The 112,002-nt window shown below is 71.1% G+C and carries 106 protein-coding genes and 1 pseudogene (2 of these 107 running past the window's edge); 54 read left to right on the top strand and 53 right to left on the bottom strand.

Annotated elements, in window-relative coordinates:
* On the top strand, positions 1-229 hold the 3' portion of the coding sequence (locus tag ABD346_RS04145) for a hypothetical protein (RefSeq protein ID WP_189962442.1). The gene continues 62 nt to the left of window position 1, outside the view; only the last 229 of its 291 coding nucleotides appear in the window; its start codon lies beyond the left edge, outside the window; its stop codon occupies positions 227-229.
* 137 nt (positions 230-366) lie between these two features.
* On the top strand, positions 367-948 hold the full coding sequence (locus ABD346_RS04140) for a MarR family winged helix-turn-helix transcriptional regulator (RefSeq protein ID WP_344371598.1): 582 nt from the start codon (positions 367-369) through the stop codon (positions 946-948).
* A 124-nt stretch (positions 949-1,072) separates the two neighbouring features.
* Here ABD346_RS04140 and ABD346_RS04135 read toward each other — a convergent pair whose 3' ends face one another.
* From ABD346_RS04135 to ABD346_RS04100, 8 genes are all read right to left on the bottom strand, one after another.
* Positions 1,073-1,813 carry a gamma-glutamyl-gamma-aminobutyrate hydrolase family protein gene (locus tag ABD346_RS04135; RefSeq protein ID WP_344371596.1) on the bottom strand — a complete coding sequence of 247 codons (741 nt, stop codon included), beginning with the start codon at positions 1,811-1,813 and terminating at the stop codon, positions 1,073-1,075.
* Between the two features lie 124 nt (positions 1,814-1,937).
* Positions 1,938-3,386 carry an APC family permease gene (locus ABD346_RS04130; protein WP_344371595.1) on the bottom strand — a complete coding sequence of 483 codons (1,449 nt, stop codon included), beginning with the start codon at positions 3,384-3,386 and terminating at the stop codon, positions 1,938-1,940.
* Positions 3,387-3,550: 164 nt separating this feature from the next.
* On the bottom strand, positions 3,551-4,396 hold the full coding sequence (locus tag ABD346_RS04125) for a fumarylacetoacetate hydrolase family protein (RefSeq protein ID WP_344371593.1): 846 nt from the start codon (positions 4,394-4,396) through the stop codon (positions 3,551-3,553).
* Position 4,397: 1 nt separating this feature from the next.
* Positions 4,398-5,342 carry a 3,4-dihydroxyphenylacetate 2,3-dioxygenase gene (locus tag ABD346_RS04120; protein ID WP_344371590.1) on the bottom strand — a complete coding sequence of 315 codons (945 nt, stop codon included), beginning with the start codon at positions 5,340-5,342 and terminating at the stop codon, positions 4,398-4,400.
* A gap of 7 nt (positions 5,343-5,349) precedes the next feature.
* The gene (locus ABD346_RS04115; RefSeq protein ID WP_344371588.1) at positions 5,350-6,813 is read right to left on the bottom strand and encodes an aldehyde dehydrogenase; all 1,464 of its coding nucleotides are present in this window, start codon (positions 6,811-6,813) and stop codon (positions 5,350-5,352) included.
* A gap of 57 nt (positions 6,814-6,870) precedes the next feature.
* Positions 6,871-7,677, bottom strand: a complete 807-nt coding sequence (locus ABD346_RS04110) for an acetoacetate decarboxylase family protein (protein ID WP_344371586.1) — start codon at positions 7,675-7,677, stop codon at positions 6,871-6,873.
* Positions 7,674-9,038, bottom strand: coding sequence for an NAD(P)/FAD-dependent oxidoreductase (locus tag ABD346_RS04105; protein WP_344371584.1), 1,365 nt, complete (start codon positions 9,036-9,038; stop codon positions 7,674-7,676). Before ABD346_RS04105 ends, ABD346_RS04110 begins: the two co-directional genes overlap by 4 nt.
* Before the next feature lie 5 nt (positions 9,039-9,043).
* Entirely contained in the window at positions 9,044-9,232 is a 189-nt protein-coding gene (locus ABD346_RS04100) for a ferredoxin (RefSeq protein ID WP_344371582.1), read from the bottom strand.
* A gap of 272 nt (positions 9,233-9,504) precedes the next feature.
* Here ABD346_RS04100 and ABD346_RS04095 point away from each other — a divergent pair, with 272 nt between their 5' ends.
* From ABD346_RS04095 to ABD346_RS04080, 4 genes are all read left to right on the top strand, one after another.
* The gene (locus tag ABD346_RS04095; RefSeq protein WP_344371580.1) at positions 9,505-10,869 is read left to right on the top strand and encodes a glutamine synthetase family protein; all 1,365 of its coding nucleotides are present in this window, start codon (positions 9,505-9,507) and stop codon (positions 10,867-10,869) included.
* Positions 10,870-10,980: 111 nt separating this feature from the next.
* The gene (locus ABD346_RS04090) at positions 10,981-12,261 is read left to right on the top strand and encodes a cytochrome P450 (RefSeq protein ID WP_344371578.1); all 1,281 of its coding nucleotides are present in this window, start codon (positions 10,981-10,983) and stop codon (positions 12,259-12,261) included.
* Between the two features lie 169 nt (positions 12,262-12,430).
* Entirely contained in the window at positions 12,431-13,201 is a 771-nt protein-coding gene (locus tag ABD346_RS04085) for an IclR family transcriptional regulator (protein WP_344371577.1), read from the top strand.
* Entirely contained in the window at positions 13,198-14,040 is an 843-nt protein-coding gene (locus tag ABD346_RS04080; RefSeq protein ID WP_344371574.1) for an SMP-30/gluconolactonase/LRE family protein, read from the top strand. The genes ABD346_RS04085 and ABD346_RS04080 overlap by 4 nt, the downstream gene beginning before the upstream one ends.
* Positions 14,041-14,103: 63 nt before the next feature.
* Here the strand turns inward: ABD346_RS04080 and ABD346_RS04075 are convergent, their stop codons facing one another.
* From ABD346_RS04075 to ABD346_RS04045, 7 genes are all read right to left on the bottom strand, one after another.
* Positions 14,104-15,258 (bottom strand): aldose epimerase family protein, encoded by a 1,155-nt coding sequence (locus ABD346_RS04075; protein ID WP_344371572.1) that lies wholly within the window; start codon positions 15,256-15,258, stop codon positions 14,104-14,106.
* Positions 15,259-15,290: 32 nt separating this feature from the next.
* The gene (mmsB, locus tag ABD346_RS04070) at positions 15,291-16,526 is read right to left on the bottom strand and encodes a multiple monosaccharide ABC transporter permease (protein WP_344371571.1); all 1,236 of its coding nucleotides are present in this window, start codon (positions 16,524-16,526) and stop codon (positions 15,291-15,293) included.
* 5 nt (positions 16,527-16,531) lie between these two features.
* Entirely contained in the window at positions 16,532-18,106 is a 1,575-nt protein-coding gene (gene mmsA / locus ABD346_RS04065) for a multiple monosaccharide ABC transporter ATP-binding protein (protein WP_417801270.1), read from the bottom strand.
* Positions 18,103-19,218: a multiple monosaccharide ABC transporter substrate-binding protein gene (chvE, locus tag ABD346_RS04060; protein WP_344371569.1), complete on the bottom strand. Its 1,116-nt coding sequence runs from the start codon at positions 19,216-19,218 to the stop codon at positions 18,103-18,105. Before chvE ends, mmsA begins: the two co-directional genes overlap by 4 nt.
* Positions 19,218-20,201: a hypothetical protein gene (locus tag ABD346_RS04055; protein ID WP_344371567.1), complete on the bottom strand. Its 984-nt coding sequence runs from the start codon at positions 20,199-20,201 to the stop codon at positions 19,218-19,220. Before ABD346_RS04055 ends, chvE begins: the two co-directional genes overlap by 1 nt.
* Before the next feature lie 258 nt (positions 20,202-20,459).
* Positions 20,460-21,473 carry a zinc-dependent alcohol dehydrogenase gene (locus ABD346_RS04050; protein ID WP_344371566.1) on the bottom strand — a complete coding sequence of 338 codons (1,014 nt, stop codon included), beginning with the start codon at positions 21,471-21,473 and terminating at the stop codon, positions 20,460-20,462.
* Positions 21,470-22,630: a mandelate racemase/muconate lactonizing enzyme family protein gene (locus ABD346_RS04045; protein WP_344371564.1), complete on the bottom strand. Its 1,161-nt coding sequence runs from the start codon at positions 22,628-22,630 to the stop codon at positions 21,470-21,472. Before ABD346_RS04045 ends, ABD346_RS04050 begins: the two co-directional genes overlap by 4 nt.
* A gap of 236 nt (positions 22,631-22,866) precedes the next feature.
* Here ABD346_RS04045 and ABD346_RS04040 point away from each other — a divergent pair, with 236 nt between their 5' ends.
* Positions 22,867-25,473 (top strand): alpha-L-arabinofuranosidase C-terminal domain-containing protein, encoded by a 2,607-nt coding sequence (locus ABD346_RS04040; protein WP_344371562.1) that lies wholly within the window; start codon positions 22,867-22,869, stop codon positions 25,471-25,473.
* An 89-nt stretch (positions 25,474-25,562) separates the two neighbouring features.
* Complete coding sequence (locus ABD346_RS04035; RefSeq protein WP_344371560.1) at positions 25,563-28,754, top strand: amidohydrolase family protein; 3,192 nt, start codon at positions 25,563-25,565, stop codon at positions 28,752-28,754.
* A 46-nt stretch (positions 28,755-28,800) separates the two neighbouring features.
* On the opposite strand, the gene ABD346_RS04030 is transcribed toward ABD346_RS04035, so the two are convergent.
* On the bottom strand, positions 28,801-29,094 hold the full coding sequence (locus ABD346_RS04030) for a hypothetical protein (protein WP_344371559.1): 294 nt from the start codon (positions 29,092-29,094) through the stop codon (positions 28,801-28,803).
* Positions 29,095-29,255: 161 nt separating this feature from the next.
* Here ABD346_RS04030 and ABD346_RS04025 point away from each other — a divergent pair, with 161 nt between their 5' ends.
* From ABD346_RS04025 to ABD346_RS04015, 3 genes are read left to right on the top strand one after another with little or no spacing between them, the layout of a single operon-like run.
* Positions 29,256-29,936, top strand: coding sequence for an ABC transporter permease (locus tag ABD346_RS04025; protein WP_344371557.1), 681 nt, complete (start codon positions 29,256-29,258; stop codon positions 29,934-29,936).
* Positions 29,933-30,607, top strand: a complete 675-nt coding sequence (locus ABD346_RS04020; RefSeq protein WP_344371555.1) for an ABC transporter permease — start codon at positions 29,933-29,935, stop codon at positions 30,605-30,607. Before ABD346_RS04025 ends, ABD346_RS04020 begins: the two co-directional genes overlap by 4 nt.
* Positions 30,604-31,557 carry an ABC transporter substrate-binding protein gene (locus ABD346_RS04015; protein WP_381227173.1) on the top strand — a complete coding sequence of 318 codons (954 nt, stop codon included), beginning with the start codon at positions 30,604-30,606 and terminating at the stop codon, positions 31,555-31,557. The genes ABD346_RS04020 and ABD346_RS04015 overlap by 4 nt, the downstream gene beginning before the upstream one ends.
* 24 nt (positions 31,558-31,581) lie before the next feature.
* On the opposite strand, the gene ABD346_RS04010 is transcribed toward ABD346_RS04015, so the two are convergent.
* The 8 genes from ABD346_RS04010 to ABD346_RS03975 all read right to left on the bottom strand — a co-directional run bounded on the left by ABD346_RS04010 (position 31,582) and on the right by ABD346_RS03975 (position 40,175).
* Positions 31,582-32,259 (bottom strand): esterase/lipase family protein, encoded by a 678-nt coding sequence (locus ABD346_RS04010; RefSeq protein ID WP_344371553.1) that lies wholly within the window; start codon positions 32,257-32,259, stop codon positions 31,582-31,584.
* Positions 32,260-32,589: 330 nt separating this feature from the next.
* Complete coding sequence (locus tag ABD346_RS04005) at positions 32,590-33,750, bottom strand: ABC transporter ATP-binding protein (protein ID WP_344371552.1); 1,161 nt, start codon at positions 33,748-33,750, stop codon at positions 32,590-32,592.
* A 64-nt stretch (positions 33,751-33,814) separates the two neighbouring features.
* Entirely contained in the window at positions 33,815-35,305 is a 1,491-nt protein-coding gene (locus ABD346_RS04000; RefSeq protein WP_344371550.1) for a sensor histidine kinase, read from the bottom strand.
* Between the two features lie 29 nt (positions 35,306-35,334).
* On the bottom strand, positions 35,335-36,069 hold the full coding sequence (locus ABD346_RS03995) for a response regulator transcription factor (RefSeq protein WP_344371547.1): 735 nt from the start codon (positions 36,067-36,069) through the stop codon (positions 35,335-35,337).
* A gap of 38 nt (positions 36,070-36,107) precedes the next feature.
* Positions 36,108-36,710 carry a DUF5666 domain-containing protein gene (locus ABD346_RS03990; RefSeq protein ID WP_344371546.1) on the bottom strand — a complete coding sequence of 201 codons (603 nt, stop codon included), beginning with the start codon at positions 36,708-36,710 and terminating at the stop codon, positions 36,108-36,110.
* A gap of 26 nt (positions 36,711-36,736) precedes the next feature.
* Positions 36,737-37,954, bottom strand: a complete 1,218-nt coding sequence (locus ABD346_RS03985) for an ABC transporter permease (RefSeq protein WP_344371543.1) — start codon at positions 37,952-37,954, stop codon at positions 36,737-36,739.
* Positions 37,951-38,802 carry an ABC transporter ATP-binding protein gene (locus ABD346_RS03980; RefSeq protein ID WP_344371540.1) on the bottom strand — a complete coding sequence of 284 codons (852 nt, stop codon included), beginning with the start codon at positions 38,800-38,802 and terminating at the stop codon, positions 37,951-37,953. Before ABD346_RS03980 ends, ABD346_RS03985 begins: the two co-directional genes overlap by 4 nt.
* Positions 38,799-40,175: an efflux RND transporter periplasmic adaptor subunit gene (locus tag ABD346_RS03975; RefSeq protein ID WP_344371538.1), complete on the bottom strand. Its 1,377-nt coding sequence runs from the start codon at positions 40,173-40,175 to the stop codon at positions 38,799-38,801. The genes ABD346_RS03980 and ABD346_RS03975 overlap by 4 nt, the downstream gene beginning before the upstream one ends.
* A gap of 278 nt (positions 40,176-40,453) precedes the next feature.
* On the opposite strand from ABD346_RS03975, the gene ABD346_RS03970 reads away from it, so the two are divergent.
* Positions 40,454-41,059: a hypothetical protein gene (locus ABD346_RS03970; protein ID WP_344371536.1), complete on the top strand. Its 606-nt coding sequence runs from the start codon at positions 40,454-40,456 to the stop codon at positions 41,057-41,059.
* A 61-nt stretch (positions 41,060-41,120) separates the two neighbouring features.
* Here the strand turns inward: ABD346_RS03970 and ABD346_RS03965 are convergent, their stop codons facing one another.
* On the bottom strand, positions 41,121-42,548 hold the full coding sequence (locus ABD346_RS03965; protein WP_344371533.1) for an alkaline phosphatase family protein: 1,428 nt from the start codon (positions 42,546-42,548) through the stop codon (positions 41,121-41,123).
* A 264-nt stretch (positions 42,549-42,812) separates the two neighbouring features.
* Here ABD346_RS03965 and ABD346_RS03960 point away from each other — a divergent pair, with 264 nt between their 5' ends.
* Entirely contained in the window at positions 42,813-43,649 is an 837-nt protein-coding gene (locus ABD346_RS03960; RefSeq protein WP_344371532.1) for an enoyl-CoA hydratase/isomerase family protein, read from the top strand.
* A gap of 18 nt (positions 43,650-43,667) precedes the next feature.
* Here ABD346_RS03960 and ABD346_RS03955 read toward each other — a convergent pair whose 3' ends face one another.
* A complete protein-coding gene (locus ABD346_RS03955) occupies positions 43,668-44,585 on the bottom strand; it encodes an SDR family oxidoreductase (protein WP_344371530.1) in 918 nt (305 codons plus the stop codon).
* A gap of 501 nt (positions 44,586-45,086) precedes the next feature.
* Here ABD346_RS03955 and ABD346_RS03950 point away from each other — a divergent pair.
* The 12 genes from ABD346_RS03950 to ABD346_RS03895 all read left to right on the top strand — a co-directional run bounded on the left by ABD346_RS03950 (position 45,087) and on the right by ABD346_RS03895 (position 57,887).
* Positions 45,087-46,055, top strand: a complete 969-nt coding sequence (locus ABD346_RS03950; protein ID WP_344371529.1) for an NADPH:quinone oxidoreductase family protein — start codon at positions 45,087-45,089, stop codon at positions 46,053-46,055.
* A complete protein-coding gene (locus ABD346_RS03945) occupies positions 46,052-47,233 on the top strand; it encodes an acyl-CoA dehydrogenase family protein (protein ID WP_344371527.1) in 1,182 nt (393 codons plus the stop codon). Before ABD346_RS03950 ends, ABD346_RS03945 begins: the two co-directional genes overlap by 4 nt.
* Entirely contained in the window at positions 47,230-48,336 is a 1,107-nt protein-coding gene (locus tag ABD346_RS03940) for an acyl-CoA dehydrogenase family protein (RefSeq protein WP_344371525.1), read from the top strand. The genes ABD346_RS03945 and ABD346_RS03940 overlap by 4 nt, the downstream gene beginning before the upstream one ends.
* A gap of 151 nt (positions 48,337-48,487) precedes the next feature.
* A complete protein-coding gene (locus tag ABD346_RS03935; RefSeq protein WP_344371523.1) occupies positions 48,488-50,083 on the top strand; it encodes an ABC transporter substrate-binding protein in 1,596 nt (531 codons plus the stop codon).
* 23 nt (positions 50,084-50,106) lie between these two features.
* The gene (locus ABD346_RS03930; protein WP_344372171.1) at positions 50,107-51,072 is read left to right on the top strand and encodes an ABC transporter permease; all 966 of its coding nucleotides are present in this window, start codon (positions 50,107-50,109) and stop codon (positions 51,070-51,072) included.
* Positions 51,065-51,934 (top strand): ABC transporter permease, encoded by an 870-nt coding sequence (locus ABD346_RS03925; protein WP_344371521.1) that lies wholly within the window; start codon positions 51,065-51,067, stop codon positions 51,932-51,934. The genes ABD346_RS03930 and ABD346_RS03925 overlap by 8 nt, the downstream gene beginning before the upstream one ends.
* A 56-nt stretch (positions 51,935-51,990) precedes the next feature.
* Positions 51,991-52,899 carry an ABC transporter ATP-binding protein gene (locus ABD346_RS03920; RefSeq protein ID WP_344372168.1) on the top strand — a complete coding sequence of 303 codons (909 nt, stop codon included), beginning with the start codon at positions 51,991-51,993 and terminating at the stop codon, positions 52,897-52,899.
* Positions 52,892-53,551 (top strand): ABC transporter ATP-binding protein, encoded by a 660-nt coding sequence (locus ABD346_RS03915; RefSeq protein ID WP_344371519.1) that lies wholly within the window; start codon positions 52,892-52,894, stop codon positions 53,549-53,551. The genes ABD346_RS03920 and ABD346_RS03915 overlap by 8 nt, the downstream gene beginning before the upstream one ends.
* Positions 53,552-53,666: 115 nt before the next feature.
* Complete coding sequence (locus tag ABD346_RS03910) at positions 53,667-54,521, top strand: phosphatidylinositol-specific phospholipase C/glycerophosphodiester phosphodiesterase family protein (protein ID WP_344371517.1); 855 nt, start codon at positions 53,667-53,669, stop codon at positions 54,519-54,521.
* A gap of 118 nt (positions 54,522-54,639) precedes the next feature.
* A complete protein-coding gene (locus ABD346_RS03905; RefSeq protein ID WP_344371515.1) occupies positions 54,640-54,834 on the top strand; it encodes a hypothetical protein in 195 nt (64 codons plus the stop codon).
* The gene (locus ABD346_RS03900; protein ID WP_344371513.1) at positions 54,831-56,006 is read left to right on the top strand and encodes a winged helix DNA-binding domain-containing protein; all 1,176 of its coding nucleotides are present in this window, start codon (positions 54,831-54,833) and stop codon (positions 56,004-56,006) included. The genes ABD346_RS03905 and ABD346_RS03900 overlap by 4 nt, the downstream gene beginning before the upstream one ends.
* Before the next feature lie 309 nt (positions 56,007-56,315).
* Positions 56,316-57,887 (top strand): hypothetical protein, encoded by a 1,572-nt coding sequence (locus ABD346_RS03895; protein WP_344371510.1) that lies wholly within the window; start codon positions 56,316-56,318, stop codon positions 57,885-57,887.
* Between the two features lie 21 nt (positions 57,888-57,908).
* On the opposite strand, the gene ABD346_RS03890 is transcribed toward ABD346_RS03895, so the two are convergent.
* On the bottom strand, positions 57,909-58,295 hold the full coding sequence (locus tag ABD346_RS03890) for a DUF779 domain-containing protein (protein WP_344371508.1): 387 nt from the start codon (positions 58,293-58,295) through the stop codon (positions 57,909-57,911).
* 233 nt (positions 58,296-58,528) lie between these two features.
* Here ABD346_RS03890 and ABD346_RS03885 point away from each other — a divergent pair, with 233 nt between their 5' ends.
* Entirely contained in the window at positions 58,529-60,031 is a 1,503-nt protein-coding gene (locus ABD346_RS03885) for a carotenoid oxygenase family protein (protein ID WP_344371506.1), read from the top strand.
* Positions 60,032-60,043: 12 nt separating this feature from the next.
* Here the strand turns inward: ABD346_RS03885 and ABD346_RS03880 are convergent, their stop codons facing one another.
* Positions 60,044-61,495: an amino acid permease gene (locus ABD346_RS03880; protein WP_344372166.1), complete on the bottom strand. Its 1,452-nt coding sequence runs from the start codon at positions 61,493-61,495 to the stop codon at positions 60,044-60,046.
* A gap of 157 nt (positions 61,496-61,652) precedes the next feature.
* Positions 61,653-62,609 (bottom strand): hypothetical protein, encoded by a 957-nt coding sequence (locus ABD346_RS03875; RefSeq protein WP_344371503.1) that lies wholly within the window; start codon positions 62,607-62,609, stop codon positions 61,653-61,655.
* A 480-nt stretch (positions 62,610-63,089) separates the two neighbouring features.
* Between ABD346_RS03875 and ABD346_RS03870 the strand changes: the two genes are divergently transcribed.
* The 3 genes from ABD346_RS03870 to ABD346_RS03860 all read left to right on the top strand — a co-directional run bounded on the left by ABD346_RS03870 (position 63,090) and on the right by ABD346_RS03860 (position 68,258).
* Positions 63,090-65,297 (top strand): RICIN domain-containing protein, encoded by a 2,208-nt coding sequence (locus ABD346_RS03870; RefSeq protein ID WP_344371501.1) that lies wholly within the window; start codon positions 63,090-63,092, stop codon positions 65,295-65,297.
* Between the two features lie 127 nt (positions 65,298-65,424).
* Positions 65,425-66,870, top strand: a complete 1,446-nt coding sequence (locus ABD346_RS03865) for a glyceraldehyde-3-phosphate dehydrogenase (protein WP_344371499.1) — start codon at positions 65,425-65,427, stop codon at positions 66,868-66,870.
* A gap of 152 nt (positions 66,871-67,022) precedes the next feature.
* Positions 67,023-68,258, top strand: coding sequence for a PP2C family protein-serine/threonine phosphatase (locus ABD346_RS03860; protein WP_344371497.1), 1,236 nt, complete (start codon positions 67,023-67,025; stop codon positions 68,256-68,258).
* A gap of 88 nt (positions 68,259-68,346) precedes the next feature.
* Here ABD346_RS03860 and ABD346_RS03855 read toward each other — a convergent pair whose 3' ends face one another.
* The 3 genes from ABD346_RS03855 to ABD346_RS03845 all read right to left on the bottom strand — a co-directional run bounded on the left by ABD346_RS03855 (position 68,347) and on the right by ABD346_RS03845 (position 69,435).
* On the bottom strand, positions 68,347-68,502 hold the full coding sequence (locus ABD346_RS03855) for a DUF6131 family protein (RefSeq protein WP_344371496.1): 156 nt from the start codon (positions 68,500-68,502) through the stop codon (positions 68,347-68,349).
* A gap of 94 nt (positions 68,503-68,596) precedes the next feature.
* Positions 68,597-68,989, bottom strand: coding sequence for a hypothetical protein (locus ABD346_RS03850; protein ID WP_344371494.1), 393 nt, complete (start codon positions 68,987-68,989; stop codon positions 68,597-68,599).
* 74 nt (positions 68,990-69,063) lie between these two features.
* Complete coding sequence (locus tag ABD346_RS03845) at positions 69,064-69,435, bottom strand: VOC family protein (protein WP_344371493.1); 372 nt, start codon at positions 69,433-69,435, stop codon at positions 69,064-69,066.
* 152 nt (positions 69,436-69,587) lie between these two features.
* Here ABD346_RS03845 and ABD346_RS03840 point away from each other — a divergent pair, with 152 nt between their 5' ends.
* The 4 genes and pseudogenes from ABD346_RS03840 to ABD346_RS03825 all read left to right on the top strand — a co-directional run bounded on the left by ABD346_RS03840 (position 69,588) and on the right by ABD346_RS03825 (position 73,830).
* Positions 69,588-69,803 (top strand): hypothetical protein, encoded by a 216-nt coding sequence (locus tag ABD346_RS03840; RefSeq protein WP_344371491.1) that lies wholly within the window; start codon positions 69,588-69,590, stop codon positions 69,801-69,803.
* Positions 69,804-69,905: 102 nt separating this feature from the next.
* Entirely contained in the window at positions 69,906-70,580 is a 675-nt protein-coding gene (locus ABD346_RS03835) for an HAD family hydrolase (protein ID WP_344371489.1), read from the top strand.
* Positions 70,581-71,009: 429 nt separating this feature from the next.
* Positions 71,010-72,548, top strand: a pseudogene (locus tag ABD346_RS03830) (FAD-binding oxidoreductase); the annotation flags it as partial.
* Between the two features lie 235 nt (positions 72,549-72,783).
* Positions 72,784-73,830 (top strand): SDR family oxidoreductase, encoded by a 1,047-nt coding sequence (locus tag ABD346_RS03825; RefSeq protein ID WP_344371488.1) that lies wholly within the window; start codon positions 72,784-72,786, stop codon positions 73,828-73,830.
* Between the two features lie 208 nt (positions 73,831-74,038).
* Here the strand turns inward: ABD346_RS03825 and ABD346_RS03820 are convergent, their stop codons facing one another.
* On the bottom strand, positions 74,039-74,575 hold the full coding sequence (locus ABD346_RS03820; protein WP_344371485.1) for an ATP-binding protein: 537 nt from the start codon (positions 74,573-74,575) through the stop codon (positions 74,039-74,041).
* Between the two features lie 365 nt (positions 74,576-74,940).
* Between ABD346_RS03820 and ABD346_RS03815 the strand changes: the two genes are divergently transcribed.
* The 3 genes from ABD346_RS03815 (at position 74,941) to ABD346_RS03805 (ending at position 76,949) form a co-directional block, all read left to right on the top strand.
* Positions 74,941-75,663, top strand: a complete 723-nt coding sequence (locus tag ABD346_RS03815) for a VOC family protein (RefSeq protein ID WP_381227156.1) — start codon at positions 74,941-74,943, stop codon at positions 75,661-75,663.
* A gap of 88 nt (positions 75,664-75,751) precedes the next feature.
* Positions 75,752-76,624, top strand: coding sequence for a class II glutamine amidotransferase (locus tag ABD346_RS03810; RefSeq protein ID WP_344371482.1), 873 nt, complete (start codon positions 75,752-75,754; stop codon positions 76,622-76,624).
* A gap of 142 nt (positions 76,625-76,766) precedes the next feature.
* Positions 76,767-76,949, top strand: coding sequence for a DUF6381 family protein (locus ABD346_RS03805; protein ID WP_189962503.1), 183 nt, complete (start codon positions 76,767-76,769; stop codon positions 76,947-76,949).
* Between the two features lie 93 nt (positions 76,950-77,042).
* Here the strand turns inward: ABD346_RS03805 and ABD346_RS03800 are convergent, their stop codons facing one another.
* Genes ABD346_RS03800 through ABD346_RS03775 form a run of 6 tightly spaced genes read right to left on the bottom strand, consistent with a single transcriptional unit; the run spans position 77,043 to position 80,800 of the window.
* The gene (locus ABD346_RS03800; protein ID WP_344371478.1) at positions 77,043-78,791 is read right to left on the bottom strand and encodes a complex I subunit 5 family protein; all 1,749 of its coding nucleotides are present in this window, start codon (positions 78,789-78,791) and stop codon (positions 77,043-77,045) included.
* Positions 78,788-79,135 carry a sodium:proton antiporter gene (locus ABD346_RS03795; protein WP_344371476.1) on the bottom strand — a complete coding sequence of 116 codons (348 nt, stop codon included), beginning with the start codon at positions 79,133-79,135 and terminating at the stop codon, positions 78,788-78,790. The genes ABD346_RS03800 and ABD346_RS03795 overlap by 4 nt, the downstream gene beginning before the upstream one ends.
* Before the next feature lie 22 nt (positions 79,136-79,157).
* Positions 79,158-79,916: an MnhB domain-containing protein gene (locus ABD346_RS03790; protein WP_344371474.1), complete on the bottom strand. Its 759-nt coding sequence runs from the start codon at positions 79,914-79,916 to the stop codon at positions 79,158-79,160.
* Complete coding sequence (locus ABD346_RS03785; protein ID WP_344371472.1) at positions 79,913-80,173, bottom strand: Na(+)/H(+) antiporter subunit B; 261 nt, start codon at positions 80,171-80,173, stop codon at positions 79,913-79,915. Before ABD346_RS03785 ends, ABD346_RS03790 begins: the two co-directional genes overlap by 4 nt.
* The gene (locus ABD346_RS03780; protein ID WP_344371471.1) at positions 80,166-80,627 is read right to left on the bottom strand and encodes an MrpF/PhaF family protein; all 462 of its coding nucleotides are present in this window, start codon (positions 80,625-80,627) and stop codon (positions 80,166-80,168) included. The genes ABD346_RS03785 and ABD346_RS03780 overlap by 8 nt, the downstream gene beginning before the upstream one ends.
* Positions 80,624-80,800 (bottom strand): hypothetical protein, encoded by a 177-nt coding sequence (locus ABD346_RS03775; RefSeq protein ID WP_344371469.1) that lies wholly within the window; start codon positions 80,798-80,800, stop codon positions 80,624-80,626. Before ABD346_RS03775 ends, ABD346_RS03780 begins: the two co-directional genes overlap by 4 nt.
* Positions 80,801-81,258: 458 nt before the next feature.
* Here ABD346_RS03775 and ABD346_RS03770 point away from each other — a divergent pair, with 458 nt between their 5' ends.
* Complete coding sequence (locus ABD346_RS03770) at positions 81,259-82,389, top strand: AI-2E family transporter (RefSeq protein WP_344371467.1); 1,131 nt, start codon at positions 81,259-81,261, stop codon at positions 82,387-82,389.
* A gap of 15 nt (positions 82,390-82,404) precedes the next feature.
* Here the strand turns inward: ABD346_RS03770 and ABD346_RS03765 are convergent, their stop codons facing one another.
* Positions 82,405-82,779: a hypothetical protein gene (locus ABD346_RS03765; RefSeq protein WP_344371465.1), complete on the bottom strand. Its 375-nt coding sequence runs from the start codon at positions 82,777-82,779 to the stop codon at positions 82,405-82,407.
* 204 nt (positions 82,780-82,983) lie between these two features.
* Between ABD346_RS03765 and ABD346_RS03760 the strand changes: the two genes are divergently transcribed.
* Complete coding sequence (locus tag ABD346_RS03760; RefSeq protein WP_344371463.1) at positions 82,984-84,075, top strand: M20 family metallopeptidase; 1,092 nt, start codon at positions 82,984-82,986, stop codon at positions 84,073-84,075.
* A 10-nt stretch (positions 84,076-84,085) separates the two neighbouring features.
* On the opposite strand, the gene ABD346_RS03755 is transcribed toward ABD346_RS03760, so the two are convergent.
* The 5 genes from ABD346_RS03755 to xylB form a co-directional block, all read right to left on the bottom strand.
* Positions 84,086-84,472, bottom strand: a complete 387-nt coding sequence (locus tag ABD346_RS03755) for an STAS domain-containing protein (protein ID WP_344371462.1) — start codon at positions 84,470-84,472, stop codon at positions 84,086-84,088.
* A 222-nt stretch (positions 84,473-84,694) separates the two neighbouring features.
* Entirely contained in the window at positions 84,695-86,416 is a 1,722-nt protein-coding gene (araD, locus tag ABD346_RS03750; protein WP_344371461.1) for an L-arabinonate dehydratase, read from the bottom strand.
* On the bottom strand, positions 86,413-87,324 hold the full coding sequence (locus tag ABD346_RS03745; protein WP_344371459.1) for a dihydrodipicolinate synthase family protein: 912 nt from the start codon (positions 87,322-87,324) through the stop codon (positions 86,413-86,415). The genes araD and ABD346_RS03745 overlap by 4 nt, the downstream gene beginning before the upstream one ends.
* Positions 87,321-87,986: a GntR family transcriptional regulator gene (locus ABD346_RS03740; protein ID WP_344371458.1), complete on the bottom strand. Its 666-nt coding sequence runs from the start codon at positions 87,984-87,986 to the stop codon at positions 87,321-87,323. The genes ABD346_RS03745 and ABD346_RS03740 overlap by 4 nt, the downstream gene beginning before the upstream one ends.
* A gap of 141 nt (positions 87,987-88,127) precedes the next feature.
* Positions 88,128-89,609, bottom strand: a complete 1,482-nt coding sequence (xylB, locus tag ABD346_RS03735) for a xylulokinase (protein WP_344371455.1) — start codon at positions 89,607-89,609, stop codon at positions 88,128-88,130.
* Between the two features lie 197 nt (positions 89,610-89,806).
* Here xylB and xylA point away from each other — a divergent pair, with 197 nt between their 5' ends.
* Positions 89,807-90,976: a xylose isomerase gene (xylA, locus tag ABD346_RS03730; protein ID WP_344371453.1), complete on the top strand. Its 1,170-nt coding sequence runs from the start codon at positions 89,807-89,809 to the stop codon at positions 90,974-90,976.
* Between the two features lie 109 nt (positions 90,977-91,085).
* Entirely contained in the window at positions 91,086-91,538 is a 453-nt protein-coding gene (locus ABD346_RS03725) for a hypothetical protein (protein WP_344371452.1), read from the top strand.
* Here ABD346_RS03725 and ABD346_RS03720 read toward each other — a convergent pair.
* Entirely contained in the window at positions 91,494-92,075 is a 582-nt protein-coding gene (locus tag ABD346_RS03720) for a GNAT family N-acetyltransferase (protein WP_344371451.1), read from the bottom strand. The genes ABD346_RS03725 and ABD346_RS03720 overlap by 45 nt on opposite strands.
* Before the next feature lie 134 nt (positions 92,076-92,209).
* Here ABD346_RS03720 and ABD346_RS03715 point away from each other — a divergent pair, with 134 nt between their 5' ends.
* Positions 92,210-93,190 carry a serine hydrolase domain-containing protein gene (locus ABD346_RS03715; RefSeq protein WP_344371449.1) on the top strand — a complete coding sequence of 327 codons (981 nt, stop codon included), beginning with the start codon at positions 92,210-92,212 and terminating at the stop codon, positions 93,188-93,190.
* A 63-nt stretch (positions 93,191-93,253) separates the two neighbouring features.
* Here the strand turns inward: ABD346_RS03715 and thpR are convergent, their stop codons facing one another.
* Entirely contained in the window at positions 93,254-93,838 is a 585-nt protein-coding gene (gene thpR, locus ABD346_RS03710) for an RNA 2',3'-cyclic phosphodiesterase (protein WP_344371447.1), read from the bottom strand.
* 262 nt (positions 93,839-94,100) lie between these two features.
* Here thpR and ABD346_RS03705 point away from each other — a divergent pair, with 262 nt between their 5' ends.
* Positions 94,101-95,414, top strand: coding sequence for an alpha/beta fold hydrolase (locus tag ABD346_RS03705; RefSeq protein ID WP_344371445.1), 1,314 nt, complete (start codon positions 94,101-94,103; stop codon positions 95,412-95,414).
* Between the two features lie 148 nt (positions 95,415-95,562).
* On the opposite strand, the gene ABD346_RS03700 is transcribed toward ABD346_RS03705, so the two are convergent.
* Positions 95,563-96,165, bottom strand: a complete 603-nt coding sequence (locus ABD346_RS03700; RefSeq protein WP_344371444.1) for a cupin domain-containing protein — start codon at positions 96,163-96,165, stop codon at positions 95,563-95,565.
* Positions 96,162-96,989, bottom strand: coding sequence for a helix-turn-helix transcriptional regulator (locus ABD346_RS03695; protein ID WP_344371442.1), 828 nt, complete (start codon positions 96,987-96,989; stop codon positions 96,162-96,164). Before ABD346_RS03695 ends, ABD346_RS03700 begins: the two co-directional genes overlap by 4 nt.
* Positions 96,990-97,202: 213 nt before the next feature.
* Between ABD346_RS03695 and ABD346_RS03690 the strand changes: the two genes are divergently transcribed.
* The 4 genes from ABD346_RS03690 (at position 97,203) to ABD346_RS03675 (ending at position 101,298) form a co-directional block, all read left to right on the top strand.
* Positions 97,203-98,165, top strand: a complete 963-nt coding sequence (locus ABD346_RS03690) for a DMT family transporter (RefSeq protein WP_344371440.1) — start codon at positions 97,203-97,205, stop codon at positions 98,163-98,165.
* Positions 98,166-98,271: 106 nt separating this feature from the next.
* Entirely contained in the window at positions 98,272-99,447 is a 1,176-nt protein-coding gene (locus ABD346_RS03685; RefSeq protein ID WP_344371438.1) for an ATP-grasp domain-containing protein, read from the top strand.
* A 277-nt stretch (positions 99,448-99,724) separates the two neighbouring features.
* Positions 99,725-100,144 carry a YciI family protein gene (locus tag ABD346_RS03680; protein WP_344371436.1) on the top strand — a complete coding sequence of 140 codons (420 nt, stop codon included), beginning with the start codon at positions 99,725-99,727 and terminating at the stop codon, positions 100,142-100,144.
* Positions 100,145-100,152: 8 nt separating this feature from the next.
* Positions 100,153-101,298, top strand: a complete 1,146-nt coding sequence (locus tag ABD346_RS03675) for an RNA polymerase sigma factor (RefSeq protein ID WP_344372163.1) — start codon at positions 100,153-100,155, stop codon at positions 101,296-101,298.
* Positions 101,299-101,321: 23 nt separating this feature from the next.
* Here the strand turns inward: ABD346_RS03675 and ABD346_RS03670 are convergent, their stop codons facing one another.
* Both ABD346_RS03670 and ABD346_RS03665 read right to left on the bottom strand, forming a co-directional pair.
* The gene (locus ABD346_RS03670) at positions 101,322-101,684 is read right to left on the bottom strand and encodes a hypothetical protein (RefSeq protein ID WP_344371434.1); all 363 of its coding nucleotides are present in this window, start codon (positions 101,682-101,684) and stop codon (positions 101,322-101,324) included.
* A gap of 171 nt (positions 101,685-101,855) precedes the next feature.
* Positions 101,856-102,797, bottom strand: coding sequence for an RNA polymerase sigma-70 factor (locus ABD346_RS03665; protein ID WP_344371432.1), 942 nt, complete (start codon positions 102,795-102,797; stop codon positions 101,856-101,858).
* Between the two features lie 247 nt (positions 102,798-103,044).
* Between ABD346_RS03665 and ABD346_RS03660 the strand changes: the two genes are divergently transcribed.
* The gene (locus ABD346_RS03660) at positions 103,045-103,530 is read left to right on the top strand and encodes a carboxymuconolactone decarboxylase family protein (protein WP_344371430.1); all 486 of its coding nucleotides are present in this window, start codon (positions 103,045-103,047) and stop codon (positions 103,528-103,530) included.
* Positions 103,531-103,652: 122 nt separating this feature from the next.
* Here ABD346_RS03660 and ABD346_RS03655 read toward each other — a convergent pair whose 3' ends face one another.
* Complete coding sequence (locus tag ABD346_RS03655) at positions 103,653-104,474, bottom strand: MerR family transcriptional regulator (RefSeq protein ID WP_344371428.1); 822 nt, start codon at positions 104,472-104,474, stop codon at positions 103,653-103,655.
* A 290-nt stretch (positions 104,475-104,764) separates the two neighbouring features.
* Here ABD346_RS03655 and ABD346_RS03650 point away from each other — a divergent pair, with 290 nt between their 5' ends.
* Positions 104,765-105,847 carry a hypothetical protein gene (locus tag ABD346_RS03650; protein ID WP_344371426.1) on the top strand — a complete coding sequence of 361 codons (1,083 nt, stop codon included), beginning with the start codon at positions 104,765-104,767 and terminating at the stop codon, positions 105,845-105,847.
* A gap of 372 nt (positions 105,848-106,219) precedes the next feature.
* Positions 106,220-106,873 (top strand): hypothetical protein, encoded by a 654-nt coding sequence (locus tag ABD346_RS03645; protein WP_344371425.1) that lies wholly within the window; start codon positions 106,220-106,222, stop codon positions 106,871-106,873.
* 78 nt (positions 106,874-106,951) lie between these two features.
* On the opposite strand, the gene ABD346_RS03640 is transcribed toward ABD346_RS03645, so the two are convergent.
* A complete protein-coding gene (locus ABD346_RS03640) occupies positions 106,952-107,332 on the bottom strand; it encodes an ArsR/SmtB family transcription factor (protein WP_344371423.1) in 381 nt (126 codons plus the stop codon).
* 98 nt (positions 107,333-107,430) lie between these two features.
* On the opposite strand from ABD346_RS03640, the gene ABD346_RS03635 reads away from it, so the two are divergent.
* The 5 genes from ABD346_RS03635 to ABD346_RS03615 form a co-directional block, all read left to right on the top strand.
* The gene (locus ABD346_RS03635) at positions 107,431-108,696 is read left to right on the top strand and encodes an MFS transporter (RefSeq protein ID WP_344371422.1); all 1,266 of its coding nucleotides are present in this window, start codon (positions 107,431-107,433) and stop codon (positions 108,694-108,696) included.
* 465 nt (positions 108,697-109,161) lie between these two features.
* Positions 109,162-109,662 (top strand): hypothetical protein, encoded by a 501-nt coding sequence (locus ABD346_RS03630; protein WP_344371419.1) that lies wholly within the window; start codon positions 109,162-109,164, stop codon positions 109,660-109,662.
* 340 nt (positions 109,663-110,002) lie between these two features.
* Positions 110,003-110,569, top strand: a complete 567-nt coding sequence (locus ABD346_RS03625) for an HPP family protein (RefSeq protein ID WP_344371417.1) — start codon at positions 110,003-110,005, stop codon at positions 110,567-110,569.
* Positions 110,570-110,875: 306 nt separating this feature from the next.
* The gene (locus ABD346_RS03620; protein WP_344371416.1) at positions 110,876-111,727 is read left to right on the top strand and encodes an aldo/keto reductase; all 852 of its coding nucleotides are present in this window, start codon (positions 110,876-110,878) and stop codon (positions 111,725-111,727) included.
* A 250-nt stretch (positions 111,728-111,977) separates the two neighbouring features.
* Positions 111,978-112,002: the beginning of an amidohydrolase family protein gene (locus ABD346_RS03615; RefSeq protein ID WP_344371415.1), read on the top strand. Its footprint extends 1,367 nt past the window's final position; only the first 25 of its 1,392 coding nucleotides appear in the window; the start codon lies at positions 111,978-111,980; its stop codon lies off the right edge, out of view.

Below are 112,002 nucleotides of genomic sequence, written 5' to 3'. Positions count from 1 at the left end.
CAGCTATCAGCGTGCGGACACCGGGGGATTCACCACGATCGACAATCCGCCCGACCATTTCTGCTTCATCCTCAGCGGCGAGGCACTGAGTGTCCACAACGGAACGAACAGCACCGCCATTTTGTACGAAGACGCGGAATGCGATCCGAATCAATTCCTCGATGCGGCACAGCCGGGGCAGACCCTGAGCTTCGGCGTACGGCTGCCGCTGAGCGTGCGGTTCGGCTGACCGGGGAACAGGGGCGAGGGGGTGCGGAACCCGTCATGTCCACGGGCGGGACGGCTTGCGCGCCGCGTTCGTACAATTTGAGTCCGAACGATGTCCTCGAACCATGCCGCCCCCGCGGCGTCGAAGGGGTGTGGCCCGTGCCCGGCCGGCGATCCATCACCGAAGCAGAGCAGCTGGCGCAGGCGAAGCTCGGTGGTGCGCCGATCCGCCATGACCAGATGGCCGTGGTGGCCAACATCTACCGAGCTGCCTCGGCGGTCCGCCAGCATCTGGAGAACTCCGTGCTGCGCGGCTGCGATCTGACGTGGACCGCGTTCGTCGTGCTCTGGGTGGTGTGGATCTGGGGCGAGTCGGAGACCCGGCACGTCGCGGAGGAGGCGGGCATCTCCAAGGGCACGCTCACCGGGGTCGCTCGCACGCTGGAGGCGCGGGGCCTGGTGGAGCGGGCCGGGCATCCGACCGACGGCAGGCTCGTGCTGCTGAGCCTCACCGGTGAGGGGGAGGCCCTGATGCAGAGCCTGTTCCCGCGCTTCAACGAGGAAGAGGCCTTTGTCACCGGGCAGTTGGACGATGCGGAGTGCCGCAGTGTCGCGGACGGGCTGCGTCGGGTTGTGCTGCAGGTCGAGGAGCGGGGAGAGGGGCGCAGGCGCGAGCTTCTGGGCGGGGCGGACCCGGCGCCGCGGCGCAGCGGGCGGCGCGCCAAGCGGCCGGGGGCCTGAGCGACTCGGCCCGCCGGGGGGGAGGGGTGCCGTGGCTCTGCTCCGGCCCCTCTGCCTCGGGGTCCCAGGGGCCGGGGTATCCAACCCCGCGCAATGGGCGGGTGGGTGCGCAAGCTGCCCGGGGTCAAACCTCCGTCACTCGGGCTGCCGCTCGCACGAACGTCGCGAACACCCCCCGCTGCGCCGCATCCCCCCGCGCCGTATCCTCCGGATGCCACTGCACCGCAACGAACCAACTCCGGTGGGCCGGGAGTTCAAGCCCCTCCACCGTGTCGTCCGCCGCACGCGCGGTGACCGTCAGGCCCGCGCCGAGACGATCGACCCGCTGGTGGTGATAGCAGGACGCGGTCACCTTCGTCGCGCCCGCCGCCCGCGCGAGAAGCGTGCCGGGCCGGACGGCCACCCGGTGCACGTAGTGCCGATGGGAGCCCGCAGCCCCGCCCATGTCCTGGTCCAGCGTGCCGCCCAGCGCGACGTTGACGACCTGCAGGCCCCGGCAGACCGCAAGGAGTGGTAGTCCCAACTCCAAGGCGCGGTACGTGACTTCGAGGTCGAAGCCGTCCTGCTCGGCATCGATGTCGTACACGCCGGCATGGGGCTCGGCGGCGTACCGTACCGGGGCGATGTCGCCACCCCCGGGCAGTAGGACGCCGTCGAAGCGGGCGAGCCGGGCGCCCACCTCGGCCGGATCCGCCCGTCCACCCGGCGCGTGGGGATGCAGGGTGACCGGCTCGCCGCCCGCCCGCCACACCGCCTCGATCAGCGCACGGGCGTTGACCTCGGCCGCGTACCGCAGCGCCGAGGTGGAGGCCGCGAAGCGAGCCGGGATCGCGACCAGCGGACGGCGCTCGGCGAAGCGGCTCACGGCGTTCTGCCCCGGACGAACAGGACCGGCATCGCGGCCCCCGGGCCCCCGGCGAGGCTCATCGCATGCCGCTCCGGGGCGTTGGACGGGCCGAAAGCCGCGCCCCCCGGCCGCATCGCGGCATTCACCCCGCCCTGCCACGAATGAGCCGCGCCGCCCCCGCCCCCAGCGCCAGAGTCCCTGGCACGGCCAGCGCGAGCCATGTCGCCGTGGCTCGGTCGCCGCCGATGAGGGTCGTCAGGTTGGCCAGGATCAGCCAGATGGCGCCCGCCAGGCCGAGCGCGCCCAGGATCGGGGCGATCACCGTGTTCCAGGGCCGGGTGTCGAGCCGCTCGCGGCGGAAGAAGACGACCACCGACACCGAGGTCAGGAAGTACAGCAGCATCATCGCGAGCACTGCCACCCCGCTGAACCAGGAGAACAGGGTGAGCACCGGGTCCTTGCCGGCCAGTGCGAACGGCATGACGAGCAGGACGGCGATCGTCGTCTGCACGCTGCCCGCCACCCAGGGGGAGTGCCGCCGGTTCAGCGTGCGCAGGCCGCGCGGAAGCAGGCCTTCCCTGCTGAGCGAGAACAGATAGCGGTTCGCGGAGTTGTGGAAGGCGAGCATCCCCGCGAACAGGGAGGTGGCGAGCAGGACCGGCAGGACGTCGTTGGCCCAGCCGCCGAACCTCCCCGCGATCGGTGCGAAGACGAACGCCGAACCGTCACCGCCCGCCAGCGCCTTGCCCGCCGCCCCGGCCGCGCCGGAAGCGCCGTACGACGAAACCACCATCCACGAGGTGAAGGCGAAGAAGGCGGTGACCACGACGATCGACATATAGGTGGCCCGCGGCACGGTGCGGTGCGGATCGCGTGCCTCCTCGCCGTAGATCGCGGTCGCTTCGAAGCCGAACATCGACGCCACCGCGAACATCAAAGCCACCCCCGGAGCGCCCTTGAGTGCCGCGCCCGGCGAGAAGCTGTGCGCGAAGCCGAGCCCCTCCGGTCCGCCGCCCCGGAACAGCGTCACCAGGCCGAAGGCGAGCAGCACGCTCATCTCCGCGAAGACGAACACCGCGAGGACCCTGGCTCCCATCTCGATGCCGGTCGCGCCGAGCACCTGCACGACGGCCATGGTGGCCAACGCCCATGCCCACCACGGAAGTTCGGCCCCGGTGTGCTCCTTGACGATCCCGCTCACGGTCGCTCCGTACAGGCCGTACATCGCGGCCTGGATGGTGCAGTACGCGAACAGCGCCACGGCCGCGCTCCCCGCGCCGGACGTCCGGCCGAGGCCCCGGCCGATGTACGTGTAGAAGGCCCCCGCGCCGACCACATGGCGGGCCATCGCGACGAAGCCGACGGAGAACAGCAGGATCACCGCGCCCGCGGCCACGTACGCGGCGGGCACACCGGGCCCGTCGCCCAGGCCGACGGAGAGCGGGACCGCGCCCGCGATGCCGGTCAGCGGCGCCTGTGCCGACAGGACCAGGAAGAGGATGCCGAGGACGCCGAGCGCGTTCGGCTTGAGCCGTCCGGCGGCGGAGGAGTCCTGCTCAGTGGGTTGTCTTGCGGCCGTCCTGCCGTCCAAGCGGATCACCTGTCAGGGCTCGGTCTGCGGGTGGGGGAGAGCCTGTGTCCGGACCCGTCGGGCGTCGCAGGCCCGGGCGGGGTTTGGATACGGACTCCACGTGGTGCAGCACCGCGCCGGGCGTCCCCGTGGCATGCCCGGTGCGGTGCCCGTATGGGGGCGCCCTATCGGCGCGGCGCCCGAATGCCGCGGAACTCCCAGTCCCCGCCGAGCGCCGTGGACAGCACCTCCTCGGACTCGGTGGGCTGGGCGCCGACGTCGGCGCGGACGGGTGTCGGCCCTGCGACGATGTGGTTGGTGAGCCGCCCGAGCCCTTCGACCTCGACCTCGACGACGTCTCCAGGCTGTACGGGACGGGAGCCCGCCGGGGTCCCCGACAGGAGCACATCGCCGGGCAGCAGCGTGATGGTACGGGCGATGTCGGCCACCAGATAGTGCATGTCCCACCGCATCTCGTCGGTCGAACCGTCCTGCGCCACCGTGCCGTTGACGTAGGTGCGCAGGTGCTTGTGGCGGAAGTCCCAGCCGGTGACCAGCCCTGGTCCGAGCGGGCACAGGGTGTCGGAGCCCTTGACGCGCAGCATCGAGCCGGCGTCGGTGTCGCGGAAGTCGTGCAGTCCGAAGTCGTTGCCCACCGTGTATCCCGCGATGTACGCGGCCGCCTCCTCGGGCGCGATGTTGCGGGCCGTCCTGCCGATGACGACGGCCACCTCGCCCTCATAGTTGAGCCACTTGCAGCCCGCCGGGCGCACGACCGCGCCCCGGTGGGAGTTGAGGGCCGAGACCGGTTTGTGGAAGTAGGTCGGTGCGGAGGGGAGTTGAGCCCCGAACTCCTTGACTCTGCTGCGGTGGTTGAGGTGGACCGCGACCACCTTCGAGGGAGTGACGGGTGGCAGATGCGCGGCCTCGTCGGCCTTCACCCGGCGGCCGTCCCCGGCGACGAGCTCGTCCCCTTCGCACACCACCTGGACGGGCGACCCGTCGAGCAGGATGCGGCGGTACTCGGGCATGTCAGGCCTCCCGGTCGCGTCGGTGCGGGTGGCGCGGGGCAGCCGGTGCGGACGGGCCCGTGCCGGTCCAGCCGTCGGCGGGGCGGTCGAACCACAGGTGGACCTGCCCGGTGCCGATCGAGTTCTCGTACGCTCCGTACTGGCGGCCGGGCGCGGTGCAGGCCTCACCGCCGAGCGCGCCCGCCATCATCAGGTAGTGCGCGAAGCGCGCCTCGGGCGCGAACTCCCGGAATTCCGGCATGGTTTCGAGCACCTTGGCATGGCGCCCCTCCTTGAACCAGCCGATGCGCTCCACGTCGGCCGCGCGGGCTTCGGGCGTGCGGATGTGGGACGGATCGCTCGCCTCGTGGTCGCGCAGTTCGCGCAGCGGCCAGAAGGTGTGCGACAGGGCGCCGGACGCGATGAGCAGGACCCTGCGGCCGGGCGTCGCGGCGATGCCGTCCGCGAGCGCGCGGCCGAGCCGCAGATGGTCCTCCACGTCACCGGTCTGGCACACCCCGATGGACACCCACCGCTTGTCGGGCAGCCCCTCGCCGAGGAACTTCCACAGGTTCACGGTGGCGTAGTGCACCGGAAGGCAGGGATCGTCGACGGCGGTGATCCAGGTCCGGTGCCGGTCCGCGAACTCGGCTACACGGAAGGCGAGTTGGGGGTCGCCGGGGAAGTCGTACCGCATCCGGCACATGCCCCGGGGGAGCTCCTCCGAGGTGAACAGGCCCGCGCGCCGGCTCTGCGCGGTGACGACGAACTCGACGGTGGTCGCCCAGTGCGAGTCGAGGACCACCACCGTGTCGTAGCGGTCGCTCTCGAAGACGTCCTCGCGCAGTTGTCGCAGACCGGTGACGAGGGTGATCTCCTCGCCCTCGTTGAGTGCGCGCCGCACCGGCTCGGGCAGCACGATGGTGGGCACGTGCGCGAGCAGGCCCGCCCCGACGATCTCGCCCATGGTCCCCTCAACTCCCCGGTGTCGTAACGGTGTTCTTGACGTCGCAGAAGAAGTCGAAGCTCCAGGTGCCGCCCTCGCGGCCGATGCCGGACGCGCGCGAGCCGCCGAACGGGGCCCGCAGGTCGCGCACGAAGAAGCAGTTCACCCAGACCGTGCCCGCCACGAGCCGCTCGGTCACCCGCCGGGCCCGCTCGGCGTCCGAGGTGACGACGGTCGCGGCGAGCCCGAAGCGGGTGCCGTTGGCCAGCTCCAGCGCCTCGTCCTCGTCCGCGAAGGTCTGGAGCGTGAGGACCGGGCCGAACACCTCCTCCTGGACGATCTCGCTGTCCTGCGCCACCTCGACGAGCAGCGTGGGGCGGTAGTAGGTGCCGCCGAGCCCGTCGTTGGGCGTGCCGCCGAGCAGGGCCTGCGCCCCGGACGCGATCGCGCGCCGTACGAATCCGTCGACCTTCTCCAGCTGGGCGGGGTGGATCAGGGGCCCGATGTCGGTGGCCTCGTCGCGCGGGTCGCCCTGCCGGAGCCGGGCGGCCTTCGCCACGAACCGTGAGGTGAACTCCGTCGTGACGGACTCCTCGACGAGCAGCCGGGTGGCGGCCAGACACACCTGCCCCGCGTTGTCGTACTGCTCCACTGCCAGGTCGACGGCCAGATCGAGATCGGCGTCCGCGAACACCAACAGTGGTGATTTTCCGCCCAGTTCGAGGCTCAGCGGGGTGAGGTGTTCGGCCGCCGAAGCCGCGATACGGCGGGCGGTGGGCACCGACCCGGTGAAGCCGATGCGGCGCACGTCCGGGTGGGAGACCAGCGCGGCGCCCGCTTCGGCACCGTAGCCCTGGACGACGTTGAGGACCCCGGGCGGGAGTCCGGCGTCCGCAGCGATGTCGGCGAGCAGTGAGGCGGTGAGCGGTGACCACTCGGCGGGCTTGAGGATCACGGAGTTCCCGGCGGCGAGCGCGGGCGCGAGCTTCCAGGTGGCCAGCATCAGCGGCGCGTTCCACGGTGTGATCAGCACACACGGCCCCGCCGGGTCCCAGGAGACGTGGTTGACGGCTCCGGCCGGGGTCGCGAAGTCGTCGAGGCCCAGGGTGGGCAGCCGGTCGGCGAAGAAGCGGAAGTTGTGCGCCACCCTCGGCATCACCCCGCGCCGGTGGGAGCGGATCAGCGCGCCGTTGTCGAGGGTCTCGACCTGGGCGAGCTCCTCGGACCGCTTCTGTACGCCGTCGGCGATGGCATGCAGGATGCGGGCCCGCTCGGCTCGGGGCGTGGCAGCCCAGCCGGGGAAGGCGGCCTTCGCGGCGGCCACCGCCGCACCGGCCTCGAAGGAGGAGCCGCGCGCCACCCCCGCGAGCCCGCGGCCGTCGACCGGCGAGACATCGGTGAAGGTGGTGGGGGAGCCGACGCGCGCGCCGCCGATCCAGTGCCGCGTGTCGACGGCGACCCCGGCGACGGCGGCGGTGTGCTCACTCGTCATGTCCGTCCTCCGACCGATCGGCACAACTGCCTCCGACTTGGCATCCCCGCACGGGAGTTACTCGGCTCCCGAGGTGTTGGATTCGAGGAGTCTGCCTCCGTCCCACACGACGCCGACCTGCCGGTAGTACGCCGCGATCGGCTCCCGCACGGTGAGGCGGGCCAGTTCTTCGGTGGGGGAGTCGAAGAGTTCGAGGTCGGCGTCCCCCGCCCACGCCTGCCCGGCCTCGAAGGACGTGGTGCCGGACTCGATCAGCTCGTCGAGGGCGAGCCCCTTGCCCTTCTCGATGGAGGGCAGCCAGCGGTGATGTGCCATAGGGTGCCCGTTCACGAAGCCGCTCGTCGGCGAGGGCTGACGCAGCGTCACCAGGGCTTGGGCGAGCCTGCGGTCGGCCGCCGCGAGGGTGGCCCCGAAACGGGCCCCGGCCTCGATCCGGGGCGCCGGTCCGAACGGGTGCGGCCGGGTCTGGTGGATCGAGCCCAGCTTCTTCGGATAGCCCTGGTGGAAGCCGCGTACCACCGCGAAGTCCTTGTCGACCCAGATGTACACGCAGCGCGAATACACCTGCCCCCGGTACGCGCAGCGCACGACCGCGAACGCCTCCTTGTACTGGGCCCGCACCGGGTCGAGCAGCTCCCGTTTCGACGCCGAACAGGACTGCCAGTCCGCCCAGACGAGCGCGACCGCACCCGGGTCCTCGGGCGCCGGCTCCAGTGGACGGGGCAGGAGTTCGCGTACGCGCTCCGGGTCCGTGCGGTATTCGACGGTGAGGACGTCGCCCGAGTAGTGCCACGGGGGAGCGGGGACGATGGACGATTCGCCGGTCGCCGTCTTCGGATGGAAGTAGCCACGGACGCTGCTCACGGGGCGGCTCCTTGCGGGCTGAGGGCGGGCCTTTCGAGGAGGAGAGGGCGGTGCCGGGCGGCGGCCGCGGCGGCGGCCGGTCCGCCGAGCCCCACCACGCCGACGAGGCGTCCGTCGCGGTGGTAGCCCACCAGCATGTCGCCGTCCGGCTCGCCGTCGAGCAGGCGGACGTCGTCGTGCCCGAGTTCGGGCGAGCCGAAGGACTGGAGCCGGAAGTCGTACTGGTCGCTCCAGAAGGAGGGGAGGGGAGCAAAGGGTGCCAAGTCGGCGGAATGTGCGTGCAGTTGAGCCACGAGCATCCTCGCGGCGTGCTTGGCCGTGTCGCCCGGGATCGACCAGTGCTCGACCCGGCGCGGGACGCGGTCGTAGCGGGCGTTGGGGAAGCGGGCGATGTCGCCGACTGCGACCGCGTAGGGGAGGCAGCCCGCGTCTGCTGTCGTGCCGTACGGCGGAGCGCCTGCCTCGGCTGCGGCGCACCGTGTCGGCCCGCCGCCCGCCTGGGAAGCCACGCGGAATGCCCGTTCGCCCGCCGTGCCCGCACCGTCGGCAGCGCGCCGCACCCGCAGGTGCTCGTCGGTGAGTACGCCGTCGGACAGGTCGAGGCCGTTGCCCGCCAGCCACTCGGTGTTGGCGACCGAGCCGACCGACTCGACGACCACGTCGGCCCGCAGGACCCGGCCGTCGCCCAGGGCGACCCCGGTCACACGGTCTTCGCCCTCGAACCCGGTGACTCCTGTCCCCAGTGCGAAGCGCACCCCGCGTTCCTCATGTCGGCGCAGCAGCGCCCGGGCGAGGAGTTCGCCGAGCGGGCGCAGCATCGGCAGGGGCTCGGCATCGACCACGGTCACCTCAAAGACGCCGAGACCGACGGCGGTGGCGGCTACCTCGCAGCCGATGAACCCTGCCCCTATCACCACCAACCGCACCCCGGGCAGGGCAAGTTCGTCGCGCAGTGCCCGTATGTCGGCCAGTGTGCGGACCGTATGGCGGCCGCTGCCCGGCCCGGAAGGTCCCGGGCAGCGCAGCCGCCGCGCTCGTAGGCCGGTCGCGACGACCAGGCCGTGGAAGCCGAGCTCTTCGCCGTCGTCGAGGACGACGACGCGGTCCCGCAGCCGGGCGCCCGCCACCCTCGTCCCCAGCCTCCACTCCACGTCGGCGGTGTTCGCCCGCGGAGTGAAGGGCAGCGACGCGAACGGCGCCGTCCCCGCGAGGACCCGCTTGGAGAGCGGGGGCCGGTTGTAGGGCATGTGGGGCTCGTCGCCGACCACCGTGATCGGCCCGGTCCAGCCCGCGGCGCGCAACTGCTCTGCGGCGCGCAGCCCGCCCAGCGACGCCCCGGCCACGACCACGCGCGCGGTCACGGCGCTCAGGCCTCGATCCGGATGGCCTGCATCGGACAGACGTCGGCGGCTTCCTCGACGTCGGCGCGGAAGGCGTCACCGGGATCGCTGAGGTAGGCGAGGCGCCCGCTGTCGTCGAGGCGGAAGACGTCCGGGGCGGCGAACGCGCACTGCCCGTGGTCCTGGCACTTGTTCATGTCGACGGCGACCTTCATGGGCCGACTCCCTGTGACCGAACTGCGTATCCGAGCCGTTTGACCGAGCTGCTCGATCGAACCGCTCGACCGAACTCGTTTGATACCAAACAACATAGAGACGTGCCGCCGGAGGGTCAATGCCCGTGCGGGGGCCGGGAGTTCATGCGCGCATCCTCCTGCGGGAAGGCGCGCACCGCTTCGGGAAGGCCCGGACCCCTTGCGGCAGAAGCCTCGCGTCCATACCGTTTGAAGCCAAACCAATAGCGTGCGCTCAGCCCGAGGAGACATCGGTGAGTGCTCAAGTACCCGCAGAGGCAACGCAGTTCACGGAGCGGCTGTCCGTCGAGGGCATCGATGTGGTCCGGGTGACATACCCCGACCTCATCGGCACCGACCGCGCCCGTGACGTGCTCCTCGACCACCTGGCCGCGGCCTGCTCGCACGGCCTCTCGTTCTGCCGCGCCGTCTACCACACCAGCCCCCAGGGCGATGTCGTCCCGATCGCGGGCGGCCTGGACGCCGGGCTCCCCGACATCGTCGTACGCCCCGACCTGGACACGCTCCTCGCGCTGCCGTGGGAACCCGGCGTCGCCTCCTGCCTGGGCGATGTCACCGACCCGGCGACCGGCGCGCCCGCTCCCGAGTCCCCCCGGGCCCTGCTGCGCGCGGTGCTCGCCCGTTGCGCGGAACACGGGCTGCGCCCGATCGCCGGACCGGAGCTCGAATACTTCCTGTGCGATGCGGACCCCGGCGCGCCCGGAGGCTGGCGGCGCTACAGCTGCGCCGCGGGCGCCGTCTACACCGCGGGGCTGCGGGCCGACCCGGACAACCACCTCCTGCGGACGCTGCGGCTGCTGCGCGATCTCGGCATCGGGGTCACCCACGGAAACCATGAATTCGACGGCGCGCAGTTCGAGATCAACCTCGTGCACTCCGAGGCGCTCGGCGCCGCCGACCGCGCCTTCCGGCTCAAGGCCGCCGTGAAGGAACTCGCCCGCAAGGAGGGCAGGCTCGCCACCTTCATGGCCAAGCCCTTCAACGACGCGGGCGGCTCGGGCTTCCATCTGCACCTGTCCTGCGATGCGGGCGAGGAAGGGGAGAACCGCAACGTCTTCGACGACCCCACCGGCCGCTACGGCCTCTCCGGCACCGCGCGCCACGCCGTCGCGGGCCTGCTCGCGCACGCTCCGGCGCTGGCCGCCCTGGTCAACCCGACGGTCAACTCGTACAAGCGCTTCGGGCCCGACACGGTGGCCCCCTGGCTCGTCGACTGGGGCCTGGACAACCGCAGTGCGATGGTCCGCATTCCGCCCGAGCGCGGAGCGGGGTCCCGGCTCGAACTGCGACTCGGCGACGCGAGCGCCAACCCGTACGTACTCATCGCCGCGACCGTCGCCGCGGCCCTGCTCGGCATCCAGGCCGGGGACGAGCCGCCCGCGCCTCTGGAGGGGTACGGATACGACACCGCGAGGTCCGCCCTTCTTCCGGACTGCCTGCCGGCCGCGCTCGACGCCCTCGAAGCGGACACCGCGCTCACGGGCATCCTCGGCAAGGACTTCACCGCGGCCTACCTGGCGTACAAGCGCAACGAGGTCGAACGCTTCCAACAGCACGTCACCGATTGGGAGTTCACGGAGTACGCGTACCACCTGTGATCCGTGCAAGCGCCCGGACCTCCCCTGCGTACCACCTGTGCCCCGCAGGGCGCGCCTGCCGCCGGCGCCCCCGCCGCATCTCAGCTCAAGGAGCAAGCAAGGAGCCCCCTCATGGCCGAGGCAAGCCCCGCCGCGTACGAACCGATCCCCCTCGACGACGTCGACCTCGCCGACCTCGACCGGTTCACCGACGGCATCACCCCATGGCGCATGTTCCACACCCTGCGCCACCAGGACCCCGTGCACTGGCAGCCCGAGCCGGCTCCCAACTCCGGGTTCTGGGCGGTCACCCGTCACGAGGACATCGTCCGCGTCGACCGGGACGCCGCCACCTTCACCTCCACCCGGTTCGTCAACCTCGAAGAGCTCGACAGCGACCAGATCGAGAAGCGGGCCTCCATCCTCGAAATGGACGGGGTGCGCCACCGGGCGCTGCGCGGACTGCTCCAGCGCCAGTTCGGGCAGAACGTGATCAACGGCTACGCCGACTTCCTGCGCGGTCTGACCGCGACCACCCTGGACGCGGCGCTGCCCAGGAAGAGCTTCGACTTCGTGGAGCACGTGTCCGCGGACTTCCCCATCAACGTCCTCGCCCGGCTCCTGGACGTGCCGCCCGAGGACAACCGGCGGCTCATCGACTGGGGCAACCGCATCATCGGCCACACCGATCCCGACTACGCGGATGTGCTGCTCGACAGCGCGGAGAGCGAGCAGTACCGGGACCTGCCGTTCCGCTCGCCCGCTTCCATCGAGGTCTTCGAGTACGGCCGCGAACTCGCCCGGCAACGCCGCGGCGGCCACGGCACCGACCTCGTCTCGCGCCTCGTCAACGAGACTCCGCGCGACCAGGTACCGCTCAGCGCACAGGACTTCGACAACTACTTCCTGCTGCTCGTCGTCGCGGGCAACGAGACCACCCGGCACGCCATCTCGCACACCATGCTGGCCCTGATCCAGCACCCCGAACAGCTCGACCGGCTCCGCCGCGACCCCTCCCTCATCCCGGGCGCGGTGGAGGAGTTCCTGCGCTGGGCCTCGCCCGTCTACCACTTCCGCCGCACCGCGACCCGCGACGTCGAACTCGGCGGCAAGCGGATCAGGGAGGGCGACAAGGTCGTCATGTGGTACGCCTCCGGCAACCGCGACGAGCGGGTCTTCGCCGACCCGTACGCCTTCGACGTGACCCGCACCGACAACGACCACGTCACCTTCGGCAAGGGCAGCCCCCACCTGTGCCTGGGCAACCTGCTCGCGCGCACCGAAGTCCGCATCCTGTTCGAGGAGTTGATCCCGCGCCTGGCCGACATCCGCCTGGCCGGCGAGGTCCCGAGGGTCCGCTCCAACTTCGTGAACGGCATCAAGCGGCTTCCGGTGGAGGTCACCCCTGCGTGACACCGAGCCCCGATGCTGCCCCTGAAGGAGCTGCCCGTCCGCCTCGGCCAGATGGGGGGCAGAGCCGTAGTCGCGGGCCCATTGCCCGGTGAACGCCCCTGTGGTTAGCCTGTGTTCGTCATTCCGGTCGATGACCGGAGTTTCGAACAAGAAGGGTGGGTGGCCGAGCATGGGCCGACTGGTTCCCGCGGTGACCAGGGCGCTGGACGTCCTGGAGCTCTTCCTGGAGAGCGAGGGGAGCCTCTCCGCGCCCGATGTCACACGCCGGCTCGGGCTGCCCCGCACCACCGTCCACGAGCTGCTGACGACCCTGGCCGCCCGCTCCTACCTGGCACCCGTGCCCGAGCAGCCCGGCCGCTACCGGCTCGGCGTACGCACCCATCAGCTCGGCAGCCGCTACGCCGAACAGCTCGACCTGGCCGCCGAGGGGCAGCAGGTGGCCCGCGAGGTCGCGGAGACCTGCGACGAGACCGTGCACGTCGCGATCCTGGAGGACGCCGACGTCATCTACATCGCCAAGGTCGACTCCACCCACGCCGTCCGCATGGTCTCCGCCGCCGGCCGCAGGCTGCCCGCGCACTGCACCTCCGTCGGCAAGATGCTGCTCGCCGCGCTGCCCGAGGCAGAGCTCGACGCCCGCCTCGAAGGCCGCGAACTCGTCGGCATGACACCCGACAGCATCACCGACCCCGCCGCCCTGCGCACCGCACTCGCCGAGATCCGCGCCCGCGGGACCGCCTTCGAGCACCGCGAGTCCAACCCCGACGTCAGCTGCGTGGCGGCGCCGGTCAGTGACAGCACGGGCCGGGTCGTCGCCGCGCTGTCCATTTCCGTACCCGTGATCAGGTGGAACGGCGACCGCGAGAGAGAGCTCGCCGAACTCGCTCAGAAGGGCGCGGGCGACCTCTCCGTGCGGCTCGGCCACCGGGGTACGCGATGAAGTACGAGCTTGCGGTACGCGAGTGGGCCGAGCTCGGCGAAGGGCCGACGTGGGACCCGGCGAGCGGGCGACTGATCTGGGTCGACATCCTCTCCTCACGCGTCCACACCTACGATCCGGCCGACGGCCGCCGGACGGTCCTGGCCACCGAACAGCACGTCGGCGCGGCCAAGCCGCGTGCGGGAGGCGGCCTCGTCGTCAACCTGAGGGACGGCGTCGGACTGTACGGCCCCGACGGCGGATTCCGCTGGCTGCTCCACGACCCCGTGGCCGGCCGGCGCGCCAACGACGCGGCCGTCGCTCCCGACGGGGCGCTGTGGGCCGGAACCATGCGCTACGACGAGGCGCCCGGCGGCGGCACCCTGACGCGGATCGCCGCGGACGGCAGCGCGACCGCGATCCTCGGCGACGTCACCGTCAGCAACGGCACCGGCTGGAGTCCGGACGGGCGGCTCATGTACTACATCGACACTCCGAGCCGGACGGTCGATGTGTTCGACGTCGACGGCCAACTCGTCCGGAACAGGCGGAAGTTCGCCTCGGTCGAGGCCGATGCCGGTTTTCCCGACGGGCTCGCGGTGGACGCCGAAGGCGGCGTCTGGGTGGCACTGTGGGACGGGGGTGCCGTCCGGCGGTACGCGGCCGACGGCAGCCTCGACCAGGTCGTCGAGCTGCCCGTGCGGCGCCCCACCGCCTGCGCGTTCGGCGGCCCGGACCTCATCGATCTGTACATCACCACCGCCCGCGCGGGGCAGGCCGCACCGCATCCCCTCGCCGGTTCGGTGCTCGTGGTGCCGGGCGCGGGGCGCGGGCTGCCCGGTACTCCCTTCGCCGGATGAGGAACCATCAAATGCCGTGTGCCTTACAGGAATTCCTGTAAGGCACACGCGAAGGTCGATCCGTCAGCGGGTCGAGAACGAATGCACCGTCGACGTGCGGTACGTCGTGCCCGGGCGCAGCACCGTCGACGGGAACGACGGGTGGTTGGGGGAGTCCGGGAAGTGCTGGGCCTCCAGGCAGAGGGCGTCGCCCTGGCGGTAGGTGCGGCCGGAGGTGCCCTCCAGGGTGCCGTCGAGGAAATTGCCGGTGTAGAACTGCAGGCCCGGCTCGGTCGTGTACATCCGCATCACCCGGCCCGACGACGGATCGGTGAGGGTGAGGATGTAGGCGGGGGAGGTCGAAATCCCTTTGTCCAGAACCCAGTTGTGGTCGAATCCCTTCGCCCGGACCAGCTGCGCGCCGCCCTCGCGGATGTCCCGGCCGATCGGCTTCGGGCGCCGGAAGTCGAAGGGTGTGCCCGCGACCCGGGCCAGTTCGCCGGTCGGGATGAGGCCCGCGTCGACAGGGGTGTAGCGGGCGGCGGCCAGTTCCAGGGTGTGGTCGTAGATGGAGCCGCTGCCCTCGCCCGCCAGGTTGAAGTAGGTATGGCTGGTCAGGTTCACGACGGTCGGCCGGTCCGTGGTCGCCTCGTAGTCGATGCGCCAGTCGCCGCGCGCGGTGAGGGTGTACGTGACGCGGACCTTCAGCGTGCCGGGGTAACCCATCTCGCCGTCGGGGGAGACCCGGCTCAGGATCAGCCCCGTCTCCGGCCCCCGGGTGAACGGCTCCACCTGCCACATCCGCTTGTCGAAGCCCTGGGTGCCGCCGTGCAGGCTGTTCGCCCCGTCGTTCAGCGGGAGTTGGTAGGTGTGGCCGGCCAGCGTGAACCGTCCCGCCGCGATGCGGTTGCCGAATCTGCCGATCAGGCCGCCGAAGTACGGGCTCTTCGCGACATACTCGGCGAGGTTGTCGAAGCCGAGGGCGATATTCGCCAAGTGGCCGTCGCGGTCGGGGACTTCGAGTGAGTGGATCACCCCGCCCCAGGACAGGACCTGGAGCCGGGTGCCGCCGTTGCTGACTGTCCAGAGGTCCACGGCGGTGCCGTCGGCCAGGGTGCCGAAGTGTTTCCTGGTGGGGTGTCGTCGCGGCGCGGCCTGGGCGGTCGCGGCGTCGAGCGCTGTCGTCGCGGCGAGACCGGCGGCGCCCGCCGCGAGTACCGTACGTCTGCTGGTCTTCATGGAGCGACTCCTTCTTGGGACATCCGAGGGACTCAGGAACCGACCTTGCGCTTGTTGTAGACGTCGAAGCCGACCGCGGCCAAGAGCACGAACCCCTTGATGACCTGCTGGTAGTCCGTGCCGATGCCCACCAGGGACATGCCGTTGTTGAGCACGCCGAGCACCAGGCCGCCGATGACGGCGCCGAACACCGTGCCCACGCCTCCGCTCATCGACGCGCCGCCGATGAACGAGGCCGCGATGGCCTCCAGCTCGAAGTTGACGCCCGCGTTGGGCGTGCCCGCGTTGAGGCGGGCCGCGAAGACGACGCCGGCCAGCGCCGCCAGGACACCCATGGTGACGAAGACCCAGAACGTGACCCGCTTGTCCTTGACGCCGGACAGCTTCGCCGCGGCCTGGTTGCCGCCGAGCGCGTACACATGGCGCCCCACGACCGCGTTGCGCATCACGAAACCGAGCCCGATGAGCAGCGCCGCGAGCAGGAGCAGCACCACCGGGACACCGCGGTAGCTGGCCAGCGTCATCGTGAAGGCGGCGACGGCGGCCACCATCGCCACGCACTTGGTGATGAACAGGCCCCGGGGCAGCACATCGAGTTCGTACGCCCGCTGGCGCCGCCGGGACCGCACCTCCTGGACGAGGACGACCCCGATCAGGGTGAGACCCAACAGCAGCGTCAGATTGTGGTAGTTGGTGTCCGGGCCGACCGCCGGCAGATAGCCCGTGGAGATCTTCTGGAAGCCGTCGGGGAACGGACCGAGCGAGCGCGAGCCGAGCAGGATCTGGGTGCCGCCGCGGAACAACAGCATTCCGGCCAGCGTGACGATGAACGACGGTATCCCGACGTACGCGATCCAGAATCCCTGCCAGGCGCCCGCGACCGCCCCGATGGCCAGCGCCACGACCAGCGCGAGCACCCAGGGCACCTGGTGCTCGACCATCATCACCGCGCACGCGGCCGACACGAACGCCGCCAGCGAGCCCACGGACAGGTCGATGTGGCCCGCGATGATGACGATCATCATGCCGATGGCGAGCACCAGGATGTAACTGTTCTGGAGCACCAGATTGGTGACGTTGTTCGGCTTGAGCAGCACCCCGCCGGTCCAGATCTGGAACAGCACGACGATCAGGCCGAGCGCGACGAGCATCCCGTACTGGCGCATGTTGCGGCGGGCCGCGTAAAGGAGCAGCGCGGCAGGCGCCGGACGCGGGGAAACGGGCGCCGACGGGGCGCTCCTGGGGGTGTCGGTGGTGACCGGACCCATGGCGACTACCTCTTGTCCGTGGTCATGTTGTTCGTGGTCATGTGGCGCATCAGCACTTCCTGCGTCGCCTCGGCCCGCGGCACCTCACCGGTGAGCCGGCCGGCCGCCATCGTGTAGATGCGGTCGCACATGCCGAGCAGTTCGGGGAGTTCCGAGGAAATGAAGACGACGGCCTTGCCCTGGGCCGCGAGCTGGTCGATGACGGTGTAGATCTCGTACTTGGCGCCCACGTCGATGCCGCGGGTCGGCTCGTCGAGGATCAGCACATCGGGACCAGCGAAGATCCACTTGCTGAGCACGACCTTCTGCTGGTTGCCGCCGGACAGCCGCCCGACCTGCTCGAAGACGGTGGGAGCCTTGATGTTCATGGACGTGCGGTACGACTCGGCGACCCGCCGCTCCTCGTGCTCGTCGACGACCCCGCGCCGCGACACCCGGCCGAGCGCGGACGTGGTGATGTTGCGGGCGATGGTGTCGATGAGGTTGAGGCCGTACTGCTTGCGGTCCTCGGTGACGTACGCGATGCCGTGGCCCACCGCCTCCGGCACGGTCCGCGTCCGGATCTCGCGGCCGTCCTTCCACACCGAGCCGCTGATGTTGCGCCCGTAGGAGCGGCCGAACAGGCTCATCGCGAGCTCGGTGCGGCCGGCGCCCATCAGGCCCGCGATGCCGACGATCTCGCCCCGTCGCACCCGCAGGGAGACGTTGTCGACCACCTTGCGCTGTTGGTCGATGGGGTGGTGCACGGTCCAGCCGCGTACCTCCAGGGCGGGGTGTGCGCCCGGATCGCCGTCGTACGGGGTGCGGTCGGGGAAGCGGTGGTCGAGGTCGCGGCCGACCATGGCCCGGATGATCCGGTCCTCGGTCGTGGCCGGGTCCCGCACGTCGAGGGTCTCGATGGTGCGGCCGTCACGGATGACGGTGACGGAGTCGGCGACCGCCGCGATCTCGTTCAGCTTGTGCGAGATGACGATCGACGTGATGTCCTGCTGCTTCAACTCCCTTATGAGGGACAGGAGATGGGCGCTGTCGTCGTCGTTCAGCGCGGCTGTCGGCTCGTCGAGGATGAGGAGCTTCACCTCCTTGGAGAGGGCCTTGGCGATCTCCACCAGCTGCTGCTTGCCGACACCGATGTCCGCGACCCGGGTCTGCGGGTGCTCGCTCAGACCCACCCTCTTCAGGAGCCGGGACGCGTGCTTCAGGGTCTCGTGCCAGCTTATGATCCCGCGGGTGGCGTGCTCGTTGCCGAGGAAGATGTTCTCGGCGATCGACAGATAGGGCACGAGCGCGAGTTCCTGGTGGATGATGACGATCCCGCGCGCCTCGCTGGCCCGGATGTCCTTGAAGGCGCAGGGCTCGCCCTGGAAGAGGATGTCGCCCTCGTAACTCCCGTACGGATGAACCCCGCTGAGCACCTTCATCAGGGTCGACTTGCCCGCGCCGTTCTCCCCGCAGACCGCGTGCACCTCGCCCGGCGCGACGGTCAGCGACACGTCGGACAGCGCACGGACGCCGGGGAACGTCTTGACGATGGAACGCATCTCAAGGACGGCGGGACCCTCGTGTGCGGGTGCGCTCACTTCAGGTCACTCGCCTTGATGTAGCCCGAATCCACAAGCACGGACTGGTAGTTCGACTTGTCGACGCTGACCGGGTTGAGCAGGAACGACGGCACGACCCTCTTCTCGTTGTCGTACGTCTTGGTGTCGTTGACCTCGGGCGTCTTGCCGTTCAGCACGGCGTCGGCCATCTGCACGGCCTGCTTGGCGAGCGCCCGGGTGTCCTTGTAGACGGTCTGCGTCTGGTGGCCCGCGATGATCGACTTCACCGAGGCGACTTCGGCGTCCTGCCCGGTCACCACGGGATACGGCTTGGCGGCGGTCCCGTAGCCGCCGGAGCGCAGCGCGGACAGGATGCCGATGGAGATCCCGTCGTAGGGCGAGAGCACGGCGTCGACGCGGGACGAGGAGTACGCCTTGGTCAGCAGGTCGTCCATGCGCTTCTGCGCGGTCGCGCCGTCCCAGCGCAGGGTGGTCACCTGGTTGAGGTTCGTCTGCCCGCTCCGCACCACGAGCTGCTTCTTGTCGAGGTAGGGCTTGAGGGTCTTGAGGGCGCCCTGGAAGAAGTAGCGCGTGTTGTTGTCGTCCGGCGACCCGGCGAACAGCTCGATGTTGAACGGGCCCTTCTCGCTGCCGTCCTTGAGCCCCAACTTGTCGATGATGTACGTCCCTTGGAGCACACCGACCTTCTCGTTGTCGAAGGAGGCGTAGTAGTCGACGTTCGGCGTGCCGAGGATGAGCCGGTCATAGGAGATGACCTTGATGTGCTGGTCGGCGGCCTGCTTGAGGACGTCGCTCAGGGCGCGGCCGTCGATCGCGGCGATCACCAGGACGTCCACCCCCTTGGTGATCATGTTCTCGATCTGGGCGACCTGCTGGTCGACGTTGTCCTCGCCGTACTGGAGCTCGGTCTTGTAGCCGAGGTCCTGGAACTGCTTGACCATGTTGTTGCCGTCGTTGATCCACCGCTCGGACGACTTGGTCGGCATCGCGATGCCGATGGTGGAGCCCTTGCCGCCCTTCTTGGTGTCCTTGCTGCCGCCCTCACTGCTCTGGCCGCAGGCGGCGAGCGCGAGGGCGAGGGAGCCGGCGACGAGGGCGAGTGCTGTTCTGCGGATGCGGCGCACGGTCATCAGTCCTTCAGGGAGAAGCGGTTGAGGGGGCCGGGGAGGCGGGAGCCGAGCGGGGACATGCCGCCGTCGGCGCCGTGCCGGGCGAGCAGGTCGAGCACGAGCCGGCCGCGCCGCACGCGCTCGCACGCCGTGTCCAGGGCGGCATCCCGCAGATGCGCGCCGTACGGATAGATGCCGGGCGCCCTGGACAGGCCGAACTTCAGGTACAGCGGGGCGGCCCGGCGGATCAGCTCGGCCGCCTCGTACATCCGCACATAGCCGCCGAGGTCGTCCGGCGCCTCGATGTACAGGTCGAGCGGCACGCCCGACACCCGCCGGATCTCGGTGAAGTGAGAGGCTGTCAGATCCGATGGCACGTTCACGGAGTCCGCGCCGAGCCGCTCGTACACCGAGACGGATGCCGGGTTGACCGGGCCGATCAGTGCCGAGACCTTGAGGGTGGTGTCCGCGGGCAGCAGGCCCAGCTCGCGCAGCCGGTGCAGGGTCCACAGCACGCCTTCGTCGGCCACGAGCAGGCACCGGACGCCCAACTCCGTTGCCCGCAGGGCGTCTTCGACGCATCCGGCGAGCGCGTCGTGCCCCCGGGCGCGCAGCCCGGCGCCGCCCGATGAGGTACGGGTGGAGCCGCCGGTGTCCCAGACGCCGCGCGGTCCGGTGAAGAGGCAGAGCTCGATGCCGCGCTCCGCGCAGGCCCCGGCCATCTCGGTGATCTCGGCGTCGGAGAGCATCCACACGCCGCTGCCCTGGCTGACCCGGTGCACCGGCACGTCGAGCCGCGAGGACTCCTTGAGGACGATCGCGAGCGCCTCGGGGCCCTCGACCGAGGGGATCTCGGTGCGCCAGGAGCCGCCGTCGGGGAAGACGTGCGGGGAGGAGTCGGCGGGGTTGTCGGCGGGTGCGGCCAGGCCGAGCGCGGTGAGGGCCCGCTCGCCGGGGCGGCGGGGTCCCGGGGGTGTGGGGAAGGGGGCTGAAGTGTCGGTCACAGGCAGGATTCCTTGTGTGGGCTGGCCTTCGTGGTGTTCGGTATCTCGAACATGGTTCGGGTCATTGGGTGTGGGGCGAAGGGGCGAAGGGGGTGAGGTAGGGGGCCCTGCGGGGCCCTGTATGTGGGAGGGGCGTGTGATCGGTGGCTATGTGGCCGGACCCACGTGGCCGGGGGTTATGTGGCGCGAAGCAATGTGGTGCTGACCCATGTGGCGTGGACCCACGTGGCGGGACGCCATAGGGCAGGAAGCCGCGTCCTAGGGGCGCAGCAGGACCTTTCCGGTCTTCGGGTCGCCGCCGCCCACCAGCGCCAGCGCATCGGCGTACCGGTCGAGCGGGAACTCGTGGGTGATCAGTGCCGCCGGGTCGAGCTGCCCGGTGACGTACGCGCGCACCGCGAAGGACCACGCCGCCGACGAGGCGCCGAAGACGCTGCGCACGGTGAGCTGGCTCAGTGAGAGGTGCACGGGGTCGATCCCGGTGGCGCCCGGCGCGAACATTCCGGTGAGGACGACCCGGCCGCCGCGCCGGGCGAGCAGGGTCGCGTCGGCGGCGGTGGACAGTGCGCCCGCCGTCTCGACCACGAGATCGAAGTGGCCGCGCACATCGTGGGACACCTCCGGCGTGCGGGCCTCGGTCGCCCCCATGTGGCAGGCCAGCTCGGCCCGTTCGAGGCGGGGGTCGATCACGGCCAGCTCGCCGGGGGAGTAGCTGGACAGGAGCTGCACGGCGAGCAGGCCCAGGGTGCCCGCGCCCAGCACCGCGATCCGCTCGCCCGGCTCGGGAGCGCCGGCCCGCACGGCGGCGGCGACCACGGCGGCCGGTTCCAGGAGGGCGGCGGCGCACAGGTCCGCGTCGTCGGGCAGCGGGTGCAAAAGGCGGGCGGGGACCACCACATGGTCGGCGAAGCCGCCGGGGTGGGTGAACCCCGTCTCCGAGTACCTCGCTGTGCACAGCGAGGTCTCGCCGTGCCGGCATCGCTCGCAGGTGCCGCAGGTGCGGAAGCCTTCGGCGACCGTTCTGCGCCCGAGGAGTTCAGGGTCCGCGCCCGGCCCCGCCGCCTCCACGGTCCCGGCCCACTCGTGGCCGGGCGTGAGCGGGTAGCGCACATAGCCCGGGGCGCGGTGGCCGTCGTACACCTCGCGGTCGCTCATGCAGATCCCCGCGGCGGCGACCCGCACCACGACCTCGCCCGGGCCGGGCTCGGGGCGCTCCCCGGTGACGAGGCGGTGGCGCCCCGGCGCGTCGACGACGATCGCGCGGCTGCTCATCCGCGTCCCCCCGAGGGGTCGCGCTTCTCCCAGCCCTCGGCCCACAGGTCGAACCGGGCCTGCTGCTGGGGGAACTCGGCCGCGGCGTCCACATTGAGCTCGACGCCGAGACCCGGCGCATCCGGCAGATCGAAGTAGCCGTCGACCACCTGCGGGGCGCCCTTGACCACCTTCTTGATCTCGGCGTCCGCGAAGTCGTTGAAGTGCTCCAATATCTTGAAGTTCGGTGTGCATCCCGCCACTTGGAGTGAGGCCGCGGTGAGCACCGAGCCGCCCACGTTGTGCGGCGCGACGAGTGTGTAGTGCGTCTCGGCGGTCGCGGCGAGCTTCCTGGTCTCCAGGATGCCGCCGATGTGGCCGACATCAGGCTGGATGATGTCGGCGGCCTGCGACTCGAAGAGCTCGCGGAACTCGATCCGGTCGTGGATGCGCTCGCCGGTCGCGACCGGGATGTCGACCTTGCCCGCGACCTTCGCCAGGGCCTTGAGGTTCTCCGGCGGCACCGGCTCCTCCAGCCACGCCGGGCCGAACGGCGCGAGCTCATGGGCCAGGCGGATCGCGGTGGCCGGCGAGAACCGGCCGTGCATCTCCAGCATCAGCTCGGTGTCCGGACCGATCGCGTCCCGCACCGCCTCGATCAACGAGACGGCGTACAGGGACTGTTGGCGGTCCAGCTCGAAGTGGCCGGTGCCGAACGGGTCGATCTTCAGCGCCCGGTAGCCGCGCTCGACGACCGCCTGCGCCGCCTTGTGGTACGCCTCCGGGGTGCGCTCGGTGGTGTACCAGCCATTCGCGTACGCCTTGACCCGGTCGGTCACCCGGCCGCCGAGCAGCTGCCACACCGGGACGCCGAGTGCCTTGCCCTTGATGTCCCAACAGGCCATCTCCACCACGGCGATGCCCGACATCACGATCTCGCCGGCCCGCCCGTAGTCGCCGTACTTCATCCGCCGCACGAGGTCCTCGATCGCGAACGGGTCCGATCCCGCGATGTGGTTGGCCTCGGCCTCGCGGAGATAGCCGATCAGCGCGTCGGTGCGGCCGAGCATCCGGGTCTCACCGACGCCGGTGAGGCCCTCGTCGGTGTGGACCTGGACGTAGCTGAGGTTTCGCCAGGGGGTCCCGACGACATGGGTGCTGATTCCCGTGATTCGCAAGGCAGTTGCTCCCAGGGGCTGCTGTCCGTGACGTTCGATATTTCGTCATGCGTTCGAAATTCTGGCGTGACGGTAATGACGTGCGGCCGAGAGTGTCAATGGGTCGGACGTGAACCGTTCCGGGCCGTTCCTGGGGTGTTGACGTGGGGGCAGGGAAGGCGGAATGCTCCCGGGCGTCGAAATGCAGAACGTCGTCCGAAATCTCGAACCCCCGGCGAGAGTTGAGGAGCACCCGCATGACACAACCCACCCCCGCCCCGGCCTCCGGACCCAGTCGCAGAGCGGTCGTGTCCGCGCTCGGCGCGCTACCGCTGTCCGGTGCGATCGGCCCCGCCCTCGCGGCCTCCCCCGCGCGGGCCGCCGAGTCGGCGCTGCCCGCTCCCGTCGCCCACTGGGCCTTCGACGAGGGCGCGGGCACGACCGCCGCCGACAGCTCCGGACACGGCCGCACGCTCACCCTCGGCGACGGCGCGAAGTGGGGCGCCGCGAAGTCCGGCGCGGCCGCCCTCGACGTCTCGGCAGGCGGCAACGCATCGGCGTCCGGCCCCGTGGTGGACACGTCGAAGAGCTTCAGCGTCGCCGTGTGGGTGCGGCTCACCGGCACCGCCGGGTACCAGACATTCGTCTCGGTCGACGGGCTCTCGGTGAGCGGGTTCTATCTGCAACTCCGTGATGACACAGGGGCGTTCGCGTTCACCCGGCTGCCGTCCGACTCGACCTCGGCCAACGGCGGGGCGGGCGTCGCCGGCGCGGCCTCCGCGCCCGTGACCGGCGTCTGGTACCACCTGCTCGGCGTCGATGACACGGCGGCCGGAGTCATACGGCTCTACGTCAACGGCGTCCTCGAAGGCGAGGTGCCCTACGCGGCAGGCTGGCGTGCGACCGGGGCGACCGTGGTCGGCCGGGGCCTGTTCGGTGGGGCCCGGGTCGACCAGGCCCGCGCTCTCATCGACGACGTCCAGGTCTTCGACACCGCTCTCACCGCGACCGATGCCGCCGCACTCGCGGGCGTACCCGTCGACTCCACCCAGCCCCTCCTGACCGTCGACACCACCCGCCCCGGCCCGCAGGTCGGCACCGGACTCGGCGGGATCTTCTTCGAGGACATCAACCACAGCGGCGAGGGCGGCCTGTACGCCGAGCTCGTCAACAACCGCAGCTTCATGGCCGCCGCCACCCCGCTCCACTGGAGCGCCACCGGCAACGCGACCCTGGCCATCGACACCGCCCAACCGCTCAACTCCGCCCTCACCCAGTCCCTGCGCGTGACCGCGAAGGCGGCGGGCGACGGCGTTGCCAACGAGGGCTACTGGGGCATCCCGGTCCGCCCGTCCACCACGTACCGCGCCTCCCTCTATGCCAAGTCGGCCGATTCCACGGGGAAGCTGACCGTCGCCATCGTCGGCACGGACGGCAAGGTCCACGCCACCGGCGTCACCGGTCCCCTCGCCGGATCCTGGCGCAAGTACGAGCTCACCCTGCGCACCGCTGCCGGCGCCCCCACCACCGCGAACGCCCGCCTCGTCGTCACCACCTCCGCGCCCGGCACGCAGTGGCTGAGCCAGGTCTCGCTCTTCCCGCCCACCTACAAGGGCCGCAGGAACGGGCTGCGCGTCGACCTGATGGAGAAACTCGCCGCTCTGGAACCGAAGTTCCTGCGCTTCCCCGGCGGCAACTACCTCGAAGGCAACGTCATCGCCGACCGCTTCGACTGGAAGAAGACGATCGGCCCCGTCGAGCAGCGCCCGGGCCACCACAACTCGGCCTGGGGCTACTGGTCCACCGACGGCCTCGGCCTGCCCGAATACCTCCAGATGACCGAGGACCTGGGCTGCATGCCCCTGTTGTGCGTGTACGCGGGATACTCGCTCCAGGGCGCCCACGTCACCGGAGACGCCCTCAAGCCCTTCGTGCAGGACGCCGTCGACCAGATCGAGTACATCACCGGCCCCGCCACCTCCACCTGGGGCGCCCGCCGCGCCGCCGACGGCCACCCCAGGCCGTTCCCTCTGGAGTATGTCGAGATCGGCAACGAGGACTGGTTCGACAGGTCCGGCTCCTACGAGGAGCGTTACGCGGCGTTCCACGACGCGATCAGGGCCCGCTTCCCCGCGCTGAAGCTCATCGCCACGACTCCGGTGGCATCCCGCCCGTACGACCTGATCGACGAGCACTACTACCAGTCGCCGTCCGCCTTCCAGGCCGGATCCCACAAGTACGACCGGCGCGACCGGAACAGCCCCAAGGTGTTCGTAGGGGAGTGGGCTTCGCAGGAGGGCCGGCCCACCCCCGACCTCAACGCCGCGCTCGGCGACGCCTCCTGGCTCACCGGGATCATCCGCAACTCCGACCAGGTCCTGATGGAGTCGTACGCCCCGCTCCTCAGTCACGTACGCGACAACACCTGGGCCACCAACCTCATCGCCTACGACGTGCTGACCAGCTACAACTCGCCGAGCTACTACGCCCAGCAGCTCCTGCTCACCCGGCGCGGCACCGTCGTCCTGCCCACCGCGGTGCGCGCCCTGCCCGGGCTCAACGTCGTCACCACCCACGACCCGGGCGCCCGCCGCATCTACCTCGCCGTGATCAACACGGGCGGCACCGCCCGCAAGACCACCGTCACCCTGCAAGGGGTCGCCCGCACCGACGCCTCGGCCGCCGTCACCGTGCTCGCGGGGGCGCATCCCCAGGCGACCAACACGCTCGCCGACCCGCTCGCGGTCGTCCCGCGCAGCCGCACCGTCAACGGAATGGCACCCACCTTCACCGCGACTTTCGCGCCGTACTCGGTCACGGTACTGGAGGTCCACACCACCGGACTGGAGGCCCAAGTGGGCTGATTCTGAAGCGGTTTGACGGGAGCCTGTACCCATATGGCGGGAATAGCGGTGTTGCCCCTGCGCCGTACGGTGCGCGAGCGTGCTGTGTCATGGACCGTGACAACACCGCCACCCCCCTCTCCCTCTCCCGCCGCCAACTCCTCGCCGCCGCGGGCGCCGCCGGGGCCGTCACCGCCGTCGGCGCCGTGCCCGCCCCCGCCCTGGCCGCGCCGCGGACCGGACTCTCCCTCTCCTTCACGGCCTCTACCAACGGCGCGGCGAGCCTCTCGCCCGCGGGGGACCATCTGATCACGGAGGTTCAGGACGTCCTGTGGTCGCTGCCCCGCGCAGGCGGCAAGGCCGAGCCGCTCACCCCGGCCGGACTCGAACCCACCCGGCCCGTCCACGCTCCCGACGGCGAGCTCGTCGCGTTCTGCGCCTACAAGGGCGGCGGCTACCACATCTGGACCATGCGGCCCGACGGCACCGATGTGCGCCAGCGCACCGACGGACCGTGGGACGACCGCGGTCCCGCATGGTCGCCCGACGGCACACGCATCGTCTTCGCCTCCGAACGAGGTGGCGACCCGGTGGCCGGAAGCCCGTACCGCATCCATCAACTCGACCTGCGCACGGGCCGGTTGACCAGACTCACCGGGCTTTCCGGGCAGGACGGCCCGCTCCAGGACGGCCCATGGGAGGACTTCGACCCCACCTGGTCGCCCGACGGCAGGCGCATCCTGTTCGTCCGCGCCAAAGCCGTCACCGCGCCGTTCGGGCTCGGCGTCGAGGCCAGGACCGTCGCCGCCGTCCCCGCACAGAGCATCGGTGCTTCGGTCACCGTCGAGCACACCGAGACGGAGAACGCCCAGGTCATGGCCCCGGCCCTCGCGCCCGACGGCCGCCGCCTCGCCTACCTGCGCACCACCGCGGCGCCCAACGCCTCCTGCACACTCGTCGTCGACGGCAAGCCCGTCCCGGTGGCCGGGGACATCGCCCCCGTGCCCCCGCGCTGGACCGCCGACGGCGAACTGCTGCTCACCCTGGACGGCCGGTTCACCCTCCTGCGCCCGGAGAACCCGGCGGAGCCCGAGGCCATTCCGTTCGCGGGCGAGCTGCCCGTCGACCGGCCGCGCTACCAGGTCAAGTCGTACGACCTCGGCGAGGACCGGGTGCGCCCGGTGCGCGGCATCCACCTGCCCGCGCTGTCCCCCGACGGCAAGCGCATCGCCTTCGCGGCCCTCAACTCGCTCTGGATCACGGACACGTCGGGCTCCCGGCCGCCGGAGCGGCTGCGCCAGTCGCCCACGACCCGCTACCTCCTCGGACCGGTCTGGGCGCGCGACGGCCGCTCGCTCCTGTACGCCGACGACCGCGACGGGCTGCTCGGCGTCTACCGGCGGGATCTCGCCACGGGTGAGGAGAGCGCGCTCGCGACGGGCGGCCGGGTGCACCCGGCGCTCTCGCCCGACGGCAAACGCCTCGCCGCCATCGACATGTCCGGGCGGCTCGTCGTACGTGACCTGGCGAGCGGTGCCGAACGCGTCCTGGTGACCCCGCTCGGCGCGGGCGGGCTGCCCGGCCGGCCCACCTGGTCGCCCGACGGACGCTATGTCGCGCTGTGCGACCGCAACCGGCTCAACCTGCGCTTCCGCGAGGGCTACAACGTCATCCGGGTCGTCGACACCACCACCGGCGCGGACAAGCTGCACGCGGTGGCCCCGCACGTCTCCATCGCCGACCGCTACGACTCGGGGCCCGTCTGGTCGCCCGACGGCCGCTGGATGGCGGTCGTCGTCGAATCCGCGCTGTGCCTGCTGCCCGTGGCTCCCGACGGCACCCCGCAGGGCCCGCCGCGCACCCTCACCGCCGAACCCGCCGACCACCCCTCCTGGTCGGGCGACTCCAAGACGCTGCTCTACCTGTCCGGCGCACGGCTGCGGATCGTCGGCGTCGACGGCGGCGCCGCCCGCACCGTGCGGGTCGCCCTCGACCAGCGCAGGCCCGCACCCGCCGACACCGTGGTGCACGCCGGACGGCTCTGGGACGGCACGGGCGACTCCGTGCGGGACGACGTCGACATCGTCGTACGCGCCGGACGCATCGCCTCCGTCGAACCCCACCGCAAGCGCGGCGCCCAGCGGACCGTCGACGCATCCGACCGCACGGTCCTGCCCGGCCTCTGGGACACCCACACCCACCCGTGGCAGAGCACCTACGGCGGCCGCCAGACCGTCGGCCAGCTCACGTACGGGATCACCACCGCCGTGTCGCTCGGCGGGTTCGCCTACGAACAGGCCCGCATCCGCGAGGCCGTGGCCACCGGACAGCTCGCCGGGCCGCGCCTGCTGGCCACCGGCGAACTGCTCGACGGATCCCGGGTCGCCTACAGCATGGGCCGCGTCCACCGCACCGAGGCCGGGCTCCGGCGCTCCCTGGAACGCGGCGCCGCACTCGACTGGGACTTCGTCAAAACCTATGTGAGGGCGCCCAGTTGGATCATGCAGGAAGCCGCCCGGTTCGCCCACGAGAGGCTCGGCGTGCGCTCGGGCAGCCATCTCGTCTCGCCGGGAGTGGAAGTCGGCCAGGATCTGACGACCCATCTACTGGCCACGCAGCGGGCCGAGTTCGGGCACGCCACCTCCGCCACGGGCAAGGCCTACGAGGACGTCATCGAGATCTACACGGCCCGCGGGATCAACTTCGCGCTCATCGTGACGCCGTTCACCTCCGCGCCGCTGCTCGGCTCGGACCCCGCTCTCGCCGACGACTCGCGGGTCACCACCGTGATGCCGCCCTGGGACTCGGCGGCCGTGAAGCAGTCGGCGGGCACGTCACCGAGCCCGGCCCAACTGGCCACCCTGCGCAAGGAGACCGACGTCTACCGCCGGGTGCTCGAAGGGGGCGGACTCGTGGCCCTTGGCACGGACCAGCCCCTCGTCCCCGTCGGGCTCTCCCTCCATCTGAGCCTGCGAGCCCTGCACTTGGGCGGCCTTTCACCGGCCGCGACGTTGCGCACCGCGACCGTTCTGCCGGCCCGGCTTTTCGGGCTCGACAAGGACCTCGGCACGGTCGAGCGCGGAAAGCTCGCCGACCTCACGCTGGTCGACGGCGACCCGTTCACGGACTTCGGCTCGCTGGTCCGCACCACCGGAGTGCTCAAGGCGGGCGTGCCGTACACGACCACCGATCTGGTCTCCGCGTTCGAGCCGCACGAGCGGCATGCGGCGGCGAAGGCCGAGGACTGGCTGGACGTGGGCCGACTGATGCGCCGCGACGGCTGCTGCGACGCGGGGTTCTAGCGGGCGGGGCCGGGCCACCCCTGTGGTCCGGCCTCAGGGAAGGCGACTATCGGCCAAGGGCGGTAAGGCCCTTCGCCAGGTCCTCACGGTTCATGACGGGCACGATCGAGATCTTGGCGCCCATGTCCATGTAGAACGGCTCGGCGAGCTTCGGAATCTGGGACGTGTCCGCCAGGTCGAAGAAAATGAACGCAGTGCGACAGCCTTCCTCAGCGGTGAAGTAGACGGCCTCGGGACTCAGAGCCTCCAGCGCGGACTGCATCGACTTCTGCATGGTCCCGTTGCGGATGGCGTCGTTGGTCTTCTCGGTGTCGAGGATGGCCTTCAGAAGTACGCGCATGGAACTCACCCCATTCCCGACCGGGCGGGTGGCTCGACGCACCGGTGATTCCCGGCCGCACTCACCCCAAGCGTCCCCCTTTTGGCCAGGTATCACAACGTATGCCCCGGACAGCCCAGCAGGACGCGCGGCCGACCCGGGCCCCGGGCTCCAATGAACGGGTGACCGCGCCTCCCGACGACTGCCTCGCGCGCAACGAATGGATCTGCGGCGCCTATCTGTCGAGCCGCCGGCAGATCCTCTGGGACGCGGTGCTCCAGCACCTCCAGCTCACAGCGGTCTCGGTTCTCCTCGGCCTGGTCATCGCCGTGCCGCTGGCCGTGGCGGCCCGCCGCTGGCGCTGGGCCGCGGGTCCCGTACTGGGCGTCACGACGGTGCTCTACACCATCCCGTCCCTCGCCATGTTCTCGCTGCTGCTCCCCGTGTACGGGCTCTCGGCCTCCATCGTCGTCGCGGGCCTGGTCCTGTACTCGCTGACGCTGCTCGTACGCAACATCCTGGCCGGGCTGCGCGCCGTCCCCGAGGACACCCGGCAGGCGGCCCGGGGCATGGGATACGGGCCGGTACGGCTGCTCCTGGCCGTGGAACTCCCGCTCGCCGTGCCCGCCGCCATGGCCGGTCTGCGCATCGCCACCGTCTCGGCGGTTTCCCTGGTGACGGTCGGCGCCATCGTCGGCTACGGCGGGCTCGGCAACCTGATCTACTCCGGGATGAACACCTACTTCAAGGCACAGGTCCTCACCGCCTCCGTGCTGTGTGTGGTGATCGCCGTGGCCGCCGACCTGGTGCTGCTCGGCATCCAGCGGCTCCTGACGCCCTGGACCAGGGCGGAGCCCGCATGAAAACGCTCTCGGACGCATGGTCGTGGCTCACCTCCGCCGCCCACTGGTCCGGCGAGAACGGCATCTGGCACCGGCTCGGCGAACACCTCTGGCTCACCGCGCTGTGCCTCGTGCTCAGCTGCCTCATCGCACTGCCCGTGGCGCTGGTCCTCGGCCACCTCGGCAAGGGCGGGACGCTCGCCGTCAACATCTCGAACGTAGGGCGGGCCGTACCCACCTTCGCCATCCTCGCGCTGCTCCTGCTGACCCCGCTCGGCAAGTACGGCGAGGGACCGACGATCGTCGCGCTGATCCTCTTCGCCGTACCGCCGCTGCTGACCAACGCCTACGTCGGCATGCGCGAGGTCGACCGCGACGTGGTGCGGGCGGCCAGGGGCATGGGCATGACCGGACGCCAGCTCCTGCTCCGCGTCGAGGTGCCGCTTGCCCTGCCACTGATCCTCACCGGTGTACGGATCGCCGCCGTCCAGCTCGTCGCGACGGCCACCCTCGCCGCTCTGGCGGGCGGCGGAGGGCTCGGCCGGATCATCACGGCCGGGTTCAACCTCGCCTCGACGCCCCAAGTCGTCGCGGGCGCCGTGCTCGTGGCGGTCTTCGCGCTGGTGGTGGAGGGGATCTTCGAGGCGGTCCAGCGGTTCGCGCCGCAGTGGGCGAGGGGCGGTTTCGGATGAGGCCGCGGCTGCTGAACCCGCGCGTGTTGATGGCCGGTCTCACCCTGACGGCGGTCGCCGCCTGCACCACCGGGCCGAGCCTGGAGAAGCAGGGCTCGGTCACCGCACCGCCCGGCGACAACAAACACCTGACGATCGGCACGGCCGGCTTCACCGAGAGCGACGTCCTCGCCCAGATGTACGCGCTGCTCCTCGGCAAGGCGGGCTACAGCACCAAGATCCTCTCGGTGACCAACCGGGAGATCTATGAACCCGCCCTGGAGAGCGGGCAGATCGACGTCGTCCCCGAATACGCGGCCACCTTCGCCGACTGGCTCAACGCCAAGGCCCACGGGCCCGACGCCAAGCCGGTCGGCTCACCGGACCTGGGCCGGACGATGACGGCCCTGCGCGCCCTGGCCACCCCGCGCGGGCTCACCGTCCTCGATCCGGGCAGGGCGGTGGACCAGAACGCGTTCGCCGTCGCGGAGTCGTACGCACGCGAGCACCGGCTCAAGACGCTCAGCAACCTCGGTGCGGCGAAGCTTCCGGTACGGCTCGCGGCGGGCGACGAATGTGTGCAACGCCCGTACTGCGAACCTGGGTTGAAGAAGACGTACGGGATTGATGTCACGGCGGTCGACCCCAAGGGAGTCGGCACGACACAGGCCAAGCAGGCCGTCCAGAGTGGTCAGGACCAGATGGTCCTGACCACCACGACCGACGCCACGCTTGCCGCCTTCGACCTGGTGCTGCTCGCCGACGACAAGCACCTGCAGAACGCGGACTACATCGTGCCGGTGGTGAACCGCTCACGTGCCGGCAGCACGGGGGTGACCGCCGCGCTGGACAAGCTCAACACGGTGCTCACCACGGCCGACCTCGCCTCTCTGAACGAACAGGTCGACAGCTGGCGGCGGCTTCCGGAGGACGTGGCGAGGGGCTACCTGAAGTCGAAGCGGCTGATTTGATGTATGGGCTGTGGATCAACTGACCTATCGCTCAAGGAAGTTGAGGACGCCTTGAGCGGTGGAGGCGTCGGTCAGCAGGTCGTTGTGGGCGAGGCAGCCGGCGTCGGTGTTGACGGCGCCGGACAGCGGCACGCTGCTGTTGGGCAGGATGAAGCCGTCGCAGTCCGACCAGAACGTGGCGTACTTCGTGGGGCCCGGCGTCTCGTTGCCGCTCGCCAGACGGCTCTCGACGTACGAGTTCGGCGTCATGTCCCGGCACCCTTGGTCCCAGATCGCACACGCCCAGGCAAGGCTCGTCCCGTGGTTGGGCCCGCCGAGCGAGACCCAGTGCCGCACCACCTGCGTGCCGCCGCCGAACTTCACATACCAGCGGGTGGGGAGACTGCCCTGGCTGTGCGCGACGATGTCCACCTGTGAGGAGCCGGTCTGGGCGCGCACGGAGTCGACGTACGCGGCGAACTGGCCGGCCAGCACCTCGTTGGTCGACCGGCTGGAGTCGTACCCCCAGGCGAAGAGGTCGCCGTCGGGGTAACCGGCCTGCCTGAAGCGGTCCTTCATGGTGCCCCAGACGCCGGGGTCGGCGTTGCGGCCGTGCACGAACACGACGGGTATGGGGGTGGGGGCGGCCGCCCGGGCGGCGGGGGCGAGGGCGATCGTGCCGGTGAGCAGGGCGAGCGCGGTGGCAACGGGGGCGAGGCGCATGGCGGCTCCAGCGGGGGGTGTTGTGGGGCGCCCGGTACGAGGGCTACCGGATGGTAGCCACGCGCTCCGCGGAACGAAAGGCGCATGCGGGCCCGGGTTTTCCACCCCGCCAAGGCCGGCCCTGCCAGGGGCGCGGGGAACTGCGCGAGCACCACGCACGGTCCGCGGCCGGAAACGGGGTTTGGGGGCGCGGGGAACTGCGCGAGCAACTGCGCACGGTCCGCGGTCGAAGGCGGGTGGGGCGCAGCTCCCTGGGGGCTTTGAGGCCGAGCCTATTCGGCCCCGCGGAACGGATGGGTGGGTGGGCGGGCAACCTCACCGCGGCCACCCTCACGCATCCGCGACCGAGTCGAAGTCGACCTCCCCCCGCGCCACCCCCAGCGCATCCGCGTCCACCGACCTCCGCAGCGCCTCGTGCAGCTTCGCCGGGGTCAGGACGCCGAGGAAGCGGGCGCCGTCCACCACGGCGACCCAGCCCGCGTCGTACTGCAGCATCTCGCTGAACGCCTGCTTGAGCGGGGCCCCGACCGGCACCCACGCCTCCATGCGCCGGGCCAGGTCGGCGACCGAGCCCGAACCCGCGAGGGAGAGCTCGTCCGCCGCGACCCAGCCGTGCAGCTCGCCGCCCTCGTTGAGCACCACCGCCCAGCGCGCCTCTTCACCGCGCAGCCGGGCCGCCGCCGCCTCCGCGGGTTCGCCCAGCCGTACGACCGGCGGCTGCTCCAGGTCGTCCGGTTCGACTGCTGTCACCGACAGGCGCTTCAACCCCCGGTCCGCGCCCACGAATTGGGCCACGTACGCCGTGGACGGCGCCCCCAGGACCGACGCCGGGGTGTCGAACTGCTCGATGCGTCCGGACCCGTACACCGCCATGCGGTCCCCCATCCGTACGGCCTCCTCGATGTCATGGGTGACCAGGAGGACCGTCTTGCGTACGGTCGCCTGGAGGCCCAGGAACTCGTTCTGGAGGCGTTCGCGGACCACCGGGTCAACCGCGCCGAAAGGTTCGTCCATGAGGAGGACCGGGGGGTCTGCGGCCAACGCCCGTGCCACTCCCACCCGTTGGCGCTGGCCGCCCGACAGCTGCGCCGGGTAGCGCGGGCCGTACTTCGCCGGGTCGAGGCCGACCAGGTCGAGCAGTTCGGCCGCCCGCGCCCGGGCCTTCGCCCGCTTCCAGCCGACCAGCGCCGGGACGGTAGCCGTGTTGTCGAGGACCGTACGGTGCGGGAAGAGCCCGACCTGCTGGATGACGTAGCCGATCCTGCGGCGCAGCTTGACCGGGTCGAGCGTGGCGATGTCCTCGCCCTCGACGAGGATGCGGCCCGACGTGGGCTCGATGAGCCGGTTCACCATCATCATCGTGGTCGTCTTGCCGCAGCCCGACGGGCCGACGAGCGTGACCAGTTCGCCCTCGGCGACCTCGAAGGACAGGTCGTCGACGGCACGGGTGCCGTCCGGGTAGACCTTGCTGACCTGCTCGAACCGGATCATGAACCCACGCTAGGAGCCCCCGGCGCCGCCCGCACTCGGGCCGGTCCGGGGGAGTGGGAGCCGCTCAGGGTGCCGCGGAGAGCAGCACGCGGAAGACCGCGCCCTCGCCCGGAGCCGTCTCCAGCTCCACCTGCCCCTGGTGGGCCTGGACGAGTGCCGAGGCGATGGCCAGGCCGAGTCCCGCGCCGCCCCCGGTCTGGCGGCTGCGCGAGGCGTCCACGCGGTAGAACCGCTCGAAGACCCGGGCCGCCTGTTCGGGCATGAGACCCGGGCCCGAGTCCGCGACCTCGATGAGGCCGCGGCCGTCCACGGCGCCCACCCCGATCCGTACCGGAGTGCCGGACGGCGTGTGCGCGACGGCGTTGCCGACGAGGTTCGCGACCACCTGGCGGAGCCTCGCCTCGTCGCCGAGTACCGGGGCGGGCCCGGGCGGCCCCTCGCCGCCCGGTCCGGTCAGGGTCACCTCGCGCGTCGGGTCCAGGGCCCTCGTGTCGTGCAGGGCGTCCACCGCCAGGGTGCGCAGATCCATCGGGGCGAGCTGGAGCGGCCGCTGCTCGTCCATGCGGACCAGCGTGAGCAGGTCCTCGACCAGGCCGCCGAGGCGCACCGCCTCGCTCTCGATGCGGGCCATCGTGCGCTTCACATCGGCGTCGTCGGGGAGCGCGCCCATCCGGTACAGCTCGGCGAAGCCCCGGATGCCGGCGAGAGGGGTGCGCAGTTCGTGCGAGGCGTCCGCGACGAAGCGCCGCATCTGCTCCTCCGACTCGGCGCGCGCCGCGAACGCCGACTCCAACTGCGCCAGCATCCCGTTGAGCGCGCTGGTCAGCCGTCCGGCTTCCGTACGCGGTGAGGCGTCCGGCATGCGGTGCGAGAGGGGGCGGCCTGCCGCGATCTCCGCCGCCGTCGCTTCGATGCGGCGGAGCGGACGAAGGCCCGCCCGTACCGCGAACCAGCCCGCCACCCCGAGCAGCAGCGCCACGACGACACCGATGAGCTGGAAGGCCGTGGCCAGGTGGTCGACGGTGGAGGAGACTTCTTCCAGGGGCGCCGCCACGACCACGCCCGCGGGGAGCGCCGGGTCGCCGCTGTCCACCGGCACGATCAGCATCCGCCAGCTGCCGCCGCCGTGATCGCTGGGCACTTCGAAGGGCTTGCCCAGCCGGGCCCGCAGTGCCTTCGCGTCCATCACCGGCCACAGCGGCCGGGGGTCGCCCGCCGCGACGGGCTGGCGGAACTGCTCGGTGACCTTGCCGTCGTCGGCCGCGAAGGCGATCACGTACTGGCTGGGCAGCCAGGCCCGGCCGGACCGGCCCGCGCGCGGTGCCGGGGTGCCTTCGACGCCGACCCGGTGCGCCACCGAGTCCCCGAACCGGTTCAGCTGCTGGTCGACGCGCTGCACCAACTGGCCACGCACCGAGCTCAGGACGACGGTGTCGCTCACCGTCAGCCCGAGCGCCACCAGCGCCATGGCGAGCAGCACCAGCCGCGAGCGCAGTGAAAGGGCGGCGAAGCGGCGCGGCAGCCGGCCGAGCCGCGCCCGCAGGTATTTCAGCATCGGGGGCATCTCAGCATCGGGCGGACACCTCAGGACTGCGGGCGGCGCAGCACATAGCCGATGCCGCGCACGGTGTGGATGAGCTTGGGCGCGCCGTCGGCCCCGGAGTCCACCTTGCGGCGCACGTACGAGATGTACGACTCGACGATGCTGAGGTCGCCGCCGAAGTCGTACGCCCACACATGGTCGAGGATCTGCGGCTTGGACACGACACGGTCGGCGTTGGTCATCAGGTAGGCGAGCAGTTTGAACTCGGTCGGGGAGAGCGAGACGGGCCGCCCGGCCCGCAGGACCTGGTGGCCCACCGGGTCGAGTTCGAGATCGCCCGCCACCAGGCGGCCCTCGCCGCTCGGGCCGCCGGTGCGGCGCAGGATCGCGCGGATCCGGGCGATCAGCTCCTCCAGGCTGAACGGCTTGGTGACGTAGTCGTCGCCGCCCGCCGTCAGGCCGCTGATCTTGTCGTCGACGCCGTCCTTGGCGGTGAGGAAGAGCACCGGCAGATGGTCGGGGCCCGGGCCGCCGCCGGGCTCCTCGCGCAGCCTGCGCACGACCGCGAACCCCGTCATGTCGGGCAGCATCACATCGAGTACCACCAGGTCCGGGCGCTCCTTGGCGACGGCCGCCAGGGCGTCGGCCCCGGTGGCCGCCGAGACGACCTTGAAGCCGACGAAGCGCAGCGAGGCCGAGAGCAGCTCCCTGATGTTGGGCTCGTCGTCGACGACCAGCAGGCTCGCCTCGGGCATGGCTGCGTCCGTCGGGGCCATCGGTTTCCTCCTCGTGGCGGCGTGGGCGTCTTCGGTGATCAGCCCCGGCCGCCGCCGAAACCGCTGGCGCCGCCCTGGGCGACGGTGGTCGCCGCGACGTCCCCGGAGGCATTCTGACTGCCGCGCACCGTCACCGTCTGGCCCGGCTGCAGATCGGACACCTTGCCGCTCTTGGACTCGGTGACCTGGGTGCTGCCGGCCGTGGTGACCTTGACGACGTTGCCCTGGGTGTCGGTGACGTAGATGGTGCTGCCGTCGACGAGCTTCACCGTACCGATGGTCAGCCCGCCCGCCGCGCCCGGGATGCCTCCACCCTGGCGCTGGCCGCCCTGGCTGCCCTGCCCGGCGCCGAAGCCCTGGCGCTGGCCGCCCTGACCGCTCTGCCCGGCGCCGCCACGGGCGGCCGCGGACGGCGTGCCGCCCTGACTCTGGTTCTTCTCCACCAGGGCGCCCCCGGCGAAGGCGAGACCCGCCACCAGGGAGCCCGAGAGCACCAGCGTCAGCCACGGAAGCCGCTGGCGCGGAGGTGCGCTGAGCTCGGCCGAAATGTCCCGGGTGTCCGGTGGTTCGGCGAGGATGTCCTCCGGATCGCCGGTCACCGCGGGGCCGGCGCTCTCCAAAATCTCGGCGTTGCCGAACATGTCCTCTCCCTGTCCGTACATGGGGTTCACTCGTGCCGCAGGGCTTCGATGGGCCGCAGGCTCGCGGCCCGGTTGGCCGGGTAGCCGCCGAAGAACAGCCCGATGGCCACGGCGATCGCGAAGGCGCCGACGACCGATTCGGGGATGATCACCGGCTTGATGCCGACGATCGTGAAGTGCGAGCCGATCAGACCCGCCGCGACGCCGAGCCCGCCGCCGATCAGCGAGAGCAGCGTCGACTCGGCGAGGAACTGCCCGAGGATGACGCCCCGCGGCGCTCCGATCGCCTTGCGGATGCCGATCTCGCGGGTCCGCTCGGTCACCGTCACCAGCATGATGTTGGTGATGCCGATCCCGCCGACGAGCAGGGAGATCGCCGCCACCGCGCCGAGCAGCACCGTGAACGTCTTGTTGGTGTCCGCCTGCGTGGTGAGCAGGGAGGCCTGGCTGCTGACCCGGAAGTCCAGCGCGTTCGGGTCCTTGATGCCGTGCCGGCCCATCAGGACGGTCGTGATCTCGTTCTGCGCCTGGGTCGTCGCGTCGGCGGACTTCGCCTCGACGAGGATCTGGCCGATCGAGCCGAAGCCGGTGAAGGCGTTCTGCACGGTCGGCAGCGGCGCGACCACCACGTCGTCCGGGTCCTGGAACCCGGTGCCGCCCTTGGTGGCGAGCACCCCGACCACCGTGAACGGCGTGCCGCCCAGAGTCATCTTCTTGCCGACCGGGTCGGCCGTGCCGAACACGTCGGTCGCCGTGGTCGAGCCGATCACGGCCACCTTGCGCGAGCCGAGCACGTCGTCGGCGCTGAAGTAGTCGCCCTTGGTCACCTTGCTGTTGGACGCCTTGAAGTACGCCGGGTAGGTGCCCACGACCTGACTCACCGCGTGCGAGGTGCCCTCGTACAGCGCGGTCTGCGATGTGGTGGTCTCCGGAGCGACCGACTCGATGTGCGGCGCGGACGCGGGGTCGGCGAGCGCGCGGGCGTCATCCACGGTCAGCGGTTTGGTGACGGTGGCGCCGGACGAGCGCGGGCCGCCGAAGCCGCCCCCCGAGGACACCGTGAGCGCGTTGGTGCCGAGCTTCTCGATCGAGTCCTTCACGGCCTGCGAGGAGCCGTTGCCGACGGCCAGCAGCACGATGACCGCGGCCACACCGATCAGCACCCCGAGCATGGTCAGCGCGGAGCGCACCTTGTTCGCCGCGAGCCCGCCGAAGGCGAAGCGCAGCGTCTGGAACAGGCTCACCGGCCGCCTCCGACCAGCGAGTCGTCCTCGCGCAGGGCGGGCGGTGGGCCATCCACGGGAGCCTGCCGCACGTCCTCGACGATCCTTCCGTCGACGAGCCGGATGACCCGCTTGGCGTGCCGGGCCACCTCGTCCTCGTGCGTGATCAGCACGACGGTGCGCCCCGCCGCGTTCAGCCGGTCGACGACGGACAGCACCTCCTCGGTGCTGTGGCTGTCGAGGTTTCCGGTGGGTTCGTCCGCGAGCAGCATCGCGGGCGCGGTCACAAGAGCCCGGGCCACGGCCACGCGCTGCTGCTGACCGCCGGAGAGCTCGTTGGGGCGGTGGTCCATCCGGTCGGCGAGCCCGACCAGGGTGAGCGCCGCCTCGGCCCGCCGACGCCGCTCGGCGGGCTTCACCCCGGCGTACGCCAGCGGCAGCTCGACCTGGGCGAGCGCGGGAGTGCGCGGCACCAGGTTGAACGACTGGAAGACGAAGCCGATCTTGCGGTTGCGCACGAGCGAGAGCTGGCGCTCGTCCAGGCCGCCGACGTGGATGCCGTCGAGCAGATACCGGCCCGAGGTCGGCACGTCGAGGCAGCCGAGGATGTTCATCAGGGTCGACTTGCCCGATCCCGAACTTCCCATCACGGCCACGAAGTCGCCCTGCTCGACGACGAGTTCGACGCCGAGGGCCTGTCCGCTCACCGGGTCCACGGGCCCGCTGAGCGCATGGACCGCCGCGTCGCCGTGCCCGTACGTCTTGATCAGCGAGCGCACCTCGATCACCGGCGCCGGAGCCCAGGGTCCGTCGGCGGACGCCGCCTCGGGCAGCGCCGCGGTCGTGCGCGGCCACAGGGGCGACGTCATCCGCGGCCACCTCCGCCGCCACCGGCACGGAAGCCGCCGCCCCCGCCGCCGCCCCCGCCGCCACCGCGGGTGCGTGCGCCACCGCCACCGAGGCCGCCGGGGAAGGCGCCGCTCGGGAAGCCGCCGTTGCCCGTCGCGGACACGCTGGCCAGCTGCACCTTCTCGCCCTCGTTCAGACCGCTGAGGATCTGGTCCGAGCTGTCGCCCTCCAGACCCACCGTGACCGGAGTGCGCTCGGTGGTGCCGTCGGCCTTGACCACGGTCACCGTACGGTTGGCGCCGGTGCCGGTCACCGCGGCGGTCGGCACCGACAGGGCTCCGGACGCCTCGCCCATGACGACCTGGATGCTCGCGCTCAGCCCGGTGCGCAGGTTGGTGGTGGGGCTGGTGATGGTGAGCGTGGCGGCGTACTGCACGGCGCTGCCCGAACTGCTGTTGCCGCCGCCCCCGCCGGAGCCCGATCCGGAGCTGACGGGCAGTGAACTGACGGACAGAACCTTGGCGTTGAGGACCGTGCCCGACTCCGCGTTGAGTGTGACCGTGGCCGCCTGGCCGGGCTTCACCTTGAGCGCGTCGGCCTCGGAGAAGTTCGCGGTGACCTGCATGCCGGACGGGTTGGTGAGGACAACGAAACCGGACAGGGCCGAGGAGGAGGACGAACTGGCGCTGCCCGAACCGGAGTTGGAGCCGCCGCCCGAGCCGCCGTTGCCTCCGCTCGTGCCGTTGCCGCCGGTGCCGGTGACGGTGTCGCCCGTCTTCGCCGACACGGAGGCGACGGTCCCGGCGACCGGGGCCGTGAGCGTGGTCCCGTCCACCGCGCGCTGCGCCGCGTCCACCGCGTTCTGGGCCTGGGTGAGCTGGGCTTCGGCCTGCGCGAGCTGCGCGGGGTCGACCGTCGGCGAGGCGGCCGGGGTGGCCGCGGTGTTGGCGGAGCCCCGCGTCGACGAACCGCCGCCCGAGCCGGAGCCCGTGCTCGAACTCGGCTGCCCCTCCTGCACCTTGGTGAGATTGGCCTGGGCCGCTGTCAGCGACGCCTCGTCCTGGGCGAGGGTCTCCTTGGCGGCGGTGGCGTCCACCTTGCCGAGGACCTGGCCCCGGGACACCTTGTCGCCCGGCTTGACGTCGACCTCGGTGAGCTTGCCGCCGGTGGTGAAGTTCACCCCGGCGTCGCTCGGCGAGGCCAGCGCGCCGGAGCCGGACACAGTGGCGAGGACGGTGCCCTTGGTGACCTCGACGGTCTTCGAGCCGGCCCGCGCCGGGGTGTCGCTGTGGCTGGTCACCGCCGCGTAGGCGCCGCCGGCGCCCGCCAGGACGGCCACACCGAGCACCGAGTTGATCAGGACGGCTTTGCGCCGTCGTGGGAGCACCTTCATGACGGCGGATCCTGGCCGCCCGCACTTTGGAACGTCTGGGAGCTTTCTGGGAGTTCCCTGGGAGCGTCGGCGCCGGTGAATCTTCACATTACGGGTGAGAAGTTACGTATCGGATCGCCACGGGGGTCCCGTCGGCCCTGCACGGGCCCGGACGTCCAGGGAACTCCCAGCCCTTCCCCCGGAGGCGCCCACCCGGGTGGGGTTCAGTCATGGGTCGCCGACGGCGTACCACTCCAGCGAGGCCGTCGTCAGACCGACGCACCGAGGAGACACCGGACATGACCTGGACCAAGCGCCGGCCCGCCACCGCGCGCACCGCGATCGCCGTGCGGGCCGCCGTCTCGGCCACCGCCGTCGTGGCGTGCGGCCTGCTGCTCGCGGCCTGCTCGTCCTCGGCCGCCGCCCCCAGCGCACAGGCGAAGCCCGCGTCCTCCGCGTCCGCTTCCAAGGGCATGGACGCGTACCGCCAGTGCCTGGCGCAGCACGGGGTCACGATGGCGCCCCGGCCCAGCGGCAGCGGGCGGCCGCGGGGTGCGGGCAGGCCGAGCGGGGGCACGCGCGGCCCCGGTGGGTTCGGTGGCTTCGGAGGTGGGGCCTCCGCGGATCCCGCCCAGCGGCAGGCGGCGCAGGCCTGCGCGAGCGAGCGCCCTCAGTTCAACGGGCGGGGTGGTGGCGGGGCCGACAGCACCGCGATGAAGGCGTTCACCGGCTGCCTCAAGGACCACGGGGTGGTGCTGCCCTCCGCGTCTCCGGGCGCCGGGGGTGGCATGCGCGGCCTCAACACCTCGGACCCCAAGTCCGCGCAGGCCTTCGCGGTCTGCAAGGCCCTGCTGCCCCAGCGGCACTCGGGTGCCCCGGCTCCGTCCGCGAGCCCGACGGCCTGACCCCGGCGCGAACGGGGCCCGGGGCGGAGCCCCTGGAGGGGGCTCCGCCCGGCGGCGGGGGCTACACGTGCGGGCGGTGGCCCGGCTCCTGCTTGGGGAAGTGCTGGGTCGCCCCGGGCAGCGTCGGCTTCGGCAGCGTGGCCACCTCGCGCTTGGCCTCCTCCAGCTGCTCCGCCGTGTCGTCCGGCAGCCTGGGAGGCCGGGGCGAGGTGCTGCTGAACCGGAAGGCGGAGGTCAGATCGCCGAAGGTGCGGCGACGCCACTGGCTGATGTTCGGCTCCTTGACGCCCGTGAAGTGCTCCAGGAACCGCAGCGCCGAGGTGTGGTCGAAGGCCTCGCTCGCCACCCAGCCACCCACGGTCCAGGGCGAGATGATGATGGCGGGCACCCGGAAGCCGCCGCCGATGGGCAGCCCGCCGATGAACTCGTCCGCGGTGCCCGCCCTCGGGGTCGGCGGCGCGACGTGGTCGAACAGGCCGTCGTTCTCGTCGTAGTTGAGGATGAAGGCGGTCTTCGCCCACACCTTCGGGTTGGATGCGATGGCCTCGATCTTCTGCGCCACGAAGTCGGCTCCCGCGGCGGGCAGGTAGTCGGGGTGCTCGGACTGGTAGCTCGTCGGCATGATCCAGGAGACCGCCGGGAGCCGGTCGTTACGGGCGTCGTCCTCGAAGGTTCCCTCGGGCTGCGGGCGCACCCCGCGTTCGTACAGCGGGGAGCCCGGCTTCGCATCGCGGAAGGCCTGGAACTGCTCAAGGACGTTGCAGCCGTAGTCGTCGTCCTGCTGGTAGACCTTCCAGCTCACCCCGGCCGCCTGGAGCCGCTCGGCGTAGGTTGTCCAACGGTACGGCTTGGGCGCGGAGTTGCTGATCACCGGACCGCCCTTCGTGCCGCCCGGGTCGATGCTGGCCGTCATCCAGTACAGGCGGTTCGGCCAGGTCGGGCCGAAGACGGAGCAGAAGTAGTTGTCGCAGATGGTGAAGGTCTCGGCGAGCGCGAACTGGAACGGGATGTCCTCGCGCGTGTAATAGCCCATCACATAGGGGCCGTTGACGCCGTCCGCCTTGCGATGCGCGGGCAGCCACTGGTCCATCTTGCCACCGTTCCAGGCCTGGTGCTGCACGGCCCAGGCATGGCTCGTGGAAGGGATGGCCTGCGCGCTGGTGCTGTGCGTGTCCAGGTGGAACGGCAGCAGGTAGCCCCGCGGGTTCACGGAGTCGGGCTGGTAGAACACCGAGCGCCCATTGGGCAGCTTCAGGGCGCGGGGATCGCTGAAGCCGCGCACGCCCGAGAGAGTGCCGAAGTAGTGGTCGAACGACCGGTTCTCCTGCATCAGCATGACGACGTGCTCGACGTCGCGCAGCGAGCCGTTGCGTGGCGGTCCGGCGGCGACGGCTTTCTGCACACTGGGCGGCAGCAGGGACAGCGCCGCCGCGCCGCCGATGGCTCCGGCCGCCGATCCCAGCAGTCTGCGTCGTGTCAACTCGGCCATGAACGCCCCTTCCAGAGCTGTCGGTTGAGACCAGTGACGTGGACCTGCCAGTCAGTCTGCCGCTGTTGGGTGTGGGGCGGTGGTGGGAACCGATGAACACGCGCCCAACGAAGAGCAAGGGCTTGCCAAAGCGCGGGCCGGAGCATCACGCGGCCCGGGCGGCGACCCCCTCCCGCAGGGGTGCGCCATGCACGGAAGTCCCTTAGTGTCGAAGGATCCAATGAATCTGACGGCTCGTCAGTATGATAAGGAACGGGAGAGGTGATGATCGACATCCTGGACCGGCGGGTCGCCGAGGGCGAGGAGCGGATCCGGCTCGACGTCACCGGCTCCGGCATCGGCATCCTCACCCTGTGCCGGCCGGACAAGCTCAACGGGTGGAGCTGGGAGTCGAGCCGCCAGCTGGGACTGCTCGCCGACCGCATCCGCTTCGACGAGTCGGTCAGGGTCGTGCTGCTGCGGGCCGAGGGCCGCGCGTTCTGCGCCGGAATCGACGTCACCGCCCCCGGCGGCGCCATCACCGGCCGCTCCCCGGCCGAACGCACCCACCGCTACTACGAAGGCATCCGCTGGGTTCACGAGCGCTTCGCCGCCTTCGCGGGGCTGCCGCAGCCCGTGATCGCCGCCGTCCAGGGCTACTGCCTCGGCTTCGGTTTCGAGCTGGCCCTGATGGCCGACGTCCGGATCGCCTCCGACGACGCCGTCTTCGCGCTGCCGGAGACCGGCATCGGCGTGGCCGTCGACGCCGGAGGCGATCTGCGGATCGCGCGCGACGCGGGCGCCGGCTGGGCCAAACTGCTCGCGCTCACCGGACGCCGCATCGACGCCCCCACCGCCGAACGCATCGGACTCGTTCAACTGGTCGTGTCCAAAGGTGAGTTGGACTCCACTGCCACGGATCTGGCCGCCGAGATCGCGGCCAACGCGCCCCTGGCTGTCCGGTCCGTCAAGCGCGACATCGACGCCTTCGCCGACGCGGGGCTCGCCGCGGCCCTCGACCGTACAGCCCTGTCCGCTGCCCTCACCCTCACCTCCGACGACGCCCGCGAAGGCTACGCCGCCAAGGCCGACCGGCGCCCGCCGACCTTCGACGGGAAGTGAACCGGGCCCAGGGGTGCCCTACTCCCCGAACGGCCCGCGCCCCAGTTGTTCCCGCACGCTGCTCACCGGCGGCGTCACCAGCGCCCGGCGCTGCCAGTTCGCCCCGTCCACCACCAGCGTGTGACCGCTGATGAAGCGGGCGTACGGGGAGGCGAGGAAGGTGGCCGCCCAGCCGAGCTCGCGCGGCAGCCCGACCAGCAACGCGGGCTGGCGCAGGGCCAGTTCGCCGTCGTCGGCGGCCCGGTCGAGGCCGGCCCGGATCGCCTCCGGGAGATCCGGGTGCGGCATCAGGCCGGGCACCAGACCGTTGACCTGGATGCCGTACGGGCCCCACTCCACGGCCAGCGTCTCCACGAGATTGCGCACGCCCGCCTTCGCCGCCGCCGAATGGGCGTGACCGGGGCCGCCCGTCCAGGCGTACGAGGCACCGATGCTGATCACCGAGCCCGGAGTGCCGGCCGCGAGGTGGCGGCGGGCGAACTCGCGGGTCATGAACCACGTTCCGGTCAACGTGATGTCCAGGACCGCCCGCCAGGCGTTCGGCGACAAGTCCTCGGCAGGAGAGGGGAAGTTGGCGGCGGCGTTGTTCACCAGGACGGATGGGACGCCGAGCACCGCCTCGGCCGCGTCGAAGACCTCGGCGATCCGCTCCGGCTCCCTGATGTCGCACACCGCTGCCGCCACCCGCCCGCCGAACTCGGCCAGCTCCTGTTCGGCAGCCTTCAGCCGGTCCGCCGAGCGGCCCACGATCATGAGATCGGCGCCGAGCCGGGCGAACTCGGCGGCCATCGCCTTGCCGAGCCCCGACCCGCCCCCGGTCACCAGGACCACACTGCCCTCGTACGTCCCGGGCGGCAGCGCGCACGCACCGAGCGGGGGAGGCGCGGGCAGTCCGGGGTGCGCGGGACGTGGGGGCCGTACGGCGTCGTCCGTCATGGCGCATCCCTACCGGCTGTCGCGCCAAACCGCCATGGCCGTGCGGGGATTCGGGCCCTCGGGAGACGAGAACCTCCAGCCAGGGTCTCATCAGGACGCCCTGGGCGCCGTTCGGCCGGTTCTTGAGATTGCCCAGCGCCTGCTCCTGGTCCTGGGTGCCGGACGGCCAGAACGTGTAGCCGCCCTCCTGCGGGATCAGCGCCCCGTACTGATAGTGCGTCACGGTGAGGTAGACCCGCGTCGTGCACGGCGGAGCGCTGCACCTCGGGCTGCTGGTGACCGCACCCGGCACCGCGCTGATGCCGCTCCTGCGCGCTGTCGCGTCCGACCTCGCGCAGCCCGGCCGAACAGGCAGAGCCGGTGGCGGGGGGATGCACCGAGAGGGGGCCCGATCCGCCGGGCTGTTTCCCATCGGGCAAGCAACCGCTTAGTATGCCCGCGAGCAGTGGAACGTACTCAGCGGTACGCAGCCGTATCGCGCCCAGCGTGTGGAGGCCCCGAATGCAGGCATGGCGAGTGCACGAGAACGGCGAGCCGGGCGAGGTGATGCGGCTCGAAGAGGTGGACCGGCCCACCCCGGGTCCGGGTCAGGTGCTGCTGAGGGTGCGCGCGGCGAACATCAACTTCCCCGACGCGCTGCTCTGCCGGGGCCAGTACCAGATCCGCCCGCCGCTGCCGTTCACGCCGGGCGTGGAGATCTGCGGCGAGACCGAGGACGGCCGCCGGGTGATCGCCAACCCGGCGCTGCCGTACGGCGGGCTCGCCGAGTACGTCGTCGCCGACGAGGCGGCCCTGCTGCCCGCGCCCGAGGCCCTGGACGACGCCGAGGCCGCGGCCCTGCACATCGGCTACCAGACCGGTGTCTTCGGACTGCACCGCCGGGCCCGCCTCCAGGAGGGTGAGACGCTGCTCGTGCATGCCGCCGCCGGGGGAGTGGGCAGTGCGGCCGTACAGCTCGGCAAGGCCGCAGGCGCGCGCGTGATCGGCGTCGTCGGCGGGCCCGAAAAGGCTTCCGTGGCAAGGGAGTTGGGGTGTGACCTGGTCATCGACCGGCGCACCGACGACATCGTGGCCGCCGTCAAGGAGGCCACCGGCGGGCGCGGCGCCGATGTCATCTTCGACCCGGTCGGCGGTGACGCGTACGCCAAGTCGGCCAAGTGCGTCGCGTTCGAGGGCCGGATCGTGATCGTCGGCTTCGCGAGCGGATCCGTTCCGGCGCCCGCGCTCAACCACGCGCTGGTGAAGAACTACTCGATCGTCGGACTGCACTGGGGCCTGTACGCGCAGAAGGACCCGGCCTCGATCGGGCGCTGCCACGAGCAGCTGACCAAGCTCGCCGCCCAGGGCGCGATCAAGCCGCTGATCAGCGAACGGGTCCCGCTGAAGGATGCCGCGGCCGCCGTGCAGCGCGTCGCCGACGGTACGACCACCGGCCGTGTGGTCGTCGTCCCGGACGGAGCCGCCCGATGACCGACGCCGCCGAACTCCGCAGTCGTACCCGCGAGTTGCTCGCCGCGCACCCACCGGCCACCACCGAGCCGCTCGACTTCCTCAAGGCCCGCTTCGACGCCGGGCTCGCCTGGGTGCACTACCCGGCCGGCCTCGGCGGCCTCGACGTGCCGCGCTCCCTGCAGGCCGTCGTCGACGCCGAGCTCACGGCCGCGGGAGCGCCCGACAACGACCCCCGCCGGATCGGCATCGGCCTCGGCATGGCCGCGCCGACCGTCCTCAAGTACGGCACCGAGGAGCAGAAGCGGCGCTTCCTGCGCCCGCTGTGGGTGGGCGAAGAGGTCTGGTGCCAGCTGTTCAGCGAGCCCGGCGCCGGCTCCGACCTCGCCGCGCTCGGCACCCGTGCCGTGCGCGACGGGGACGACTGGGTGATCGACGGGCAGAAGGTGTGGACGTCCAGCGCACACCTCGCCCGCTGGGCCATCCTCATCGCCCGCACCGACCCCGGCCTGCCCAAGCACCAGGGCATCAGCTACTTCATCTGCGACATGACCGACCCCGGTGTCGAAGTGCGGCCGCTGCGCCAGATCACCGGCGAGGCCGAGTTCAACGAGGTCTTCCTCACCGGTGTGCGCATCCCCGACGCCCACCGGCTCGGCGAGATCGGCGAGGGCTGGAAGGTCGCCCAGACCACCCTCATGAACGAGCGGGTCTCCATCGGCGGCATGCGCATCCCCCGCGAGGGCGGCATGATCGGCCCCGTCGCCCGCGCCTGGCGCGACCGGCCCGAGCTGCGCACCCACGATCTTCACCAGCGTCTGCTCACCCTGTGGGTGGAGGCCGAGGTCGCCCGGCTCACCGGCGAGCGGCTGCGCCAGCAGCTCGTCGCGGGCCAGCCCGGACCTGAGGGCTCCGGCATGAAGCTCGCGTTCGCCCGGCTCAACCAGGAGATCAGCGGCCTGGAGGTCGAACTCCTGGGCCAGGACGGCCTGTTGTACTCGGACTGGACCATGCGCCGGCCCGAACTCGTCGACTTCACCGGCCGCGACGCCGGATACCGCTACCTCCGCTCGAAGGGCAATTCCATCGAGGGCGGCACGAGCGAAGTACTCCTGAACATCGTCGCCGAACGCGTTCTCGGCCTGCCCGCCGAGCCGCGCAACGACAAGGACGTCGCCTGGAAGGACCTCGCCCGATGACCGAATCCGTCGCGGAAGCCACCCCCGACCTCCTGTACTCCGAGGCCGAGGACGACCTCAGGGCCGCTGTGCGCTCCCTGCTCGCCGACCGCACCGACACCCCCGCCGCGCTCGCCCGCGCCGAGTCGGACACCCCGTACGACCCGGAGCTGTGGCGCTCGCTCGGCGCCGGGATGGACCTTGCGGGGCTGCTCGTCCCCGAGAAGCTCGGCGGACAGGGCGCCTCGCACCGCGAGGCCGCGGTGGTCCTGGAGGAGATCGGGCGTGCGGTGGCCCCGGTCCCGTACCTCACCAGCGCCGTCGTGGCCACCGAGGTGCTCCTGGCGCTGGACCCCGAGGCCGGCGAAGTCGCCTCTCTGGTGAGGGAGGTGGCGTCCGGGCACCGGACCGCTGCCCTCGTCGTGCCGTTCTCGGCGGGCCCGCACTCGGTGCGGCTGCCCGGGACGCTCGCCGGGACCGTCAGCGCCGTCGCCGACGCGGCCACCGCCGATGTGCTCCTCGTGCCGACCGGCGAGGGCCTGTACGCCGTCGACGCCACCGATGCCGCCGTCACCCCGCTCACCCCGCTCGACCTGACCCGCCCGCTGGCCGCCGTTGCCCTCGACGGCGTCACGGGCCCGCGGCTCGCCGACGCGGACACCGCGCTCGCCGCCGTGCGCCGGGGCCTGCTGGCCGGGGCCGGGCTGCTCGCCTCCGAGCAACTGGGCGTCGCCGAGTGGTGCCTGACCGAGACGGTGACGTACACCCGCGAGCGCAAGCAGTTCAACCGCCCCGTCGGCTCCTTCCAGGCGCTCAAGCACCGGATGGCGCAGCTCTGGCTGGAGGTCGTCTCGGCGCGGGCCGCCGCCCGCAACGCCGCCGACGCGCTCGCCACCGGCAGCCCCGAGGCGCCGCTCGCCGTGGCGGTCGCCCAGGCGTACTGCGCCCGGGTCGCCGTGCACGCCGCCGAGGAGTGCGTGCAACTGCACGGCGGCATCGGCATGACGTGGGAGCACCCGGCCCACCTCTACCTGAAGCGCGCCAAGTCGGCCCAGCTCGCGCTCGGTTCGGCCGGAGAACACCGCTCGGCGATCGCCGAACTGGTCGATCTGCGGGCACCCTGACGGCGGGGCCCTGCCGTCGCTTCCCGCGGCCCCGGTCCGCGCCCCCGCGCGCGGACCGGGGCCGAACCGTTTTTGACCACTCCTTTACATGCGGGTTTAATTGCGATTTGTTCGCAATAGCAGTTGATCTTCAGCAAGGGGTGTGGGCCGCATGACCGCCCGTTCCATACGTGCCGCGGCCGCCGCGGCACTGGCCGGGGCTCTCGCCGTCGGCACGGCCGCCTGCTCCAACCCGGGTGGTGGCGCGGCCGGGAGCGGCAAGAAGGACTCCGCGGTCGTCGGCATCGCCTACGAGCCCGAGACGCTCAGCCCGCTCCTCGGCTACGGCAAGGACGGCAACTCCAAGCTCTTCGACGGGCTGCTCACCTTCGACGCCGATATGAAGCTGCGGCCCGCACTCGCCACCGCACTGCCCGAGGTGAGCGCGGACCGGCTGACCTACACGTACAAGCTGCGCCAGGGCGTGAAGTTCAGCGACGGCAAGCCGTTCTCGGCCAGGGACGTCGTGTTCACCTACACGAAGATCCTCGACCCGAAGACCAACAACCCGTCCAAGGGTGAGCTCGACGCCGTGAAGTCCGTCGAGGCCAGGGGCGACGACACGGTGGTCTTCACCCTCAAGTACCCCTACGCGCCGTTCGCCGAGCGGACCGTGCTGCCCGTCGTCCCGGAACACGTCGCGGCCCAGCAGGACGTCAACTCGGGCGCCTTCTCCAGCGCGCCCGTCGGCACGGGCCCGTACACCCTCACCAAGTGGTCGAAGGGCGAGAAGATCACCTTCTCGGCGAACCCCTCCTACTGGGGCGGCGCGCCCGCCGTGAAGAAGTTCACGATGGCGATCATCAAGGACGACGACGTCCGCGCGACCCGGCTGCGGGCCGGCGACCTCGACGGCGCGATCCTGCCGCCCAACCTCGCCAAGACGTTCAAGGGGGATGAGGGCAAGAAGACGTACGCGGCGAAGACGTACGACTACCGCAACGTCACCCTGCCCACCGGCAACAAGGTCGCAGGCGACACCGCGGTGCGCCAGGCCCTCGACCTCGCGGTCGACCGCGAGGCCATGGTCGACCGCATCCTGGAAGGCGCGGGCAAGCCGGCCTACGGCCCGGTGCCGACCGGCAGCCCGTGGTTCGCCGCCGGCACCGAGCGCGCCCACGACCTCGGCAAGGCCCAGAAGATCCTCGACGACGCGGGCTGGAAGCCGGGCGCCGACGGCATCCGCGAGAAGGACGGCGTCAAGGCAGCGTTCCCGCTCTGGTACCTCTCCGGCGACAAGCTCCGCCAGGACCACGCCCTCGCGTTCGCCTCCGACGCCAAGAAGGCGGGCATCGCCGTCACCACCCAGTCCGGCACCTGGGAGGTCATCGAGCCCCGCATGAAGCAGGACGCGGTCCTCGCGGGCGGCGGCTCGCCCGGAGACCCCGACTTCGACCAGTACAACCTGCTCAAGTCCTCGCTCGCCGGCGACGGCTTCAACAACATGGCCTCGTACGCCAACGGCACCGTCGACCAGGCCCTCGACGACGCCCGCAAGAGCGGCGACCAGGCGCTCCGCAAGACCGCGTACGACACCGTCCAGCGCGAGCTCGTGAAGAACCCGGGCTACACCTTCCTCACCCACATCGACCATCTGTACGTCGTCAACGACAAGTGGACCGGTCTGTCCACCCAGGTCGAGCCGCACGACCACGGGCTCGCGTCCGGCCCCTGGTGGGACGTCGAGAAGTGGACGCCGAAGAAGTGAGCCGCCGCCTCCCGTGGCGGGCGATGGGCCGCATGACGGGACGGCGGATCCTGTCCGCCGGGCCCGTCCTGCTCGCCGTCACCTTCGGCGTCTTCGCCGTTGCCGCCGCGTCCCCCTTCGATCCCGTCAAGGCGTACGCGGGAACCGCCGGACTCACCGCCTCCCAGGCCGACCTGGACCAGCTGCGCGCCAACCTCGGCGTGGACCAGCCGTTCGTCGAGCGCTGGTGGGACTGGCTGACCTCCGCCCTCACCGGCGACCTCGGCGACTCCAGCGTCCTGCGGCAGCCCGTCGGCGACGTCATCGCCGAACGCATCGGCTGGTCGGCGCTCCTCGCCACCGCCGCCTTCGCGATCGCGATCCTGCTCGGCACCGCGCTCGGCGTGCTCGCCGCGCGCCGCCGCGGCGGCTGGCTCGACCGCTGCGCCAGCTCCGCCGCCTACACCCTCGAAGCCGCCCCCGCTTTCTGGCTCGGCCTGCTCGCCATCTGGTTCTTCGCGCTCGAACTCGGCGCGCTGCCGGCCGGGGGCCTGACCGACACCGCGAGCGACACGGTCACCCCCGGCCAGGTCATCAGCCACCTCGTGCTCCCGGCAGGCGTGCTCGGCCTGTCCCAACTGCCCTGGTTCTTCCTGTATGTACGCCAAGGCGTCGGCGACGCGCTGGACGAGGACCCGGTGCGCGGGGCGCGGGCGCGCGGCCTCGCCGAACGCACGGTCCTGACCGGCCACGCCCTGCGCTCCGGCATGCTCCCCATGCTGACCCTGATCGGGTCCCGCGTCCCCGAACTGATCACCGGCGCGCTGCTCGTCGAGACGGTCTTCAGCTGGCCCGGTATCGCCGCCGCCACCGTGCAGGCCGCGACCTCCGTCGACTTCCCGCTGCTCGCCGCCCTCACGGTGCTCGCGACCGCCGCTGTCCTTCTCGGCAACCTGCTCTCCGACCTCCTGTACGGACTCGCCGACCCGAGGGTGGGTTTCGATGGCTGACGCCCACCAGAGTCCGCAGAAAAAGGCCCTTGGCCGGTGCACCCGCACCCTGCGCGTCCGCACCTCGGTGATCACCATGGCCGTCGTCGTGCTCGCCGTCGTCCTCGTACCGCTGCTGGCCCAGCTCGACGAACAGGCCGTCGACCTCGCCCAAAAGCTCCGACCCCCGTCCTGGGCCCATCCGTTCGGCACCGACGACGTCGGCCGCGACCTGCTTCTTCGCTGTGTGTACGGGCTGCGCGTCTCGCTGATGGTGGGCGCCGTCGCAGCCCTCGCCGCAACCCTCATCGGCACGGCGGTCGGTGCGGTCGCCGGTTCCTTCGGCGGCTGGACCGACCGGGTCCTCATGCGCGTCGTCGACACCTGCTCGTCCGTACCGCACCTGCTGCTCGGCATCTTCGTCGTGGCGATGTTCCGCCCCGGGGTGTGGCCGGTCGTGGTGTCGGTCGCGCTGACGCACTGGCTTTCGACGGCCCGCATCGTCCGCTCCGAGATTCTGTCCCTGCGCTCACGCCCGTACATCGACGCGGCGATCTCGGGCGGCGCATCGCGGTGGCGGGTGACCGTACGTCATCTGCTGCCCGGTGTGGTGCCGCAAGCCGGTCTCGCGGCCGTTCTCATGGTGCCGCACGCCATGTGGCACGAGTCCGCCCTGTCCTTCCTCGGCCTCGGCCTGCCCGCCCACCAGGCCAGCCTCGGCAACCTCGTCCAGAGCGCACGCGGCTCACTGCTCGCGGGGGACTGGTGGCCGACCCTGTTCCCGGGCATCCTCCTGATCCTGCCCACGCTCGCCATCGCCGGCCTGGCCGGAGCCTGGCGGGAACGGCTGAGCCCGCGCCGCCGATCGGAGCTGATGCTGTGACCGCCGGAACCCTCAACGCGACCCTGTCCGTACGGAACCTGTCCGTTCGCTTCCGGATGCGGGGCGGCCGGCACATCGCCGCCGTCACCGATGTCTCCTTCGACCTGGCGGCGGGAGAGTGCCTCGCGCTCGTCGGCGAGAGCGGCTGCGGAAAGTCGGTCCTCGCCTCGGCGCTGCTCGGCCTGCTGCCCGCCGGCGCGGAATGCGAGGGTGCCGCGCTGCTCGACGACGGTACGGACCTGATCACCGCCGACGAGCGGCTGCTCGCCCGCACCATACGGGGCCGGCGCATCGGCCTCGTACCGCAGAGCCCGGCCGCTCACCTGACCCCCGTACGTACCGTGCACAGTCAACTGACCGAGACAGTGCAGGAGTTGAAGCCTGTCCCGCGCGGGGAGCTGCGCGCCGCCGTGCACACCGCTGCCGGGCGGGCGGCCTTCCCGGCGGACCACCTGGACCGCTACCCGCACGAACTGTCCGGCGGGCTCGCCCAGCGCGCCGCGACCGCCCTGGCCCTCGTCGGCGACGCACCCCTGCTGCTCGCCGACGAGCCGACGACGGGGCTCGACCGCGCACTGGTCGAGCGCACGGCCGACGAACTGCGCCGCACCGTGGACGAGGGCCGCGCCCTGCTGATGATCACGCACGACCTCGCGGCGGCCGCCCGGATCGCGGACCGGGTCGCCGTGATGTACGCGGGGCGGATCGTCGAACTCGCCGACGCCACCAGGTTCTTCGGCGAGCCGGGCCCCCTTCACCCGTACGCTCGTGGTCTGCTCGATGCCCTGCCGGAACGGTCCTTCCAGCCCATCCCCGGTATGCCGCCGGAACTGGGAGACCTCCCGGCGGGGTGCGCGTTCGCACCCCGCTGCGACCTGGCCGACGCGCTCTGCGGCACCCAGCCGCGGTTCGACGGCCGGGCCGCCTGCCACCACGCCCACACGGAGGACCCCAGCCGTGCTTGAGCTCAGCAACATCACAGCCGGCTACGAGCGGGGCAAGCCCGTCGTGCGCGACGTGAGCCTGGCCGTGTCCCGCGGCGAGGCGGTCGGCCTGCTCGGCCCCAGCGGCTGCGGCAAGTCCACCCTGGCCAGGGTCGCCGCCCTGCTGCACCGGCCCGACGCGGGGACGGTCGTCCTGGACGGCACCACCGTCACCGACTACCGCCACCGCGCCCCGCGCGCCCTGCGCACCACCGTGGGCGTCGTCTTCCAGTCGCCCCGGCTCTCCGCGGACCCGAGGCTGCGGCTGCGCGACCTGATCGCCGAGCCGCTGAAGGCGACCGGGCGGCGGATCGAGATCCGCGAGCGGGTCGACGAACTGGCCCGCGCGGTCGGCCTCGGCGGCGACCTCCTGACCCGCAGCGCCCACGAGGTCAGCGACGGCCAGCTCCAACGCGCCTGCCTGGCACGGGCTTTGGTGCTGCGTCCGCGCCTGCTGATCTGCGACGAGATGACCGCGATGCTGGACGCCTCGACGACGGCCGCGCTGGTCGCGGCGGTCGAGAACTACCGCCGCGAGACGCAGGCATCCCTGCTGGCCGTCGGCCACGACCAGGTCCTCCTGGACCGCTGGTGCGACCGCACGGTCAGCTGGGCAGCCCCGCCGCCGGCCTGACCGGCAGGTGACGGCGGGGCGAAGGACCGGCCAACTCTGGCCAGTGGCAGGCAAGTTGTGAGCGAGCCGACGCATACTCGGTCGCGTCCGTCCCTCGTTCCCCGGGAGCGCACCCATGGCCCACCTCACCCGCCGCAGCGCCGTCACCGCCCTCGCCGCGGCCGTCGCCGTGCCCGCCCTGGCCGGCACCGCCCGCGCGGCCGGGCACCCCTCCGGCCCCAGACCGCTGCGCGGAACCCACGCGCACAACGACTACGAGCACACCCACCCCCTCTTCGACGCCCTCGCGCACGGCTTCACCAGCGTCGAGGCCGACATCTTCCTCGTCGACGGCGAGCTTCTCGTCGGCCACGACCCCACCGAGCTCGACCCGAGCCGCACCCTCGAATACCTCTACCTCGACCCGCTGCGCAAGCTGATCCGCGCCAACCACGGCTCGGTGTACCGGGGTTACCACCACCCCCTCCAGCTGCTCATCGACATCAAGACCGAGGGCGCGGCCACCTATCTCGAACTCGACCGGCACCTCGTCCCGTACCGCCGTCTCTTCAGCTCGTACACGCACGGCCGGGTGCGCACCGGCGCCATCACCGCCGTCGTCTCCGGCGACCGTGGCGCCCGTAGGCCCATGGAGGCGCAGCAGGTGCGGTACGCCTTCTACGACGGGCGGCTCGACGACCTCGGGACGGCCACCACCGCCTCCTTCATCCCGTTGATCAGCGAGGCCTGGACCGACCACTTCACCTGGACCGGCGCCGGACCGTTCCCCGCCGCCGAACGCACCCGGCTGCACGACCTGGTGGCCCGCACCCACGCGGGCCGCCGGCGGCTGAGGTTCTGGGCGACCCCGGACGTCGCAGGGCCCGCACGCGACGCCCTGTGGCGCGAGCTGTACGCCGCCGGGATCGACTGGTTCAACACCGACGACCTCGCCGGACTCGAAGCCTTCCTCCGCGCCCACGCCGGGTAGCGGCGTCACGCGCAGTCAACACCCGTACGGCGGACACGTCTTGAGCCGGTGAACAGCGCCTCCTGAGCCACACTGACGCCCGAGTGCCGCGATTTCGGCGCGGCGGAGGAGGCTCGTCATGGCTGTATCGATCTCGGTGGTGCTGCTGCTGCTCGTGCTCGCGGTCATCTTCCTGCGGACCGGCGGCCTCAAGCCGTCGCACGCGATCGTCTGCGCGCTGCTCGGCTTCTTCCTGGCCGGTACGAGCATGGCGACGACCATCCAGGACGGCCTCAACGCGACGGCAGGTGTGGTCGGTAGCCTCAAGCCATGACCAAGGCCCGCCGGAAGATCACCGACGAGGAGCGGCGCTCCCGCCTCGGCGCCCGCCACCTGCTCAGCCCCGCCGCCCGCGCACGTACACCGGAGGCGGTCGCCGAGGCGCTGCTCGGCCTGCACGCCACGGACCCCGCGTCCGTGTACCTCGGCGTCGCCGCCCGGCTGAAGGACCCTTCCGTGGCGGACCTGGAGCGCGCGCTGTACGAGGACCACACGCTGGTGCGGATGCTCTGCATGCGGCGCACCATGTTCGTGGTGCCGCGCGAGCTCGCCCCCGTCGTGGACGCGTCGACAGCCCGCGCCGTCGCGGCCCGCGAACGCAGGAACCTCGCCAAGGTCATCCAGGAACAGCTCGGCTTCGACGAGCGCTGGTTCGCCGCGACCGAGGCCGCCGTACTGGCCGCCCTCCAGAGGCGCGGCGAAGCCACCGCGGCCCAACTCGCCGACGACGTACCCGACTTGAAGTCGCAGATCGTCCAGTCCGAGGGCAAGCCCTACGAGGCCCGGCCCCGCATCACCAGCCGCTTCCTCGGCGTGATGGCCGCCGAGAGCCGTATCCGGCGCGGCCGGCCGCTCGGCACCTGGGCCTCCAGCCAGTACCGCTGGATCCCCGCCGAACCGCACCCCGAGCTGCCCGCCGACGAGGCCAAGGCGGAGCTCGCGGCGCGGTACCTGGCGTCGTTCGGGCCCGCCACCACGGAGGACGTCAAGTGGTGGACGGGGTGGACGCTCACCGACACGCGGAAGGCGCTGGCCCGTACCTCGGCCGTCGAGGTCGACCTCGACTCCGGGCCGGGGCACGCGCTGCCCGCCCACCTCGAACCCCCTGCCGAGCCCGAGCCCTGGGCGGCGCTCCTCCCCGCGCTCGATCCCACAGCGATGGGGTGGCGGCAGCGTGACTGGTACCTCGACCCCGCACATGTGGCCGAACTCTTCGACACGAACGGGAACATCGGGCCCAGTGTGTGGTGGAACGGGCGGGTTGTGGGTGGGTGGGCTCAGCGGGGCGACGGGTCGATCGTCACGGAGGTTCTCGCGGGGGCGGAGGTGGGGCGGGACGCGAGGGCGGCGATCGCCGCCGCAGCTGATCGGCTGGCCGCGTTCTTCGGCTCTGTGCGCGTCAAGCCGAGCTTCCGCACCCCGCTTGAGCGGCGGCTCGCTCAGTAACCCCAGCGGGGTTGGGCTGTGGGGTGCGGGGCCGCTGGGGCTGTGTTGCGCCCACGCGGCGGAGCAGCACCATGTCACAGCCCCGCGCCCCCAACGCCGCTTTCGGCCGCGGGTTGTGGGCGGCCGGTCGCGCAGTTCCCCGCGCCCCCCTCCGCCCCGGGCGCCGCAACTGGGTTGGCAGGCAGGCGTGTTGCGCCATCATGACGCATACATGAAACCCCCTCACCTTCCATGGACACTTCAAGCATGCACCTCTAACGTCCGGTGGCGGCGCGACGACCTTCTTTCGTACGCATCCCTAGGAGCCGCATGTCCCGCAGAGCGTTTGCCCGTGTGCTGGCCCTGACGCTTGCCGTCACCGCCGGCACGCTCGTGGGGCCGGGTGGGGTTCGGGCCGCTGAGATTCCCAAGGCGCCCGGGCACCGGCTGGTCAGCCAGTACGAGGGTGCTCCCGCGACGGCGCAGCCTGTTCCGGCGCCCGTGCCCGCGCAGAACCCGTTCATGGCGCCCAACGGGCGCAACGGCATGCACGGTGACTCCTGGGGGAGCGGCACCCACCCGTACTCCGGGCCGCTCGGGCGTGATCCCCAGGTCGCCAGCGAGCAGATCGCGCCGCTCGGCGGCGAGTGCGCCACCGCCACCTTCGACGCCGCGGGCGGGCTCCTCACCGTCTGCGGCACCTTCCAGGGTTTCAAGCTGAAGCTCCTCGACCCGCACACGCTGGCCACCCTCGCCGAGTACCAGCTGCCGCAGCGCTCCTCCACCGTCGAGGCGATCACCCGGCTCGACTTCGAGAAGATCTTCAAGGACACCTCGGGCGGTGCCTACTTCTACCTCGACAACCTCGACCGGGTGGTCCTCGCCGACTCCCGCCACCACATCCTGCGCATCGCGCACCGGCAGGCGGCGGACGGAAGGTGGGCGTTCGCCGTCGACGACGACTGGGATCTCTCCGCCGTCGTTCCGCACGACTGCATCAGCTGGACCAACCTCTTCCCCAGCGGCACCTGCGACCCCGTCACCTCCGTCATGCCGGACTGGCAGGGGCGCATCTGGTGGGTGACCCGGCTCGGCCGTGTCGGCACGGTCGACCCGGAGACCGGGGCCGTCCGCTCGATGCAGCTTGCCGGCGAGGAGATCCAGAACTCCTTCTCCGTGGCCGAGGACGGCGTCTCCATCGTTTCCGACCACGCCCTCTACAGCTTCCGCGCCGCCGCCGACGGCACCCCCGTCGTGCAGTGGCGCCAGACCTACGACCGGGGGACCGGCACCAAGCCCGGCTCCGTGAACCAGGGTTCCGGCACCACACCCGACCTGTTCGGCGACGGCTATGTGGCGATCACCGACAACGCCGACGACCGCATGAACGTCGTCGTCTACCGGCGCGGCAACGACGTCCCCGACGGCCGACGTGAGGTGTGCAAGGTCCCGGTGTTCGGCTCGGGCCGGTCGACCACCGACAACTCCCTCATCACCTGGGGCAACAGCCTCGTCGTCGAGAACAACTACGGGTACGAGAACCTCACTTCGCTCACCTTCGGTCGCAGCGTTGTGGGCGGAGCGGCGCGCATCGATGTGCGCCCGGACGGCAGCGGCTGCGACACCGTGTGGCAGAGCGCCGTCCGCTCGCCCTCGGTCGTGCCGAAGCTGTCGACCGCCAACGGGCTCCTGTACTTCTACGAGAAGGAGCCCAACGCGCTCGGCATCGACGCCTGGTACCTGACCGCCGTCGACTTCCGCACCGGCGCCGTGCGCTGGAAGAAGCTCACCGGGACCGGCCCCGCGTACGACAACAACTGGGCGCCGATCACCATCGGCCCCGACGGCACCGCGTACATCGGCGTCTTCAACGGCATCGTGGCCGTACGCGACCAGGGCTGAGGTCCCGGGGGCGGCGGGTGCTCAGATCAGCCGCGACCGGATGAGGAACCGCACCCCCTCCGGCGCTTCGAGCGAGAACCCGCTGCCCCGACCCTCCACCACGTCGACGATCAGCCGGGTGTGCCGCCAGAGCTCGTACTGGCTCGTCGACATCCAGAACGGTACACGTTCGTCGACACCCTCCACCGCGAGCGAGGCGAGCAGGACGTCCGAGCCGCCGGTACGGAACTCACCCTCCGGGTAGCACATCGGCGCGCTGCCGTCACAGCAGCCGCCCGACTGATGGAACATCAGCGGACCGTGCGTCGAGCGCAGTCTGCGGATCAACTCGCGGGCAGCGTCGGTGAGTTCGACTATCTGTGCGTCCGTCGTCGTCGGCGTCGGTTCCGGATGGTCTGCGGGCGTCATCGTCTCCCTCGCTCCTCCGGGCCGCACGGCAGCCCCCTGCGGGCCGTGGCGCGCGGATCCGGTGGTCACACCTCACCATGCGGGTGGTTGCAGGCGGGTTGCAACCACCTGGCACCGGGGGGCCTGGCACCACCCCAGTCCGGGCCCCAGGCCTCCTGACCCGGCCCCGGCTCCTGCCACAGGATCGTGAGCGACAGATCCGTACGGCGAGAACAGAAGGCAGAGGCCCGGGGATGAGCGGACACACTCGGCGGAACGTGCTGCGGGGCACGGCGGCGATCGCGCTGGCGGGAGGGACGACGGCGCTGCGCGGCGGGCCGGCGGCAGCCCTGGCTCCCGCCGCCTCCGCGGCCCCGGGCGGCAGTCCCTTCTACGAAGGCGTCTTCGCGCCGGTGACGGAAGAGCTGACGGCGTTCTCGCTGCCCGCCACCGGCCGCATCCCGCGCGAACTGAACGGCCGCTATCTGCGCAACGGCCCCAACGCCTTCGGCATCGAGGACCCGCGGGCCCACCACTGGATGACCGGCCCCGGCATGGTGCACGGCGTCCGCCTCGGGAACGGCCGCGCCGAGTGGTACCGCAACCGCTGGGTCCGCTCGGCCGCCGTCGCCGGGAAACTGGGGGAGAAGCACCCGGGGCCGGTGCCCGAGGACGACTTCGCCTGCAACACCCATGTGATCCCGTACAAGGGCCGCATCCTCGCGACGCAGGAGAGCGGGCCGCTGCCGTACGAGCTCGACGGCGAGCTCAACACGGTGCGCCCGTACGACTTCCGGTCCACGCTGAGCGGGGCTTTCGCCGCCCACACCAAGTACGACGCCCACGCGGACGAGTTGCACGCCATCGCGTACTACCCGACCTGGGACCACGTGCGCCACATCGTCGTGGACCGCACCGGGAAGGTGGCCAGGACGACCTGGATCCCCATGCCCGCCGGCGCGATGGTGCACGACTTCGGGCTCACCGAGCGGCACGTCGTCGTCATCGACATCCCGGTCTCCTTCGATCCGGAGGCGGCCCGGAGCGGCGCGCCCGTGCCGTACGTGTGGGACGACCACCATGCGGCGCGGGTCGGGGTCATGCCGCGCGAGGGCGGTCCGGTCCGCTGGTTCGAGGTGGACCCCGTCTTCTACTCGCACACGCTCAACGCGTACGAGGAGGGGGCGACCGTGGTCATGGACCTCACCACTTACCCGGCGCCGTTCTTCGTCGCCGGTCGCGGCTCCGGCGGGCCGGCCGCGACCGGGACGCCCGCGCTCGACCGCTGGACGATCGACCTGGAGCACGGCCGCGTCCACCAGCGGCGGATCGACGACCGGCCCCAGGAGTTCCCGCGCGTCAACGAGGGGAGGGTGTCCAGGCGTCACCGGTACGGCTACTCCGCGGCAGCCGCGGACTTCTTCGCCGCGTACGAGACGGTCGACGGGGTCCCGCCCGACAAGGCGTTCAGCAGCGCCCTGATCAAGCACGACCTGTTGCGCGGCACCTGTGAGGTGCACCGGCTTGCGAAGGCGGCGGCCGCGGGCGAAGCCGTGTTCGTGCCGCGTGACGGGGACGGCCACAAGGCGGCCGAGGACGACGGCTACGCGCTCGCCTACGTCCACAATCCGGAGCGGGGTGCGAGCGACCTGCTGATCCTGGCCGCCCAGGACTTCACCGGCGAGCCGGTCGCCCGCATCCATCTGCCGGGCCGGGTACCCCTTGGTTTCCACGGCAGTTGGGTACCCGACGCCTGATATGACTCGTCGTCAGATGAGGTCCATCGCCGCCACCTCGTCGGGGCTGCCGTAGCTGACCGGCCCCTGGAAGCGCCGACGGGCGGTGGCGAACCACCAGACGGTTGCGATGAGCAGCACCGCGCCCAGGGCGATCGGCGCGTAGTTGAAGTTGTCGGCGGTGATGGGGGAGGCCTGGGGCAGCATGAACAGCACACTGCTCAGCGCGATCCAGACCACGGCGATCGCCGCCACCGGCTTGCCGAAGCGTCCCAGGTTCCAAGGGCCGGGCTCGAAGTTGCTCAGCCGCAGCCGCAGGAAGATGGGCACCCCGTACGCCAGATACAGGCCGACCACGTTGACGCTGACGATGGCGGTGAAGGCGGTGTGCGACCACAGGGCCGGAACGATCAGCACAAGCGCACAGGCCGCGGCGAGCCATACCGCCTTCACGGGTGTGCGGGTGCGCAGCGACACCGAGTGCCACCAGCGCGACCCCGGCATCGCCCCGTCCCGCGAGAAGGCGAAGATCTGGCGGGTGTTGCTGGTCATGTTGGCGAGGCCGCAGAACAGCATGGCCCCGATCACGATCAGCAGGAGCAGCTTGGCGGTACCCGCGCCGAGCGCGTCGACGAGGATCTGCACGGGCGGCGCCGCCGCCTGGAGCTCGGAGGCGTAGTCGCGGATCGCGTACACCAGGGCCAGCATGAGGACGAGCCCGGCGAGCGCCGAGTAGATGATCGCGCGCATGATGCCCTTGGGGGTGTTGACGGTGGCCTTCACCGTCTCCTCGGACATGTGGAAGCTGCCGTCGAAGCCGGTGAACGTCCAGCTCGTGACGAGCAGGCCGAGCATCGCGGCGTACAGGCCATTGCTGAACCCGGTGCCGTTGACGAAGTGCGTCGCGAACGAGACCGGCTGGTGCGAGGAGGGCTTCACGGTCAGGGCCACGACGATCACCACCATGCCGACCAGGAGCCACCACACGGAGATCCGGTTCACCAGGGCGACCAGCTGGACGGTGTAGGTGTTGGCGAGCGCCTGGACCAGCAGGATCGCCGTCGCGATGCCGACCGTCTGCTGCTGTGTGGGCTCGTACGACGACCACTGCATGCCGATGAACGCCTGGATGAAGGTCGCGGCGGCGTAGTTGGTCGCGGCCGTGCCGCCGACCTGGCCGACGAAGTTCAGCCACCCCGTGTACCAGGACCAGGCGCCACGATGACGCTTGGCGAGCTTGCCCGCGGAGAAGTACAGGGCGCCGCTGGTCGGGTAGGCGGAGGCGATTTCGCCCATCGCGGCGCCCACGAACAGCACCATGACCGAGACGCCGATCCAGCCGAAGACGAGAATACGGGGACCGCCCGCACCCATTCCGAAACCGAATGCGGAGAAGATTCCGGAGATGATGTTGATGATGGTGAAGGATATGGCGAAATTGTCGAAGGCATGAAATCTCCGGGTGAGTTTCCGGGGATATCCCATCGCGTGCAGCGTGGCATCGTCGTCGAGTGCCACGGATGATTCCCGGTCTCGGATCGGCGAGCGGGTGCGGGACGTGCGCTCGGACACAGTGGCAACCTTTCCTGGGGGGTGAAAAGACGCGTAGGTCTCGCGGGCGGGTCGTGGTGGGCCGTCGTGGTCAGGCCGGGGCGGGGGTCGGGAGTCCGCAGGACTTCCTGGCCCTGGTCAGCTGTTCCCCGGGGTCGCCGAACGCACTCCAGGGCATCCGCGATGCGTACGGCCCCATCGCGGTGAGGACTTCCCGCGCTTCGAATTCCCGCTTCGCCATGAACAGGGCGTGCGCCAGATAGGCCAGGTCGAGTACGGGCGTGAAATGGTAACTGGCCGCCTGGGGAAACCAGTTGTGGTAAATGCCGAGGATGGTCGCGGCCCATTGCGGCTGTTGCCACGTGTGGTCCGCGAGGAGGACGTTCGGGTCGTAGTCCTCGACGAGCGCGACCAGCGGCAGGAGCCGTAGAGCGGACGTGGCGGGCGCCCGGTGGCTGAGGAACGAGGCGACGTCCCACCGGGCGCTCGCCGAACCGCCGTGACGGGTGAAGAAGCAGGCCAGAAACCGGTGATGGGCCTCGCGGTGCCAGGGGTCGAGCCGCAGCACATGGGCGAACATCTGCCAGGGGCCGGGCGGCGCGGTGAGCAGTCCCCTCGGGGCTGGATCGCGGGGCCCGTCGATGCGGGCCAGGGCCAGTTGGGCCACCCACGGGGTCGGGTCCTGGGGCAGCAGGCGCGCCGCCCGCATGCAGGCCGCCTGTGCTATGCGCAGCAGGGCATCGGTCCGGGCATCCCCGGCATCGGCCATGCGCAGCGCGCGGATCATCGCCACGCGCGCCCCCAACAGGGCTGCTTCCGGGCCGGGTTCCTCGGCCATCCAGCGTTCCGCTAGGTCCGAATCGGCCGCTTCCGAAGCCAGAACGAGGGAGCGGTGGGCCCTCAGCTCGTAGTTCCCACGCGTCTCTTCGAGGACGTTGTGGGCGCCGAGGTAGCGCCCCGCCCGCACATCCGTGCACGCGCGCGCCAGCTCGCGATCGTCGGCCGCCGGATGCCACACATAGTGTCCCTCGAACGAGCCGGCAGCCACGATCCTCTCCCCGTCCCCGCAGACGACGCCCTGCGCCCTACGAATTCCAGCCATGCGGAATTACGCCGGAGTCCGAGCTCTTACGCAGGTTCACCGACAGCGATCCACACCTTACTCATCCTTTAGGAGTATCGAAACTCGTCGCCCGGAATATCTGGTTCCGTGGCCTTTGGGGATGGGTTGTGGATCGGGTTGAGGAGCACATATCCCTTGGCTTTCAGTCAGTTTCCGGTGGCGCATTCCTGCTGTTGTCCCGGGAGGGTATGTATTCGGCATATTCGGGGGCGCGCCTGCCCCCTCCGTGGGCGGCCCGCATCGGGGTGCGGCGCCCGCCGTCCGTCGCCGTGGCCGACAAAAGTCCAAGTCCGGCCGACGGATGTCCGTGGACGGTGTGCCGCGTGGTGCACAGACTGCCCACCACGCGGTCGGCCCCGCCGCCGACGAGCACCGTTCACCGCTCCCACACCAGAAGGAGTGCCCGTGTCCACCCCCACCTTCAGAGCAGCCGCGGCCGCGGTCGGCGCCGCGGTTCTGGCGCTGGCCGCCGCGGTGGTGCCGCCCGCGGCGGCCGCGTCCCCGGACGCCACGTACACGATCAGCGTCGGATCCCCCGTGCCGTACACGCACCCGACGGACACCCCTGCCTCGACCTATGTCGACAAGGACGGCACGTTCTACTTCCAGCAGTCCGCCGCCCTGTACGGCGCGAAGGACCCCCGGTACTGGGACTTCTTCACGGGCACCGACATGGACAGCGCCGCGCGGTCGAGCGCCATCAGCGACGCGGTGAACCCGGCCGACGCCAACGACAGGAACAACGACACCACCTACCGCTGCAACAACAGCCCGACCGGCCTGGAGGCGACGTACGCGGTCGGCAACGCGGGCTATTCGCAGAAGAACTACTGCGACCTGTCGGGGGTGTGGGTCGACCCGGACACCGGCGACTGGTACGGGCTCGTACACAACGAGTTCACCCCGGCACCGTTCAACGACGGCATCCACTTCGACGCCATCGACTACGCGGTGTCGAAGGACCAGGGCCGGAGCTGGACCATCAAGGACCACGCGATCACCTCGCCGTACAGCACCAAGCGCGGCGACACCACACAGTTCCCGCACGAGACGTACTCCTACGGCGACGGCGACCAGCGGCTTTTCGTCGACACCGCGTCGGGCTACTTCTACGTCTACTACGGCTCGCGGATCGTCGCGAAGGGGGGCAACTGGGAGGACAGCCTCGCGCATGTCGCCCGGGCGCCGATCTCCTCGAAGATGGCCAAGGGCTCCTGGCAGAAGTGGTACGACGGCCACTGGTCGCAGCCGGGCGTGGGCGGCCTGGAGAGCAACATGGTGCCGGCCGACGGTGCCGGCTCCACCGGGTACACGCCGGTCGCCGGTGACTACAACCCCGCCAACGCGGGCACCGTGAGCCAGCAGATCGCGGCGGGCCAACTCCCCACGAAATCACCGCTGTTCGTCATGAACATCACCTACAACGCCTACCTGGGCCTGTACATCGGCGAGCCCGAGGCGGTGAACGGGACGGCGCCGCAGCGCTTCTACGCCACCGACGACCTCACGAGCCAGAAGTGGCACCTGATCGGCGACACCGGCGGCTACACCAACAACTCCTGGTACCGCTGGTTCCTCGACGGCGCGAACCGCACCAACTCCACCATCGTCGGCAAGACCTTCAGGTCGTACTGCTCCATCGACTGCCACGGTGGCGCGGACGGCGAGTACGTCGACGTCACGATCGGTTCGTCGGCGCCCGCCGCGCCCCCGGTCGACGTCACGAAGTCGTACCGGATCGGCAGTGGCGACGGCCGGGTACTGGCCCAGGTCTCCGGCAGCTCGTCGACGACCTCGGGCGGGGCGGCCACCGGATCCGCGCTGGAGTCCTGGGTGTTCACGGCCGGCGGCGACGGCTCGTACCGCATCGCCAACGCCTCCACCGGACAGCTCCTCGGCGTCCCCTCCACGTCCAAGGCCGGACGGGCCTGGGGTGCCAAGCCGACCGTCGCCGCCGCAGGGTCGGGCGGCCCCACCGTCGGACAGCAGTGGTTCATCGTCCCCGTGACCACCACCGGCTCATATCGCCTGGTCAACCGGTACAGCGGCCTCGTGCTCGGCCTGTCCGCGCAGGCCGGCCGGCTCGCCGAGACCACACCCACGCGCACCTGGACCGACACCACGGGCAGCACGGTCGGCGGCGCCCGCAGCGCGGCCGAACAGACCCTGACCCTCACCCCCACCGGCTCCGCGACGGGCGGGTCCCTGGACGGCACCCACACCCTGGTGGCCTCGGGCAAGTCGCTCGACGATCCGGGCCACTCGACGACCCAGGGCACCCAGCTCATCACCTGGAGCCCCAACGGCGGGGCCAACCAGAACTGGGTCTTCACCCGGCAGCCCGACGGCAGCTACCAGATCGCCAACGGCGAGTCGAAGCTGTGCGCCGACGTCAGCGACAGCTCCCGTACGGCCGGGGCGAAGGTCATCCAGTGGGCCTGCACCGGCGGCGCCAACCAGCACTGGGCGGTCACCGCCCTGGCCGGCGGCGGATACACGATCAAGTCCACATCCAGCGGACTGCTGCTCACCACGGCCTCCACGAGCGACGGTGCACCGGTCACCCAGCAGCCCGACACCGGCTCCGCGCTCCAGCACTGGGCCATCGGCTGAGCGGGCGGACCGGTCGTCGCCGCAGGGGAGTGACGACCGGTCCGCCGACCAAGAGGGGCACCACTTGAACGATCAAAATCAGCGGGGGGTTAGCATATGAGCGCCGCCTAGCTCGAAAGATGAACCTGTGACTGTCAATGACGACTCGTTCACCAACTGGAAGAACCGCGAGGAGATCGCGGAGTCGATGATCCCCATCATCGGGAAGCTGCACCGCGAGCGGGACGTGACGGTCCTGCTGCACAGCCGCTCCTTGGTGAACAAGTCGGTGGTCAGCCTTCTGAAGACCCACCGATTTGCCCGCCAGATAGCCGGCGAGGAGCTCTCGGTCACCGAGACGCTGCCCTTCCTGCAGGCTCTGACCACCCTCGATCTCGGCCCCTCCCAGATCGACATCGGCATGCTCGCCGCGACGTACAAGGCGGACGACCGCGGCCTTTCGGTCGAGGCCTTCACCGCTCAGGCCGTCGCCGGCGCCATCGGCGAGAACAAGATCGAGTGCCGCGAGGGCCGCGACGTCGTCCTGTACGGCTTCGGCCGCATCGGCCGCCTCGTCGCCCGCCTCCTCATCGAGAAGGCCGGCTCGGGCAACGGCCTGCGCCTGCGCGCCATCGTCGTCCGTGGCGGCGGCGAGGCGGACCTCGTCAAGCGCGCCTCGCTGCTGCGCCGCGACTCGATCCACGGCCAGTTCCAGGGCACCATCACGGTGGACGAGGCGACGAGCACGATCATCGCCAACGGCAACACCATCAAGGTGATCTACGCCAACGACCCGTCCGAGATCGACTACACGGCGCACGGCATCAAGGACGCCATCCTCATCGACAACACGGGCAAATGGCGTGACCGCGAGGGCCTTTCGCAGCACCTGCGCCCCGGTATCGACAAGGTCGTCCTGACGGCCCCGGGCAAGGGCGACGTTCCCAACATCGTCCACGGCGTCAACCACGACACCATCAAGCCGGACGAGCAGATCCTGTCCTGTGCCTCCTGCACCACCAACGCGATCGTCCCGCCGCTGAAGGCCATGGCCGACGAGTACGGCGTGCTGCGCGGCCACGTGGAGACCGTCCACTCGTTCACCAACGACCAGAACCTCCTGGACAACTACCACAAGGCCGACCGCCGTGGTCGCTCCGCGCCGCTGAACATGGTCATCACCGAGACCGGTGCGGCCTCGGCCGTCGCCAAGGCGCTGCCCGACCTCAAGGCGCCGATCACCGGCAGCTCGATCCGCGTGCCCGTCCCGGACGTCTCGATCGCCATCCTGAGCCTGCGCCTGGGCCGCGAGACCACCCGCGACGAGGTCCTCGACTACCTCCGCGACGTGTCGCTGCACTCGCCGCTGAAGCGCCAGATCGACTTCACGACCGCTCCCGACGCCGTCTCCATGGACTTCGTCGGCTCGCGCCACTCCTCGATCGTCGACGCCGGCGCGACCAAGGTCGACGGCGACAACGCGATCCTCTACCTCTGGTACGACAACGAGTTCGGCTACTCGTGCCAGGTCATCCGCGTCGTCCAGCACGTCTCCGGGGTCGAGTACCCGACCTACCCGGTGCCCGTGCTCTGACCCGGCGGACCCGCCGACCCGGAGGGCAATCGGATGCGACGGCATCCGGTTGCCCTCCGGGCGTATCGGGCCCGTCCGGCGGGCCCGATACCGCGATGCCGCCTATCGTGAAGAGCACAAGATCGAAGAGGCGTCGCGCGGGCAGGTGCACTGTGAACGGGTCCGGCATCGACTACGAGGCGGTGTTCCGGGCTCTGCCCGGCCCGGTGGCCCTGCTGACCACGGACCTCGTGTACGTCGAGGTCAACGACTCCTTCCTCGCCGTCTCGGGCCGCACCCGGGAGCAGCTCGTCGGCCGCTACCTCTTCGACGTCTTCCCCGACAACCCCGGCGACCCGGACGCCACCGGCATGCGCAACCTGCTCGCCTCGCTGCGCCGCGTCGCGGAAACCGGCGAGCGCGACACCATGGCGCTGCAGCGCTACGACGTGGAGGATCCCTCCACCCCCGGCGTCTGGGAGCAGCGGTACTGGAGCCCCGTGAACACCCCCGTGTTCGGCGAGGACGGCAAGGTGGTCCTGATCCTGCACCGGGTGGAGGAGGTCACCGAGCTCATGCGTGCCCGCGGCCGGGCCGGCGCGGCGGACGGGGACCGGGCCAGAGTGCTCGAGGCCGAGCTGTACACCCGTGCCCGCGAGCTCCAGGAGCTCAATGAACAGCTGCGCAGGGCCCACGCCCGGGAACACGAGGTCGCCCTGTCCCTGCAGGCCGCCATGCTGCCGGCGCCGGGGCCGATCGGAGAGCGCAGCGCGGCGGTGCGCTACCGTCCCGCCGTCGGCGCGCTCAATGTGTGCGGCGACTGGTACGACCTGGCCGAACTGCCCGGAGGCCGGCTCGCGGTCGCCGTCGGCGACGTCGTCGGGCACGGCCTTGCCGCGGCCGGGGTCATGGGGCAGCTGCGCAGCGCCCTGAGCGCCGCCTCCCGCGTGGCCGCGGGGCCCGCCGGGGCCCTCGACGTGCTCGGCCTGTACGCCCGCTCGGTCGAGGGCGCCGAGTCCACGACCGCGTTCCTCGCCGTGGTCGACTGGAGAGACCACACCCTGACCTACAGCAGCGCGGGCCATCTGCCCGCGGCTCTGCTCCATCCGGACGGCACGGTTGAATTCCTCGACGGCGCCACCGACCCTCCGCTGGGCGCCCGCCCTCAGCACGTGGCCCGCCCGCAGGCCGCCGCTGCCTTCACTGCCGGAGCCAGCCTCGTCCTGTATACCGACGGACTCGTCGAGCGCCGCCACGAGGACATCGACAAGGGCCTGAGCCGCCTCGCCAAGTCCCTCGCCCGTCACCACGGCGCCGACCCGGAACCCCTCGCCGACGCGATCCTGGCCGATCTGATGCCGTCCGGCGGCGCCACCGACGACACGGCCTTGATCGTCATCGGCCTCTGACGTCGCCATCGGGCCCTGAGGCGCACGGCTCCGCCCGGGACCGGGCATCGTGCTGGTCCCGGGCTGATGGAGCGTCAGGCTGCTTTGCCTACCAGTAGTGCCGCCGTCCGCCGACCGCGTGGCCGACCGATCCCAGGATCCACAGGATGGCGCCGATGATGAGCAGGATGATGCCGATGGTCCACAGGATGGAGATGCCGGTCACGAACCCGACGACGAGCAGGATGACTCCGAGGACGACCATGATGCCCTCCGATCTCACGGAAGAGTTTGAGTCCCTGCTATCCAGAGTAGATCGGCACACCGCTCCGCGCGGTGTGGAGCCCCGACCCGGAGCACTACCCGTTGGTCAGCCGGACCTGCACATCCACTTCCTGGTCGCCCGCCGCGCTGCCCGCCGTATCCACGGAGAAGGCCGCCGCCAGCGTCCGGCGCAGCCGGTCCACGGCCACGGGGCCGCCTTGGAGATCGGCCGTGACGGGCCCGGCCAGCAGGACCCCGGCGACCTCGGCCGGCATGTGGTCGACGACGAAGCTTCCGGCCCAGGCGGCCGGGCGCGGCCCCTCGCGGCGGCCGGGCACGGCTCCCGCACGGTCGGAGGCGAAGTGGGTGCCGAGCACCTCGAAGACCGCGTCCGCGTCGGCCGCGGAGCACTCGCCGAGCATGACCTGCACCCGGTCGGGGGAGTCGGCCCCGGCGCTCCGGGAGGCCGGGGAAGGTGAGTCGTTCACGCTGTTCTCCGTGGTTCTCGCTGGTGTGAAGGGCCGGTCCGTTCGAAGGGGCGAGGCCCGAAGGGCGTGCGGGGTCAGTCCCTGCAGAGGCAGAAAGGGTGGCCCGCCGGATCCGCGTACACCCGGAAGTCGCGTTCGCCGCCGCGGTCGTCGAGATCGAGCGGGGTGGCGCCCAGCGCGAGCACCTGCTCCTCGGCAGCGTCCATGTCCGGGACGTGGAAGTCCAGGTGCAACTGCTGGGAGTTGCGGTCCCCGCGCGGCCACTCCGGCGGGGTATGGCCGGGAGCCCGCTGGAAGGCGATGCGGTGGCCGCCGGGCGCGTACAGGTCGTACCAGTCCGCGTCGTCGTGCTTCACCTCGCCGCCCAGGACCGCGGCGTAGAACGCGGCAAGCGCCTCGGGGTCGGGGCAGTCCAGCGCCACGAGGCAGTACGTTGCGATGGTCATGGCGGTCTCCTCGGTGTCTCGTTCGCTCAGAGTTCACCCATTGCCGAACCTCTCGGCCCGAAACCTCCCCCTTCACCCGTCGTGCGGCAGGTTTCGGGTGCGGGCCCGGGGCAACCCGGACCGGCAGGCACGTCTTCCTGCAAGGAGTCGTCGTGGTCTTCGTAGCCGTACTGCTGCCCAACCTGATGCTGGTCGCCGTTCTCGCGCTGGCCCGGTACGAGGAGTTCATGCTGGGCGGGGGCGAGCCGGCCGGAGTGCCCGGCGAGCGCAGGCTCGTCGCGGTGCCGGACCTGCCGCCGGACACGGCGGCCGAGGCCGCGGAGCCGGCGTACGAGAGGCCCGTCGCCCGGCGCCGGCACGCCGCCTGACCCGTCGGCCCGGGGCCCACGAGATGTTGCGGTCCGCGAATGGCGGCATGATCGGCAGTGGGCAGCAGGCCCCGGGCAGGGCGGAACGAAAGGCGTGGGCAGATGGCACGTGCGGCTCTTTTCGACGTCGACGGCACCCTCGTCGACACCAACCACCTGCACGTGGTCACCTGGTGGGAGGCGCTGCGCCAGGCCGGACACGACGTGGCCATGCACGACATCCACCGCGCCATCGGCCTCGGCTCGGACGACCTCATCACGCACCTGCTCGGCGAGGACCGCGACCGGGACGAGGACGGCGGACTCACCGCCGCGCACACCGCCCTGTACGGCACCTACTTCGAGCGGCTGCCCCCGCTGGACGGAGCCGGGGACCTGTTGCACGAGCTGGCCGCCCGTGGCTGGCGCATCGTGCTGGCCACCTCCGCGGGCGGGCCGGAACTGAAGGCGCTGCGCCGTGCCATCGACGCCGACGACGTCATCGCGGGCGTCGCGAGCGCCGACGACGTGAGCGAGGGCAAGCCGGCCCCCGATCCGGTTCAGCGGGCGCTGGAGCTGGCCGAGGCCGAACCCGCACAGGCGGTGTTCGTGGGGGACACGGTGTGGGACATGAAGGCGGGACGCGCGGCGGGCGTGCGCACGGTCGCGCTGCTCGCCGGAGGGATCGCCCGGGCGGACCTCGTAGAGGCCGGCGCGCAGGCCGTGTACGGCGACACCGCGGAACTGCTCTCCCAGCTGGACACCAGCATCTTCGCCCAGATGGAGCGCGGCGAATGAACCCGGCCTGCCTCTTTGAGGACCTCGTCGAGTGCGGAATCGGGATCCTTGCCCGCACGGGGCTCGGAAGGTCCAGGGTCCTGGGGATGTCGGCGCGTCATCTCAACTCCGGTAATCCGTAGGGCACTTGGGGCGATCTCAGGCGAGCTGCGGCAGCGCCTTCGTGCGGTGGGCGTCGAAGAACCCCTGCTGGTCCTTGTTGATCTGGGTGATGAAGGAACGGGCGGGGGCACCGCCCCGGCACCGTGATCCCGGCGGCGCTCATCCGTCACTCCAGGCGCGCCCGCGAGCCCCTGCACATGCGGGCGCCGGGTCGCGGCCGGCTGGCGGGGACGGTCGACCTCGGGTAGCCGTAGACGGGTGTGGGCACCCCGCTCGGGGGTACCTGGCGCAGCGCGGAACGGGAGCGACACGTGACGAGGAGGGGCGATGGAACTGCCCGGCCGCGCCGCCGCGCCCGGCCACGGACGGAACGCACCTAAGGGCGCGCCGAAGGACGTATCAAAGGGACAGCACGACCTGGACGTCGCCGCTCTTGAGCGCGCCCTTCGCGCGCGGGTCGACGGCGAGGTGCGGTTCGACGCCGGGAGCCGGGGTGCCTACAGCACCGACGGTTCCAACTACCGGCTGGTGCCGATCGGCGTGGTCGTGCCCCGTTCGGTCGAAGCGGCCGTCGAGGCGGTCGCGGTGTGCGCGGAGTTCGGCGCGCCGGTCCTCTCGCGCGGGGGAGGGACAAGCCTGGCGGGCCAGAGCACCAACACGGCCGTCGTCATCGACTGGACGAAATACTGCGGCGCCCTCGTCTCGGACGACCCCGCCCGGCGCACCTGCGTGGTCGAGCCCGGCCTCGTCCTGGACGAGCTGAACCGCCAACTCGCCGAGCACGGGCTCCAGTTCGGGCCGAAGCCCTCGACGCACAGCCACTGCGCCCTCGGTGGCATGATCGGCAACAACTCCTGCGGCGCGTCCGCACAGGCCTACGGCAAGACCGTCGACAACGTACGGCGCCTGGAGGTCCTGATGTACGACGGGACGCGGATGTGGGTCGGTGCCACCGGCGACGAGGAGTTCGCGGAGATCGTCGACGCGGGCGGCCGGCGCGGCGAGCTCTACCAGGGGCTGCGCGACATCATCGGCCGCAACCTCGCCGAGGTGAGGCACGGATTCCCGAAGCTTCCGCGCCGCGTTTCGGGCTACAACCTCGACTCGCTGCTTCCGGAGAACGGCTTCGACGTGGCGCGCGCCCTGGTCGGCAGCGAAGGCACGCTCGTGACGGTGCTGCACGCGGAGCTGGACCTCGTACCGGTGCCGCCCTGCGAGGCCATGCTCGTCCTCGGCTGTCCCGACATCTGCGCCGCCGCCGACGATGTGCCCCGGCTCCTGGAACACAGCGCACCGGCCCAGCTGGAGGCCCTTGACGACCGGATGGCGCAGCTCATGCGTGAGGAGCACGCCCACCTCGACTCCCTCGACCGCTTCCCGGAGGGCGAGAGCTGGCTGCTCGTGCAGTTCACCGGGGACAGCCAGGACGACGTCGACGAGCAGGCCCACGCCCTGCTGCGGGCGCTCGGCCGGGACGAGAAGGACGCGTCGGTGGCGTTCTCCGACGACCCGGCGCGTGAACACGAACTCCTCAGGGCGCGCGAGGCCGGACTCGGCGTGACCGCTCGCCCGCCCGACGAGCGCGAGACCTGGGAGGGCTGGGAGGACTCCGCCGTCCCGCCGGAGCGCCTGGGCGACTATCTGCGCTCCCTCAAGGAGCTGTTCGACGAGTTCGGCTACGACCATCCCTCGCTGTACGGGCACTTCGGCCAGGGGTGTGTGCACACCCGCATCCTGTTCGGCCTGCGTACGGCCGAGGGGGTGGCCTCCTTCCGCCAATTCGTCTTCAGGGCAGCCGACTTGGTGGTCTCCCACGGCGGTTCGCTGTCGGGCGAGCACGGCGACGGACAGGCTCGCGGCGAGCTGGCGGCCTCCGTGCCCAACCTGCGCCACCTGGAGTGGTTCCACGACTACGTACGGCTCGAATCCCGGTGGTTCGACGGCACGTTGGACCCCAGGGGCGGCCACATCACTCCGGGGGCCGACGGCGCCCCGGGTCATGGATTGACCCTCAGGACCACCGATGCCGAACCCCACCGCACCGGCTGACCGGCCCGGTCGCCCGCCCTCGCGTAACGCGTCGCGTACTGAAAGGAAGTCCATGCCCGAGACCGTCGTCATCACCGGAGCCAGCGCCGGCATCGGCCGTGCCACCGCCCGGCTCTTCGCCCGGCGCGGCGCCAACATCGCCTTGTTGGCCCGCGGTGAAGCGGGACTGCGCACGGCCGCCCGGGAGGTCGAGGAACTCGGCGGGTACGCCTTGGCGATCCCCGTCGACGTCGCCGACCACGACCAGGTCGACAAGGCCGCCGACACCGCCGAAGCAGCCTTCGGCCCCATCGACATCTGGGTCAACGTGGCCTTCGCCTCGGTGTTCGCGCCCTTCACCGAGATCACCCCGGACGAGTTCCGCCGCGTCACGGACGTGACCTACCTCGGCTTCGTGCACGGCACGCGCAGTGCCCTTGCCCGCATGGTGCCGCGCGACCGGGGCACCATCGTGCAGGTCGGCTCCGCTCTCGGGGAGCGCTCCATTCCGCTCCAGTCCGCGTACTGCGGGGCCAAGCACGCCGTCAACGGGTTCACCTCGTCGGTGCGCACCGAACTCCTCCACAACAAGAGCCAGGTGCGCATCACCGTGGTCCAGATGCCGGCGGTCAACACGCCCCAGTTCTCCTGGGTGCGTTCGAGGCTGAAGGGCCATCCGCAGCCCGTGCCGCCGATCTACCAGCCCGAAGTCGCCGCGCGCGCCGTCCTGTTCGCGGCCGACCACCCCCGGCGCAAGCAGTACTACCTCGGCGCCTCCACGGTCGCCACGATCTGGGCCAACCGGCTCGTCCCGGCCGTCCTCGACCGCTACCTCGCCCGCACCGGGTACGCGTCGCAGCAGCGCGAGGAACTGGCGCCGGAGTCCACCCGGGGCAATCTGTGGCGCCCCCTCGACCAGAAGCCGGGAGCCGACCACGGCGCGCACGGCATCTTCGACGAGGAGGCCCGCTCCCGCTCGCTCCAGGCCGCGGCGGCCCACCACCCCGTGCTCACCACGGGCACCGGCCTGGGCGCGCTGGCCGCGGCGGCCCTGGCGGTGCGCCGGTACCGCAAGTCCCCACGTGCCAAGGCGAGGTTTCCTCCGCGCACTCCGTGGTAGTCCGCTAGTGCGTTCCTCGCGTACGGAGGAATGAAGGCGCTGGACGGGTTGGGACCATCAGCCGCCGGCGCCGCCGTGTCAGGCCCCGTCACGGGGCGGTGGCCTCGGTCGTGATGAGGTCGGTCAGGGCCGGGAACCGCCCTCGGACAGGGCCTGGCACCGGCGGAGCGGACGGTGGACCGGGCCGCAACGCGCCGGGCCCCCGGCCTCATGTCTCACTGAGGCACCACGCGTCGTCCGGCTCATCCCGCGCGTAGGGCTGGAAGTCGACGTTCGGCAGGGCGGGCACCGACGCCGCCGTGCTGAGGGTGGGCTCCGGCGGCAGTGGCCGCAGTGGCCGCAGTGCCTGCGGCTGAGCCGTGAGGGTGAACCAGACCACCTTGCCGCCGGGAGCGGTGTGGGTGCCCCAGCTGTCGCTGAGGTGGGCGATCAGGGCCAGGCCGCGCCCGCGTTCGGCGAAGGGCCGCGGTCCGCGCAGGCGCGGCAGGCGGGGGTCGGTGTCGGCGACGGAGGCGGTGAGCCGACCGCGGGCCCAGCGCAGTTCCAGGACGCAGTCGTGGTCGCCCCGGGCGTGGCGGTGGACGTTGGTGAGCAGTTCGCACACGCCGAGACTCACGGGCTGGATGATGTTCTCCAGGCGCCAGTGGCGCAAGTGGGCGGCGACGATGCGGCGGACCTGGGGAATGCGGTCCGGTGTCGCGTCAAGGCTCAGGCTGTACTTCCGGGGATTGTCGATGGTGACCACTGCGGCTCCCTTGTCGGCGGAAGCGGCTCGCCGGCCACTCCCGCGTCCGCAGCCACGCGAGGCCTACCAGAAGTAGCCGAATGGGCACAGCGCGGATTCCTCCAGCATGACCCGTACGGCCGCATCCGCAACACGAAGCGGCGCGAAGTGTGCAGGGGCCCGGGACGACCGGTGCCGCGCCGGTCGGCGGGCACCGACCGGGCGGCGGCGGGATAGTGGAGGCAGCCATGGCCGGTGCGCCGGGCCCACGGCCGGTGAGGGGGACTCCTGGAAGCGAGGGTTTCGTGACGCCCCGATCAACAGACTCCACGTTCCAACTCGGCTCCGGAGCCCCGGTGTTCGGGGCGCCGTGCTGGGTGAGCCTGATGGCCCGCGACCTGAGTGCCGCGACGGATTTCTACGGCGCGGTGATGGGCTGGACGTTCGTGCCCGCCGGGTTGGGGGAGGAGTTCCGGATCGCGCTGGCGGACGGGGTTCCGGTCGCGGGTATCAGCGCGTTGGCCCAGGCTTTTCAGGTCGCCGTCGCGTGGACGCCGTACTTCGCGGTGGAGGACGCCGATGTGACCGCGGCGCGCATCCGCGAGCGGGGGGCCACGGTCGCGGTCGGGCCGGTCGCGCTGCAGACCGGGCGCGGGGCGCTGGCGGCCGACCGGGACGGGGCCGTCTTCGGGATCTGGCAGGGCCCGCTCGTCTCGAACTGGGAATCCTGGCGTGACGCCGCGCCCGCCTGGACCCGGCTGCACACCCGCAACGCCTTCGACGCGGCGATCTTCTACGGCGAGGTCCTCGACTGGGCCTGCGACCGGCCCGGCTGCTGCGACGTCCAGTACGAACACGAGGAAGTCGTCCTGCGCCACGCCGGGCACATCGTCGCCCGCCTCACCTCCGGCGCCGTCGAAGCCGCCCCTGACCCCAGCCTGCGCCCCCACTGGCACACCCACTTCACCGTCGAGGACCCCCACGGCCACGCCGACAAGGCCCGCTCCCACGGCGCCACCGTCCTGGCCGACGGCATTTCCCTCACCGGCACCTGGGTCCGCGTCAAAGACCCCGACGGAGCCACGTTCACCCTCAGCGGCAGCAAATAGGCCCGCAGCCGCGTTGCGTTCCCCGTCGTGCGGGGGCACCATGCCCGGGCGGGGGCCGGGTCCGGTGCCGAGCGTGGAGGTGGCGTCGATGTGCCGTCTGTTCGGACTCAGCAGTGCCCCGCGCCGCAGCCGGGCCACGTTCTGGCTGCTCGACGCCCCCGACAGCCTCGTGACGCAGAGCCACCGTGACCCGGACGGGACGGGCCTGGGGTACTACGATCCCGACGGCACGCCACAGGTCCGCAAGGCCCCGGACGCCGCGTACGAGGACCGGGACTTCGCGCGGGAGGCCAGGCAGGTCTGCTCGGCCACCTTCCTCGCCCACATCCGGCTCGCCTCGACCGGCAGCCTCACCGCCCCCAACACCCACCCGTTCCAGCAGGACGGGCGGCTGTTCGCGCACAACGGCGTCGTCGAAGACCTGGCGGCCCTGGAGGCCCGGCTGGGCCCGGATCTGTCCCTGGTCGCCGGGGACACCGACTCCGAGCGGGTCTTCGCGCTCATCACCCGCGAGATCCGTGCCGCGCAGGGCGACATCGGCAGCGGTATCGAGCACGCCACCCGCTGGATCGCGGACCGACTGCCCGTCTACTCGCTCAACTTCATCCTGACCACCGCGGACGAACTGTGGGCCCTGCGGTACCCGGCCACGCACGAGCTGTACGTACTGGAGCGCGAACCGGGCGGCCCGCACGGCGTCCGGCACCTGGACCACAGCGGCACCGCCGGCCGGATGCGCGTCCATTCCGCGGACCTCGCCGACACCCCGGCGATCGTCGTCGCCAGCGAGCGCATGGACGAGCATCCCGAGTGGCGCCTGATGGAGCCCGGAGAACTGCTCCACATCACCCCGGACGGCAGCGCTGAGCGCCGGCTCGTCCTGCCGGATCCGCCGGCCAACCCGCTCGGGCTCGACGACCTCTCCGCCCGCGCGGCCCAGTCGCAGAAGGCGGGTGGGTGAGCGAGGCCGACGTGGCTCGCAGTCCCGGACGGCATGGCCCGCCCGGGGCGGAAGTGACTGTGTGTGACCGTTCGGGATGCGCGGGGCTCGGCGCACTGTTTGTCTGGAGGCATCTGCACCCCCCCGAGCAGCAGGAGTGATCATGAGCGTTGCAGACGAGTTCGGTGCCCGCGCCCAGCAGATGCGCCAGAAGGCGGAACAGCTGGAGCAGGCCGCGGAGCGCGCGTCCGACCCGGCGGAGCGCGAGCGGCTGAAGGAGAAGGCCCGCCGTCTCCAGGAGCAGAGCAAGATGCCGGGCGACAGCGGCGGCATCGACCCCATGTGAGCCGAGCCAGGTAGCGCCGCGACGGCCCCTCGTTCACCACGGGGGGCCGCCGTGCACTCAACTCGGCTTCTCGATGCGGGAGTTGGTCTGCTTTCACCCGGCCGCGATGCCCGGCAGCGCGAGGCCGCCGAGCAGAGCCGTGCCCACCAGGAGCCAGGCGACGTAGTCGCCGATGTGGCCGGAGTGGAGCCTGCGCAGCGGTTCCGTCCAGGCGTGCGGTTCCTGGCTCGCCGGGCCGCGAACGGCCGCCCCGGCCAGACCCGCGGCAAGCACGGCCGAGGCGACGCCGAGGAGCACACCGGTCAGTGTCCAGTGCGGCGCGTGGGGCGCATCAGGGTCGAAGGTCCGGCCCACTGCCGCAGCCGGGCCCGGTGCCAGACCCGCGGCCAGCGCCCCGGCGAGCAGCACGGCCGGGACCGCGATCATCGTGACCGGCACCCGGCCGAGCCTCCCCTCGGTCTCGGGCTCCTCGCCGCCGCCGCTCGTCTCGTGCCGGGGATCGCCCAGCGGGCGCGGCCCGAGCCCGAAGAACACGCGCGCGGCGACCCGGAGCACGGCGCCCGCGGTGACCGCCGACACGGCCACGAACAGCACGGTGAAACCGCCGCCCGCCGCCTCCTCCGTGAGTGACTTCCCGAGCCCCGTGCCGAAGGGCGGAAGCCCCGCCAGCGCCAGCGCGCCCACCGTGAACAACGCGGCCACCACCGGCAACTCCCGTGCGGTGCCGTGCAGTTCGTGCTCGTCCACGCTGCCGTACCGGTCCAGCAGGATCCCCGTACAGGCGAACAGGGCCGCCTTCACGCCCGCGTGGCCCAGGACGTAGATCGCCACGCCGCCGGTCGCTGCCGGATCGAGCAGGCCGACGCCGACCAGGAAGAGCCCGGTGTGTGCGACGGTCGAGTACGCGAGGAGGCGCTTGATGTGACGCTGCTGCCAGCACATCAGCGCGCCCACCAGGGCCGTCAGGACGCCGAGGGTCACGAGGGCGCGACCGGCGTCCGGGGCCGGCACGCCACCCGGTCCTGAGAACACCGTGTCGTAGACCCGCCACGTCCCGTACAGGCCGAGTTCGACCATCACCCCGGAAAGCAGCATGCACACCGGCGTCGGCGCGACGGCGTGGGCGTCCGGCAGCCAGAAGTGGAACGGCAGGGCCGCGGCCTTGACCAGGAGGCCGGTCAGGACGAGGGCGAACGCGGCCAGGGTCAGCGCGTCGGGCCCGCCGTGCGCGTCGAGGTGCTGCCCGATCTGCCGCATCCCGAGCTCGCCGGTCCGCGCGTACAGCAGCACGATGCCCGTCAGCGTCGCGTACGCACCGAGCGAGTTGATCACCCCGAAGGTGAGCGCGCCCTGGACGGCCTTCGCCTCCTCGACGCGGTAGCCGGTCAGCGCGTACGCCACGACGCTCATCAGCTCGAAGAAGACGAAGGCGTTGAAGAGGTCGCCGGTGAGCGCGAAGCCGCACATGCCCGCCTGGAAGAGCAGTACGAGCGCCGGGAAGGAGCCCGCGTGCCGGTGCGGGGGCTCGTCGAAGTAGTGCCAGGAGTAGACGAGTACGGCGACGACCAGGACGGAGACCAGCGCCGCGACACCGGTGCCGGGCCCGTCGCCGACCAGGACGATGCCCACGCCTTCGCCGCCCTTGGGTCGCCAGCCGCCGACCCATTCGACGGCGTCCGGCGACGAGTTGAGCAGCAGGACGATCGCGAGCCCGGCGGTGGCCGCCGCGACCGCGCACCCGACGGACTCGGCGGCGACGCGGGGGAGCCGTCGCCCGGCGGCCACGAGGGCGGCGGCGCCGAGCATCGGTACGGCCACGACCAGGGGCAGCAGCTGGTTCATCCGCGCAGCTCGGAGAGTGCGTCGGGATCGACCGTGCCGTGCCGTTTGGCGACCTGCATCACAAGTGCGAGCAGAAGGGCGGTGACGGTGGCGCCGACCACCACATCGGTGAGCGCGAGGGCCTGGACGACCGGGTCCACGAGCGGTCGCGATCCCGGTGTCACATCGGAGAAGACCGGCGCCGTGCCGCCGTCGCGGTACCCCACCGCGAGCAGCAGCACATAGGTGGATGACTGACACACCGTCAGGCACCCCACCGCGTGCACCAGATGGCGGCTGGTGGCGAGGCCGTAGCAGCCCACCAGGAAGATCCAAACGGCGACGAGATACGGCACTGTGTTCATCACTGTCGGCTCGCGCCCCCGTTCATGATTCCTTTCCCTTCGCCGATCCGTTGTCCTCCTCGATCTCGACGGCCTGGTCGAGGAAGCGGGCGAGCAGGACGACCACCGCGCAGGCGACCTCCATGCCGACCGCCGCGTTGAGCAGTGGCACGGTCCCGCCGGACGCCAGGGTGTTGAACGTCCCGTACGGAAGCAGGGTGTTGGCGAGGAACGCCGAGCCGCCGACCAGGCCCGCGACGCCGAGGATGAGGTAGGCGGCCTCGCCCGCCGCGTCCCCCACCTCGTACATCCCGACCGGCCGGATCTTCTCCAGGGCGCGGTAGTCCGCCCCGATGTAGAGCAGGTGCAGCGCGGTCGCCACGACCACCCCGCCCTGGAATCCGCCGCCGGGGCTGAGCTGCCCGTGTGCGACGACGTACAGGCCGGACAGGAGGGCGACGGGGAGCATGATCAGCGCGTAGCGGCGTACGGGTGGGGCGACCTCGGCCGGGGCGGGTGGCACTTCGCGCTCGTCGCGGGTCTGGCGCAGCAGGACGACGGTGCCGAGCACCGCGCCGAACAGGATGGTCTCCTCGCCCAGGGTGTCGAAGGCCCGCAGGTCGAAGTTGACGGAGGAGATGACGTTCGCGGTGTGCCGGGCGAGGGCCGCCGCGACCGCCCGGTCGCCGTAGGGGTGCACCGCGCCGCCGAAGCGCGGAAGCCGCACATATCCGGCGACGAGCAGGGCGGCGACCGCGAGCCCGCCCGTCGCGAGGACCCACATGCGCATCCGCCGGCTCACCGGTCACCACCCTTGTGCTGCCCCCGGCGCCGTACTTTGCGTACAGACAGCAGAATGAGCAGCGGCGTCAGCGCCGAGCCCACCGCGAGCTGCGACAGGCCCACGTCCGGTGCCTGGAGGACGGTGAAGAGGACCGCGAGGGCGAGGCCGAGCACCGCGAGCACCAGCGCCTGGCGGGCCGGGTCGCGCACGGCCACGGCGGCGGTCGCCGAGGCGGCGACGAGCAGCAGCGAGACCAGGGTCAGGGCGTCAGTCACGAGCCGACGCCCCCGCCCCGGGAAAGCCGCCCGCGAGCGCCCGGGAGGCGATCACGTTCCCGGCCACGAGCAGCAGCCCGATCAGCACGAGCTTCACCATCGCGCGGCCCGGACCGGTGGCCACACACATCGCGATCACGACCACGGTCGCCGCCGAAGCGGCCACCACCGTCAGCAGGCCGGCGTGCGGCGGATCGTCGTCGAGGTCGTCCGCGAGCAGCCGCGCGTACACCAGCGTCCCGGCCGGGCCGAGAACGGCGAGGACCAGCGCGAGATCGACATAGGCCGGCCGGGTGTATGCCTGCGAGAGCAGCAGCATCACCAGACACACCACCGACGTGCCGAAGTTCTGGGCGACGACCCGGCGCTCCAGCGGGCCGGTCGCAACGCCCCACACCACCGGGCCGAACCCCGCGGCGAGCAGTGCCGTCGCGGCCACCAGCCAGCCGTTCACCGGCTGCTCGTCGCCCGGCGCGCGGCCTGGGCGGCAACAGCCGCAAGCAGCGCGGCCGACGCCCCGACCAGGAACTCCAGTGGCTCGACCGTGCTGACGAACACGAGCCACGCACCCGTCAGGAGCAACCACCATGCGAGGACTTCGGCGGCCACGGCCGCTGCTCGACCCATCCGTGCATCACCTCGACACCTGACCCGGAATCACCTTTTTGGCCCGATTTCATGGGCTTCCTCATCAAAGCACTGCCGGTAGACGGGCCACCGACGGCGCGCTGTGCCGGCGCTTTCGGGGAGCGCCCCCGAGAACCGGTGCTCGCGCGGCCAACCAGTACCCGGCACGTCCTCGGTCAATCACCCGGCCGAGTGGAATGGGATCACGACCGCCGCCGCTACCCGCCGTCAGCCGGATGGCGGGTGCCGGGACCGGCATACAAGGCCACCGGTGGGATACCTGGCTAGGGTCGGAGCTGGAAGAGGCCGGCTCCGGCAGCCGCCGCTGCCGTGTCGCGTGGGGCGGCCCGCTCCACGCGGCGGCGCAGATCCCGTCCCGGCCTCGAAGAGAGGTACTGGCCGATGCACTCACCGCCTCGCCCGCACCTCACCTCCGCCGGGCGGACAGGGGGGCCGCGATGACGTCCACCGAGCCCGACGGGGACGGGAACCATGAGCCCGCCGAGACGTCCTCCGTAGGACCGGCGTCGCGGACCGGGCGAGCGCGGCGGACGAGGATCGTGGCCGGCGGCAGGTCCTGGTTCGCCATCGGCTTCGCCGTCGGCCTGGGCGCGACACTTGCGTGGCTGACCGTACAGACCGTCCTCGAAGTCGGCAGCCTCCTGACTCTGCTGCTCCTCTCCATGTTCCTCGCACTCGCGCTTGAGCCCGTCGTGGCCTGGCTCACCCGCCACCGGGTGCGCCGCAGTGGGGCCGTCCTGCTGGTCCTGGTCGTCCTGCTCGCGTTCTTCGCGGGGTTCCTCGCGCTCGTCGTGCCCCCGGTCACCGACGAGGTCAACGCACTGATCAAGGCGGTGCCCGGCTGGTTGAAGCAACTCCATGACCACAACTCGGCACTCGGCAGGTTCGAGGACCGCTACCACGTCGTCGCCAAGGTCAAGCAGCAGTTCTCCAACGGAGGCGCGGCGGGCCTCGCGGGCGGACTGCTCGGCGCCGGCCGGGTGGTGGTGGGGGCGGTGACCTCGGCTGTCGTCGTCATCGTCGTGACGGTGTACATGATGGCGTTCCTGCCGTCCCTGAAGGCCTTCTGCCTGCGCTTCGTCGCGGCCCGCAAACGTCCGCACGCCCGGGCCGTCACCGACGAGATCCTCAACCGGGTGGGCCGCTACATGCTCGGCAATGTGGTCACCTCCGTGATCGCGGGGCTCGCCACGTTCATCTGGTGCGTCGTCACCGACGTCCCCTACCCCGCCGCGCTCGGGGTCTTCATCGCGCTGATGGACCTCATCCCCATCGTCGGCACCACGATCGGCGGCCTCGTCGTCAGCCTGGTGGCGCTGTCGGTGTCGCTGCCCGTCGCGCTCGCGACAGCGGGCTTCTACGTCGCGTTCCGGGTCGCCGAGGACTACTTGATCGTGCCCCGCGTGATGAAGTTCGCCGTCGACGTCCATCCTCTGGTCACCGTCGTCGGCGTCCTGCTCGGTGGCGCGCTGCTCGGCATCGTCGGCGCCCTGGTCGCTATCCCGGCCGCCGTCGCCATCGGCCTGATCCTGGACGAGCACGTCTTCTCGCGGACCGACGCGTCCTGAAGCGCCGGATCGGGCTCAGATCCGGCTGTCGCTGTATCCGCACACCCACGCCAGGGCGTCGTGCACGCCGCGCGTGAAGTCCCTGAGGCCCGCCTCGGTGGTGGGGTCCTCCAACTGGACGACGGCCGCGTCCACCTCGGCGGTCAGCAGCCGCAGATCCGGTACGAGGCGGACGGCCGTGCCCGTGACCGGCGCGCGGCCCGCACGTCCCATGGCCCAGCGGTAGGCGGCGGCCGCGCCGAGGGCGAACTGCGCGGGCGCCTCGGACCGCGCCGTCAGGTACTTGAGCGCCAGGTCCACATCGGTGCGGGGCCGGACGCCGATCAACGGCGTCCGGCCGTCGCGCGCGGCCCAGTTCTCGGGTGCGAACCCATCCTCTGGTGCGGTCACATCACTCACCTCTGCATGCAGGTCGTCGCTCTGGGGGTCTGGAGGAACGGGTACCCAGGGAGCGGCGATCTCGGCATGTCCCTTTGCGGCCCGCCCGGAGAGCCGGTGCGGCGCCGGGCCGCAGACCATGACGTACGGACCCGGGCCGTGCGGCCTCCCAAGCCGCCCCGAAGCGGCTGCTCGGGCACCTATTACCCTGGCCGCATGACGATGCACACGGTGAGCGTTGACGCGATGATCGAGGACCTCAGGGCGCTGGTCGAGGTCGAGTCACCGTCGCGCGATCACGACGCCCTGGCAGCATCGGCGAAGACGGTGGCCGCCGTCATCGAGAGCCGGCTCGGCGGGCATGCCGTCCTCGTCGAGAGCGAGGCAGGGCCGCACGTCCACTGGTCGGGCGGCGGCGAACCCAAGGTGCTGATCCTCGGCCACCACGACACCGTGTTCCCGCTCGGCACCCTGGCACGCCGTCCCTTCAAGGTCGAGGACGGGCATGCGACCGGGCCCGGGGTCTTCGACATGCTGGGCGGCCTCGTGCAGGCCATCCACGGCCTGGCGGCGCTCGACGACCGGTCCGGCGTCGAGATCCTGGTCACCGCCGACGAGGAGGTCGGCTCGCGTTCCTCGCGCGCGCTCATCGAGGAGCGCGCCCTGGCCTGCGGTGCGGTGCTCGTCTTCGAGGGCGCCGCCGACGGGGGCGGCCTCAAGACCGGCCGCAAGGGCTGCGGCACGTTCCAGGTCTTTGTCGCGGGCCGCGCCTCGCACGCGGGCCTCGAACCCGCCGCCGGGGTCAACGCCCTGATCGAGGCGGCCCACCAGGTCCTGGACATCGCGGCGCTCGGGCGCCCCGAGATCGGCACGACCGTCACCCCGACCGTCGCGGCCGCCGGAACGCTCGACAATGTCGTACCCGCCGAGGCGACCGTCGTCGTCGACGTCCGGGTCGAGACGGCCGAGGAGAAGGAGCGGATAGAAGCCGCCTTCGCCGCGCTGACTCCGCATCTCGACGAGGCGAGGATCACGGTGGAGGGCGGGGTCGGCCGGCCCCCGATGCCCGAATCGGCGTCGGCCGAACTCTTCGCGGTGGCTCAGCGGCTGGTGCCCGGCATCGAGGGCAAGGCGGTCGGCGGCGGAAGCGACGGCAACTTCACGGCGGCCCTCGGTGTGCCGACCCTCGACGGCCTCGGAGCGGTCGGAGGCGGTGCCCACGCCGACCACGAGTACCTGGTGGTCGACGCCATGGCCGAGCGGGCGCACCTGGTCGCAGGACTGGTGAAGGCACTGCAGAACAAGTAAGCACACGGCACTACATGGAGGCCCGTCTGCCTTCGTCGGTGGCGGCACCCTCGGACAGGGCGCGGGGGAGCGTGTCGAGCACGGTGAAGGAGTCGTCGAGGCGGACGATCCGCAATATGTGGGATATGCGAGGCGTGCCGCGTATCAGGCGCAGCACACCGCCCCGGCGAGCCACATGTTCGCGTACCGCCAGGAGCAGCCGGATGCCGCCCGCGTCGAGGAAGGTCACCGCCCGCAGATCCAGGATCACATCGGTGTCGGCCCGGCACACCAACGCGTGGATGCGCGGGCCGAGTTCATGATGGGCCAGCATGTCCAGCTCGCCGTGCAGTTCGATGATGGTGGTGCCGCCCACGGTGCGAGTCCGCAGCCAGAAGGCGAGTTCGTCTGCGCCCACGTCGCGCCTGCCTGTCTCTTGTGTTCCGGGTGCGTGAATACCGCCCCAACACCCGGGATACCTCACTCTCCGTGACCCTCCCGTGGGCCGCGAAGGGGGGCCGAATCGCAAAGCCCCTGGTAGTCCTCATGCCCCGATGATCTGAGTTACTCACCTGTGTGACGTTCTGTAATGGTGCGAGTTTCGGACAAGATTGCCCGACGGGCATCCGGTGGGTGTGGCTCAGCCCGCGTACGGGTCAGCGGCCTTGCCCGGCCCGGCCAGGAACGCGAAGTCGCACCCGGTGTCGGCCTGGGTGATCTGCTCACCGTACAGGACCCCGTAACCACGTTCGTACCGTACGGGCGGAGCCGTCCAGGCGCTGCGTCTTTTCTCCAACTCGCCATCAGGAACGTTCAGTTGAAGGCTGCGGGACGCGACGTCGAGGGTGATGGAGTCTCCCGTGCGGACCAATGCGAGGGGGCCGCCGACATACGATTCCGGTGCGATGTGCAGCACGCACGTGCCGTACGAGGTGCCGCTCATGCGGGCGTCGGAGATCCGCACCATGTCGCGTACCCCCTGCTTGAGCAGGTAGCCGGGGATGGGCAGCATGCCGTACTCGGGCATGCCGGGGCCGCCCTTGGGTCCCGCGTTGCGCAGCACGAGGACATGGTCGCGGGTGAGGGCCAACGCCGGGTCGTCGATGGTGCGTTGGAGGGTGCGGTAGTCGTCGAAGACCATCGCGGGGCCGGTGTGTTCGAGCAGGTGCGGTGAGGCGGCGATGTGCTTGATGACCGCGCCGTCCGGGCACAGGTTGCCACGCAGCACCGCCACCCCGCCCTCGCCGGCCAGCGGCCTCGAACGCGGCCGGATCACGTCGTCGTTGTGCACGAGCGCCCCCGCGAGCTGTTCGCGCAGCGTGTCGTACGCGACCGTGGGCCGGTCCAGGTGGAGCACATCGGAGAGCCGGGACAGGAACCCGGGCAGTCCGCCCGCGAAGTGGAAGTCCTCCATCAGATACCGGCCGCCGGGGCGGAGGTTGGCGAGAACCGGCACCGCGCGGGCGATCCGGTCGAAGTCGTCGAGCGTGAGCCGCACCCCGGACCGCCCTGCCATCGCGATGAGATGGATGACCGCGTTGGTGGAGCCTCCGAGGGCGAGCACTGTGGCCACCGCGTCCTCGTACGCCTCGGCCGTCAGGATCCGCGACAGCCTCAGGTCCTGGCGTACGAGCTCGACGATGCGCAGCCCGCTCGCGGCGGCCATCCGGTCGTGGCCGGAGTCGACGGCCGGTATCGAGGACGCGCCCGGCAGCGTGACGCCGAGGGCCTCGGCCGCAGCCGTCAGCGTCGAGGCGGTGCCCATCGTCATGCAGTGCCCGGGGGAGCGTGCCAACCCCTGTTCCAGTTCGGCGAGTTCACAGTCTCCGATCAGCCCGGCCCGCTTGTCGTCCCAGTACTTCCACATGTCCGTGCCGGACCCGAGGACCTCGGCGCGCCAGTGCCCGGGCAGCATGGGCCCGGCGGGCACGAACACGGTCGGCAGGTCCGCCGACGCCGCCCCCATCACTAGCGCGGGGGTCGACTTGTCGCAGCCGCCGAGCAGGACGGCACCGTCGACGGGGTAGGAGCGGAGCAGCTCCTCGGTCTCCATCGCGAGGAGGTTGCGATAGAGCATCGGCGTCGGCTTCTGAAAGGTCTCGGAGAGGGTGGCGACCGGGAATTCCAGGGGGAAGCCGCCTGCCTGCCACACCCCACGCTTCACCGCCTGAGCCCGCTCGCGCAGGTGTACATGGCAGGGGTTGATGTCGGACCAGGTGTTGAGGATCGCGATGACCGGCTTGCCCAGGTGCTCGTCGGGCAGATAGCCGAGCTGCCGGGTGCGGGCCCGGTGCGAGAACGCCCGCAGCCCCTCGGTCCCGTACCACTGATGGCTGCGCAGCTGCTCGGGCCGTACGGTCATGTCCCCCACCCGGAGATCAGGTGAGCTACCAACTCCCTTTGGTCCAGTGGGAGTTCACGACTGGGCGGGCGGATGTCGCGGCGGCACAGCCCGAGCGTCGCGAGGGCTTCCTTCACCACCGTCACGTTGTCGGCCGACTGCTGGGCTGCGCGCAGCTCTTCGAACGGCCTGAACCGCTCCCAGAGTTTCATCGCGGCCGGCCAGTCGCCCGCGCGCAGGTCGGCGAGCAGTTCGAGGGAGAGGGCGGGGGCGACGTTGGCGAGGCCCGAAGTGAAGCCGGTGGCGCCGACCGCGAAGTAGGAGGGGGCGTACAACTCGGCGAGACCCGCGATCCAGACGAACCGTTCGAGCCCGGCGTCGCGGGCGAACGCGGCGAACCGGGTCGCGTTCGGGACCGCATACTTCACACCGATGACGTTGGGGCACAACTCACCCAGCCTCGCGAGGAGTTGGCCGCCCAGGTGCGGGTTCCGTACATAGGGGACGACGCCCAGGTCGGGCACTGCGTCGGCGATCGCGCGGTGATAGTCGACCCAGCCGTCCGGCGAGACATACGGGTGGACGGGCTGATGCACCATCACCATCTGGGCGCCGGCCGCCCGGGCCTGCTCGGCGGAGGCGATCGCGGTCGGCAGGTCGAGGCCGACACCGGCCAGGACCGCGGCTCGCCCGGCAGCCTCCTCGCACGTCAACTCCACCACAGCTGAACGCTCTTGGGGACTCAGGGCGTAGAACTCACCGGTGTTCCCATTGGGTGTGAGGGTGCGAATGCCGCCGGTGAGCAGCCGGTTGAGCAGGGTGCGGTGGGCGGCGATGTCGAGGGTGTCGTCGGCGGTGAAGGGGGTGACGGGGATCGCGACGACATCGGCGAGCGCGTCCCGCGGGGCGGTGAACTCGGGGGTGCTCATGCGCTGTCCTTGCCGGAAGGACGGTCGGTGTCCTCGGGGAACGCGCGCCGGACGAACGACCCGATGTGGTCGCGCAGGGCGTGCGCCGCACCGTCCGCGTCCCCGTCGAGGGCGAGGCGCAGGATCTCGCGGTGCTCGGCCGCCTCCCGCTTCCACGACGGCTGGTCGGCCCACGCCACGGCCGACACCAGGGCGGCCTGATCGCGGACCTCGTCGAGGACCCTGGTCAGCAGGGGATTGCCGCACGGAAGGTACAGCGCACCGTGGAACTCCCGGTTGGCCAGGGCGCGTTCGGCACCGTCCTCCGCGCGGTCGGCGCGGTCCAGCGCCTCCTCGGCCGCTTGCAGCGGGACTTCGCGGGCTACCGTGCGGCGCACCGCCTCCGGTTCGAGCAGCAGCCGTACGTCGTACACCTCGCGGGCCATGTCGGCGTCGACCCGGCGGACGGCGACGCCCTTGTACTGGCTCATCACCACCAGCCCGGTCCCGGCCAGCGTCTTGAGCGCCTCCCGCACCGGCGTCTTCGACACCCCGAACTGCGCGGCCAGCTCCGTCTCGACCAGGGCCTGGCCGGGGCTGAGCGCGCCCGCGAGGATGGCGTGCCGGATCGCGTCCAGGACGAACTGGGTGCGGGAGGGGATGGGGGTGGGCGTGAAGGCCATGGAGGGCGCTCTCAGATCTCGCGTCTCATATATGACGTACGAAGTGCGATGCGATGAAGCTAGATCCGAGCCAGGGTTTCGTCAATGCTTCACGCAACTCCCTTGATGTATCCGGGTGTTCAGCCTGCGTGAGCGGTCGGCTCAACCTCCGCCGAGCAGGGTGGTCGCCGCGCTGTCGAGTACGGATGTGATGCGCTCCCATGCCTCCAAGTCGCGCTCCAGTGGCGGGAGTTCGGTGCCGCGCCCGGCACCCCAGTCCTGGGCGATCGTGACCGGATCGGCGCCGGACGCGGCCGATGCGGCGAGCGCGGCCGCGCCGATGGCGACCAGTTCCGTGCCGCTCGGGACGACGAGGGGCCGTCCCGACAGGCGGCGCACCGTCTCGACCCAGGTGCGGCCCCGGGCGCCGCCGCCGATGAGGCGCAGGTGCCTGGCGGCCACGGCGGGGGAGTCGGGGTCGAGGCCGCAGGCGCGCAGGACCTCGTCGAGTGCGCGCAGGACGGTGACCGCGGCGCCCTCGTAGGCGGCGCCCAGGAGCTGTTGCGGTGTGGTGGAGTGGCGCAGGCCGGTGAGCAGGCCGGCGGCGTTGGGGAGATCGGGGGTGCGCTCGCCGTCGAGGTAGGGCAGGAGTACGGCCTCGCCGCCGGGTACCGCGTCGTCGCGGTCGAGGCCGAGCAGGGCGGCGACGCGGTCGACGGCGAGCGTGCAGTTCAGGGTGCAGGCCAGCGGGAGGTAGCCGCCATCGGCCGCGGCGAATCCGCTGAGCGCGGGGGTGGCGGGCCGGGTGCGGGTCGCTGCGAAGACCGTGCCGGAGGTGCCGAGGCTGAGTACGGGGTGGTCCAGGAGTCCCGCGCCGCCGAGCCCGAGGCCCACGGCCGCGCTCATGTTGTCACCGGTCCCGGCGGCCACGGCGACACCGGGCGGCAGCCCGAGAGCGTCGGCGGCGGACGCGGTGAGGGTGCCTACGCGGGTGCCGCCGGTCGCTGCCATGGAGGGCAGCAACGCGGCATCCATGCCGATGAGTTGGAGGATCTCGGGGTCGTACGCCCCGGTCGCCGTGGAGTACCAGCCGGTGCCGGAGGCGTCGCCGGGGTCGGTGACGGCGAGGCCGGTGAGCCGTTCGGTGAGGAAGTCGTGGGGCAGGCGAACTGCCGTACAGCGAGCCGCGGTTGACGGCTCGTTTTCGCGCAGCCAGCTCCACTTGGCGGCGGTCACCGCGGCGACCGGGACGGAACCGGTGCGCGCGGTCCAGGCGTGCGGGCCGCCGAGTGCCGCGGTGAGGGCGGCGGCCTGCGGGGCCGAGCGGGTGTCGTTCCACAGCAGGGCCGGGCGCAGCGGCCGGTGGTCCGGGCCCAGGACCACCAGGCCGTGCTGCTGCCCGGCGACCGCGATGCCGGTGACGGCGGACGCCGGGGCGCCCGACTCCTTCAGCCCGGCGGCCACGGCCTCCCGCAGCGCCTGCCACCACTGCTCCGGGTCGGACTCGCGGGCTCCCGCCGCGCCGTCGACGCGGTGCGGGGCACGGCCGACGGCGAGCGTCCTTCCGGTGGCGGCGTCGGCGAACAGGGCCTTCGTGGACTGGGTGGAACTGTCCACGCCGATGACGACCGGGCCGTGCGGCATCCGGGCACCTCTCTTGCGGTGGTTGGAGGGGCGGGAGCGGTTTGGGTGTGCGGCCAACAAATGACGTCCACCGGCGCACCAAATTAGGCGAAGCCTCGGGGTTACGGAAGCCATCATGATCGTGCAGTATTTGTCATGTAAGAAAACAAATAACTCCGGCAGGTGTCGGACGGACCTGCGTGAAGGTGGCGAAGAGGATGACGGGACACTTCACCCCGACCCCCGAGGACAAGTTCTCCTTCGGTCTGTGGACCGTGGGCTGGCAGGGGCGCGACCCGTTCGGCGACGCGACCCGGGCCGCCCTGGACCCGGTCGAGTCGGTGCGGCGTCTCGCCGAGCTCGGCGCGTACGGCGTGACCTTCCATGACGACGACCTGATCCCCTTCGGCTCCTCGGACACGGAGCGGGAGTCGCACATCAAGCGGTTCCGGCAGGTGCTCGACGCGACCGGGTTGGTCGTGCCGATGGCCACGACGAACCTCTTCACGCATCCGGTCTTCAAGGACGGCGCGTTCACGGCCAACGACCGTGACGTCCGCAGGTACGCCCTGCGCAAGACGCTGCGCAACATCGACCTGGCCGTGGAGCTGGGCGCACACACCTATGTCGCCTGGGGCGGCCGGGAGGGCGCCGAATCGGGCGCCGCGAAGGACGTGCGTGTCGCTCTCGACCGGATGAAGGAGGCCTTCGATCTCCTCGGCGAGTACGTCGCCGAGCAGGGCTACGACCTGCGCTTCGCAGTCGAGCCCAAGCCCAACGAGCCGCGCGGGGACATCCTGCTGCCCACGGTCGGGCACGCGCTCGCGTTCATCGAGCGGCTGGAGCGCCCGGAGCTGGTCGGTGTGAACCCGGAGACCGGGCACGAGCAGATGGCCGGGCTCAACTTCACGCACGGCATCGCGCAGGCCCTGTGGGCGGGCAAGCTCTTCCACATCGACCTGAACGGTCAGTCCGGCATCAAGTACGACCAGGACCTGCGCTTCGGTTCCGGCAACCTGCGCGACGCGTTCTGGCTGGTGGACCTGCTGGAATCCGCCGGCTACGCGGGCCCGAGGCACTTCGACTTCAAGCCGCCGCGCACCGAGGACATGGCCGGGGTGTGGGCATCGGCTGCCGGAAACATGCGCAACTACCTGATCCTGAAGGCACGTTCGGCCGCCTTCCGAGCCGACCCCGAGGTGCGCGAGGCCCTGCGCGCGGCCCGCCTGGACGACCTCGCCCGCCCCACCGCCGAGGACGGCCTCGCCGGCCTGCTCGCCGACCGGTCCGCCTTCGAGGACTTCGACGCAGAGGAGGCGGGGGAACGGGGCATGGCTTTCGAGCACCTGGACCAACTGGCACTGGACCACCTGCTGGGCGCCCGCTGAACGGGACTGCCCACGCCCTGTCCGCGTGGCGCGGCCTCTCGTTTCGTGATCAGTGGGTCTGAGTATGCGTACTCAGGCCTCCGGCCGCCGATCGGGGGAGGCTGGGGGCATGAATACCCTGGTCGCAGAGCCCCGGTCCGTGCTGCCCCGAGTGTCAGGCGCGGCCGTCACCGGCGCGGTTCTGGCCTACGGCGCGTGCCGCTTCTTCTCCGGGGTCGAGCAAGACAGCGACCGGGCGTGCAGTTCGACGGACGGCCTGTGCTCGACCTGGTGGGACTGGGCAGTCCTCCCCCTCACGTTGACGACGTCCCTGATCGCCCTGATCGTCATCTACAAGCTGCTGGACCTCAGGCCACGGCTGGTACTAATCCCGCCGACGGTCCTGCTGGCCCCGCTCCCTCTCGTAGCCGCAGAGGCGACGGCCGGCCCGTGGGCCGCCGCGATCACGGGCGCAGCCTGGGCAAGTTCCCTCGCACTGGCCCTGTGGAGCCGCTACCGGTTCCTGGGCCTGTCGGCTTCAGCCGCGATTCTCGTTGCTTCCCTCGGCGTGCTCTACGGGTGACCGTCCCGGGGGGAGGGGGAGGGCGGCCACACATGGCCTGCACGTGCGCGTCAGCACGCGAGTCGTACTCCCGTCGTCCTCGGTCACGTCCCGGACGTGCTCGAAGCCGATTCCCGTCAGCAACCTCAGCGAGGCGGTGTTCGGTTCGGCCACGGTGGCGTGGAGCTCGGTCAGGCCGAGTGTGCCGAAGCCGTACGTGACCAGGGCCTCGGCCACCTCCGTCCCCAGGCCCGTGCCCCATGCCGACGGGGCCAGTGCGTAGATGATCTCGTGGCCCCGGACCACATCGGTCGGCTTGACCTCGGCGTGCCCGATCAGCAGGCCGTCCCTGCGAACGGCCCAGACATCGAACAGCTCCTGGGCATAGACCTTCGTGAAGATCCGCCCGAACAGAGCGCGATCCTCGGCCTCGGTGGCCGGCCCGTCGCCCATCCACTGCGACACCCTCCCGTCCTGGAACAGGGCTGTGAAACCCTCTTCGTCCTCGGGGACATAGGGCTCCAGGACCAGTCGCTCAGTGCGCAGAGTCGGGGTCATGGACGGCGACGGTACGCACCGGACACCGGGCCCGCAATCCACTTTCACCGGCGTGAACGCGGTGGTGACTCACCTCGCCCTGGCGCAGGCCGGCCACGGTTGCCCGGGTGGGGGCCACGCCTAGCATGTGCGTCGTGAATCTTCAGAAGCTGATGGCACAGCAGACAAGTCTTCGCGACGTCCCGGCCGTGGCCGCGGGTTCGTCGGTGGCAGGCGCTCGTACGACAGCCACCCTCGGGCCGGACACGGTGACCGTGGAATCCTGTTTCCGTATCGCGTCGCTGACGAAGGTCTTCACCTCCACCGCACTGCTCCGCACACTGCGGGACCGGAGCGTGCCCTTGGACACCCCCGTCGTCGAACTGCTCCCCGGCCTCGCGCCGGACTGGCGGGCCGACAGGAGTATCACCGTGGAGCAGATACTGAGCCAGGTCGCCGGTCTGCGTGAATCGGTGGACGGGGCGACTGCGTCGGCTCTGGGCGACGGGGACGGCGCGCTCCTGGAGGCCGCACGGCTCGTGGTCCGCGCCGGGAACGAGCGGGAGCCCGGTCGGCAGTGGTCGTACTACAACGGCAACTACTTCCTCGCCGGCTCGGTCCTCGCGGCCCTGAACGGCACGACGTACGAGAGCGCGTTGGAAGGAAACCTCCTCGGCCCCTGGGGCTTCGCGCGGACGGGTTTCGACAATCCGGCGACGTCCGACACCGTCACCGGGTGGAGCGGCACGACCCGCCTCCCGCCGCTCGGCTACCCCCGCGCCCGTCGGCCCAGCGGTGGCCTGTGGTCCTCCGTGTCGGACCTGCTGGCCGTCGGCGAGGGCCTGCTCGGTGACCGGGCCCTCCTGGTGGAGATCCGCCGTCCGCGCACGCGGCCCGACGACCCCATGTCCTACGGGCTCGGATGGGCGCTGGGCCCGTCGGGCCAGATGTATCTCAACGGACGGCTGCCCGGCTACCGGGCCGCGATGGTCCTGATCCCGGACCGGGACTACGTGAGCGTAGCCCTCGCCAACCAGGACACCGCCCTGCCCGCCTTGGCGCGCCTGCTCAGCGACATGCAGCGACCCCTGACGGGCGACGACATGGCCAAGCCGGTCGAGGACTTCGCGGCGTGACGTCCCTCTTGCGCCGTTGCCCCCACCCCGCTGCCTCAACCGTGGGCGGGCTTCCGTCGTCGCTCACTGCTCGCCGCTGAAGCGCCACGCTTCGATGTCGCGGTAGTGGATGGGTCCCGGGCCCCGTCCGATGTTGCTCGCCACCAGGTGCAAGCGTTCGGCCTCCCACTCCCGACCGCTGAAGCCGGCGAGGCCGGAGGCCACGTTCACCACGCTGGAAGGATCGTCGCGGCGGGACCGGGCGAGTGTCAGGTGGGGACGCAGCGGCCGGTCCTCGAAGACCACGCCGCACCCTTTGACCACGCTGCGGACTTCGGCCGTGAGCCGGTGCAGCCCGTCGAGGTCGCCGTCGATCCCGCTCCACAGCACCCGCTCGTCGAAGTGCCCGCCGCCGCGCAGCGACAGCCGCAGGGGACGGCGCGTTGCCGCGAGACCCGCGAGGGGCTGCCGCAGGAGCGGGGCGGTCTCGACCGGGAGCTCGCCGAGGAAGGCCAGTGTGATGTGCCAGTCCTCGATGCGGTTCCACCGCAGGCGCGGGTACGCCTCGTAGGCGGGCCGCAGCGCTCGCGCCAGCTCTTCCTTCGCGTCGTCGGGCGGGGCGAGCGCTATGAATACGCGGACGGTCGCGGGCTGAATCTGTTCGTTCACGTAGCACTTCGTACACCACGGGCCGCCGGAACGGTCGCAAGCCCCTGCCCCGCACGCATCAGAGGGTCCGCGCGGTCAGGAAGCCTGCCCGCGTCTGAAGCCCCGCACGCGTCAGGAAGCCCACCCGCCTTCATCCACCGGTGGGCCGACCGGAACCATGTGGCAAGGTGGCGGCCGTGGTCAGGACAGCACAGCCGCCTGTGCACACCTGCCGAACCGAGGCGCACACCTCCGCCGCACCCGTCCCACACAGAGGAGTCCCATGTCCGTCGTGATCCGGCAGCCGGGCGTCGTCCTGACCGACCATCTCTTCCAGGTGCCGCTGGACCATGCCGCGCCGCAGGGCGAGCAGATCGAGGTGTACGCCCGTGAGGTGGTCGCGGCCGGCAAGGAGCGCGCCGAACTTCCCTGGCTGCTCTACCTCCAGGGCGGTCCCGGCGGGCGGGCGGCCCGTCCGGTGGGCCGGGACAGCTGGCTGGACCGGGCGCTGGAGGACTACCGGGTCCTGCTCCTGGACCAGCGCGGCACGGGACGCTCGACCCCTGCGACCCGGCAGACCCTGCCGTCGCGCGGCAGCGCCGCGGCGCAGGCCGAGTACCTCTCGCACTTCCGCGCCGACTCGATCGTCCGCGACGCCGAACTGATGCGCCGTCAGCTGCTCGGTGACGAGGGCCGATGGAGTCTGCTCGGCCAGAGCTTCGGCGGCTTCTGCACCCTCACCTATCTGTCACTGGCTCCCGAGGGGCTGCGCGAGGTGCTGGTCACCGGCGGTCTGGCCGGCCTGCGCAGCAGCGCGGCGGATGTGTACCGGGCGGCCTACCCTCGCGTCGCCCGCAAGAATGCCGCCCACTACGCGCGCTACCCCGAGGACGTCGAGGCCGTACGCCGGGTCGCCGAGCACCTGCTCGCCGCCCCCGCCGAGCTGCCCGGCGGTGGGCAGCTGACGGTGCGAGCGTTCCAGTCGCTGGGCCTGATGCTCGGCAGCGGCAACGGCTCCGACCTCCTGCACTACCTGCTTGAGGACGCCTGGGTCCGTGGCGTCTCCGGGCCCGTACTGTCCGACACCTTCCTGGCGGGTGTTTGGTCGAAGCTCTCGTTCGCCGAGGGCCCGCTCTACGCCGTCCTGCACGAATCCATCTACGGGCAGCGGTCGGTGGACCCCGGGCCGACCGGCTGGGCCGCCGAGCAAGTACGCGTGGAATTCCCCGAGTTCGACGCGGCTCAGGCGCTGACGGACGGCGCCCCGGTGCTGTTCACCGGGGAGATGATCTACCCCTGGATGTTCGAGACCGACCCGGCGCTGCGCCCGCTGCGAGAGACGGCGGACCTGCTGGCCGGCCGCACGGACTGGCCCGACCTGTACGCCCCCGACGTCCTGGCGGCCAACCGGGTCCCGGTGTTCGCAGCCGTCTACCACGACGACATGTACGTGGACACCGCCGACTCGCTGGCCACCGCCGACGCGGTACGCGGCCTGCGGACCTGGGTGACCAACGAGTGGGAGCACGACGGCCTGCGGGTCAGCGGCGGCAAGGTACTGGACCGGCTGATCGGCATGGCCCGGGGACGGCTGTAGGGCAACCGGCCGGGACGAACCGGTCCGTGCCCTGCGCCTCGTCGTCGCCGTGCCAGTCACCGGGGCTCCGTGAAGGCGGGGGTGCTCATGGGACGGATCCTGGCCCGTGGCCCGTGGCCCGTGCCTGCGCGGAGCCGGTCCGCCCGGGTCAGTAGAGGCTGGAGAACAGCACGGCCACGAACCGGGCCGGTTCGTCGGTGTCGTTGCGGAAGCTGTGCGGATAGCCCGCCGACCACTGGGCACAGTCGCCCGCGCGCAGTTCGTGGTCGCTGCCGTTGTAGCGGGCGATCACGGTGCCCTGGGTCATCACGATGAGATCGGACCCCTCGTGCCGGAGCTCCTCCAACAGGCCCGAGTGCGGCTCGAAGTCGGCGGTGAGGACCTGGTACCCGAGCTCGGGCAGGCGCTGCACGCGATAGCGCACACCGGGGGCCCGGTCGAACGACTCCTGGTCCTTCGCGGGAAAGACGGACGGCGTGGAACGCCCCCGTGAGAAGCCCAGGAACGAACCGACGTCGTGCCCGAAGACCTTGGCCAGGCGGCCGAGCCGCTCCAGGGCGATGTCGGTCTCACCACGCTCCAGGGCGGCGAGGAACGACACCGAAAGGCCGCACTCGGCCGCGACCTGACGCAAGGACATGTCTTTGTGGGTACGGAGCCGGCGGAGCACCTCACCGGGGCGCGGGAAGCCCAGTTCGGGGTCGCGGGCTGCCGAACCGGGGGAGGGTTCCGACGGCGGGGGATTGCTCATGGATGCATCCTAGAGAGACGTCTGGCCCTGGCGGGCGTGGAGCAGGAGGCAGCGTCCTCGGCCGGGCCGAGCAGTCCGGAGCGAGTGACGAGGACGCCGAGTTGAAAACGGCTCTGCGCCCCCAGCTCCTGGTAGAGCTTGGCGATGTGGTTGCGGCAGGTGCGCACGCTGACCCCGATGCGCCGCGCGATCATCGCGTCGGTCTGCCCCTCCGCGAGGAGCACGATGATGGTCCGGCGGATGCCGGAGAGTGGCTCGCCGGCCCGGGCCGCGCGGGTTCGGCCATCGAAGGGCATGGCGGTCACCCACATCCGCTCGAACGCCTCCGACATGAAGTGCACGATGCCGGGCTGGGAGACGGCCACGGCGCGCTGCCCGTCGGCGCGGGGAATCAGCGCGGTTTCCCGGTCGAAGACCACCAGGGGAGAGAGGGGGCCGCTCGACATACGCGCTTTTGCGCCTCCGTCGACAGCGCGCGCCACGCCTGCGCGGATCACCGTGTCGTGGTGGGCGGTGTGCTGATGGATCGTCCGTACCTTGACGCCGCGCTCAAGGAGCGAGGCGAGCTGCTCCGTCATCTCGAGGAGAGGGCTGTCGGCTTGCCGGCCGTCGCCGGGCTCGGCCAGGAGGAGCTCGTGGCGACACCGCATCGCGGCCGTCGTGAGCCAGTCGCGGATGGCGTTGACGCCCGTCACGGGCCGGCAGCCCTCGGAGGCGTACGCGTGCTCGTTGAGCGTCTCGGTCGTCCGGGTCGGTCTCAACGACTGCTCGCCGACCGCGAGTTGGCAGACCTCTTCCTGATCCCGATCTCGCCTTTCGGTCAACTGGCGTGCTTGCCGCGGATCAAGGTCTGCGTTCATCGATCCCCCAAGTCGTGTCCCGGCGTGCAGCTTGATGCAAGTAGGGCCGTGCCTCATGCGATGGACAATATCTTGCACTAGCGTGCGTTTTAAAGCACGAGCCACAGATGCCCCGCCCCCGTCCGGCGAACCGATCGACGGCGGGTCGTGGAACGTCACTGAGCGACGGGAGATGCCATGCGTGTGAACCGGACCGCGACGTCGGACGGGACCCGATTAGAGCCACCGACTCCGAACTTCGCCCCGTCCGAGAAGGCCGCCCGGAGTGGCTGGGATGGGGTCGCCCGGGTGGCCCTGGTGGTGGTGTGGAGCTCCGGCTTCATCTCCGGAAAGCTCGGCCTTCGCCACTCGTCCCCGTACACCTTCGCCTGTCTGCGCTTCGCGCTGGCGGGCGGGGTGCTGCTGGCGCTTGCGTTGATCTTCCGTCAGAAACTGCCCAGAGGAAGGCACTTGGGTCATCTGTCGGTGGCCGGTGTACTCGTCCAAGGAGTGCAGTTCTCCAGCATCTACGTCGCAATGGACCGCGGGGTCCCCTCCGGCCTTGCCGCACTGGTCATCGCGCTGTACCCGCTGGTCGCCTCGCTCGTAGCCATCCCCGTACTCGATGAACGGGTCACGCGTGGCCAGTACTTCGGGCTGTTTCTCGGCCTCGGTGGGGTGGTGCTCGCCGTCTCGGAGAGCCTTGCTCTCGGCGGCGGTCATCTGGTGGGCATCGCCTTCCTCTTCCTCGGCCTGCTCGGCATCTCGCTCGGCACTGTCCATCAGCGGCGATTCTGCGCGAGCATGGAGCCGGTGATGGGCAACGCGGTCCAGTTGCTCGCCGCCGCCATTGCCGCGCTGGTGCCCGCGTTCCTCGTGGAGGATCTCGACGTCACGTTCGGCGCCGGGTACTGGACGGCGCTGCTGTGGGCGGCGTTGGTGAACTCCATCGTCGGTGTGGGGCTGCTCTACGGCCTGCTCCGGCGCCACGGGACGAGCCAGGTGAGCAGCCTCTTCTATCTGGTGCCGATGGTGACCGCCGGCCTGGCCGCGCTCATGCTCGGACAGCACCTCGGCCCGCTCACCCTGGGCGGCCTGCTCCTCGCCACCGCCGGCACGCTGCTCGCCAACCGGGTCCGCGGATTTCGCCGTACCCGGTAGGACGTCGGCCACCGGATCACTTTGGCGCGGTCCGCCACCACTGACGCATTACACCCCATGCTCCTCATGCCTCATGCCTCATGCCTCAAAGGGAGGACCACAGCCCATGAGCAACGTCGCGGTCATCAATTACGGTCAGAAACTCGACTACGCGGCCATGCTGCCCGAACTGGCCGACCGGCTCCAGGTGTTCAGCCACCACGAACTGAAGAACACGGAGTCCTTCGCCCGGTACGAATACGTCGAGAACTGTGAGGCCGTTCCGTACGCGGAACTCATGATCCGGCGCCTGGCCCGGGACAGGCCGTTCACGCACATCGTCACGGACAACGAGTACGACCTGGAGCGGGCCGCGCGGATGCGCGAGAGTCTGGGAATTCCGGGCCAGTCGACGAAAAGCGCCCTGTCGTTCCGCGACAAGGTGGTGATGAAGGAGGTCGCGAGCCGTGCCGTCCCCACGCCTCGATTCGCCCGCCTCGACTCCGTGTCCGAACTCAGCGCATTCATTGAGGAGTTGGGCTATCCGGTGGTGGTCAAGCCGGTCAAGCAGGGTGGTTCGCGTGACATTTCGGTGCTGCGCGGCGAGGACGACCTGCTCGCGTTCAGCAGGACCCCCTGGCGTGAGGACCTCATGGTGGAGGACTTCATCGAGGGGCGGATGTACCACGTGGACGCGGTGTTGGGCGACGGCTTCCGCTTTGTGGCGTCCTCGCGCTATCTGCGCAGCTGTCTCGGTGTGTTCTCCGGAGAGAACAGCGGATCGTTGCAGCTGCGCCCGGAGGATGCGTTCGCGCACAGGCTGGAGGAGTTCTTCGACCGGACACTCGACGCGTTCGACGTTCCGCCCGCGAGCGCCTATCACCTGGAGGTGTTCCACACACCGGACGACGAACTGGTGCTGTGTGAAATCGCCTCACGCGTCGGCGGTGACCGCATCCCCGCGCTGACCCGGGCCACATACGGGGTGGACCTGCACGCCGCCGCACTGCGACTGTCCTGCGGCCTGCCCGTGGACCCGCCGGCGACCACGCCGCCCACAGAGGTGCACGGATCCATCTCGATCCTGCCGCAGGGCCGCCCCGTGTCGCTGCCCGGCAGGCCGCCGTTCCCGTGGGTGACCCACTACGAGCTGAATGAGCGGCTCGCGCCGGACGCCGTGACGCTCCACAGCGCGTCCCATCTGTGCTTCGCGATCGTGCGGGGCGCCGACACGGCGGAGGTCGAGCGGCGCCTCTTCGAGACCGAGGCGTGGTTGATGGCGCGGCTGGACGCGGGACAGTAGTCGAGATGGGGGAGCCCGGTGCCGTATCAGGGGGTGCCTGAGCTCCAGCAGCCCGGCGACTTCCACCCGCGCCGTCCACCAGGGCGCGGACAAGGCCCCTCCGGCGTCACTCCGCGCAGGGAACTGGCGCCGCGGCCGGTGGTCAGGGAAGGCAGGGGCCCGCATGGCTCGAGAGCTGAAGAAAAAAGTTTGGTCCGCGATGTCGAGAACCCGAGTCCGGCTCCGTCCCAGGGGTGAACGCGGCCAAGATGGTCGCACCAGGACCAAGGAGAAGACGATGGCCAAGTACTTGCTGCTGAAGCACTACCGAGGCGCCCCGGCCTGCGCCAACGACGTTCCCATGGACCAGTGGACGCCGGAGGAGATCTCGGCGCACATGCGGTACATGCAGGACTTCGCGGACCGGCTGGAGAAGACCGGCGAGTTCGTCGACGGTCAGGCGCTCGCCCCAGAGGGGACATGGGTCAGGTACGACGGTGAGGGCCGCCCGCCGGTCACCGACGGTCCCTTCGCCGAGACCAAGGACCTCATCGCCGGCTGGATGGTCATCGACGTCGACACCTACGAGCGCGCCGTCGAACTGGCCGGGGAACTGTCCGCGGCGCCGGGCGCGGGCGGGAAGCCGATCCACGAATGGCTGGAGCTGCGCCCCTTCCTGGCCGCGCCGCCCACGATCACGGAGTGCCCCCACACGTGACTTCCACGCTGAACGAGGCCCTGCTCAGAAGCCTCACGCCGAGCGTGCTCGGCATCCTCGTCCGCCGCGGAGCCGACTTCGCGGCGGCCGAGGACGCCGTCCAGGACGCGCTGGTGGAGGCGGTCCGCGTCTGGCCGGCCGAGCCGCCGCGGGACCCGAAGGGCTGGCTGGTCACCGTGGCCTGGCGCCGGTTCCTGGACGCGACCCGGGCGGACACCGCACGGCGCCGCCGTGAGGACCTCGTCGACGAGGAACCGGCACCCGGGCCCGCGCCGGCGGCGGACGACACGCTCCAGCTGTACTTCCTGTGCGCCCACCCGTCCCTGACACCCTCGTCCGCGGTCGCGCTCACGCTGCGCGCCGTCGGAGGCCTGACCACCCGTCAGATCGCCCAGGCCTACCTCGTGCCCGAGGCGACCATGGCGCAGCGGATCAGCCGCGCCAAGCGCACTGTCTCGGGCATACGGTTCGACCGGCCCGGCGATGTCGCCACCGTGCTGCGCGTCCTCTATCTCGTCTTCAACGAGGGCTACTCCGGCGACGTCGACCTCGCCGCCGAGGCCATCCGGCTCACCCGGCAGCTCGCGGCCGCGATCGACCACCCCGAAGTGTCGGGTCTGCTCGCCCTCATGCTGCTCCACCATGCCCGGCGCGCCACCCGGACCGGGCCCGACGGCAGCCTGGTACCGCTCGCCGAGCAGGACCGCGGCCGGTGGGACACCGCGTCGATCGCCGAGGGTGTCGAGATCCTGCAGAGGGCCCTCGCCCGCGACCGGCTCGGCCCGTTCCAGGCCGAGGCCGCCATCGCCGCGCTGCACGCGGACGCGCGCACCGCCGAGGAGACCGACTGGGTGCAGATCGTCGAGTGGTACGACGAGCTCGTGCGGCTGACCGACAGCCCGGTCGTCCGGCTCAACCGCGCGGTCGCCGTCGGCGAGGCCGACGGGCCGCGCGCAGGCCTCGCGGCGCTGGAGGAACTGGACGACGCCCTGCCCCGCCGCACCGCGGTCGCGGCGTATCTCCACGAGCGCGACGGAGACCTGGCGGCGGCGGCCCGGCTGTACGCGGCCGCGGCCCGAGCGGCCCCCAACCTCGCCGAACGCGACTACCTCACGCGCCAGGCCGCCCGTCTCAACGCCCGCCTCAGGGAGTAGAGGGGGAGCGGCACCCGCGGCGGTCAATGGGCGCTGAGAGTGCTGCCCGTCGTGGCGTCGAGCAGGGAACGTGAGCCGACAGGCTGTCGCAAGGTGGTGCTGACCGGGCTCAGGCCGATGTGTGCCGGACAGGCCTCGCCGCTCTTCCTGGTCGACTTCACCTTCAGCGTGAGGGAGACGCTCTTGCCGTTCTCCTGGGCCGTGAGCCGGGCGGACTGGCATCCGCCGACTTCAGTGGTCGTGGTGATCGTCCGGCCCTGGACGGTGACGGGCCGGCTGATGGGCCGCGTGGTCCCCGCGTCCGTGAGGCTGTCGCAGCCGGGCAGTGCAAGGCCGGCCGCCAGGGCCAACAGCCCCGCCGATGCGTACCGCAGTCCTCTCCGCATGCACGTGGGACGCACCCCGCCCGGCCCTGGTTCCGCCCCTTCAGGTGCATCCCGACGCGGCAGGGGCCGGCCCGAAGCTGGACCGGCGTGGCGGTGTCCCTGTTCGCCTTCGTCGCGGAGGCGCCCTGCTGGGCGGCGACTGCCGAACAAGGGAGTGGGCCTTCCCGGGCTTCAGCGGCGCAGAGCGGTCTCCCTGTCCATCCGGGACAGCTTCTCGGGGTTGCGGACGGCGTAGAGCCCGGTGATGAGGCCGTCGTCGACGCGCAGCGTGATGACCGTGTCGAGCTGGTCGTCCAGCCGGACGATCAGTGCCGGGTACGCATTGACCTGTGCCGGCCGCATCGACGGCGCGGCGACCCTGATCAGCCCGCCGACCAGCAGACGGGCGACCTTGTCGGCCCCCACGACGGGCCGCAGAACGGCCTGCTTGATCCCGCCGCCGTCACCCATGAGGACGACGTCCGGCGACAGGATGTCGAGCAGACCCTGCAAGTCGCCCGTCTCGACGGCCCGTTGGAAGGCGTCGAGAGCGTTCTGCGTCTCGGTCCGGGACACCACCCCGCGTGGCCGGCGCGCCGCGACGTGGGCCCGCGCCCGGTGCGCGATCTGGCGGACCGCGGCCGGGCTCTTCTCGACGGCCTCGGCGATCTCCTCGTACCCGAGGTCGAACACGTCCCGCAGCACGAACACCGCCCGCTCGGTCGGTGTGAGCGTCTCCATCACGAGCAGCATCGCCATGGACACGCTGTCGGCGAGCTCGACGTCCTCGGCCACGTCCGGGGCGGTGAGCAGCGGCTCGGGCAGCCAGGAGCCGACATAGGACTCCCTGCGACGGCCGAGCGCACGCAGCCGCATCAGCGCTTGACGTGTGGTGATCCGGACCAGGTAGGCACGCTGATCCCGCACCGTCCCGAGGTCGACACCGGCCCACCGCAGCCAGGTCTCCTGGAGGACGTCCTCCGCGTCGGCGGCCGAGCCGAGCATCTCGTAGGCGACGGTGAACAGGAGGTTGCGGTGGGTGATGAACGCGGCGGTGGCGGGACCGGCCTGCCCGCCACCGAGTTCCCCGGCGCTCCCCTCGGCGTGCCCGCTGTGTCCGCTGTGGTCGCTCATCGCTGTCCGCTCCTGCCTGTCCGTCTTCGTACGTGTCCTCGTCCGTGCCACGCCCACAGGGTGCCGGTGGCGGCGGCTTTGTGACATGCGCGGGGCGTGGCTCACGTCACATCGGTGGGCCGTCACAGGGCACGGGTGGCCGGCATCTCTTGTGTGTCCCGGTGCGGTGCTGCGGGGCCTTGGGCCAACCACCCCAACCGCCCCACCGGTCCAACCAGTTCACGATTTCACGAGTGAGGACGAAGCGATGGACGCCCGATTCAATATGTTCGAGAACGAGACCGGCGCGAAGTTCGGCAAGCGGTTCGCCAACGCAGGCATGGTGATTCACCAGTCGTCGCTGCCGAGGTCCACGCAGGAGCTGGTGTCGCTGCGCGCCAGCCAGATCAACGGCTGTGGCTGGTGCATGGACGCGCACACCAAGGAAGCGGCGGCCGCCGGTGAAAGCGCGGTCCGGCTTCACCTGGTCGCGGGATGGCGCGAGTCCACCGTGTTCACCGAGGCCGAGCAGGCGGCGCTGGCGCTCACCGAAGAGGGCACCCGCCTCGCCGACGCCCAGGTGGGCGTGTCCGACGAGACGTGGGCCCAGGTGCGCAAGCACTACGACGACGACCAGATCGCGGCGCTGGTCTCGCTGGTCGCCCTGATCAACGCGGCCAACCGGATGGCGGTGATCGTGCACCAGCGGGGCGGCTCGTACGAGGTCGGCATGTTCGAGGCAGCGGCCAGCTGACCGGCGAGCCTCTGCGCCGGCCCGGCCCCGGATCAAGTGATCCGGGGCCGGGCCGGTGTGCCTTCCTGGCACAGCTGCGACGCCGGGGCTGCTGACGGGGCGTCAGGCCGGGGTGGGGTCGATCAGCCCCGGGTCACCGGAGCCTGTAGTTCCGTGACCCAGTCGTCGTGGTTCTCGGGGCACTCCAGATTGATCTCGCGGGGATATCCGGTCGACCGGTAGCCGTTGGCGTCGATCCAGCGGGCCAGGGTCTGGGCGGTGGGGAGCACGGTGTCCATCGAGCCGTGGTGCACGATGGTCGCCGCCTGGTCGAGGGACGGGAGGTCGAGGACGCGGAAGGCGCCGTCCTGGAGAGCGGCGGAGACCTGGACGGCGGCGTGGACGCGGATCCTGCCGCCGCCTTCCGGGGCATCCTCGTGGTAGGCGACACCGGGGCCGGTCGGGTTGATACCCGCCGACTCCAGGAGCTGGAACAGCTCGCCGTACAGCGGTCCGATCACGGGGCCGATGTCCTCGGGCTCGAAACTCGCGGCGATTGCGGTCAGTTCCGCGACGCGGATACTGGGGACGCTCTTGATGACGACGTCGTTGGTGGGCATGTGCCCCTCGCTCTCGATCGCTCGGAGCCTCGCCTCGACCTGGACCAGCCGTGCTGATGCGGCAGCCATGGCGGTCTCCAGTTCGGCCCGCCGCAGCCGCAGCATGCCGCGCAGTTCCTCGGCGCCGACCTTCTCGTCCACGATGTCCTGGACCTGCTGGAGGGTGAATCCGAGATCCTTGAGCGCGATGATGCGGTTGAGGCGGGCGAGTTGGGCGGCGGTGTAGTAGCGGTAGCCGCTGGCGGGGTCGACGTGGGCCGGGTGCAGCAGACCGGTCGCGTCGTAGTGACGCAGCATCCGGACCGATACGCGGCCGTGCCGGGCGAAGTCTCCGATGGTGAACATGATGTCTCCGAGCTGACCACCTGACACGGTGTGAGGGTCAAGAAGCTACTGGGGGCCGAGGAGCGGCAGGAATGCGGGGGTCCCTTGGTACGGCTGCGAGGATTCCCCGTCAGGCGTGCAGAGACCTCCGGCGGGGCTGGGCCTCCGGGGCTCGTCGGAGGGAGGGTGCCCCTTACGTGGATCCGCCACCTGGGTACTTGGCCACACCCCTCCCGACGGGGGCCAGCCCGTGGGGGCGACGGGGTGCTGGCACCATGGAGCGGGCGGGGTGCGTGGGTGAGGCTGGGGGCATGTCCCGTACGCCTGTGACCAACGGATTCCTGCGTACCGCGAGCGCCGCGGCGCACCTTCGGCTCTTCGTTCTCGTCGGTGTCCTCACCGTCCTGGTGACCCGTGCGTTCCTCTCGCTCGCCGACTACCCGAAGCTCGGGGGAGGAGCGGGGAAGGGAGGGCTGCACATCGCGCACATGCTGTGGGGCGGGCTGCTGATGCTGGCGGGGCTGCTGGTGATGCTCGTCTTCACCGGAGTCGCCTCCCGGCAGCGCGGAGCGGTGATCGGCGGCGTCGGCTTCGGCCTGTTCATCGACGAGGTGGGCAAACTGGTCTCCGTCGACGGCTACTTCTACCGGCCCGCCGCCGGGATCATCTACCTGACGTTCGTCGCGCTGACCGGCCTCGCCTGGTGGGTCACGCGGCGCGGGCGTAGTGACAGGGAGGCGGCCCCTGACGCGATCCGGTCGGCTGCCGCCGCCGACACCGCGCTCCACGGCGTCCTCCGAGGCCTCACCCCGCAGGAACGGGACGAGGCACTGCGCCGTCTGCGCGACACCGGCACGCCGGCCACCGAGCTCGACGCGGCCCTGGCGGCCCTGCTCGAAGTGGTCCCCGAGCGCCCGGTCCGGGGCCTCCGCCCACACCACCACGCGGCGCAGCGCGTACGCACCTACGTGACGGCCCGGGTGTCAGGCAACCGGAGGTCCGTCCGCATCGCCGCATGGGGCGCGACACTTCAGGCGGCACTCCTGCTGATCGCCATCGCCGCCGACGGCCTCACGGGCAGCCTCGCCGACGAGACCCAGTGGACCGCGATCGCGGGAGCACTCGCCTGCTCACTGGCCTCCCTCGTACTCTCCCTACGCGGCACGGCCCTGCTGCGCCGCGACCGGAACGCCGCGCTGCGCACCCTGCGCGCCGCGCTCCTCGTGGACCTGCTCCTGGGCCAGGCGTTCAAGTTCATGATCAACCAGTTCTCCGCAGTGGCGGGCTGGCTGATCAGCCTGGCGCTGCTCTACGTACTCTCGGCCCAGACGGGACGACGTCAGGTGCAGCGGGCGCTGGTGGGCCACGGCATGTCGGAGAGCGGCACGGGCTGACGATGCCGGGCCCTCAGGAGTCGTCCCGCATGGGCTCGGTGGCCACTCCGGGTGCCGGATCAGGGTCACCTCGTCGCCCAGTCACGCTTCCACTCATGGCCCGCCTCTGCACACGCTGACGACGCGTCAATACCTGGTGCCGACACGGATGCTGGGCCGCCCGGCCATACGCCTCTGCGATGCGGTGGTGAGGAACTGACCGGCGTGGTGCCGCGCAGCCCCTCGTCAAACTTGAGCCGCGGCCCCGTCGTGCTGTGCGGGAACGCCCCCGGGAAGGCCGCAGGGGCGTCGGCCGAAGATAGGTGCGTGTCCGCAGGCCGACTGAGTAGGTCTACTCAGGACCCCACCCGCGGCACGGGCAACGATGCGGGTATGACACAGCAACCCCTCAGCACCGTCCGCCGCAAGGCCACCATGTACGCCGGCCTGGGCTCGGCCGTGGCCGGGACGGTGGCGGGCGCGGTTTTCGCGGCCCAGTGGTTCAGCGGCGTGTGGAACGGCACGCCGTATCCCGTCGCGGTGCCGGCTGCCACAGCTCAGCGGCTGGACGAGCGCACCCAGGCCGTCTACGACGAGCTCGGCCTGTCGCATGCCACGCTTGATCGCGACTGGCCGGGCGGCATGGACGCCGGCGGCTACGACTGCCACCCGGTGGGCCTGCGGCACTTCTTCGACAACCTCAGGGACACCCCTACGAGCGAGCCGCAAGTGGTGGACGTACACAATGACTGGGCGTTGAAGGGAGTGTCCCTGGACGAGGCGGTTCCCGCTCTGGAGCGGGTCCGTGCCGCCCTCACCGGACGAGGCTGGACGGTCACCGAATACCGTCGAACCCCCTCCCTGCTCGAGATGCGGCTCAAGGCGCCGGGCGGCTCCGACAGGGTCACCATCGAGAGCTATCCCGGGAACCGCCTCCAGGTAGCCGCATCGGCAGACTGCGCCCGCTACCCGGCAGGCACCCCCTTGGACAGTGCGGGCAATCCCCGACTCCCCTCCCCCCAGGCGCCGTCCGTGCTGCGTGGCTGAACTCGGGTCGCCCCGCCCCGAAGCCCGCGCTCCTGTCGCCGGCCCGGACCCATCGGTCAACTTCCGTGCGGGCCCGCCCTATTGCTCCTCGGGCAGCCACGCCGCCACCAGATTGAGAAGCCCAGGGAACCGCTCGTTGAGGTCGTCGACGCGTACCTGGCTGCGGCGTTCGAGGCCGTACTGGCGCTGTCTGGTGACGCCCGCCTCGCGCAGGGCCTTGAAGTGGTGGGTGAGGGAGGACTTCGGGCGGTCGAGACCGAACCAGCCGCAGGGGTGGTCGAACTGCTCCGACTCCAGGAGCAGCTTGCGCACGATGGTCAGGCGCAGGGGGTCGCTGAGTGCCCCGAGCACGGTTTCCAGACGCAGGTCGTCGATGGACGGTTCGGGGAGCGGCCGGGGGAGCTCCTCGGGTTCGGCGGGGGTCTTGATGGCGGCCGCTCTGCGTGCCGTCGCTGGCATGGGCCCCTCCTCGTAGGTCCGAATCCTTTGTACGAGTTGCATCGTACTGCATGCTAACTTCGACTTATCTCGTACTGGATTCGGTGGAGGGGACGACCATGTCGGAAAGTCGAACAGCGTCTGGGGGTGCGGTGGTTGAGAACCGGCGCGCCACCGCGCCGCATGGGCGGGGCGGACCGGTTGCTGCCCCCGCATGGTGGATCTGGGTGGCCGCCTGGCCCGTCACCGCCGTGTTCGTCCTGTCCAACGCGGCGACACCGCTGTACGTGCTGTGGCAGCGTGACATCGGGTTCTCGAAGGGCACCCTGACGGTGATCTTCGCGTTCTACATCGTCGGCCTGCTCGGGTCCCTGCTGGTCTCGGGGGTGGTCTCCGACCGGCTCGGCCGCAAGCCCGTGCTCCTGCCGGCGCTCGCTCTCGCGCTGGCGGCGTGCGCGATCTTCGCTACTGCCTCGTCAGTGGCCGCGCTGGTGGTGGCCCGGCTCTTCACCGGCATCGCCGTCGGGGCCGTCGTCTCGGCGGGGATGGCGGCCGTCACCGATGTAGCGGGCCAGGAACGCAAGCGCCGCGCCGCTCTGCTGGCCTCCTGCGCCATGGTCTTCGGCGCAGGGCTCGGGCCGCTCCTGGCCGGGGTGCTGTCCGAGGCGCTGCCCGCCCCCACCGTCACCGTGTTCGTAGTCGAGGCGGTGTCGCTGCTCACCGCTGTCGTTGCCGTCGTGCGGATGCCCGTGCGCAGTCCGGATACGGCTTCCCGGGGCAGTTGGGTGCGCATTCCCGGGGTTCCGCAGGGCAGCGGCAGCCAACTCGCGCTGGGAATCGCGGTGTTCGCCCCTGGAATCACGGCGACCTCCTTCGTGCTGTCGCTCGGGCCGTCCTTGCTGTCCGGCCTGCTCGGAACCACCAGCCGGGTGGTGGCCGGGGCGATGGCCTTCGCCATGTTCCTCGCGGCCACCGGTGTGCAGTTCGCGGTCCAGAAATTGTCCCGGCGCACCATCCTGGCCGCCGGAGCCGCGAGTACCACGCTCAGCATGGTCACCCTCGTCGTAGCGGTGCACACCTCGTCGGTCCCGGTGCTCATCGCCTCCGCGCTGCTGGCCGGTGCGGGCCAGGGCATGGGGCAGTTGGGTGGGCTGTCCCTGCTCAATTCCAGTGTTCCGCCGCAGCGCCTCGCCGAGGCCAACGCGGCGCTCAACGTTGGCGGTTACGTACTCGCCGGTGTGCTGCCGGTGTCGGCGGGCTACCTCAGCGACGCGGTCGGGCTGGCGCGGGGAGTCACTCTTTTCGCCGCCGCTTTGATGGCTCTGGCGGTCGTCGGCGGGCTTGTGGTTGCCGCCGACCGCCGTCGGGCCGGCGAGTCCGCCTGAGCCCGCAGCCGGATGTGGTGACGTCGGTCCTCTCGCCTTCGCGGGGATGCGGCGTCGGCGGTCGGCACCGCAGGGACGCCGCAGGCCCGGCCGCCCGAACGCGACGGCGGAGTCCGGGGCGGTGGACCTCTGCCTTCCGATCCCGGTGGCGAGATGAACCGCGGCGGCCTGGACGTCACCCAGCTCGTCTGCACTGCCGCCAACGCCGAAGTGTCCGGTGCCAAACAGCCACCGGCCGTGGACGTACGGGTCCACGAGGCAGGCGCGCCGGGAATCTGGGCCGTACGGTGCAACGCGGCGGGCAACGTCATTCCGGTGCCGAACCCGTCTCAGGGGGTTCCTGACCGCGGTCCGCCCAGGCGCGCGCAGGTCAGGTTCTCAAGGATTCCAGATGGGAGGCTCACACGTGTGCCTGCCAACGGGCTATGTAGGGTCGGCTGACTCACGATCACGGGGGAAATCGACATGTTCAAGTCCTCAGCGCGGGGCGCGGCCGTTGTCGCCGTGGCCTTGGCCGCACTCAGTGCCTCTTGCGACGCGTCTCCGGCCACGGGGGCCGGAGAGCGGACGCCCGCGTCGGCGAGTGCGTCGGCCTCGCCATCGGTGGCGGGCGAGGGCCTCACCGTCTCCTCACCCCCCTCGGCTCCCAGTACGCCATCGGCCGAGAAGGTCCGCGACGCATTCGCCGGCCTCCAGGCGACCCTGGGCGACTCGTGCACCCCCGGCAACTGCGCCTACTTCCTGGGCCGGGTCTACGACGAACTGCACGGCGTGGACCGAGCCATGAAGGCGGACCCGAAGGGACCCGGCCACTTCCCCGAGCCGATTGCCCTGGTGAAGAAGCTCGACGCCGAGCTCGGCGGGGACCGCTCCTTCGCCAACCTGAAGAAGCATCAGACATCGTTGATCGCCACGCGCGAGAAGATCAACACATGGATGCAGGGCCACCCTGAGGACTACCGCTGACGCGGGTGCGTCCATCCCGCGCCCAGCTGAACCGGAACGCGCTGCCGGGTGGGGTGATGGTTGCTCACGGATCCTTGAGAGCCTTGCAGCTCCTCGACCTGTGAGTCACCTGCCCCGGCGGCGCGACTTCCTGGCCCTTGACGAGGGTCTGTAGAGGCGGTGCTCCGTGAGGGCGTGCGTGGTGGTTGGTTAGCAGGTGTGGCGGACTGTGCCGGTCCCACCGGGCCGGCGCAAGGCCACGTTCTCTGCCGACCGCAGAACCTGCCCCGCGCAGTGTCGACCGTTCCTGCCCCCTGTCGACCTGCGCGGCCCTGCGCCGCCCGCTGTAGAGATCACGCCCATGCCTCGATCCGCCCCGGGTGCCCGGCCGGATGCCGACCGCGCCCCTGCCGTCCGCGCCGTGCCGGCGGGCAGAGTCCGGCTGGCCGGGCGGGCTCCGTCACGGCCGCCGGCCGGTGCCGCGTTTTACACGGTGAGTGCCGCGGCCACCGTCCTGCCGGCGCTCGTGGCCATCGGTACGGTCATACACGAACCGGTCCTGATACCGCCCCTGGCGGCCAGTGCCGCTGTGGTGCACGGTGCGCCCACCCTGCCCCTGTCCCAGCCGCGCAATGTCATCCTGGGCCATCTGCTGGGGGCCGCGACCGGCTACGCGGTCCTCGCCACGGTCGGCAGTTCGCCCTGGGCCACTGCCCTGGCCGGCGCGGCGACCGTCGCGCTCACCCTTCTCGCCCGCGCTCCCCATTCCCCGGCCTGCGCGACCCCTGTCGTCGTGGTGCTGCAACACCCTGCCCCGCAGCGCTTCGTACCCCTGCTGGTGGGCGCCTGCGTGCTGCTGGTGCTCGGCGAGTACGCGGCCTCCCGCATCCGGCGCAATGCCCCCGAATACCCGGCATATTGGTGGTAGTCCCGCTTCTCTCCCGCCTCCCCCGAGCTTCCCGCCCTGACCGCGGAGGGGGAAACGCGCGTCTCCCACCGCGTGCCGCGACAGTCGAGGACGAGGTTGCGTCCAGGGTGGACATCATGGGAGAAGCCGACGGCGCGGAGCGAGCGGATGCGGTACGTCGAGCGGTACATCGAGCTGCGTCGTCCGGAGGCCCGTGCGGCCGGTCGCCCGCCGGCTGCCCGACCGGGCCTGGGCGGCTCGCTTTTCCGCCGCTGAACGCTTACGACCGCCCGACGACCCCGTACACCGAGTGACAAGGACGAACCCATGCAGAGCGTCACCCTCAACAACGGCGTCGAGATGCCGATCCTCGGCTTCGGTGTCTACCAGATCCCGCCGGAGCGGACCGAGCAGGCCGTCACCGATGCCCTGGCCGTCGGCTACCGGCTGCTCGACACCGCGGCCGCCTACGGCAACGAGGAGGCCGTCGGCCGTGCCATCAAGAGCAGTGGCATCCCGCGTGAGGAACTGTTCGTCACCACCAAGCTGTGGGTCCAGGATGCCCCCGCCCAGGACAACGCCCGCCGCGCCTTCGACACGTCTCTGACGAAATTGGGCCTGGACCACGTCGACCTGTACCTGATGCACCAGCCGTTCGGCGACGTCTACGGCCAGTGGCGGGCCATGGAGGCCGTCAACCGCGAGGGCCTGGCCAAGGCGATCGGCGTCGCCAACTTCTATCCCGACCGTCTCCTGGACCTGATGCTCAACAACGAGGTCACCCCAGCGGTCAACCAGATCGAGACCCACCCGTTCTTCCAGCGCACCGCCGACCACGCTCTCATGCGCGAGCACGGAGTCCAGCACCAGTCCTGGGGCGGATTCGCCGAAGGCAGGAACAACCTGTTCACCCACCCCGTCCTCAGCGAGATCGGTTCAGCGCACGACAAGTCCGCCGCCCAGGTCGTACTCCGCTGGCTGATCCAGTGCGGCATCGTCACGATCCCGAAGTCGGTGGACCCCGGCCGGATGGCGCAGAACTTCGACGTCTTCGACTTTGAACTCGGCGACGACCAGATGGCCCGGATCGCCGCGCTCGACACCGGAGCGACGCTGTTCTTCGACCACCGCGACCCGGAGATGGTCGCCCGGCTCGGCAAGCATCGCCTGGACAGCTGACCCGGCGGGGGCGCACCCGTCGCCCCCGACGCGGCCGAGGCCCGTGTCGCCGGGCGGCCGGAGCCTTCCAACCCGGTGTGGGGCAGGCCGGCTCGCGACTCCCGGGGGCCAGGGATGTGCCTGGGTGTGCCGCACCCCGGCGGACCGCGGCCTGGTTGCCGGCCGAGGGCGGCCCGAAGCTGGGGGAGTCAGGTGAGCCCCCCCCACACGGGCTCACCGCCCCCGCATCACGGACAGGACCTCCCTCCCCATGACCACCGCCGACACCACCGGTG

This window comes from Streptomyces mauvecolor, assembly GCF_039532965.1.
Classification (GTDB): domain Bacteria; phylum Actinomycetota; class Actinomycetes; order Streptomycetales; family Streptomycetaceae; genus Streptomyces; species Streptomyces violascens.
This window is presented reverse-complemented; position numbering and strand designations above follow the sequence as displayed.

What these genes read in the sequence shown, in the direction of transcription:
- ABD346_RS04125 (WP_344371593.1), bottom strand. Translation starts at nt 4,396, where the DNA reads ATGCCCGAGTACCGCCGCATCCTGCTCGACGGGTCGCCCGTCCAGGTG.
- ABD346_RS04120 (WP_344371590.1), bottom strand. Translation starts at nt 5,342, where the DNA reads ATGGGCGAGATCGTCGGGGCGGGCCTGCTCGCGCACGTGCCCACCATC.
- ABD346_RS04115 (WP_344371588.1), bottom strand. Translation starts at nt 6,813, where the DNA reads ATGACGAGTGAGCACACCGCCGCCGTCGCCGGGGTCGCCGTCGACACG.
- ABD346_RS04100 (WP_344371582.1), bottom strand. Translation starts at nt 9,232, where the DNA reads ATGAAGGTCGCCGTCGACATGAACAAGTGCCAGGACCACGGGCAGTGC.
- ABD346_RS04090 (WP_344371578.1), top strand. Translation starts at nt 10,981, where the DNA reads ATGGCCGAGGCAAGCCCCGCCGCGTACGAACCGATCCCCCTCGACGAC.
- ABD346_RS04085 (WP_344371577.1), top strand. Translation starts at nt 12,431, where the DNA reads ATGGGCCGACTGGTTCCCGCGGTGACCAGGGCGCTGGACGTCCTGGAG.
- ABD346_RS04080 (WP_344371574.1), top strand. Translation starts at nt 13,198, where the DNA reads ATGAAGTACGAGCTTGCGGTACGCGAGTGGGCCGAGCTCGGCGAAGGG.
- ABD346_RS04075 (WP_344371572.1), bottom strand. Translation starts at nt 15,258, where the DNA reads ATGAAGACCAGCAGACGTACGGTACTCGCGGCGGGCGCCGCCGGTCTC.
- mmsB (WP_344371571.1), bottom strand. Translation starts at nt 16,526, where the DNA reads ATGGGTCCGGTCACCACCGACACCCCCAGGAGCGCCCCGTCGGCGCCC.
- chvE (WP_344371569.1), bottom strand. Translation starts at nt 19,218, where the DNA reads ATGACCGTGCGCCGCATCCGCAGAACAGCACTCGCCCTCGTCGCCGGC.
- ABD346_RS04050 (WP_344371566.1), bottom strand. Translation starts at nt 21,473, where the DNA reads ATGAGCAGCCGCGCGATCGTCGTCGACGCGCCGGGGCGCCACCGCCTC.
- ABD346_RS04040 (WP_344371562.1), top strand. Translation starts at nt 22,867, where the DNA reads ATGACACAACCCACCCCCGCCCCGGCCTCCGGACCCAGTCGCAGAGCG.
- ABD346_RS04035 (WP_344371560.1), top strand. Translation starts at nt 25,563, where the DNA reads ATGGACCGTGACAACACCGCCACCCCCCTCTCCCTCTCCCGCCGCCAA.
- ABD346_RS04030 (WP_344371559.1), bottom strand. Translation starts at nt 29,094, where the DNA reads ATGCGCGTACTTCTGAAGGCCATCCTCGACACCGAGAAGACCAACGAC.
- ABD346_RS04020 (WP_344371555.1), top strand. Translation starts at nt 29,933, where the DNA reads ATGAAAACGCTCTCGGACGCATGGTCGTGGCTCACCTCCGCCGCCCAC.
- ABD346_RS04015 (WP_381227173.1), top strand. Translation starts at nt 30,604, where the DNA reads ATGAGGCCGCGGCTGCTGAACCCGCGCGTGTTGATGGCCGGTCTCACC.
- ABD346_RS04010 (WP_344371553.1), bottom strand. Translation starts at nt 32,259, where the DNA reads ATGCGCCTCGCCCCCGTTGCCACCGCGCTCGCCCTGCTCACCGGCACG.
- ABD346_RS04005 (WP_344371552.1), bottom strand. Translation starts at nt 33,750, where the DNA reads ATGATCCGGTTCGAGCAGGTCAGCAAGGTCTACCCGGACGGCACCCGT.
- ABD346_RS04000 (WP_344371550.1), bottom strand. Translation starts at nt 35,305, where the DNA reads ATGCTGAAATACCTGCGGGCGCGGCTCGGCCGGCTGCCGCGCCGCTTC.
- ABD346_RS03995 (WP_344371547.1), bottom strand. Translation starts at nt 36,069, where the DNA reads ATGGCCCCGACGGACGCAGCCATGCCCGAGGCGAGCCTGCTGGTCGTC.
- ABD346_RS03990 (WP_344371546.1), bottom strand. Translation starts at nt 36,710, where the DNA reads ATGTTCGGCAACGCCGAGATTTTGGAGAGCGCCGGCCCCGCGGTGACC.
- ABD346_RS03980 (WP_344371540.1), bottom strand. Translation starts at nt 38,802, where the DNA reads ATGACGTCGCCCCTGTGGCCGCGCACGACCGCGGCGCTGCCCGAGGCG.
- ABD346_RS03975 (WP_344371538.1), bottom strand. Translation starts at nt 40,175, where the DNA reads ATGAAGGTGCTCCCACGACGGCGCAAAGCCGTCCTGATCAACTCGGTG.
- ABD346_RS03970 (WP_344371536.1), top strand. Translation starts at nt 40,454, where the DNA reads ATGACCTGGACCAAGCGCCGGCCCGCCACCGCGCGCACCGCGATCGCC.
- ABD346_RS03965 (WP_344371533.1), bottom strand. Translation starts at nt 42,548, where the DNA reads ATGGCCGAGTTGACACGACGCAGACTGCTGGGATCGGCGGCCGGAGCC.
- ABD346_RS03960 (WP_344371532.1), top strand. Translation starts at nt 42,813, where the DNA reads ATGATCGACATCCTGGACCGGCGGGTCGCCGAGGGCGAGGAGCGGATC.
- ABD346_RS03955 (WP_344371530.1), bottom strand. Translation starts at nt 44,585, where the DNA reads ATGACGGACGACGCCGTACGGCCCCCACGTCCCGCGCACCCCGGACTG.
- ABD346_RS03950 (WP_344371529.1), top strand. Translation starts at nt 45,087, where the DNA reads ATGCAGGCATGGCGAGTGCACGAGAACGGCGAGCCGGGCGAGGTGATG.
- ABD346_RS03945 (WP_344371527.1), top strand. Translation starts at nt 46,052, where the DNA reads ATGACCGACGCCGCCGAACTCCGCAGTCGTACCCGCGAGTTGCTCGCC.
- ABD346_RS03940 (WP_344371525.1), top strand. Translation starts at nt 47,230, where the DNA reads ATGACCGAATCCGTCGCGGAAGCCACCCCCGACCTCCTGTACTCCGAG.
- ABD346_RS03935 (WP_344371523.1), top strand. Translation starts at nt 48,488, where the DNA reads ATGACCGCCCGTTCCATACGTGCCGCGGCCGCCGCGGCACTGGCCGGG.
- ABD346_RS03930 (WP_344372171.1), top strand. Translation starts at nt 50,107, where the DNA reads ATGGGCCGCATGACGGGACGGCGGATCCTGTCCGCCGGGCCCGTCCTG.
- ABD346_RS03925 (WP_344371521.1), top strand. Translation starts at nt 51,065, where the DNA reads ATGGCTGACGCCCACCAGAGTCCGCAGAAAAAGGCCCTTGGCCGGTGC.
- ABD346_RS03920 (WP_344372168.1), top strand. Translation starts at nt 51,991, where the DNA reads ATGCGGGGCGGCCGGCACATCGCCGCCGTCACCGATGTCTCCTTCGAC.
- ABD346_RS03910 (WP_344371517.1), top strand. Translation starts at nt 53,667, where the DNA reads ATGGCCCACCTCACCCGCCGCAGCGCCGTCACCGCCCTCGCCGCGGCC.
- ABD346_RS03905 (WP_344371515.1), top strand. Translation starts at nt 54,640, where the DNA reads ATGGCTGTATCGATCTCGGTGGTGCTGCTGCTGCTCGTGCTCGCGGTC.
- ABD346_RS03900 (WP_344371513.1), top strand. Translation starts at nt 54,831, where the DNA reads ATGACCAAGGCCCGCCGGAAGATCACCGACGAGGAGCGGCGCTCCCGC.
- ABD346_RS03895 (WP_344371510.1), top strand. Translation starts at nt 56,316, where the DNA reads ATGTCCCGCAGAGCGTTTGCCCGTGTGCTGGCCCTGACGCTTGCCGTC.
- ABD346_RS03890 (WP_344371508.1), bottom strand. Translation starts at nt 58,295, where the DNA reads ATGACGCCCGCAGACCATCCGGAACCGACGCCGACGACGACGGACGCA.
- ABD346_RS03885 (WP_344371506.1), top strand. Translation starts at nt 58,529, where the DNA reads ATGAGCGGACACACTCGGCGGAACGTGCTGCGGGGCACGGCGGCGATC.
- ABD346_RS03880 (WP_344372166.1), bottom strand. Translation starts at nt 61,495, where the DNA reads ATGGGATATCCCCGGAAACTCACCCGGAGATTTCATGCCTTCGACAAT.
- ABD346_RS03855 (WP_344371496.1), bottom strand. Translation starts at nt 68,502, where the DNA reads ATGGTCGTCCTCGGAGTCATCCTGCTCGTCGTCGGGTTCGTGACCGGC.
- ABD346_RS03845 (WP_344371493.1), bottom strand. Translation starts at nt 69,435, where the DNA reads ATGACCATCGCAACGTACTGCCTCGTGGCGCTGGACTGCCCCGACCCC.
- ABD346_RS03835 (WP_344371489.1), top strand. Translation starts at nt 69,906, where the DNA reads ATGGCACGTGCGGCTCTTTTCGACGTCGACGGCACCCTCGTCGACACC.
- ABD346_RS03825 (WP_344371488.1), top strand. Translation starts at nt 72,784, where the DNA reads ATGCCCGAGACCGTCGTCATCACCGGAGCCAGCGCCGGCATCGGCCGT.
- ABD346_RS03815 (WP_381227156.1), top strand. Translation starts at nt 74,941, where the DNA reads ATGGCCCGCGACCTGAGTGCCGCGACGGATTTCTACGGCGCGGTGATG.
- ABD346_RS03810 (WP_344371482.1), top strand. Translation starts at nt 75,752, where the DNA reads ATGTGCCGTCTGTTCGGACTCAGCAGTGCCCCGCGCCGCAGCCGGGCC.
- ABD346_RS03805 (WP_189962503.1), top strand. Translation starts at nt 76,767, where the DNA reads ATGAGCGTTGCAGACGAGTTCGGTGCCCGCGCCCAGCAGATGCGCCAG.
- ABD346_RS03800 (WP_344371478.1), bottom strand. Translation starts at nt 78,791, where the DNA reads ATGAACCAGCTGCTGCCCCTGGTCGTGGCCGTACCGATGCTCGGCGCC.
- ABD346_RS03795 (WP_344371476.1), bottom strand. Translation starts at nt 79,135, where the DNA reads ATGAACACAGTGCCGTATCTCGTCGCCGTTTGGATCTTCCTGGTGGGC.
- ABD346_RS03775 (WP_344371469.1), bottom strand. Translation starts at nt 80,800, where the DNA reads ATGGGTCGAGCAGCGGCCGTGGCCGCCGAAGTCCTCGCATGGTGGTTG.
- ABD346_RS03770 (WP_344371467.1), top strand. Translation starts at nt 81,259, where the DNA reads ATGACGTCCACCGAGCCCGACGGGGACGGGAACCATGAGCCCGCCGAG.
- ABD346_RS03760 (WP_344371463.1), top strand. Translation starts at nt 82,984, where the DNA reads ATGACGATGCACACGGTGAGCGTTGACGCGATGATCGAGGACCTCAGG.
- araD (WP_344371461.1), bottom strand. Translation starts at nt 86,416, where the DNA reads ATGACCGTACGGCCCGAGCAGCTGCGCAGCCATCAGTGGTACGGGACC.
- ABD346_RS03745 (WP_344371459.1), bottom strand. Translation starts at nt 87,324, where the DNA reads ATGAGCACCCCCGAGTTCACCGCCCCGCGGGACGCGCTCGCCGATGTC.
- ABD346_RS03740 (WP_344371458.1), bottom strand. Translation starts at nt 87,986, where the DNA reads ATGGCCTTCACGCCCACCCCCATCCCCTCCCGCACCCAGTTCGTCCTG.
- xylB (WP_344371455.1), bottom strand. Translation starts at nt 89,609, where the DNA reads ATGCCGCACGGCCCGGTCGTCATCGGCGTGGACAGTTCCACCCAGTCC.
- xylA (WP_344371453.1), top strand. Translation starts at nt 89,807, where the DNA reads ATGACGGGACACTTCACCCCGACCCCCGAGGACAAGTTCTCCTTCGGT.
- ABD346_RS03725 (WP_344371452.1), top strand. Translation starts at nt 91,086, where the DNA reads ATGAATACCCTGGTCGCAGAGCCCCGGTCCGTGCTGCCCCGAGTGTCA.
- ABD346_RS03720 (WP_344371451.1), bottom strand. Translation starts at nt 92,075, where the DNA reads ATGACCCCGACTCTGCGCACTGAGCGACTGGTCCTGGAGCCCTATGTC.
- ABD346_RS03705 (WP_344371445.1), top strand. Translation starts at nt 94,101, where the DNA reads ATGTCCGTCGTGATCCGGCAGCCGGGCGTCGTCCTGACCGACCATCTC.
- ABD346_RS03700 (WP_344371444.1), bottom strand. Translation starts at nt 96,165, where the DNA reads ATGAGCAATCCCCCGCCGTCGGAACCCTCCCCCGGTTCGGCAGCCCGC.
- ABD346_RS03690 (WP_344371440.1), top strand. Translation starts at nt 97,203, where the DNA reads ATGCGTGTGAACCGGACCGCGACGTCGGACGGGACCCGATTAGAGCCA.
- ABD346_RS03685 (WP_344371438.1), top strand. Translation starts at nt 98,272, where the DNA reads ATGAGCAACGTCGCGGTCATCAATTACGGTCAGAAACTCGACTACGCG.
- ABD346_RS03680 (WP_344371436.1), top strand. Translation starts at nt 99,725, where the DNA reads ATGGCCAAGTACTTGCTGCTGAAGCACTACCGAGGCGCCCCGGCCTGC.
- ABD346_RS03670 (WP_344371434.1), bottom strand. Translation starts at nt 101,684, where the DNA reads ATGCGGAGAGGACTGCGGTACGCATCGGCGGGGCTGTTGGCCCTGGCG.
- ABD346_RS03665 (WP_344371432.1), bottom strand. Translation starts at nt 102,797, where the DNA reads ATGAGCGACCACAGCGGACACAGCGGGCACGCCGAGGGGAGCGCCGGG.
- ABD346_RS03660 (WP_344371430.1), top strand. Translation starts at nt 103,045, where the DNA reads ATGGACGCCCGATTCAATATGTTCGAGAACGAGACCGGCGCGAAGTTC.
- ABD346_RS03655 (WP_344371428.1), bottom strand. Translation starts at nt 104,474, where the DNA reads ATGTTCACCATCGGAGACTTCGCCCGGCACGGCCGCGTATCGGTCCGG.
- ABD346_RS03650 (WP_344371426.1), top strand. Translation starts at nt 104,765, where the DNA reads ATGTCCCGTACGCCTGTGACCAACGGATTCCTGCGTACCGCGAGCGCC.
- ABD346_RS03645 (WP_344371425.1), top strand. Translation starts at nt 106,220, where the DNA reads ATGACACAGCAACCCCTCAGCACCGTCCGCCGCAAGGCCACCATGTAC.
- ABD346_RS03640 (WP_344371423.1), bottom strand. Translation starts at nt 107,332, where the DNA reads ATGCCAGCGACGGCACGCAGAGCGGCCGCCATCAAGACCCCCGCCGAA.
- ABD346_RS03635 (WP_344371422.1), top strand. Translation starts at nt 107,431, where the DNA reads ATGTCGGAAAGTCGAACAGCGTCTGGGGGTGCGGTGGTTGAGAACCGG.
- ABD346_RS03630 (WP_344371419.1), top strand. Translation starts at nt 109,162, where the DNA reads ATGTTCAAGTCCTCAGCGCGGGGCGCGGCCGTTGTCGCCGTGGCCTTG.
- ABD346_RS03625 (WP_344371417.1), top strand. Translation starts at nt 110,003, where the DNA reads ATGCCTCGATCCGCCCCGGGTGCCCGGCCGGATGCCGACCGCGCCCCT.
- ABD346_RS03620 (WP_344371416.1), top strand. Translation starts at nt 110,876, where the DNA reads ATGCAGAGCGTCACCCTCAACAACGGCGTCGAGATGCCGATCCTCGGC.